Genomic DNA, 115,343 nt, shown 5'->3' with positions numbered 1-115,343 from the left:
ATTACTTAGCAGAAAAAGGCGCAAGAGTACCAGGAATTATCCGGAACAACCAAAATCAATTATTTACTAAACAAGGGCCATATTTATTCGTTCTATATGATTGGATTGAAGGTGGCGTTTTCGATTTAGCCGTTGATCCTGATCTGGAATTTGTCATGAAAGGACTGGCTGAATTCCACTTGTGGTCAGAGGGATACCATCCGCCGGAAGGCATTCCAGTGTTTAAAAAACTTGGACGCTGGCCGAATCACTACATCAAAAGGTGTCAGCAGATGGAATCATGGAAGCATATAGCCAGAACCATGCCCGATAACCCGTTTTCCCAATTGTATTTACAGGAGATCGATTATTTTATAGATCAAGGAAGACAAACACTTGACCGCCTGATGAATTCTAAATATGTCCCTTGGATTACAGAACAAGCAGCAAACCCTACCCTTTGCCACCAGGATTACGGCGCTGGAAATACCGTACTTGGGAATGACGGCAAGATCTGGGTCATCGACCTCGACACAGTCTCATACGACCTGCCGATCCGTGACCTCCGGAAGATGATCATTCCATTGCTTGATACAACAGGCGTGTGGGATGAAGCAAGATTCCAATTAATGATGAATGCTTATGAAAGCGTCAATCCGTTAACGTCTGAACAAAAAGAAGTGATGTATATTGACATGCTTTTCCCTTATGAAATGTACGATATCGCACGGGAAAAGTTCGTCAGAAAAACAGATATGTTTCCAGAAGAGCTGGCTCAGGCATTCGAATATGAAAGAATCAAAGAAGCACAATTAAATTCAATGATTAAATCGAATTAAAGATCGAGAAAACTCATACGTTGTGTATGAGTTTTTTTGATCCACTGCTGAATGACCTGAAGTTAATCAAGGGGTTTGCCAGTTCATTGGCGTGCTTTTAATTTAATTCACGGGCTTTCCAAATTAATTCGCGCGCATTGAGATTTAATTCGACTTAAATGTGAACAAAATCAGTTTGCTTATCCAAACTGATCTGGTATCTCCTCAACTGCACCTTAGGGGACTGTATTTATTCAAATGAAATACAAAAAAAGTGCCCATTCACGGACACTTCTTATAAACCTTTTAAATGAATGGCCTGTATTTCTTCCAGCGGAACTTTTTCACCGTTAATCGTCACACAGTTATCCTTGTATTCTGTTACTTTGCCTATGTGGGTTTTAATGTTCGTTGAGATGCTGCAGTTCAGGCTTGAGAGACGGTCAGGCAAATGAAGAAGCAGCTGAATTTTATCCGGGATCGACAAGTCATTGAAGGAATGAAGAGGCTTTGTCAATTTGCCTTCTTTTTGGACAGCTGCCTCAGGCTTCACTTCCTCGCTTAAAACAGCCTCCTCAGGTGCAGCTGCGGTTTCGGCCGGCAGCTCTCTTTTTACGACATATGTTTTTTGCATTGATGTTAACACAGGTTCAAATTCCGGCTGAACGATATACAGCAGCGGAGGATTCTTAACAGATTGGTGCTTTTTCACAGACGTCCCTCCTCATGTTCGTGTTCTACAAAGAAGTATATGCGGAGAGATTTGTTTTATGAGAGAGTATTAAAGAGATATTTTCATAAATTTGCTGACGTCTTTGAACCCCATTTGTTCGTATAGTTTCATTGCTTTCTGGTTATGAGCATACACATTCAGTCTTACATCACTGTACCCGTTTTTTTTGAATTCCTTTAATGCTTCCTCCATCAATAGCTTGGAGTAGCCCTTGCCTCTGTATGATACTTTTACATATAAATCATTAATCCAGCCAATTTCATCGCCTGTCAGGAAATCGAATGCTTTATCAATCATAATCCATCCAATCAATGTGCTCCCGTCCATCAGGCACACAAAATAAGCCTGATATTTAGCGGAGTGTTCATAGGCTTCAATCATTTTTTCCTTATTATCGTCTGAAACATGATTTGTTGCTTCCCTGCGGTTTTCTCCTGCTAATTCATATATTTCTTCTAATTCGTCTGATTCAGCCAGTTTAAATGTTACTCCCATCATTGGTCACTGTCCTTTTTTATCATCTGCATCCTTAGCTTCAAACGCTTTTTTCAAGTGCTGAAGATGATCTCCGTCTTCTTTTTTCATAATCTTCACAAATACCGGCTTAATGAGTTTCATTGTGAATTTTTTCGCATTGATTTCACATTCGAAACGGATTGTTGTCTGATTGCCTGATGATGAAAACGTGTAATGATAAATGGCTTCCATCCCGTTCATTTCACTTTTAACGGAATACTTTGCGCTCGGAACAAATTCTATAAACTCAATAATCGCTGATGCTTCTCTTCCTCTTATTTCACGGGTTTCCCTGTATTTCGTGCCTGCTTGGACAGGACCATCCGTCAGCTTTTCGACTTTCTTCACATTTTGCATAAACAAAGGGGCATTTTCAATGTCTGCCGCAAATTTGAATACTTGGTCAAGCGGTGCATCGACAGTAACTTGATCTTGAAATTCACTCATGAAAAAACCAATCCTCCTTATGATTAGGATTTCAATCCTTATCCATATTTTATCAGAAGAGGAGTGGTCACATGGACAAGCAGCAAACTTATTTTTTTCCGGAATAAAAAATAGACTTTGGAGGGTATTTGATTCTTTGGAATATGCTTTATTCTGAGGTTGGGGAATCATACAGGGTTTTATATCCACTTTTCACGCTCTTTCATGAAATTGGGGAGTCATACAAGGGCTTTGAGTACACTTTTCACGATCTTTCATGAAATTGAGGAATCATACAGGGGCTTTGAGTACACTTTTCACGCTCCTTCATGAAATTGAGGAATCATACAGGGGCTTTAAGTCCATTTTTCACGCGCCTTCATGAAATTGAGGAATCATACAGGGGCTTTGAGTCCATTTTTCACGCTCTTTCATGAAATTGAGGAATCATACAGGGGCTTTGAGTACACTTTTCATGCTCTTTCATGAAATTGGATCTATCTTTGAGTCCACTAAACACTCTCAATCATATGGATAGGGAATCATAGCTTAGCCAATATTCACCCCTAATAACAAAAAAACGGGCACAAATTGCTCTGCAATTCATTACCCGTTTTCTACTGTATTTTAATGTTCAGGCTTAGATTAACCTAAAATATGATAGCCAGAGTCAACGTGAAGATTTTCGCCAGTCATGCCTCTTGCAAGGTCGCTGAATAAGAATAAGGCTGTATCTCCAACTTCTTCTGGTGTTGTTGTGCGGCGCAGCGGCGCGCGTTCTTCGATATCTTTCAGGATGGAGTTGAAATCGCTGATTCCTTTTGCAGAAAGCGTACGGATTGGGCCGGCAGAAATGGAATTCACGCGGATGCCGTCTTTTCCTAAATCGCTTGCCAGGTATCTCACACTTGCATCCAGTGATGCCTTTGCAACTCCCATCACGTTGTAGTTAGGAAGGACTCTTTCTCCGCCGAGATATGTGAGTGTCACGATGCTTCCGCCCTCTGTCATTAAGCCTCTTGCAGCTTTTGCGACAGCTGTCAGAGAATAAGAACTGATATTGTGAGCAAGCAAAAATCCTTCGCGCGTTGTATTCATGTACTCTCCGCTCAGTTCTTCCTTATGCGCAAACGCGATGCAATGGGCGATTCCGTGAATAACGCCGACTTCTTTTTTAATCGCTTCAAAACATGTGTCAATTTCAGCATCATTCGTTACATCACATGGGAGAACAATCGAATCATTGCGGTCAAGTGTTTCAACTAGATCACGCACTGATTTTTCAAGGCGTTCACCTGCATATGTAAAGATAAGACGCGCTCCCGCCGTGTGAAGAGAACGGGCAATTCCCCAGGCAATGCTTCGTTTGTTTGCGACGCCCATTACGACTACATTGCGTCCAGCTAATGATAAATTCATTTGGAATCCTCCTAATTAATACATGTTATTAGTACCTGGTTATAATTATATCATGCTATTTCCTTATTTTCTAGACCACTGCTGGATTTCATGGACGAACCTGAATCATTTCAGCTAATTAAAAGAGCATTTTTAGTCCCGTTAAAATAATTCCGATGAAAAATCCGCACACTGCACCGTTCACTCGAATCCACTGTAAATCTTTCCCGACATTATTTTCAATCATATCAATTAATGTCTCATCATCAAGCTTGTTTAAATTCTCTTCGACCAGTTTGCCGATTTTTGAATGGTTTTTTTCTATAAATAGAGTGATTTGTTCTTGTATTTTACTCTCGATAGCATCTATTTTTTCTTTATCTGCACTGATTCTTCCGATTAATTGATCAGCAAAAGGCATAAGATGATCGTCCATAAATGTACCTTCTTCAATAAAAGCTATTGTTTTTAATTGCGTTTTCTTTAAGATTGTCAGCAGTTTTTCAGAATGGTCCCACTCAGAAATCACGCGGTCAATTTCCTCTAGCAAAGCAGAGTTTTCCTGAATGCTGAGCAATTCTTTTCGAACGCGATCAAGGATGGACTGCCGGTATTCACTTTCAGGATTCCTCAAACCGCCAATTACATTCAGAATAATATCCTGGAGAATCTTTCCGAGTTTTTCTTCGTTTACAATATTCCGGAAGGATTTTATGGCAAATTGCAAAAACCCATCGGCCTGTCCATTATCAATGGCCCTCATCGCAAATCGTCCAAACTCCTCACGCTGATCGCGTCTTGACGCCCACTCCTCAGATTTCATAAGGAAATAATCCAGGCTCTTTTCATCATATTTCCGTTCAAGCACCTGATGAATGAGAGCTTTAAGGAGGTTCAATACTTCATCAGATGTTAAATATCCTTTCAGCTGCTTCTGGATAAGGGGAGCAAGCTTTTCGAGATCCACACTTTCAATCATTTGGATCATAAGCGATTTCATTGTTTTTTTGAAAGAATCCGAATGAACCTCTTTCTCAAGGATAGGCAGCAGCTTTTCTGTGAGATTTATTTGAGATAATTTTGTCTGAATGCTGTCCTTTGACAGCCAGTCATTTTCGATTGTGTTAACAAGTCCCCTGATCATCCTGTTGCGATTCTTCGGCAATAATGCGGTGTGTGGGATAGGCAAGCCGAATGGGTGTCTGAATAACGCTGTAACAGCAAACCAGTCTGCTAACCCGCCGACAAGCCCGGCTTCAAATCCTCCCTGAAGAAATTCTCCAGCACCTGATCCCTGAAAAGGGATTGTTGCGGCAAACCCCGCTCCCATGACAGCAAGTGATATTCCAGCCAAATTCTTAGATTTATTAGACATGTTCTACCTTCAATCTTTATAAAATAATTGATAAGTCCATGCTAGTCTAAAATAAGAAAGAAATCCAATAAATCTATGTCATCATACAGAAAAAACTGGCCAGCATAGGCCAGTTTTGTTTCATGAATTCTTATAAACTTGTTATCCTAAATAGCGCTGATAAATTTTCCTTGCTTCCGCTAGATCTTTTGTTCCATGAATCAGTGCACGGCCGTCACGGAAGACCACGATTCTGTGATGCTCCGTCTGAAATGAGAGCAAATAAGGATTTGCCGTGATTTCTGCTGCAGCTCTGCCAAGTGTTTTTGCAAGCTCCTTAAAGTTCATTTCTTTAGAGACTGAAGGTCTTATTTGAACCGTATCTCTGCCGCATAGAACCGACATTTTCACACTATTATTGCGTGATAAAAATGGATAAACGGCAGATTCGCCGCAGGATGGACAAGCTGAATCTTTCAGTGCATGGACTTTTATTTGCGAAAATTGATTTCTCCAAACATCAAACGACAGCAATTCTTTTCTCACCTGATCGGCTGCGCCTGTTAACAATTTCAGCACTTCCCCTGTTTGATAAGAGGCAACCATTTGGACAGCAGGACTGATAATCCCCACTGTATCACACGTTTGTCCTTCCATTGGAATTTGCTTCAAAAGGCAGTTCAGACAAGGCGAAAGCCCGGGCAAGATCGCATAAGTCAGGCCATAGCTTCCGACACATGCCCCGTAGATCCAAGGAATGCCCTGCTTAAGAGCTGCATCATTGATCACAAGCCGCGTTTCAAAATTATCAGTTGCATCAACAATAACATCTGCATCCTGACTAAATTCAAAAATATTTTCAGCCGTCACATCTTCAATGACCGCCCTGACTTCTACTTCATGATTAATCTGGGATAGTCTTTGTTTTGCAGCAGCTGCTTTAGGAAGACGCAAAACCGCATCTTCTTCTGTATAGAGCTGCTGCCGCTGCAAGTTGCTCCATTCAACGTAGTCCCGGTCCACAATCGTCAGTTTGCCGACACCCGCACGTACAAGCATTTCTGCATTTGCCGTCCCAAGAGCCCCCGCACCGATAATGAGCACATGACCATTTCGAATGTTCTTCTGCCCTGCTTCTCCTATTGGAGAAAATAAGATTTGCCTAGAGTACCGTTCCATTTAGGATGTCATCATTCCTTCGATCGGGCTGCTTGCAGATGCATAGGTTTTTACCGGTATTCTGCCTGCTTCAAAGCTTAATCTTCCTGCTTCAATGGCAAGCTTCATAGCCGCTGCCATTTTGACCGGATTGCCTGCAGCAGAAACGGCGGTGTTTAACAAAACGCCATCCGCTCCAAGCTCCATCGCTTTTGCTGCATCAGCAGCTGATCCTATACCTGCATCCACAATAACCGGCAGATTCGTTTGTTCAATAATAAAAGATAGATTCAGAGGGTTGATAATTCCCTGACCTGAACCAATTGGTGACGCGCCTGGCATAATGGCATGAACACCTGTTTCTTCAAGTCTTCTTGCAAGCACGACATCATCAGACGTGTAAGGAAGCACTATAAACCCTTCCTTTACAAGCTCCTCACTTGCTTTTAAGGTTTCTACAGGATCGGGCAGCAGTGTCTTCGCACACCCGATGACTTCTACTTTTATCATATCACATAACCCTGATGCCTTAGCGAGCTTGGCAATTCTGACTGCTTCTTCCGCCGTTTTCGCACCAGCTGTGTTCGGCAGCAGCGTGTAGCGTGAAAGATCAAGCTGCTCCAGAAAATTAGGCTGAGACGGTTCAAAAAGATTCATTCTCCTAACCGCAAACGTTAAAATATCAGTTTCAGCCGCTTGTACTGCTTCTTTTTGAATGTCAAAAGACGGATACTTTCCCGTTCCAAGCAGCAATCTCGATTGAAACGTTTTTCCTGCGATTGTCAGCATCAATTATCCTCCTCCTACAAAATGAACAATTTCAAGAACATCCCCATCATTGATAACCGTTTTTGCGTATTCTTCTTTGGCTATGATTTCTGAATTATGTTCAACGATGACGATTTTATTACTTACCTCATAAAAAGCCAGCAAATCTTGAACCGTGCGCACAGAAGACTGCAGATCGATCATGCTCCCATTCACTTTTAAGGTCATAATCTCACCTCTAGTGCACGGTCCATTCTAAATGCATGAACGTATTCTTCATTTACATTTCTATTAAAAAATAAATCTCGGATCATTTCACCAGTTTTCGGAGCAAGCAGGATGCCATTCCTGAAATGACCTGTTGTCACAAAAAGGTTCGGTATGCCCTGATGCTTGAAAATAAATGGCTTCCCGTCTGCTGTTTTAGGTCTTAATCCAGCCCATGCGTGATGAAAACTGGCTTTTTCAATCGCCGGCATCATTTTAACCGCTTTATTCATGAGAGCAGCGATTCCTTGTACGGAAGGCTCTGTATTCCAGGTATCTTCTTTCATCGTTGCGCCAATAACAATTCTCCCGTCAAGCTTTGGCACAAGATAACAGCTTTCATGAAAAACAGTAGATGATAGGTTTCCCTCTTTCAATGTCACAGACAAACACTCGCCCTTAACGGGATAAACAGATATATTCCGGACGAAATCCTTTATGTATCTGCTGCTCCATGTACCATTTGCAAGAATAAGAGCTTCGCAAAAAAAGCGATCTTGAGGCGTTTCGATTTCATAATGGGAGTGTTCAATTCTGCTGATTTTATAGACTGGTGTGTTTTCAAAAATCTTTCCATTCATGAGCTGAATGGCTTTTGTAAAAGCTTTGCAAAGAGCAGCAGGATTAACCTGGCCATCCTTTTCAATTTTAAGAGCTCCATAGATGGCATCTGATATGCCTTCCTCATTCCTTAGAACTTTTTCTTTAGAATGCCATTCAACATCCTTTTCTGTTTCTGCTCTTTTTTTCAAAGCATCTGCTTCTTCTGCTGATATTGCCAGTTTGTACATTCCATTGTACTGCAGCTGTATATCGATTCCGCTCTCCAGCAGCAAATCATGAGCTAATCCCGGATAAAGCGCCTGGCTTTCTTTCGCAAACCTGAAAAAAGCATCATCCTTTTCCGTTTCAGTATGGGCGCCAAGCATTCCGGCCGCAGCACTTGATGCGCCGCTGCCTGTTTTCCCGCTTTCAAACACCGCAACGCGGATACCTGCTTTCGCTAAAAAATAGGCAGAGGCAAGCCCGATGACGCCTCCGCCGATAATACCGGCATCAAATAAAGGTTTCAATCGCCCATTCCCCCTTTTAATTGTTCTGCAATCTCAAGTGCAGCATGATACGGATGATCTGATGAAAAAACGCAGGACATCACGGCTGCTCCTTCAATTTTTAAATCTCTTATTTCAGGAATGGCAGCGGGAACGATTCCTCCAATTGCAATGACAGGAATGCTGACAGATTCCGCTATTTCCTTTAATGCGCCAATCCCTCTTGCTTTTAAACCTTCTTTGGATGATGTCTGAAATACATGGCCGAAAAGGAGCCGGTCTGCCCCATTTTCAGCACAATATATTGCTTCAGCAACAGAGTGGACAGAACAGCCTGCCACAAGGTGCGGGAACCTCTGTTTCACCACTTTCACATCAAAGCTATGTGATGGAAGCTGAACCTGATGCAAACCAGAAAGAACAGCTGCGTCCACACGGTCATTCATGACAAGCTTTGATTTCGGCACCCCATTTTGATGGAGAGCTTCAACCAGCTCTATAAGTTCCCCAGCCGATTTATTCTTTTCTCTAATATGAAAGGCATCGGCAGCTGTATGTATGTCTGTGATGATTTTTATGAGCTCTGCTATATTGCGACGGCCGTCTGTCACAAGATGCAATTTCACTTTTGCATCAGCACAGTTTCTGACTCATCCCACGCTTCCATTTTTTCAGCCATGTCCCAGAAACGATATTCATACATCGAACTGATGAGGAAATTTTCTTTCATCATTTGTCTCTCGTGATCGCTTGCACGCAGAGCAAGATCGTCAAATCGTGCAACCTGTTCAAGAACCAGCTCTTTAAACCAATCACCGTGATAAGTCGCGATCCATTTTTCATAGACATCATCACCAGGCTTGCAATCTTTCAGATTCTCCCCGACTTCATAATAGAGCCAGTAACAAGGAAGTAATGCGGCAATGATTTCTCCAAGATTTCCTGTCGCAACGGAACGGTACATATGGGAGGTGTAAGCATACGCAGTTGGAGATGGCTTAAATTCTTCCCTTTCCCTGTCTGTAATGCCAAGCAGGACAGAAAATTGCTGATGCAGAGAGAGCTCTGCCTCATACGTTCCCTGGGAATGAACGGACATCCGGTAAGTAGTATGCAAATCAGGCGCCATCGCCCCTGCAAAAGCCTGCACTTTTGCAAAATGCGTTAAGTAATATGAATCCTGCATCACATAATATTTAAATTTATCCTTTGAAAGGGTGCCATCGCCAATTCCTTTTACGAAAGGATGTTCAAAGCTTCCTTCCCACCATTTATTTGCATACTCTCGGCATTCTTTTGAAAATGACATGTTTTGTTCCTCCTCATTTTTTAGGTGCGAAAACAGCAAAAAACCACTTTTCGCATAGAAAAGTGGTGTATGAATAGACCTTTACACCACTTCCCTACGCTGGTTTTAGCCAGATCAGGTTCTGAGGGTCTTGAAGGCAAACTTCAATCTCAGCCCTTCTAACAGGGCTCCCCTAGCGGTCGTTCATATATGATTTTAGAAATATTTACATGTACATCATATCATGCTGAAAGAAACTTTCAAGTCAAAACTTTCAGCTTTTATGGAATTCAAGCTCTTGTCTGAGCTCATCCACATATTCAGCTGATCCAGTCAGAATCAGCAGATCTCCGCGTTTCAGCTCTGTATCGCCATGCGGCACAATCGATTCATTTTCCCTGAAAATACGGACAAAAATAACGTCGCCTGTAAAGGGAAAGCTGCGAAGCACCATGCCATCGTAGCTTCTGTTGTTCATTTTTATCTGATACAGCGCCGAATCGTTATGAGTCAGAATTTTCATGATGCCAGGAGCTTCAATAAGAGCTCTGAGCAGAGTTTTTGTAGATAACAGGACAGAGAAAACATCGATTCCCTTTGCTCTAAGCTGTTCATCCAATAATGGTGACGAAATGCTTGCTATTACCCGGTCAACTTCAAGCTCTTTCGCAAATAAGGAAATTTCCGCATTCGCATCTTCATCTCCCGTAGCGGCAATCAGGATATCTGCACTGAAAACATCTTTTGACTGAAGCGTTTCAATCGAATAATCTTCAAGGTCCTCAATCTGAAAAAGTGATTCAGCGATCTGCTGTTCATTTTTATCAATATGAGTATGATACACCGTTGTATCATACAGCTTCGGATTTAACTCGCGCGTTACTGGAAGTGTCATCTGATTGGCCCCAATGAAAGCTACCTTCAGCTTCTTTTTCTCAGACAGCTGTACAGGGAAAAGCTTCTTAAACCCGATTGGAGTAAATATACTCGTCAGGACCGCTGTTAAAATGAGCGCCCCGGACATTTGCGCATCAATCACATTCACCCTTTCTCCAATAGTAGCTGCCGCAATAACAAGGGACAGTGTTGACGTCAGCAAAAAGCCTGATGCCAGAGTTGTCTTTGTGTCATACCATCTCTTCAGTAAATAGATCGGCACAATTTTAGAGATCAGCAGAGCGGTAAACAGCAAGGGTATCAGCATTAGAATCTTAGAATCTTTAAACAGCGACCATATGTCAAGTTCGACACCAACCATGACAAAGAAAATTGGGATCAAAAAGCCGTATCCGAAGGAATCCATTTTATGAACCATTTCTTTGTTCGGTGAAAGCAGGGAGACAAGAACCCCCGCTAAGAAAGCTCCTAATATATTTTCAGCCCCGATTGTTTCTGATAGAGCAACAAGGACAACAATCAGGGTGAAAATCGCTCTTGTCCCAATTTGAATCGTGCCTTTTGACAGAGTTTCAATAAACGACCTGCTTTGAAAGGTTTTGCCGAGGAAATATAAAGCAATTCCAGCGCCAAATAACACTAATAGCAGCCACGTATTCGTATTTTCTCCGCCATAAATCGATGCAAAGACGGCAAGCAGAATCATCGTCACTAAGTCGGCGATGACGGCAACAAGCAAAATAATTTGTCCAATGTTGGATTTCATAATGCCCGCATCCTTCAGTGTAGGAACGACCACACCGAGCGATATCGTAGAAATGATCAGTGTCATCAAGAAGGCATTTTCGATAAAACCAAGGAAAACAAACAGATACGATAAGAACAGAGACAAAATAAAGATGCCTACAAAAACAAGGAAAGAAACGGCAAACGTATTTGGCGCTTCTTTTCCGCCCGGCAGCTTTTCTTTTTTCCGGCCGCCGATAAAAGCGGTGAAATCAATTTCAAGTCCGCTCAAAAACATAAGAAAAATAAATCCGAGCATGGATAGTGTTTCAAGCCACATATCCTCCTGAACCAGATTAAATCCGCTTTGACCGATAATAATCCCCATGATAATCTCGGCTACTACAACAGGCATGACTTTAATTTTAAAGCGATGCAGCAAGAGAGGGGTTATAAAAGCGGCTAATAGTACGATAACAAGTGATGAAAAGGAAGCTCCATGCACAGTATTTCCCTCCTAACCTGAAACTAGATTAAATATTGCATGAACAAAGTTGCCATGCCAAAATAAATAAGAATGGAAATAATATCATTAATCGTTGTAATAAAAGGGCCCGATGCCACCGCAGGGTCAACCTTCAGCCGGTGCATCACAAGCGGGACAAACGCCCCGGCGATTGTCGCAACAGTCAAGGTTGCAAGAATGGAGATGCCTACCAGAAGTCCTAAAAAGAAATCATGCTTCCAGAAATAAACGACTCCAATGACAAGAAAACCGCACACGGCGCCATTTATAATCCCTGTACCAGCTTCTCTGGCGATAATTTTTAAATTGCCGCCCTCTTCAAGATCACCCATTGCAATTCTTCTGACGGCAACTGCAAGTGCCTGAGTTCCAGTATTCCCTGCCATTCCCGCAATCAGCGGAATAAATACAGCTAGAATGGCTACTTTATCAAGCGTTTCTTCAAATTGGCCTATTAAATTTGCGGTTAACATTCCGAGGAATAATAGAATGACCAGCCAAGGCAATCTTTTTTTAGCCGCTGACAGCGGCCCCCTGTCTATAGAATCCACATCTGATACCGCTGCAAGCTTTGAATAGTCGTCAGATGCTTCTTCATCGATAACATCGACGATATCATCAACCGTTATGATTCCCAAAAGATGATTCTGAAAATCAACTACAGGCAGAGCAAGGAAATTATAGTCTCTCATTTTTCTTGCTACATCTTCTTGATCTTCGCCGACGGATACAGAAAATACCCGTTCACTCATAATTTCGCCAATCATGAGATCATCGTCGCTGACGATTAAATCCCGCAGTGAGATTACGCCTACAAGATGCTTATCTTCATCGATGACATAAAGATAGTAAATGGTCTCTGCGTCTGGTGCTTCATGCTTTAAAATATGCATGGCAGATTTAACCGTTTGATTGGCAATTATGGCGATGAATTCAGTCGTCATGATACTTCCTGCTGTGAATTCTTCGTAATGCAGGAGTTCACGGATTTCCTGTGCAGCTTCATCATCCATTATGGTCAGATAGCTTGCTACCTGATCTTTATTTAATTCATTAAGTACATCTACCGCATCATCCGCGTACATGTGCTCAAGCATTTGGGATGCAAAGCGCGGATCCATTTCGGATAGGTACATTTCGTAATTGTACTCTTCGTCTTCTATATTCTCAAAAAGAGCAGCCATTTCTTCTGGAGACAGGTAATGATAAAGCTTTGTCCGCTCCTCCTGCTCAAGCTTTACAAAAATTTTCGCCTGATCATATGGATGCTGCTCCAAAAACATGGAGCGAAACCCTTCAAAGTCTTCATTCTCCAAAGCTGTTACTAATTTCGCTGCTTCAATCTCCAGTTTTTCTCTTTCATCTGACATCAAGAGTCTCCTCCTTCCCCAACACGTTCCTATATTAAAGCCAAGACATCAAAATGTCATCAAATTGTGATACATTTTATGCACCTGCATAAAACATGCACGGCACTAGCGTTTGCGCTCTGTACAGTCGTTTTTTCCTTGTGATAAGGTAGCATGTTTTGCGATGTTTTACAAATGAATCCTTTGCAAATTCATCAATTTTCGCTAAGATTGATAAAGTGAAACTTCAATCAGAGGGTGTTTCTTCTCCGCTGTTTGTTTGTTCAAAATTAAAAAAAGATTTTATTCCATTATTAGTTTTTTTATAGAAAGGGATCCATTATGAACACAGATAAATCCCCACAGCAGCAGTTAGACTACACACTTATTTTTATCATGTTTTTAATGGCGCTGACCAGTGCCATTGCGATAAGCAGCGCCCAACCTACTCTACCCGAAAAATTGCAGAATATAAACTTTGCCTTTCTTCAGCTTAGATGGTACATCATCGGTATTATCGCAGTCATTGGAACAATGGTCATTGATTTTGACCGGTTCAAACAGCTCTCATGGTATTTATATGGATTTGGGATGGTTTTGCTATTGGGGCTTGAAGTCCTGCCGCCGCCGCTTGTAGAGCCGATTAAAGGCGCAAGAAGCTGGTACACTCTCCCTGGTATAGGCAATTTCCAGCCCTCAGAACTTATGAAAATATTTATGATTATTGTCCTGAGCAAAATTATCACAGATCATCGCGAAAAATACGCCACCAACACGGTCAGAGATGACTTGCTCCTGTTAGGTAAAGTATTTGCAGCAGCGGCACCTCCCATACTTCTGCTGATGAGACAGCCGGATACTGGGATGACAATGGTCTTTTGCGCCATTATCGGATCGTTAATTATTGTTTCGGGTGTTAAATGGAAACTCATTTTCAGTTTCATTTTATCCGGTGCCGGAATTGCCGCTATAGGCGTATTCATTTTTTTCACCTTTCCGGATTTCTTCAACAAGTACATTTTAGACACCAATTCTTACAAACTGGATCGTATTTATGGCTGGCTTAATCCATATGAATATTCAAGCGACATTGGATTTCAGCTGATCAAATCCCTTCTTGCCATCGGATCGGGTGAGCTTTACGGAAAAGGCTATCAGCAGCTTGAGGTTTATTTGCCTGAGGGACACACAGATTTCATTTTCGCGATTATTTCTGAACAATTCGGATTTATCGGCGGCAGCATTGTGATTTCTCTTTTCTTCCTTCTAATCTACCGGATGATTCACATTGCACTTGAGAGCAACGATCCATTCGGAAGCTTCCTCTGCACAGGAGTCATTGGCATGATAACGTTTCAGGTGTTCCAAAACGTCGGCATGACTGTCGGCCTCCTGCCAATTACAGGACTGCCGCTTCCTTTTATCAGCTATGGGGGAAGTTCACTTGCAACCTATATGATTGCCATTGGCATTGTGTTAAATGTCAGATCACGGACGAGAAAGTATATGTTTGATTAAGAAAAGCGGAACCCAGAGTATTTGTTCTGGCCGAGGTGCTAGGAGGTGCAGCTAGACATCATTGCACAAATCTCCACACTTTCCATCATCATAAAGAAACCCGTTATTATAACGGGTTTTTTCTATTATCCTGAATTCTTTTGTTTCATTATTGGAACGATGAAAGTATAGGATATTTTTGATTCTTTAAAGATATCTGCTATCATCTTAGAAAAAGAGACAAATGAGGACGGGTATAGATGAAAATTGATATTATCGGTGACATTCATGGCTGTTTTGATGAGTTTTACGAACTTACGGAAAAGCTCGGATATGCTTGGAAAAACGGGTATCCTGTGCACAGCAGCAGAAAACTTGCTTTTGTAGGAGATCTTGCTGACCGGGGACCACAATCTATAAAAGTAATTGAGACCGTTATTAAAATTACAGAAAATCAAGCAGGATACTACGTGCCAGGCAACCACTGCAACAAACTGTACCGCTACATGCTCGGAAACAAAGTCCAGGTTGCACATGGTTTAGAAACAACTGCCGCAGAACTTGAAGCGCTGGAAGAAGATGAGCGTAAACATATCTATCAAAGCTTCATGAAGCTCTATGAGCAATCACCTCTCTATCAGGTTCTGGATGAAGGCAGACTTGTCATTGCCCATGCAGGAATCCGGGCAGACTACATAGGAAAAACGCACAAAAAGGTAAAAGAATTTGTCCTTTACGGGGACATAACCGGCCAGACAAACCCTGACGGCACTCCTGTAAGGAGAGACTGGGCGAAGCTGTACAAAGGAAAACCGTTTATTGTCTACGGTCATACACCTGTGCGCGAAGCAAGATTTGTCGGCGATACAGTGAACATTGATACTGGAGCGGTATTTGGAGGCTATTTAACAGCACTCAGGTATCCTGAAAAAGAGGTTGTCTCAGTCAAATCATCCTTGCCTTATGACGAATCGAGGTTTCGGGAGATAGATGGAGGAGCATGATTTGTAGCGCGAGAGTCGATCTATTTGCGATATCATTGGATATGTTTGTGGAAAATCTAATTTGTTTGCAAAATCATCGATTTCTTTAAGGAAAATTCATTTGCGAAAACACCGGATTTTTTCGCAGAAAACTAATTTGTTGGCAGAGCTGCCGATTTCTCTATGAGTACCTAGAAACAGGGATTTTCACTGTTTTTGGGTGTCATTCGGACTCAAAGCCTCTGTATGATACCTCACTTTCATGAAAGAGCGTGATTTGTGGAATCAAAGATCCTTTATGATTCCTCATTTCCATGAAAGAGCGTATTTGTGGAATCAAAGATCCTTGATGATTCCTCCTTTCCATGAAAGAGCGTGATTTGTGGAATCAAAACCCCTGTATGATTCCTCCTTTCCATGAAAGAGCGTGATTTGTGGAATCAAAAGACCCTTTATGATTCCTCCTTTCCATGAAAGAGCGTAACTAGTGGAATCAAAGAACCTTTATGATTCCTCCTTTCCATGAAAGAGCGTAACTAGTGGAATCAAAGAACCTTTATGATTCCTCCTTTCCATGAAAGAGCGAAAATAGTGGACTCTTTAAGTACATTAAACCCGGATTTCACCCCTCTATAGATACCCTACCGCCTGATTTTCGTGTCATTAACGCACTTTTTCTGTTTCATGGAGTACTCCAAATCTTGGTCAGTCCTTATATAAAAACTAGTATATACCATCATTTCTTTGCGAAAAGCCACTATATTCATATCGAAAAAACTCATGCTGAAATCAGCATGAGTTTTTTCCGTTTATCACCGATTGGAAATCATCTGGCAAATCAATCTTGAAGTTCATTTCTTGTTCCAAAAAAGGGTGAAAGAATGATAGCTCGGCACTGTGCAGAGCCTGCCTTGGAATAAATCGATGACTGCCCCCATATAGGCTGTCGCCGCATAGCGGATGGCCGATGTGCGCCATATGAACTCTTATTTGATGAGTTCTTCCCGTTTCAAGCTTCAGGGAAATGAGAGTATTGCATTCTGAATACGCAATAACCTGGTAATGGGTTACAGCGTGCTGGCCATCATCTCTCACGGTCCGTTCAATAATGCTGTCCTCTTTCCTGCCGATCCGAGCAGAAATGGTGCTCTGTTTCTCCTTCACTTCCCCTTCAACCAATGCAAAATAGCTCCGTTTGATTCCCCCCTGCTTTTGCTGGGATGAAAACAAGGAATGGGCAAAGCGGTGCTTAGCAACAAGCATTAACCCTGAAGTATCCTTATCAAGCCGGTTGACTACATGAATAGTTGCAGCGATCTCTTTTTCCCTGTAATAAAAAAGCAGCCCATTTGCGAGCGTCCCTCCAGGATGCTCACGCGAGGGAATGGTAGGAAGGTAAGGCGGCTTATTGATGACAAGACACCATTCATCTTCGTACACAATCTCAAAATCAACTTTTTCAGGAAGCATGCCTGCACTTGGCTTTTCTACGGGAAAAATGACCTTGAGGACATCCCCTGCCCTAAGCTTTAAACGGACGGTTGCATGTTCATCATTGACTAAAATGCTTCCGCCTCCGAACTTAATATCAGTTAAAGCACGCTTTGAAATATTCTTTTCCTTAAGATAATCCCTTATGAGCATGCCATCTTCAGCAGCAGGGATTGTCCATGTTAATTGAAACGCGTTCACCACGATCTTCCTTTCAGAATCCTATTCCGAAATAAATGAGTCACGGACTCTCTTCCAGAATGGAAACGGCCTGAATCTCGCAAACCTGATTTTTTCATTGGCAACGCGGCATTGAATCGATTTTACATCTTTATGCAGAAGCGTCAAATGATCAATCGTGATTTGAAAATCAACATCATTTACAGGCTTTAATAAACAAGTATGATGGTCCGGCAAAATAAGAGGCGAGCCGACCGTTCTGAATACCCGGTTATTGATTGAGGCCATCTCAGCGACTTGAATAGCAGGAATGGATGGGTGCAAAATAGCGCCGCCAAGAGCCTTATTATATGCTGTACTGCCTGATGGTGTAGACATGCAGAGACCGTCGCCGCGGAAAGTTTCAAAAATCTGGCCCTTGATTTCAACATCCATGACAAGTGAGCCTTCAATCGCTTTGACAGTACATTCATTTAAAGCAAGGTAGCGGGCTTCCCGTCCGCCGTCATTATGTCTGATGATGACTTCAAGCAGCGGGTATTCAACAACCTGATAAGGTGTTTTCGCAATCGCAATAACAAGCTTCTCAATTTCATCCGGAACCCAGTCGGCGTAAAAACCAAGATGACCAGTATGTACACCAACAAATGCCGTTTTATCAAGCCTGCTGCGGTAACGGTGAAAAGCATATAAAAGCGTGCCGTCTCCTCCGACTGAAATCACAATATCAGGCTTGTCCTCATCGTATTCAAGATGAAAATCCATTAAATAGGCTTTCATTTTATGCATTAGTGTATTTGAAACGGTATCTCCTTTAGATGTGACCGCAAATTTCATAACAGCATGCCCCTTTATACATCATTTATCTTTCGTTTCTGTTTTCCTTGAAAAAATGACTTGTGCATCTCTTATTTCTCCGCGAATCTTTGACATCTCTTCATCTAAAAGAAAAGCTGCTTCCGCTGATCTTTTCAGCCTGATTTTAATGTCTTCGGGGAAATTCCCGCTGTATTTGTAGTTAAGAGAATGTTCAACTGTTGCCCAAAAATTCATCGCAAGCGTTCTGATTTGAATCTCCACCAGAATACATTTTTCACCTGATACCGTTTGAACAGGATATTTGGCAACTACATGATAGGAGCGGTATCCGCTTGCTTTTTTCTGTGAAATATAATCACGTTCCTCAATAATTTCAAAATCATTCCGCTGTCTGAGCATGTCGACGACAAGTTTTATATCATCTACAAACTGGCACATCATACGGATGCCCGCTATATCCTGCATTTCATTCTCAAGTGCATCTAGGGCAATATTTTTGCGCCTTGCTTTATCAAGAATACTTGCAATCGGCTTTACTCTTCCTGTTACAAATTCAATCGGAGAATGGCTGCCTTCTAGTTCATATTGCGATCTTGTCCCTCTGAGCTTTACTTTCAGCTCATCAACCGCCTGGTGATACGGTGCTAAAAAAACTTCCCATTTTCTGCCGATCATAGCCTTCCCCCTCGTCATAAGAAAAGCGCAAGCGCCCGTTTAGCTCCCACAAACAGATAGGAATCCTGCAAAAAAGTCCGTGTCCTGAATTTATTGCGGATTTGTTCTTGCTCTTGCCTGGGAATCGGGCAGCTCCGCTTGCCATCAATACTCAAACTTTTTTTATAAATAAACAACATTCTTTTATGTATTAGTCATTTAAGCCAAATGTCTCAACGACTTTCTTTTCCATTTCTTCTCCGTAGTTTGCATTATCTTTGATATTTTCAAGCAGATAGGATAATTCTTCATGGAGATCAGTCAGTTCAATCGTTAAACCATTTACATTAAGATCTACAGGAATTTCGCTGTCTAATGCCGTTTTCAGCTGCGGCCAAACCGCTGCAGGCAAGTTGGTGTAAATAAAGTCTTCATGATGATCCATTATGTAAATAAACGCTAATTGATCGGAGTCAACCAGCACTTGGCCCGTTGCAGTCAAACCGCTTAAATCATTCTTTTCAAAGGGCAGCGCTTTTAGTATCATTCTTTCTTGATCAAGTACTGCTTCATTCACTTCAATTCTTCGTTTCATAAAAATCTCCTTCCAAATCAATTCCACGTCTATTTTATCATATTCCCCTTATGCATGATAAACATTGAAAACCGGATTTTTTATTGCCATAATAATAGAAAAGCGGAATCGCCCCGTTTAGATCCGACAGACAGATAAGAATCCGACAGAAAAGGCGCTTTTTGCCTTTGCCGGCGGATCCGTTCTGGCCGAGGATCTGGGCGATGGAGCTAGACAATGTGTGAAGCTGAAATCCCCCATCAGCTCCGACAGACAGATAAGAATCCGGCAGAATATTGTACGATGGAGCTGAACATAGAATACGCAATCGTTTGTACTTTTTTATCTGATAACCGAAAGGAATTTCATAACATGACCCAGGAAATTGAAATTGAATATAAGAATCTGCTTACAAAAGAAGAGTTTTTCCGGCTGGCTGATTTTTTTCAAATCGCAGATCATGACTTCAAACACCAGGACAATCACTATTTTGATACGCCTGAATTTCATCTTAAAGAGCGCGGAGCTGCCCTTCGCATTCGCTTTAAAAACGGCCGGTACGTCCTTACATTAAAAGAACCTGCACCTGTCGGCCTGCTTGAAACTCACCAGGAAATCACGGCAGAACATGCGTCAGAGCTTATTTCACCAGCTTCTTCACTTCCAAAAGGAAAAGTTTTAGAACAGATTCACTCACTCGGAATTCATTCTGAAAACATTTCTTTCTTTGGAACTTTATCCACAAATCGAGCAGAGAAAACCTATAAAAATGGGTTAATTGTTCTTGATCACAGCCGATATATAAATAAAGAGGATTATGAAATTGAATATGAAGTCCTGGATGCAGAAGAAGGACTTCTTGCTTTCCGCGAACTGCTCGCTTCCCTGCAGATTCCTATGCGAAAAACACCAAACAAAATTAAACGTTTTTATGATCATAAACGTGAGATCGAAAATGAGAAGGAGCTTTAAGAGTGGAAATTAACCATATGAAAGCTATGATGCAGCTTCAGGCTTTACGCAGCCTGTCCCAAACGGATAAGAATGAAGATGCTGAGTCCTCTTCTGTCTCTATGTTCAAAGAGATTTTCCAGTCTTATGTTGATGGACAGACTGATGATGCCCTGCCCCCAATTAAGCAAGCAGCCGTTCCTTTGTCAATGCCGCCGGCAAACGTAAATGTCCGAATTACCTCTTCTGGAGTGCGAGACAGCAAAGAAATTGACAGCATCATTTCTGAAATGGCAGCTAAATACAGCGTGGATGAAAAACTGATAAGAGCTGTCATTTCCCAAGAGTCCAGCTTTAACCCTAATGCACGGAGTGCAGCGGGGGCTGCGGGACTTATGCAGCTGATGCCAAAAACGGCTCAGTCTCTTGGTGTCATGGATTCTTTTGATCCCGCTCAGAATATAGAAGGCGGAACAAAGTATTTAAAGCAGATGCTGACGAAATACAACGGCGAAATACCACTTGCACTTGCAGCCTATAACGCAGGGCCGGGAAATGTAGATAAGTACGGCGGTATTCCACCGTTTAAAGAAACCCAAAACTATGTAGAGAAAATTACTGCTTCTTATTTTGCTTAAAAAAAGAGCTGATTCAAAAGCCGTTGCCGCTTTGAATCAGCTCTTTTTTCATTTCATAGAACACATGTCAGGACATATACTAAGAAAAGTGCAAGCACCGTTTAGCGCAGGCATGACAGATAAGGATTCCGCCAGTAAAGGCGCTTTTTGCCAATACTTTCGGATCCGTTCTGGCCGAGAAGCCTGAGCGACTCCGCTTGCCATCAAAGCGCAAAATTTTATACTTTCTTATCTTATAAAAAAGCACCTATCGCCTAAATTCAGTTTGGCTTATATAATAAGAACATACTGATCGAGGATATCTTTTCAAAGCAGTTTGTTTGAGCAATGGCAGGTCAATTGTTACAATAAGCTTATCTTATCAATAAAGGAGATCACAGGCATGGCTGATCAATTTGCAACACCATATGAAGCGATTGGGGAAGATGCACTTTCGCAGCTGGTTGATGCCTTCTATCATAGAGTGCACAAGCATCCTCTGCTCTCTCCGATTTTTCCTGATGATTTGTCGGAAACAGCTAGAAAACAAAAACAATTTTTAACGCAATACTTAGGCGGACCGTCTTTATATACAGAAGAACATGGACATCCTATGCTTCGGGCAAGACATTTGCCTTTTCAAATTACGCAAGCAAGAGCCAAGGCTTGGCTATCCTGCATGGAAGAAGCGATGGATGATTTAGAGCTTGATGAACGATTTCGGGTATGGTTTTTTGAACGGCTGGAACTGACAGCCCAGCACATGGTGAACACCCCAGATGAAAAATCTGAGGGAGCTCCGCAATGATGATTCAGCACAGTGAGAATCAAAAATCCGCTCCATTTTTCTCTCACTGTCAAGGCAATTCAAAAAAACCGCTCGAAATCTATATGTTCATTGATCCTCTCTGCCCTGACTGCTGGGCACTTGAACCGATCATCAAAAAACTGCTGATTGAATATGGAAGATTTTTCACCTTAAAACCTATCATCAGCGGACGAATTAAAACGCTCAACCAGATGAAACGGAAAAATCCGGCTAATCTTGCACAGGCATGGGAAAAAACAGCCAGTTTAACAGGGATGTCCTGTGATGGAATCCTCAAGTCTGAAAGTTCAATTTCATCTCCATTTGCAGCTTCGCTTGCGATAAAATCGGCAGAGCTGCAAGGGCGAAAAGCAGGAATACGCTACTTGCGCAAGCTTCAGGAAGTCTTATTTCTTCAAACGAAGAATATTGCAGAAGAAAAAGTTCTTGTCGAAATAGCAAAAGAAGTCGGCCTTGATACAGAGGAGTTTGTAAAGGATCTTCATTCCGCCAGTGCTGCCAAAGCGCTGCAATGCGATTTGAAAATTTCTGCTGAAATGGACGTTCAGGAAAACCCTACACTCACTTTCTTTAATCAGAATGTCGACCAGGAAGGACTGAAAATCAGCGGATATTATCCATATGAAATGTATGTAGGCATCTTATCAGAAATGCTTGGCGACGTTCCAAAGCCATCGCAGGCTCCGCCGCTTGAAATCTTTTTAAGCTATTTTCAATTTGTTGCTACAGCAGAGATTGCATCCGTTTATAATTTAACGGCAGAAGATGCTGAAAAAGAAATGAAAAAGTATTTGCTTGCTCAAAAGGTTGAGCGCGTACCGGTGAAGCATGGTACGTTCTGGAGATACATTGGATAAAAGAAAGAGATCCAGTACAGGGAATTGTACCGGATCTCTTTCTTTTTAATTGAAAACGTTTACTTTCTTATTCTTAAAAAGACTCCGCACGGGTAATACGGAGTCTTCTGTATGTCTTAACGACAACAAAGGGGATGGGAGAAATTTTTCACGGTCAAACAAAGGGGTAAATGTTTGTTTGTGATTAATTTCACATCTATAATATATCAGATATTGTCGACTTATGACAACCCATAGGAATTCATTTCACAAATTTGTCACAAACATAAATACAGGATGTCTTTCATATTTTTTAGAAAGGACAAACAAGGAGGATCTTACATTGAAAAGCAGCCTTCCCCTGATTATCAGTACCGTTATGCTGATTATTAGTTTCTTTCTTAATATACTCGGATTAATGGAGATGTTTCCATTGCTGATATCTTCTCCGCTATTGTTTATAGCGATTTTCGTGACGCTTTATTTGGTGAATCACCGGAAAACATTTAAGGGGTTTTAGCCGGTACGCTGAAGCTAGTTTAATTAAAGGCTGTTTCGCATAGATACTTTCCGCGGTCCGTCTGGGGGCCTCCTCGGCTTTGCCTGTGGGGTCTCCCATTTCCCTCTAATTTCCCGCAGGAGTCAAGTACCTTCCGCTACAATCCACTATTGGTTTTAAACATTTATTCTAAAAGCAACAAAGTTTATAAAAAGAGCGTAATTAAATTAAATAAGAGCAACAGCATAGCAGTTGCCTGAACTTTTAATCAGCTCTTTCTAGCGGAATTCGATGATTTTTTAGCCGATTTTTCACTTTTTCTAGCCGAACCGTTTTTATGTTCTGACTGACAGCATTCATTTATAGCACTATAACTGCTTATTTATCTTCATTTCGCTTTTTTATTCTCGCAATCCTCCACGCTTTCCTCCTATGAAGAAACAAAAGAAGAATGCAGCCCTGCATGGCTGCATTCTTCTTATTTACTCTGACAAAAGCTGTTCCATCTCATTCAGCTTCTCTTCAAATACCTTCAATGCTTCTTCGATTGGCTGCGGTGATGTCATATCCACGCCGGCTTTTTTCAATACTTCAATCGGATAATCCGAGCTTCCTGATTTCAGGAACTCCAGATAGCGGTCGACCGCAGGCTTTCCTTCTTCAAGGATCTGCTTGCTGAGAGCAGTTGCCGCACTGAAACCAGTAGCATACTGGTACACGTAATAGTTGTAGTAGAAGTGAGGAATTCTTGCCCATTCCAGGCCAATTTCCTCGTCGACTGCCAAGTGTTCTCCGAAGTATTTTTTGTTCAGATCATAATATAGCTTCGTTAATAGATCCGGCGTCAGCGGTTCGCCTTCCTGCGCTTTTTTATGAATAGTATGTTCGTACTCAGCAAACATTGTTTGACGGAACACTGTGCCTCTGAATCCTTCTAGATAATGATTCAAGAGATACAGCTGTTTTTTCTTATCATCGATCGTTTTCAGCAGATAGTCATTCAGCAATGCTTCGTTGCATGTAGAAGCTACCTCTGCTACAAAGATTGAATAATGTCCATACTGATAAGGCTGAGATTTTCTTGTGTAATAGCTGTGCACGGAGTGGCCGAATTCGTGAGCCAGTGTAAAGAGATTATTCACATTATCCTGCCAGTTCATGAGGATATAAGGATTTGTGCCGTATGTTCCTGATGAATAGGCACCGCTTCTTTTTCCTTTGTTTTCATGAACATCGACCCAGCGGTTTTCAAAGCCTTCATTTAAAATTGCCAAGTAATCTTCGCCAAGCGGAGCAAGCCCTTTAAGCAAATAGTCTTTTGCTTCAGCATAAGGGATTTTCATTTTCACGTCTTTAACGAGCGGTGTGAAAAGATCGTACATATGGAGTTCCTCAAGGCCGAGCACTTTTTTGCGGAGCTCAATGTACTTATGAAGGAGGTGGAGATTATCGTTGACCGTTTTAACGAGATTCTCATACACTTCTTCAGGAATATTATTATTGCCGAGAGCGGCTTCGCGTGCTGATTGATAATTTCTTACGGCTGCATAGAAGTTATCTTTTTTAACTGCCCCGCTAAGCGTGCTTGCAAATGTGTTCTTGTATTTATCATACGTGCTGTATACAGCTTTAAATGCATCCTGTCTTACTCTGCGGTCTTCGCTTTCTAAAAAGCGGATATAGCGGCCGTGGGTTACTTCTACCTCTTCGCCGTCCTCATCTTTTATAGAAGGAAATTCAAGATCTGCATTATTCAGCATGCCGAATGTATTGCTTGATGATCCCAATACATCTGAAGCCTGCGCAAGCAGGGCTTCCTGCTCTGCAGATAATACGTGCGGGCGCTGGCGGTTAATTTCATCCAGCGTATGACCGTATACCTTAAGCTCTTCTTTTTCATTTAAGAAGCTTTTGATTTTTGCTTCATCCATGGATAAAATCTCAGGAATGATGTAGGATGAAACACTGCTTGCCTGTGTGTACAGATTTGAAGCACGGTCATTTAAACCCTGGTAGTGGGAATTACCTGTGTCCTGGTCGTATCTCATGTGGGCATATGTATAAAGCTTTCCTAACCTCTCCATCACAGCATCCTGATATGTAAGTGCTTCTAAAAATGCATCTGCTGATTCTCCGAGCTTGTCCTTGAATTCTCCAATTTTGGGCAAGGCAGCTTTCACTTCTTTAAACTCTGCTTCCCAGGCTTCATCATTTTTAAAAATATCTTCTAGTCTCCATGTATCTTCAACAGCGATATCACTTCGTTTAGGCAATGTTTTTACAGCTGTTTGTTCTGCCATAGTAATCTAAATCCCCCTTTAAACATGATTACCCCAATAATATTCTATATTTTCTTGCAAATCAATCTAAGAGTCTTGCTATTTTCCCTGCATATCAGACAAGTCCTGACGGCTGTCGACATCCTTCTCACCATTTTCGCGCATTGACTTTGTCATCAGCCATGCAATGGCACCTGTGCTGACAGCTGTCAAAGTATAATCAAACAGATTGCTTTTCCGTCTTTTTTTATAAAACATCTTCTTTCCTCCATTCGTAATCTCTCTTCCATAGGTTGCTTCGTCCTTCCGCTGTTCATACAAATCATTTAGATTGAGCAAATAGCTTTATAACCATTTCATCTCTCTTTAATAAGTCAGCAGATGCACTCTGCCATGTGATTTCTCTCTGTTTGACATATTTGTTTTTATGAACACGCTGAAGCATTCCCATGTGTGATAATGTTTCTAAATATTCAAGAATAGGTGCACCAATTGGAATCATTTTTAAATGAGAAAGTTCACGTACATTAATGGATGAGTCCGTCCTTATTTCCCGGGTCACTTCTTCAAGAGTAAAAATCGTATGTTTCTGAATTTGATCTATGAACAATAGAATCTTGGTTTGCCAAAAGTAGATGCGGGAATCAAACAGATAGCCCGTATCGATTGGAAGAAAAGCTTCAGGAGGAAGGTGGGATAGTGGAATATGCTTTTTTTCATAAAGTTCTTTCTGAAGCAATATCAGCTCAGGCGGAAGATGGAAAGCCGGTTTTAAGCGGTGTGATTTGATGAGGTGAATCCATTTTGAAAGATGAGGTTTAATGGAGTTTGTTTTTGGACATTGAAGATCAGAAATAGAAGTTTGATTTAGCGGCAAATACCTTGGAATGACGAAGAAGATTTGTTTTGAAAAAGGAATGAGATGTTCAAGTATGAGGAATGCCTGCATTTCAGAGCAGTAAGTATAGATAGATGGCGGATCAAGCGGAGTTTCGCCTGTTCTTGTAAACAGCCATTGAAAAGGAGAGATGCGAAAGGTGTGACTGCTTAATCTTGCAGTTTTTCTAGCGCCTAATATCCACATAGCCTCAATACCCGCTTGTTTATATCGGCTGGTCCGTTTTGAAAAAAGAGCAGCAGGAATGACTGAGCATTGATATTCAATAGCTGTGTATCTATTTCTATTTTTAAAGAGGACATCGGGACGCTGTGTGATATTTGGCAGGTACTGCTCAAGCTTGGCACTTAGTACACTTTGTCCCTGCAGCCATTTATACAGCTGGAGTTTTCCATTCAGGTGGTACTCGCTTTCAGGCTCCGTTTCTATGGTGCACGCTTTATTTTTTTGGTGTGCAAAATGAGGAACTTTAATGCTGCCAATCTTTAAATCAAGCGGATTATCACACACAGGACAGTAAAATGTTTCTTCCCTTCTTACTTGCATGAGAATCGTTGCATCCCATTGCTTGTCCCAAAGATTCATCATCGTTCCTTTGGTGTTTTTAGCAACTAACATAGCTTTGCATCAGCTCCTATTTTATGATTCTCTTCTTCATTATATAAAATTTTTCCTTAATAAGGAATAAAAAAGACACGCCGCGTTCTCTCATCGGCATGTCTTTTCTTATTAAAGCAGAGGTGAAAGAAGCCTGGACATTGATTCATAAAGCTTCTGCCTGAAAGGACGCTTGTTGAATTCATCCATGATGATTTCATGGGATACTTTAAGGTCACGTTCATACTCATCGACAAGCTTTTGCGTGCTTCTTGTCCGGTAAAGAAAGGCATTTACTTCAAAATTCAAATGGAAGCTTCTCATATCCATATTTGCTGTTCCAATAGATGCCAGTTCATAATCAACAATCACAATTTTGCTGTGCATAAAGCCTTCTTCATACTCGTAAATTTTCACACCCGCCTCAAGCAGTTCCAGGAAGTAAGACCTTGAAGCATAAAAGACGATCTTTTTATCCGGCCGCTTTGGAACGAGAAGCCTCACGTCCACGCCGCTTAATGAAGCTACCTTTAAGGCTGAAAGAATATCTTCATCGGGAACGAAATAAGGTGAGGCAATCCAGATGGAATCTTTGGCAGATGTAATCATCGAGAAGAACAGATTTTTAATGACTTCCCATTTGTTGTCAGGTCCTCCTGCGATGATCTGTACACCGCCTTCATGCTCTTCAAGCTGTACAGAGGGAGTCTTATATTCCTTCTTCACAATATTTTCACCGGTCATGTAATACCAATCCTGGAGAAAAATCATTTGCAGTGTGCGGACAGCTTCTCCCCACACCATTAAATGAGTGTCACGCCAAAATCCGAAATATTCATTCTTGCCCAAGTATTCATCACCAACATTCAAACCGCCGACAAACCCGACTGTTCCATCGATGACAATGATTTTTCTATGATTGCGGAAATTGACTTTGTTATTCAAAAAGGGCATTTTCACTGGTAAGAATGAAACAACATCAATGCCTGCCTGCTGCATTTCTTTAATGTACGACTTTGATAATTTCCAGCTTCCGACCGAATCAAATAAAAAGCGAACCTCTACGCCTTCTTTTGCTTTCTTAATCAAAGCATCTTTTAATTTGCTGCCGACTTCATCGTGTCTGACTATATAATATTCAAGGTGAATGTGATGCTTAGCCTTCTCTATTTCGCCGAAAATGTGACCAAAAGTCTCATTGCCATTCGTTAATGCTTTCGTTCTTGTAGCGAAAGAGATAGGGGTATGTCCAAGGCGGTGGGCAAGATTAAAAAGCATTTGCTGATGGTCGCCCATTAAATCAATTCTATCCTCATAAGTCGATTGATTGCCTTCAATTTCAAACATGATTTTTTCATCGACCAGCGCTTTTCGGTCAAATAACTTCTTCTTTCTCACATTGCGGCCAAATACAAGATAAAACAAAAAGCCGATCAGCGGAAAACTTCCAAGAACAACAAGCCATGTAATGGTTTGAGATGGTTTGCGGTTTTCAAGAAATATGACAAATCCAATAAAAATAATTGAAAAAGTAAAAAGAACAGTAGTAGCAGTGATCATCCATTCACTTGAGATACTGCCCGTGAAATTTTGAATGATGTAGATGGAAAAACCAATAATAATGGCAAATAAGAGCACTCGAACCGTATTTTTCATGTTTTACCCCTGACTTTTATAAAGGTTCTGTCGTAAAATTAATGCTTAAAAAAGCCGACTTCAACTGCATGAAATCGGCATTTTTTTCCTGTTTAGCTAAAATGTTTCTTAACAACGTCAAGAGCTTCATCCGCAATAATTTCCTTGCCGTATTCGGTGACGCGGTGAATCGTCATGCGCGATTCTTGTCCATACTCGAGTATAATACTAAGCATATTCTCAATGTCTTCATCTGAGTGCTGCTCATCAAACTCTACAAACAGATAGTAGTTTTTATCCAGTGAGTACAGTGAATTGATAAAGCCGCTCACAGGAACTTGGGCTAAAGCAATAATATGTTCAAAATCATTAAATTTTATCAGGAATTGCAGCTGCTGCTCTTCTTCCTCAGCGGAACCGTCCGATTTGTCGTCAAGATCATCATTAAAGTGCTGATCAAGAATAGACTCGATGTTCTCATCAACCGGCAGCTCCTTCATTTTATCCTCTGACAATGGAAGCTCAATCTTCTGACCGTCTTTTGAAAGCTGAGCTCTTGTGACAATGACTTCTAAACCCTTATCAAGAGCTTGAACCTGAATCCACAGCGGCCCTTCCACCATGAAGTCTTCCTCATCGTGGACTTCATCCATCATTTCCCAAAAAAGCTCTTCACTTCTTTCGCGGTTGTACCAGATTTCATCTCTGTCAAAACCGCGTTCTTCTATATCAAGATATGAAATATAAAACTTTACGGTATATTCATTAATACGTTCTATCTCCATCTTTACAACCTTCCCTTCTATATATGATGTTGAAGGGACAACTAAACCCCTAAATAAGTTGCACTTTTCTACACTTTACCCAAATCAGCAGCTATTTAATCGTCAGCGCAACGCATCATTAGCTTATAAAACTTGTCTTGAAAATGAGACTTGCCTTTCAAGATTCTTGTACTCCTATTTTATGATAAAACAGCTCCGAATGAAATAAAAAAACCTTGAATTTACAAAAACAGTTATTTACCTATATAGAATGGCTCATAAATCAAAGTTCTCTTCATATATATGGTACGAGCAGTCTATAACAGGGAAAGAGGTACTTAAATGGAACAGGAATTTCTCATGTCTTTGATTATGATTATCGGCATTGATTTGCTCCTTGGAGGAGACAACGCGATCGTTATTGCAATGGCAAGCCGAAATCTTCCTCCTAAACAGCGGAAAAAAGCAGTTATTTTAGGAACGGTCTTCGCAATCGGAGTTCGCATCATGCTTACTTCCGTAGCTGTCTACTTGTTCCAGATTCCTTTTGTACAGCTGATTGGCGGAATCCTGCTCCTCTACATCGCGTATCATTTAATTGTAGGAACGCAGGAGAAGGAAGGAGAAATTAAGAGTCATCATTCATTGAGAAAGGCCGTTCAGACTATTGTACTTGCTGATATGCTGATGGGAATGGATAATGTCATTGCAGTTGCGGGGGCGGCTAACGGCCAGACGGTTCTGGTCGTCATCGGACTTTTAATCTCAATTCCGATTATGATTTGGGGCAGCAATCTTATTCTGAAAATTTTGGACAAATATCCTGCCCTCATTTATATCGGAGGAGGAATGCTTGCTTATACTGCAGGAAAAATGATTATCCATGAACACAAGCTCGCACCAATCTTCCATACCCATCCAAGCATGGGTGTTATGCTCCCTTATTTGCTCATTTTATTTTTAATCCTGTCAGGCATGATTTATCAGCGCATCGAAAAAAACGAAAACCTTCCTTAATTGATAAGGAAGGTTTTCTATGGGTTATGATTCATTAACTGAAATTCACTAAACGCTGTGCTTCACGCAGCTGATATGTGCGGACTTTTCTTGGCAAGAAGCGTCTGATTTCATCTTCATTGTACCCGACCTGCAATCGCTTTTCATCAATGATGATAGGGCGTCTGAGTAGGCCTGGGTGCTCCTGAATGAGATCATATAGATCTTGAAGAGGCATTGTTTCAACGTTCACATTCAATTTTTGAAAGATCTTTGAACGAGTTGAAATAATTTCATCAGTTCCATCTTCAGTCATGCGCAAGATTTCTTTAATCTCATCAACTGACAATGGCTCAGAAAAAATGTTGCGTTCTGTATATGCTATTTCATGTTCTTCTAACCATGCTTTTGCTTTACGACAAGAAGTACAGCTTGGTGATGTATATAACGTTACCATAAACCTTTCACTCCTTTTTGTGTAAAATGAGCAGACTGCTTATATTAGTAATTAGAATTACTCTGTGTTTAAATTGAAATAACTACAATTAAGTAATATCTATAACGAATTATACTATAGAAAAGTAAGTAAGTATACACTTTTTAAATACAAATGTTTGACAAAACAGTTACAATTCCGTAAAAAATCGACGGATAATATTTACTTTTTAATCAAACTTGCTCTAAAATCCTGTTCTTTCAGGTTCATCCATCACTCAGGATGAGGCTATCTGATTCTCAATTAATCCAGGCTATCGAAAATATCTTTCTGCTTATCCTGATCCTGCATGGATAATACTTCCTGGACATCCTGATATTCTTTTCCGTAGATTTCTTTATCTTTGTAAGTATGAATCATTAAGTATGTTTTTTTCATGGCTTCATATATTAATTCTTCAGAAGCATCTTCAGGGGACCAATAAAGAATTTCCATTGCATTCACTTCGTTTGTAGCAAGCGACTTTCTTCTGTATCCAATTGATTTTGCATGCTGAAACCCTTCTCGCTGATAGAACTTTAAGCGCTTGCCCGTATCAAGAATATCTTCATCCACGGGTTCCACCTCTAGAATAATCGGTTTTCCAATCTCTTTTAAATTTGAAATCAGCTTATGGCCAAGACCTTGTCCTCTCGCTTTTTTCGATACAAACAAGTAGTCAATAAAGATGAAATCTTCTAATTCGGCATACATAAGAACATGATGTTCTCCTTCATCTTTATGATAAATATCACCCCGCTCTTTTAAAAGAGTTTCGATATGTTCTTTAGACTTCATTTCCTCAATAGGAAAATATTGATTTAACTTCTCATACCAGTTCATTGACCCGCTCCTTGCACGTTTTTAACGTTCATTTCTTTCTAAATTAGATATACCCTCTTTTCTTAGTGTTAAACATAAGCTACTATAAAATTATAAGTAAATAATGGGATGGTGAAGATTTTGTTTGAATATGCGTTCGATTTTCTGCTTGTTGCTGCTTTGGTTATTGGAATAACAGCTTTAATGGGAGTCATAACGAATGGAATCGGCGAAACCATCTTCAGCGGAAAAAAGAAAAATGAAAACGTTGAGCATACTTTAAAAACGCAGGCAGGATGGCGAAAAGTCGGCGGCAGGCGGAGATAGTATTTTAATGAAGGAAACCGGTCTTGATGACCGGTTTTTTTGTTTTGAATTTCATGTGAAACACTCTTAATCCACTGAAGGATCGTTAATTTTTGGGGATCATATAGTGCAGTTGATTCTGAAGAGGCTACGTTGTGTTCTGAGGGAAACATTGAAGGCGTTTGTGTCTCCAAAACAGGACTGTAAATGAGGTTTGAGGAATAATAGACGGTCTTTGAGGACACTTTTCTCGCTGGAGCACGATATTGTGGAATCATAGACACCCTTTGAGGACACTTTTCACGCTGAATCACGGTTTTGGGGAATCATAGATACCTTTGAGGACACTTTTCACGCTGAAGCACGGTTTTGGGGAATCATAGAAAAAACGGGTACTAAATTGCTGTGCAATTTAGTACCCGTTTCCTCTTATATCTTGCATCACTCTCTTATAGGCTTATAAATCAAGGCGTGTAATCTACGCCTTTTGTATAGTTATTTCCGGCATTCCAAAGAAGGTACTCTTCTATCCCCTGATCATTCAATGCCTTGATTTGGGCTTCTACATCTTCTTTTCCGTACTTTTTGTAGTTTCCGCTGCCAAGCCATGAGGCTGTGAAATCCTGAAGCCATGGCCGCGATACGGGTCTTGTTTTCAGCTCATCCAGCTTTTTATTTTCAAGCTTGGCATATTCAGTAATGAGTTCGTAAGGTTTTAAGTCAGGCTTCGCAATGCCGAAATAGGCCGTCCAGTGACTTGGATAAATCATGGATGAGATGACATCAACATGGTCTGAGATCTTGGTGAAGTTTTGGCCGATTCCTGGTGCTTCAGGCAATGTCGCTGTATATCCAAAGATATCAACCGACGTTTTAACGCCGTAAGGCTTCAATTTTTCTCTTGCGTATTCAACAAAATCCGTTACAGCTGTTACGCGTTTTTGAACATTATCTTGTTTTGAATCTGTATAATCCCCGTGGCTGTATTTTAGCGTGGCATCTTTATTTTCAAACCCTTCAGGGAAACGGACGTAATCAAATTGAATTTCCTGAAAACCGAGCTTTGCGGCTTCAATAGCAATCTGAACATTGTAATCCCATACTTCTTTTACAAATGGGTTTACAAAAGATTCTCCGCGCCCGTTTTTCCAGACACTGTTTCCGTCTTTATATGACCATTCCGGTTTTTTATTTGCAAGAACCGAATCCTTAAAAACAACAACTCTCGCAATCGGATAGATTTTCTTTTTCTCAAGCTCTTTCAGCATGGCCCGCGGATCTTTTATGTATTGTTGACTAATATCGTAATAAGGAGACGCGGGGTCCGGGCGATAAGTCAAATTCCCGTAATCATCTTTCACATCAATGACCATTGCGTTTAAATCCGTTGTATCCATAAGCTTTGTCAGCTGTTCAAACTTGCTTCCTCCGGCAGAATGGCCTGTTACATAGATTCCTCTGATTGCATCTGGATATTCAAACTTCAATCCTGAATCAAATACAAAACGGGGCATCGAATCCGGCAATTCTTTCTTTTGATATACAAGTTCTTTACTATCGTGTGCAGCAGCAACTAAGCCTGTGTCTGCCTGCACCTGATAGCCTGCTCCAGCTGCAGCAATAGACCCTGCTATCAGGAATGCAGGTACAATCTTTTGAAAAAAAGCCACGTTTAACACCCTCCATTTGCTGATCTCTCCTCATTATAAATGAAAATTCAGGATGTTCATACATGTATTGGGACTTATTTTGACAATTTTCTACAGCTTTCCGCTTTCATTCCTCATTCTTTTTACACAGAACAAAAGCGCAGGCCCCAAGGCCCGCTCCGTTCTGACCGAGGAGTTAGGCGCCGGAGCTTACCGGAGATATCCTAATTGCAATATCCACACTCAATAACTTTTATTATTTCCTAAACAGTAAAAAAAGTGATCTCAGTCCATGAGATCACTTTGCATTACTTCGCATATAAAGTTTTGTACTGCTTGTATTCAGCTTCTGAACACATAACGAAATGGCCTGGTTTTACTTCACGGAACTGCGGCTCATCTCCTTCTGTATACTGATGCTGGGCCGGGTCGTATTTCTTTCTGACACGAGTGCGCTCATAATCAGGATCTGGAAGAGGAATAGCAGAAAGCAACGCTTGTGTATAAGGATGAATCGGATTTTTGTATAGCTCTTCTGCATCTGCAAGTTCAACAAGCTTGCCGAAATACATAACACCGATGCGGTCGCTGATGTATTTTACCATTGAAAGGTCATGGGCAATAAATAGATACGTAAGGCCTTTTTCTTTTTGCAGTTTCTTCATTAAGTTTACTACCTGTGCCTGAATTGACACATCAAGTGCAGAGATTGGCTCATCTGCAATAATGAAGTCAGGATCTACTGCAAGTGCACGCGCGATTCCGATACGCTGACGCTGCCCGCCGCTGAATTCATGCGGAAAACGGTTAGCATGCTCCCGGTTCAGACCTACTGTTTCAAGAAGCTCGTACACTCTTTCCATCCGCTCTTTATCTGATTTTGCCAAACCATGAATATCAATTCCCTCGGCAATAACGTCAGATACTTTCATTCGCGGGTTTAAGGAAGCGTATGGATCCTGGAAAATCATCTGCATTTTGCGGTTAAAGATTTTCAGCTCGCTTTTTGATTTTTTACCGTGAACGTTTACGCCATTAAATTTCACTTCACCGTCTGTAGCATCGTATAAACGGATAATTGAACGGCCGGTTGTAGACTTTCCGCAGCCTGACTCACCAACAAGTCCAAGGGTTTCACCTTTATAGATATCAAATGAAATATTATCAACTGCTTTTACTTCATTTGCTTTACCTACATTAAAATGCTGTTTTAAATTTTTGACCTCAAGTAGTTTTTCTCTTTCCATCACTTACTTTCCCTCCTTCATTTCAGGGAACTTGCGCTGACGAAGCTTTACCGCTGCAGGCGGTTCAACTTTTGGTGCATCAGGATGAAGCAGCCATGTAGCAGCGTAATGTGTATCCGAAACTTTAAACATTGGCGGCTGCTGTTCTAAATCAATTTGCATGGCATATTCGTTACGCGGTGCAAAAGCATCGCCTTTTGGAGGATGCAATAAATTTGGAGGCGTTCCAGGTATTGCATACAGCTCCTGATCTTGCGAATCAAGGCTAGGCATTGAACTGATAAGGCCCCAAGTATACGGATGCTGCGGATTGTAGAAAATCTCATCTACCGTTCCAATCTCAATGATTTTTCCTACGTACATAACCGCTACACGATCAGCAACATTTGCTACTACTCCAAGATCATGTGTAATGAAAATGATCGAGGTGTCAATTTTCTTTTGCAGATCCTTCATCAGTTCCAGAATCTGAGCTTGAATCGTAACATCAAGAGCGGTAGTAGGCTCGTCCGCAATTAACACTTTCGGATTACAAGCAAGCGCGATGGCAATAACAACCCTCTGTCTCATACCGCCCGAGAACTGATGGGGATATTGTTTGAAGCGCAGCTCAGGTTTTGGAATTCCAACAAGACGCAAAAGGTCAATCGCTCTTTCCTTTGCCTGTGCTTTGCTCATATTCTGGTGCTTTACAATCGGCTCCATGATTTGCTTTCCAACAATCATTGTAGGATTCAATGAAGTCATTGGATCCTGAAAAATCATAGAGATATCTTTACCGCGGATTTTCTGCATTTGTTTATCAGACAGTTCCGCCAAGTTCTTTCCATTAAAGAGAATTTCACCTTGTTTGATTTCAGAGTTGCTCTCAGGCAATAATCTCATGATGGATTTTGTTGTAACAGATTTACCGGAGCCTGATTCTCCTACAATCGCCAGTGTTTCCCCTTTTTTCAAGTCAAAGTCCACACCGCGAATGGCTTGTACTTCTCCTGCAAACGTGTGGAACGAAATATGCAAATCTTTTACTTCTAATATTTTTTCCATCTTAGGTCACCTGCCTTTTTCTAGTCTCTCATCTTAGGATCCAGCGCATCGCGCAGTCCGTCTGCAATCATGTTAAATGCAATCATAATGACACTGATTACGATCGCCGGGTAAATCATTTGATAAGGGAATGCTCTCATTGATTTAAACCCTTCATCAATTAACGTTCCTAGAGAGGCAAGAGGATCCTGTAATCCAAGTCCGATGAAGCTTAAGAACGCCTCGAAGAAAATAGCATTCGGGATGGTAAACATTGTATTAATGATAATAACCCCAACTAAGTTAGGAATCATATGCTTAAAGATAATTTTCGCATGGCTTGCACCAAGTGTTCTCGATGCCAAAACAAATTCCTGATTCTTCATTTTAAGTACTTGAGCGCGAACAACCCTTGCCATTCCAACCCATCCAGTGATTGTTAACGCAACTGTAATTGAAATAATACCAGGCTTTAATATCAAAATCATTAAGATAACGACAACTAAGTTTGGTATACCCATCAGCACTTCAATGATACGCTGCATGACATTGTCAAGGCGTCCGCCGAAATATCCGGAAATTGCACCGTAAGCAACACCGATCACCATGTCGATGAATGCTGCTAAAAATGCGATGTATAGTGAGATTTGTGTCCCTTTCCAGATGCGGGTAAACTGATCACGGCCCAGGTTATCTGTTCCAAGCCAGTAGTATTCTTTAATTTGTTTTTGCTCATAAACCTTTACTTCTTCTCCATTATTAAGAGTTCTTGTTCCATCAAAAGGAAGCCATTCGATGTTTTCAAGTCCTTGAATACGCGGAGGCAAGTTTGCATGTGTTGCTTTTTGGCGGGCTGAATCGTATCCGCTGACAGCAGGACCGATAAAAGCTAAAAGTGCAAGCAGAACAATAACAACCATGCTGAACACGGCAGCTTTATTTTTCTTAACCCGAAGCCAAGCATCCTGCCAATAATTCAGACTCGGCTTATTGATTTCCTCACTTTTTGCAGAATCTAACTTAGCGGGTTCGAATAATTCTTTGCTGATTTCTTTTTGTGACATTATTTTTTACCTCCCGCTAAACGAATTCGTGGGTCAATGATGCCGTATAAAATATCGACAACAAGAATAATTAAAACAAATAGGAAAGCAAATAAAAGGGTAGTACCCATGATGACAGGGTAGTCGTTTACTGTAATCGATTTAACGAACTGCTCTCCAATTCCAGGTACGGAGAAAATTTTCTCAATAACAAGGGATCCGGTCATAAGTCCAACAGCAAGCGGTCCTAAAACCGTTACAACTGGAATTAAAGCATTACGCAGTGCATGTTTAAAGGCGATTTCAAAGTAGCTTGCGCCTTTGGCTTTTGCTAGTGTAATGTAATCTGAATTTAAAACATCAATCATTTCTGTTCTCATAAAACGTGCAGCAATCGCAATTGGGAACATAGCAAGAGCTATTGTAGGCAAAATGCTGTATTCTGGTCCGCGCCAGAAGGCAACCGGAAGCCATCCGAGCTTTACACCGATGTAATATTGCATTAATCCGGCAAAAACAAACGATGGAATGGATTTACCGATAACAGCAAAGAATGTTGCACCGTAATCCACCCATGTATTCTGACGCAGTGCTCCGAGAATACCAAGAAATATTCCTAATATCGTTCCTACAAACATTGCCTGAAATCCGAGGATGGCAGATGGGGCTATACGAGCAGCAAGCAGCTCAGTTACCGGAGTGTTGTTAAATTGGAAAGATACTCCCAAGTCACCTTTAGCAAGGTTTGTCATATAGGTAAAGTACTGAACAGGTACAGGCTCATCTAATCCATATTTTTCTTTCATGATCTCTACCTGTGCATCTGACAGCTTGTTGTTTTTAAATGGAGTACCGGGGATCACTTTCATAAGGAAAAATGTAAATGAAGCAATTAATATAAGTGTGATAAGCATGTAAATCATACGTTGGCCAAAATATTTAACCATGTGTGCACCTCCTAGAACTATATGAAAAATTCAGAATCATCTACATATTTCGACAATTCTTTAGCAGGTAAAAAGAGAGTATATAGCATATACTCTCTTTTTATTCTTTTTGATTATAATCATTCGACTTGAATTGGTAAATGGTTATTACTCAGCGTCAGTGATTTTAATCCACTTGTAGCTGTATTCAGGACCAACAAGGTGATATGTGAATCCTTCAACTTTTTTGTTGATTAATAGATTAGATGCACGTTGGTAAATTGGTGCGATACCAGCATCTTCTTCTAACACAACTTTCTCAGCTTCTTGAAGAGCTTCAAAACGTTTAGCTGGATCGTTAGCTAAAGTTGTTTGAGCGTCTTTTAATAACTTGTCATATTTTTCGTTAGAATATGCCATTCTGTTATTTCCGCCATCTGTAATCCATAGATCAGAGAAAGAAATCGGATCTAGGTAGTCAGGACCCCAGCCAGCTGCCTGGATATCATAATCCATTGTTTTGTCGCGGTCTAAACGAACGCTGAAAGGAACACTTTGTACATCGATTGTTAAGCCTTCAAGATTGTTTTGAAGCTGATCTTTCATGTAAGAATCGATTGTTTTTGACGTTTCAGTGTCTCCGCCAAGGTATACTAATTTCACTTCTTTTTGGCCGATTTCTTCTAAGCCTTTAGCCCAAAGCTTTTTAGCTTCTTCTACGTTGTAAGTTAATAGGTCTCCATTAGCTTCGCGGAAGTCTTCGCCAGTTTCTGGGTTTGTAACGAATTCTTTCGGTACAGCATAGTTAGCTGGAATAGATCCATTGTTTAAGATTTCGTTTGTTAAATCTTCTTTATTAAATGCCATCGCGATTGCTTTACGGATGTTTACGTTAGCAAGAGCTTCGTTCTTCTGGTTTAATTTAAGCCAGAAAATTGTAGGCTCTAACCATCTTAACAAACGGTCATCACCTTCATATTGAGCGATAACAGCCGGTGTTGAAAGTTTAGGAGTAACATCTGCTTCTCCAGCTTCAAATGCATTTGCTGCAGCCTGAGGATCTTTTGAAACGTTGAATGTAATTTTATCAAGGCTTACATTTTTTGCATCCCAGTATTCAGAATTTTTCTCTAAAGTCCACTCAGTATCAGCAGGTCCTTCCCATCCTTGGATCGTGAAAGGTCCGTTGAACACTAAATTTTCTGATTTTTTACCGAAGTTTGCAGCCTGTTCTTCAACAAACTTTTGGTTTTGAGGATAGAAAGTCGGGAAAGCCATCAATGATTTAAAGAAAGGAATTGGTTTTTCAAGAGTTACCACCAATGTTTTTTCATCTTTAGCTTTAACGCCTAATTCTTCAGGTTTAGCTTTACCATTATATAATGCTTCTGCATTTTTAATTTTACCCATCATCATGTATGGTCCATATGCAGATCCTGTTTCAGGGTTAAGAGCGCGCTGCCAAGCAAACACGAAGTCGTTTGCTGTAACCTGCTCACCGTTAGACCATTTAGCATCTTCTTTAATTTTAATTGTATATTCTGTGCCCTCTTCATTTGCTTCAGGCTCACCATCAGCCATTCCAGGAACTGGCTCTTGGTTTTCATCAATACGGTATAAACCCTCATTCGTATTGTTCAATTGAGATAAGCTGATTGTATCTTCAGCTAATACAGAGTCCATTGAAGGAATCTCAGATGATTCTAGAACTTTAAGCTCCTGTGCCACATTTGTTTCTTCTTTAGAGTCTTTCTCTTTGTCTCCTCCGTCAGAAGAACTTGAATTGCCTCCGCCGTAGCAAGCCGTTAAGAAAACGCTTAATACAAGCGAAAGAACTAAAAGCAATGAAAATTTTGACTTTTTCATTAATAACCCTCCCTTTTATTTTTAAAAAATTCTTACAAACACTATTATACAAGCTTTCGAATTTTTGTACATTCATTTTTTTAATAAAATTTACACAAATGCAATAAAATTAAGACTATTTTTAACGAAAAATAGTTCTTTATACCTATAAATTATGCTGTATTCTGTCCTGATATTTCAGTTAATTTACACAGGAAATACCAAATGCTTAGTCTTTGTAAAGAATTTAAATAGTGTGTAAAATATAAAATGTATACAATATACAACAATAGTTAATAAACTATTTTGCGGGCATAATGAAAAGATTCTGACTAGTTTTACTTTTCGTGCTATAATATCTTTCGTATATTTCGATACAAAATTACTATTTGAACGGTTTACATTTTAGTATAATTAGTTAAAAAAAGAGGGTATTTATGAAACGAAAATTATTTTTATCAACGTTTTCCGTGTCGTTTGTTCTAGTCTTTATGCTCTCCCTTCTATTCTATGGAGAGATCACGCTTCTTCACTATATCAATATTTCTTTTTACATATCTGGAATTCTGCTCTTCATTTCGCTGTTCCTGCTTGTAGCGGAAGGTGGATTTTTTGATGGAATTACACAAGGTTTTAGAAGAACCTTTCAATCAAAAGGCAGCAATTTAGAAAAGGAAGAAGTGGAGGAAATGAGGCTGTTTTCTGAGCTGCTGAGCATTGAATACATGCCATTTTTATTAGCAGGCCTGCTCCTTGCTGCCACTATGCTTGCTGGGTTAATGCTCTATTACCTGTAAAGCAGTTGATTATCTGCTCATAAGCTTTTATAATGAAAAAAAATACTTATTTATGAAGCGATGATAAAGAGTAGTACATAGTGACTTCATTTTTAGAGAGCCTGCTGCTGCTGGAATGCAGGCAATGAAAGCTATGGAATGGACTTTTGAGCAGCTGGCCGAACATTAGTAGGATCAGCCGTTTCGTCTTGCGTTAAAAGACGTTAAGTGATTTCTTTTAGAAATAATTAGGGTGGCACCGCGGTCCATTCGTCCCTGTTCAGCAGGACACGAATGGGCTTTTTTGTATGTAAATTAAAACAGGAGTGATAAAATGAAAACTATTTTTTCGGGCATACAGCCCACAGGATCCGTTACACTCGGAAATTATATCGGGGCAATGAAGCAATTTGTTGATCTTCAGCATGATTACGATTGCTACTTTTGCATCGTAGATCAGCACGCAATCACTGTCCCGCAGGATCGTCTTCAGCTGCGCAAAAGTATTCGCAGTCTTGCAGCCCTTTACCTTGCAATCGGCATCGATCCTGAAAAAGCAACATTATTTGTTCAGTCTGAAGTTCCCGCGCATGCTCAGGCAGGATGGATGCTTCAATGTGTCGCCTATATCGGAGAGCTTGAAAGAATGACGCAATTTAAGGATAAATCTACAGGAAAAGAAGCTGTTTCTGCAGGGTTATTAACTTATCCTCCACTAATGGCTGCCGACATTCTACTATATAAAACGGACATCGTTCCTGTCGGTGAAGACCAAAAACAGCATTTAGAGCTGACACGTGATCTGGCAGAGCGATTTAACAAAAAGTATAACGACATTTTTACAATCCCTGAGGTCAGCATTCCAAAAGTCGGCGCAAGAGTCATGTCACTTGCAGATCCTTTGAAAAAGATGAGCAAATCAGATCCAAATTTAAAATCGTTTATTACTTTATTAGACGAACCAAAGACGATCGAAAAGAAAATCAAGAGCGCAGTAACGGATTCAGAAGGAATCGTAAAATTCGATAAAGAAAACAAACCGGGTGTCTCTAATCTGCTCTCTATCTACTCCATCCTTTCTGGTGAGTCCATTGATGATTTAGAGAAAAAATATGAAGGCAAAGGATACGGTGATTTTAAAAGCGATACCGCGGCTTCCGTGATTGAAGTGCTGAAGCCAATTCAAGATAAGTACCATGCTTTATTAGAGTCAGAAGAATTGGATCATATTTTAGACCGCGGTGCAGAAAGAGCAAATGCTGCGGCAAACAAAATGATTAAAAAAATGGAAAACGCAATGGGACTTGGCAGAAAAAGAAGATAGATAATGAATTATATAAAAAGAGAGCATCGCATCCGATGCTCTTTTTATATTTGCTGTTCAAACTCCATTCCTTTTTGACTCATTAAATATTGAAGAGCTGTTCTGAAAGTCAAAAACGACTGAATTTCATTAAAGTTTGTCAGTCCGGAAGTGACAAGCAGCTGGGTTAAAGCAGGCCCAAAGCCCACATACAGAATCTGAATGCCCATCAGCCTGATTGCTGACGTCATATTATGAATATAAGATCCAAACAGATCGAGTTCCCATATTTCTTTTTCTGAGATCGCTGAAAAATCAACAATTACAGTAGAAATTTCATCTGAATGAGAAACTTCTAAAATTTTTGAGATAATTTGATCAAATCTTTCAGACGAAAGTCTTCCGGTAATCGGGACAAGAATGGTATCAGGAATAATGGACGGGATAATCGGAACAGAAATTTCTTTTATAATCTCAGCACTTGCTGCTAATTGCTTTTTAAGTTCAAGAATTTCCGCCTGTAATTCTTCAATTTGTTCTTTTTCGCTGCTCATATGAACCCTCGCTAATCGTTTATAATTGCATACCGCTCTATTTTACCATTCATTTTCACTTAATACCGTTTTTTTGCCATAAAAAAGAAACCATATTCTATGAATTGGTTTCTTTTATTTGAGCTTGTCCTAGTTCACTTTTGATTCATGTTCCATTTCCCACAGCTTCTCAAAGAATGGCTGTCCCTTTATCAGATGTTCACATAGCGTCATATGCTTAGGACTCCAGCCATTTAGCGTTTCATCGTAAAGCTTTCTCCATACATCTTCAAAGCTCAGGTCCTGAATCATTTCATACATCGTTGGATTCCATTCGGTGTACCAATACTTAACCTCAGCCGCATTTTTTGTTGACTGCAGCTGATCAAGGGCCATGAAAAGCAGCTGCTTTAATTGCCGTTCTTTTCTTGTCAAACCGCTCATATGTGATGGACTTGGCGACAGGATATGAAATTCCTTTTCCATGGATTCTGCTTCAAACAAATACTCTTCTGCTTCCACATCTTTAATCATTTCATAAACCAGCTGTTCCTGGCGCGGAATTAACCGGCTTTTGCGGACTGGAATGCTGTAGCCGATCGTATCGACTGCCAGTATCCCCTGTCCGTCTGTTATGACGAAACAGTAATCAAGCTGTATTCGCTCGTGATTTTTGCGAATGTATGCTTTTTGGAAGGCATCTTTTAACAGTCCCTGCGGCAGCTCCGACAAATCATTCTCAATATAATGGTATAAGACCGAGTTAACTTTAAATAGCGGAACCTGGTCCAGAAGCTCAACACTGTCATCTTTTCTCCATTCATGAAAATGACATACATTATACCCGTTTTCTTCTCCTTCAAACCAGTTCACCCATACATCATGAAGAAACAACATTTAATACCCCTCACTTCCGATGCTTTTGTCTTTCAGTATAGGCAGGGAGAAGAAAATATATTCCAATTCGTTCATTTTATGGATGTTTTCGTTCGACAATTTTTGAGCATGTTCTTTTGGAGAACATTTATACATATGTGAAGTTTTGGGTTTAATCAGTGAGAATTGTCATTCTATCAGCGGAAATTTGCGTTTTATCAGTGTAAAATGCCATTCTATCGGTAATATTGTTGAATTATCTCAATATGGATTGCAGTTCTATCAGTATAAATCCGCATTCTATCATTATAACTCTAACTCACCAGACCATAAAAAATAGTCAAGAATAAATTCTTGACTACGCTGTCTTATTCATTCACTTTTGGATCGAGTGCGTCGCGCAGCCCGTCTCCAACAAAGTTAAAGGCAAGAACGGTAAAGAGAATCAATAAGCCTGGGAACAGCGGGTACCATGGTGCAGTCAGCAGGATAGTAAAGTTCTGTGCATCCTGAAGCATGTTGCCCCAGCTTGCTACAGGAGGCTGAATGCCTAGACCCAAATAACTTAAAGTTGATTCAGCAAGGATGACTCCGCCTACAGATAATGTTGCAGAAACAATGATCGGTCCAATCGCATTCGGAAGGATATGCGAGAAAATAATCTTAAAGCTTTTCGTTCCGATTGTTTTAGAAGCTAACACAAACTCCCGCGTACGAAGAGACAAAAACTCTCCGCGCACAAGACGTGCTGTTGTTGTCCATCCGAGGACAGCAAAGATAATAATAAGCTTGTCTACACCTGGTTTAAAGATAGTTACAAGAGTGATCAGCAAGAAAATTTGCGGAATAGATAAGACGATATCAACAAAGCGCATTAATATTGCATCAATGATTCCTCCAAAGTAGCCTGCGATTGCTCCAATGATCGTTCCGATTGTAATTGATCCAAGAACAGATGCAAATCCAACCAGCAGAGAGACTTGAGCGCCATACAATAAACGTGTAAGCAGATCCCTTCCGAAACGGTCTGTTCCGAGAATATTCTCGCCGCCTGGAGGCACCAATTTTTTCATTAAATCCTGGCTCTCAGGAGAATATGGTGCAATGACAGGTGCGAAAATAGCAGCCGTAATGACCAGGAATAGAAAAATTGCTCCAATGACGGCCAGTTTATTTTTATAAAATTTCCTGAAAAATATTTTCGTTAACGTATCAGGGTTCGCTTTTAAATTCCCATGAACTGCCAGCTGATTAGAAGTTTCAGGTGTTAGGTTTGTTTGTGCCATTTTGCTCCCCCTTCCTAATACTCAATTCTCGGATCAAAAATTGCATAAAGAATGTCTGCAATTAAGTTTCCGATAACTACAAATACAGCAGAGATAACGGTTAAAGCCATAATGACAGGATAATCGCGCTGGAATGCTGAATCGATGAACAACAGTCCGATGCCAGGCCATGAGAAAATTTTCTCAACGACAACAGCTCCGCCAATGAATGAAGGAATCATTAATCCGAAAATCGTAATGATCGGGATTAATCCGTTGCGGACACCGTGTTTGATAATTACTTTTGATTCACGGAATCCTTTTGCACGCGCTGTTCTCATGTAATCCTGTTTAAGAACATCAAACATGCTCGACCTTGAATACCTGGTCAGCCCGGCCATATCGGCTGAGGCCAGCACAAATGCAGGCAGCATGAGATGGTGAATCCTGTCCCATATGCTGAATTCGGCATTCAAGGTGGAGGTCCCTCCTGTCGGGAACCAATTAAGCTGAACGGAAAATACCATAATTAAAATTAAACCGAGCCAGAAGTTAGGAGTGGCAAGCCCCAAAAAGGAAGTGACAGAAACAGTATAGTCAACTTTTGTGTACGGTCTTGCAGCTGAAATGATTCCAAACGGAATGGCGACCACCAATGCAAGGATTGTAGATACGACCATTAAAAGAAGTGTGTTTGGCAAACGATTCATAATCATTTCACTTACAGGTACACCTTTTCGAATTAATGATGTTCCAAAATCACCCTGAACCATGCTTCCGAGCCATTTTAAATATTGGATATGTACAGGATCATTTAATCCGTATTTCTCCATAAACTTCGCTTTATCAGCAGGACTTATTGATGGATCCATTAATAATGTTGTTGGATCTCCAGGAGCTAAGCGTATGATCGCAAAAGAGATAATGGTGATGCCTAATAATAAGGGAATAGCCATTAACGTACGGCGGATTATATAAGTAAGCACAGCTAGTTCTCCCCTTTCCTTCTCATTTTTCTATAAATAAAAACATGTCCAGAATTCTCAGCAGACTCGTTCAATTTTCAAATTCATAAAAATAAGGGAAGGGAATATTCCCTTCCCTCTGCAAGTTTCCCTGAAGTGTTGCAGCAATCAATGAATGATTACTGTTTTAACCACCATTTGTGGATGTTGTAGAATTCGCTCTTAGCGTTGAACTCATAGCCTTGTAAGTTCTCAGGCATTACGCGGTGAACGTTAGGGTAGTACAAGAATGTGTATGGCTGATCTTCAGTAATAATTTTGTAGATGTCAGCGTGTTTTGCAGCATACTCATCTTGATCAAGAATTTGTTTCGCTTCTTCCATTAACTTATCTGCTTCTTCGTTTTTATAATCAATCATGTTTAAGCCTTCAGCAATTTGGCTTGAGTGGAAAATGTCATATTGATCAGGGAATGTAGACAAGCTCCATCCTAAGATCATTGCATCAAAATCCCAGTTTGGTGCAGAAACTTGCTCGATGAAAGCAGAGAATTCAATGATCTCAGGCTTTACTTCGATGCCGATTTCTTTTAATTGCTGCTGAACAACTACAGCGATGTCTTCACGGATTTTATTGCCTTGGTTCGTTTTTAAAGAGAATGAGAATTTTTTGCCGTCTTTGTCTAAGATTTTGTCGCCGTCAGTATCTTCCCAGCCAGCTTCTTTTAATAGAGATTTAGCTTTTTCTGCGTCATAAGAGAACTTTGTTACATCGTCGCTGTAAGCGAAAGAAAGCGGGCTTTCAGGTACGTGTGCAACTTCTCCGTCGCCGTTCATTACAGAAGAAACCATTGATTCTCTGTCAAGTGCCATTGTTAAAGCTTGACGTACTTTCACGTCTTTAAATAGGTCGTTCTTTTGGTTCCAGCCGATGTAAGTGTAAGAAAGACCAAGGCCAGATTCCACTTTCACGCCGCTGAACGTGCTTTTTACAGTTTCGATGTCAGTTCCTGGAACTTCAGTAAAATCAACATCGCCAGCTTGAAGCTGTGCTAATAATGCATCCTGATCAGGAACGATTTTGTAAGTGATTGAATCTAAGTATGGCTCGCCCAAGAAATAATCAGGGTTTTTCTCAACTTTTACATACTCTCCATCTTTCCACTCAACAAATTTGAAAGGACCAGAACCGATTGGAGATTTTGTGTTGAATTCGTTCTCGCCAAGCTCACCAACTGGAACTTTGCCAAGGATGTGCTCAGGAAGGATTCCGTAGCTAAGAGCTACAGGGTAGAAAGAAGCATCTTTCTTAGAAAGCTTGAATTCTACTTCATAGTCGCCTTTTTTCGTTACAGACTCTAAAGATTCAAAAGAAGAACCGCGCTCACCAACATAGTCAGGGCTCTTAGGGATGCCGTATGTAAATACTACGTCATCAGCATTTAATTCTTCACCATCGTGGAATTTAACGCCTTCTTTAATTTTAACTGTGTACGTTAATCCGTCTTCAGACGTTTGGATATCTTCTGCCAAGTGTAAAGTCGGGTTGAACTCTGTGTCAGAACTTACAAGACCGTCAAAAATGAAACCTTCGATATCTGAGCTTGAAGCATCTGTTGAATACATTGGGTTGAATAATGTTGGTCCGCCAATCGTTCCAACAACTAAATCTCCGCCCATTTGCGGTTCGCCTGCATATTCAGCCGGTTTTTCATCTTTCCCGCCAGAACCTGAAGCAGGTGTTTTTTCGCCTGCGCCGCTGTTACAAGCAGCTAAGAACAAAGAGAAAACTAACAATAAGCTAAGTAATGTTAATAAACTTTTACGTTGTTTCACTTCGCATTTCCCCCTTAAAAATTTGAATTTTTAGTTTTCTTAACATGCATATTATTGTTGGTCCATCTCCTCCCTTCAAGGTCTTGAATATATGCTGATCCTGCCATCAGTATAGATGGCAGGCAACAAAATGATTTTTCTTTACTTCTTTAAATTGGGGCACAGCTTCGCGGCAAGCGCTTGTCGCAGCAGGGCATCTAGTATGGAAAACACAGCCCTGAGGCGGATTGGCCGGACTTGGCAGCTCTCCTTTTAATACAATGCGCTCTCTTCTTGCCTGGCCTGCTTTTCTTGGGACAGGCACAGCGGATAAAAGAGCTTGAGTATAAGGATGAAGCGGCTCTGCGTAGAGACTGTGCTTATCAGCAAGCTCCATCATTTTCCCAAGGTACATAACGCCCACGCGGTCGCTTATATGGCGGACTACACTTAAATCATGCGAGATGAACATATAAGTTAAGTTAAACTCGTCCTGAAGATCTTCAAGCAGGTTAATGATTTGAGCCTGAATCGAAACATCCAGCGCAGAAACCGCTTCATCAGCAATAACCATTTGCGGATTAAGTGCGATCGCTCTGGCTATTCCAATTCTCTGCCGCTGTCCTCCGGAAAACTCGTGCGGGTAGCGGTTAATGAAAGAGGCGTTTAATCCTACTTTTTCAAGGAGCTCTTCGACTCGTTCTGTCCGCTCTCTTCCTCTATATAAACCATGTGTATCCATTGGTTCTTTAATAATAGAACCGAGTGTTTTCCGGGGATTCAGCGATGCAAATGGATCCTGAAACACCATCTGAATATTTTTCCGGACGGTTTTGCGGAGTTCACTTTCGGGTAAATGTGAGATATCCTGCCCGTCAAAAATAATCTTGCCGCCGGTCGGTTCATATAAGCGGATAATGGTTCGCCCAGCTGTAGACTTTCCGCAGCCTGATTCTCCTACTATACCGATGGTTTCACCTTTTTTTACGGTTAAATTAATGCCGTCTACTGCTTTTACATGTCCGGCAGTCCGCTGCAGAAAACCTGATTTGATCGGAAAGTGCTTCTGGACATCTATCAGCTGAAGGATCGTTTCATCCTGTTTCAGCAGCGGTGATTTTACTTCTGCGTCTACTACTTTCATTGAACAGCGGCCTCCTCATCATCGTATAAAAAGCAGCGGACAGAGCGATGAGCTGATTTTTCCGTGAGCGCGGGAAGTGAACTGAAACATTTGTCAAATGCTTTCGGGCATCTCGGTGCAAACCTGCAGCCTGCCGGGAGATTATCGGGAGTCGGAACGTTCCCGGGAATTGAATTAAGCTTTTCTATGTCTCCATCAATCGAAGGAATAGACTCCATTAATCCTTGTGTATATGGATGAAGCGGCTCATTGAACAAGTCATCCACAGAAGCTTCTTCTACCACCTGACCGCAGTACATAACAACAACCCGCTCTGCAATTTCAGATACAACACCAAGATCATGAGTGATTAATAGAATGCTAGTGTCAAATTTTTGACTGACATCCTTCATCAAATCAAGAATTTGTGCCTGAATTGTTACATCCAGTGCTGTTGTAGGCTCATCTGCTATCAGCAGTTTCGGATTGCAGCTCATGGCGATGGCAATCATGACACGCTGGCGCATACCGCCTGATAATCTATGGGGATAGTCATTGATGATTTCATCAGCACGCGAGAAACCTACTAATCTAAGTAATTCAATTGCTTTTTTTACAGCTTGATTTTTTGGAAGCTTTTGATGATACATCAGCACTTCTGTAATCTGATCTCCGATTGTAAGCACCGGATTTAAAGATGTCATCGGCTCCTGAAAGATCATCGATATGTCGTTTCCGCGGACTTTACACAAATCTTTTTCAGGTAACTTCACCAAATCTTTGCCGTTTAATAAGATCTCTCCATCAACAATTTTGCCGCCCGGGCTAGGAACAAGCCCCATAATCGATAAAGAAGTGATACTTTTACCTGAACCAGATTCTCCTACTAGTGCAACCGTCTCGCCTTTATGTATCTTTAAGTCAACACCGTCCACAGCCGGAACAGCCTGCTTCTTTTTGTAGAAATAGGTTTTTAGATTTTTTACTTCCAACAGTACTGACAATACCCTTCACCGCCCTATGATGTAAAAGATAAACCGCTTGAAATACTTAATTTTGTAAATCATCTTAACTTTCTTTATAAATAGAATAGTCAGAAAATATATATTTGTATAGTATTACAAAAGTTTTACAAAATCAAGCTAATTTTTAAAATAATGTAACTTAATATTAAAAATACAATCATTACTAGGAAAAAATACCAATAAAAAAACCCTTATTTGGGTTTAATCGATGACTTTTTCACTATTTCTTCTGAAGAAACAGAGAATAACTCTTTAATATTAGCTTTTGTCATCTCCATGTAACATTGCACAATATGATAACCCGCTGCATAGCCAAGCATTTTGGGATAAAAGCCGGTTCCAAACATCAGTTGAGAGAACTTGCGCGAGTCTCTTTTTATACTCTGATTAGGCTCAATGATTGTCTGATAGAATTGAGTCAGCTGCTCTTTTGAATAATATTTCGTCCATGAACCCGTAAATTCCACGCCCATTCGCTCACGCACGGCATTCTCGGCGAGTCCTTCAAGAATTACAGCGTCAATCAGCGTGTAGTCTTTTTCTTTTTTTGGATCTTTTGCAAGTCTGCAAACATGATGATACTCATGTGTAAGAATGGTCTGAATCTCTTTTTTGCTGTTATCCGATAAAAACAAGAAAAGTTTATCGTGAAAGGCAAGACCTGATTTTCCGCCATATTCATTTCTCATTTTCCGGTTCCCTGCATCTGCAGGCAAAATAAAAATCGGCACGTCCGGTCCGCCCCATTCTTTTTTCAATGCAGCTTCATCCTTTTTTACAAATTCCCAAACGCTGTTCTTCTTTAAATCCTTATACAGGCTCTCACCAGTCTGTTCTCCTTTGAACATCCCGAATGAATGAAGATATTTGCTGATTTCCTCTGGATTGCTTTTATGAAAGTAAGGTTTCAGACGCTCGCAAATTTTTATATGATCTGCAGAGTGTTCAAGCCACTCATTTGTTTTAATGACAGTCATGGAATCTTCACTCCCTCCTGCCGTATCTTATGAAGGTGTGTTTGAGGAAGTGAAAGGATTCATCAACTAAGAAAAGCGCAAAATACTTAAAACTAAAAAAAGCCAGCTAAGCTGACTTTTCCGTTTTACTGCTCGTATTTTTTAAAGATAATTGTTGCGTTGTGTCCGCCAAATCCGAGCGAATTGCTGAGTGCCACATTCACTTCGGCTTTTCTCGCTTCATTCGGAACATAGTCCAGATCGCACTCAGGATCTTTTTCGCTGTAATTAATGGTTGGAGGGATGATGCCTTCTTTGATTGCAAGAATCGAAAGTATCGCTTCAACTCCGCCTGCAGCACCGAGCAAATGGCCAGTCATTGATTTCGTAGATGAAACAGCAAGTTTATAAGCATGCTCTCCAAATACTTCCTTGATGGCAAGCGTCTCAAACTTGTCGTTGTAGGAAGTGCTTGTTCCGTGTGCATTCACATAATCAACGTCCTCAGGTGACAGTCCGCCGTTTTCCATCGCCATTCTCATCGCACGGACACCGCCTTCGCCGCCTGGTGCGGGAGCTGTAATGTGATGGGCATCGCCTGTTGCGCCGTAGCCAACGATTTCTGCATAAATTTCTGCACCTCGGGCTAGCGCATGCTCAAGTTCTTCAAGGACTAAAATGCCTGCTCCTTCTCCCATAACAAATCCATCTCGATTTGCATCGAATGGTCTGCTTGCTGTAGCAGGATCCGGATTCGTAGACAGAGCTTTGCTTGCACAGAAGCCTGCAAATGCCATCCTTGTAATCGGCGCCTCTGTTCCTCCGGAAATCATGACATCTGCATCGCCCCGCTCAATGACTTTAAAAGCATCCCCAATGGAGTTTGTGCCGGTTGCACATGCTGTCACTGTACAGGAATTAAAGCCTTTCGCGCCCAAAGCGATGGAAACCTGGCCTGCTGCCATATCAGGAATCATCATAGGGACGAAAAATGGGCTTACACGTCTTGCGCCTTTTGTAAGAAGTGTTTCGAACTGATTTTCAAACGTTTCCATTCCACCGATTCCAGAACCGATCCACACACCTGTGCGGGGAGCGATTTCATCTGTAATTTCAAGGTTCGCATCGCGAACTGCCATAAAAGATGCAGCAACCGCATACTGAGTAAAGCGGTCCATTTTTCTTGCTTCCTTCTTATCCATGTATGTCTCAACATCAAAATCTTTTATTTCAGCAGCTACCTTAGCCGGATAATCATTTGAATCAATGCGTGTAAGCGGACCAACGCCGGACTTTCCAGTTACTGCGCTTTCCCATGTTGATGCAACATCATTTCCTATTGGAGTAATTGCTCCCATACCCGTAATGACAACTCGCCTCTTGCTCATATAAAAACACCATACCTTTCACTAGCTGTAATATTTATTATCTGCCCCATCTCATGGCAATGGCTCCCCAGGTTAAACCTCCGCCAAAACCAACCATTACAAGGACATCTCCGTCTTTTATCGTTCCTGCTTCCAGTTCTTCAACAAGCGAAATCGGAATCGATGCCGCAGAAGTATTGCCATACTTGTGAACCGTTTTTGACATTTTTTCCACCGGCAGCTCTAAACGTTCTCTGGCGGCTTCCATGATCCGGATGTTTGCCTGATGCGGAATCAAGTAATCCACATCTTCCTTTTTAAGTCCTGCCTTCTCAATCACATTTACGCTCGATTCACCCATTTGTCTGACTGCAAATTTAAAGACTTCGCGGCCATTCATTATAAGCTTTTCGTCCTGATATAGGTGCTTTCCGCCAGAACCGTCCGATCCAAGTTCAAACGCAAGGAATCCTTTTCCAGTTGTAACTGAACTGACAACTGCCGCACCAGCTCCATCTCCAAAAAGAACAGCTGTATTCCGGTCATCCCAGTCTGTAATTTTTGAAAGTTTTTCTACACCTACAACAAGAACATTTTTATAGGCGCCTGTTTCAATAAATTGCTGAGCTGTAATCAATCCGTACATGAAGCCCGCGCATGCAGCACTCAAATCCATGGCAGCCACTTTCTTTGCACCCAGTTTCTCCTGAAGCATACACGCTACTGATGGGAAAGGCTGATCAGGCGTGACAGTAGCCACCAAAATCATATCTATATCTTCAGCAGTCAGGCCTGCATTCTCAATCGCTTTTTGGGCGGCATAATAGGCCATATCAGAAGTATCTGTTTCATCGTCTGCAAGTCTTCGCTCTTCAATCCCAGTCCGTGTGCGTATCCACTCATCTGACGTATCCATTATTTTCTCCAAATCCGCATTTGTTACAACACGATCTGGATTATACCGTCCGATTCCAATTATCCCTGCACTCATATACGCAGCTCCTTTTATCCTATATTTAGAATCAATTATTATTACCTGGTACTAATTTTATCCTATCTTTTTTAAAATTTCAATCAAAAATCTGTGCAAATGCCCCGTACAAGTTATAAAAGAAAACATACAGTACTAATAAAGAAGGATAAGCGAGGTGTTTATGTTGAGCGAAAAAAGACAATATGAAGAGTCCGGAGATTTCTTCTCATCCTTCATGTTTGGAGATAAAAGAGAGCGTAGCATAGAGCAGAAGGAAGCAGAAAGAACCCCCGCTCCAGATGAGCAGGAACCTCAGTCAGAGACAGATTTTTTTCAGCTTTTCATGCAGATTGATAATATTATGGACTCTTTAAAAGAATTAAAGCCAGTAGTAAAAGAGTTTTCTCCAATTTTGGACTATTTCAAACAAAAGTTAAAATAGGCTGAAGTTCGATGAGATAGAATTTTTTGTTTATGAGAAGTGACCAAGATTTGGAGAATTCCATGGAAGAGAATAATGTACGTGTATGACTCCTTTAATCTGGAAAGTTACGGGAGTTGTCATAAATAAAGGCTCTTTTCGTAAATATTGTTGCTGCCAGACTAAATGTTAAAAACACTAAGTGGATTGTAGCGGATAAACTTGACTCCTGCGGGAAATAGAGCAAAATGGAAGACCCCACTTGCAAAGCCGAGGAGGCTTACATGCTCCCCGCGGAAAGCAAGTTCCTCTCGCTGCAAGGAACGGACAACTTTTATCATGTAAAACAGCCTAAATAAAAAATCCACAGTTTCATGTAAACTGTGGACTTTTCAGGTTTATTTACCTGCTTCATTTTTTCCTAATTCATAAGCATCATTCATTACTTTTGTGAGCAGCTCCATCATAGGCTGAAGATGATCAGCCGTAATTTCTATGCCTGCTTCATCAAGCTTTGCTTTTGCTTCTGGAAGATATTTCATGGCGATTTGCATAAATTCTAACGTTTTCGGTTCATGGCTCATATGTATTCCCCTTTTCATATTTGATTAGGCAGCTTATCTGTCTGCCTGTATGTTTCAATATGTTCCTGTATTTTGTTTTGAAAGGCTTTGTCCACACTCGGACTGTATTTGCCGAGTTCAATGACATCGTCCTGAAAATCAAAATACAGATTTCCGCTTTTCAGATCACCATCTGAATATTTTTCGGCAACAAGTTCATATAAACGGTCCACATGCTGAATGGTGCTTGTGAGGACAGTTGTTTCGCCAAGATCTGACTGGTCGGAAACATAACCAATTGCGTACAGACCATTTTCTTTTATGCGTTCAATGACAGGTACATTATACCCATCGCCTGCAGGATATACAACATCTATGCCTTCTGCAATCATTTCATCTGTATAATTAAGGGCGGTTTTTACATCATTCCAGCTTTGCACATACTGAATATCAACTTCGACATCAGGATTCTGATAGTTCGCACCTTCATAAAAGCCGTCAATTTCAGGCTGCCATTCATATGCTGCCACTATCCCGACTTTATTTGTCCTTGTCATTTCACCGGCAATCATTCCCCCGAAAAAACCCATGGCATTCGAATCAAAGTTAAGGCTCGTCATATTGTCCCCATCTGCCTCGCCATTAAAAAAAACAAAATGGATATCTTCATATTCTTCATTCAATTCTTCAAAGAACATTTCATATTCACTGCCGTGACCGAAAATCAGATTGACGCCTTTTCCCGAAAACTCTTTTACTGCTTCTCTGACTACTTCCTGATTATTCATGCCTTCTTTATAAAAAACATCAACACCGTACCGTGATTGTATTTTCAATAATCCTTTGTATCCCTTTGTGCCCCATACTTGATCACTGATTGTATCCGGGACAAGCAAACCCACTTTTTCAAGTTCATTCTGCCTGGGTTGTCCGCATCCTGTCAGAAAAAAAAGGCACATGGCGAAAAGAATACTTTTCTTCAGCATTCCAAGCAACTCCTTTTAGCTTGTGCATGTCATGATTCCTCCTATATTTTAGACTGTAACCAATTCATCGCACAAGGATATATTTCCCAATAACGATTAAAACTTGAATTTTATCTGAAATTATTGGTATATATACAGGTTTTGCTTGATCCATTCTGTTTGAATCTGTATGCCTCTTTCTAAAGAAACACTGGTTTCAACCGGACAGATGATATCCTTCGATAACTTATAAGAAAGATTACGATCTGACTTTTCCGAAAATAATTGAGAGATTTTGCTCCACTGTCCTTCTTTCATAGACGAGAGATGAACAATAGATTCTTTATAAGGATGTGCCTCTGCAATTTCCAATAGAGTGCTGACTGCATCATCAATAAAAAGAATATCTCTTTTTTCTTCTTTTGCTTCAACATCCGATTTTTTTCCCGTCAAGTCTGAAATAATCCATTGATGAATGAAGCTTGTTTGCGGCTGCCACGGTCCAAAAAGACCGGGGAATCTGACAATCTTATACAGCTCCGATCCGCCAAAGAGCTCGCGTATTTCTGACTCCTGCTGCAGATGGGCCTTGCCGTTTTCTGTTGAAGGATGGGGAACCGTATCCTTTTCAATCTTGTCTTGAGCTTCACTGAAAACTTCAGCAGATGATATGAGAATAAATGGAATTTTTTGTTTTATAGAAAGATCTGCACAATCCCTTAATAAAGTTGAATCGTGTCTATTCTGCTTATCAGTTGGATCTTGAATGCAATAAAAAATCACATCATTTTCTTTAGCGTCTGTGATTGAAGAAATTTTTTCAAACAAAGCGTTTCTGCCAATCAGCATCATTTTTTCATCGGCAATTTTTTGTTCCTGATCATCTTTATAGGTATTCATATATCCGTCAACCCCGATGCCATCCTCAAGCAGGCGGCTGCATAGAGCAAAACCGACAAATTGCCCAAAGCCTGCGATCAATGCTTTTTTCATCATCCTTCTCCTCCTTTTAGGAAGCGTTATAGTATGGTATGCAGCATTTGAGCACAAAAGAATCGTCCCGGGTACCATCAGGACGATTCCGCTTATAAATTTTTTTCATTTTCTTTGAAGAATTTCACTACAGAATGATTCAGCCTGTATTGGTTGTCTGCCAGATGAAAGGTTAAGTCGATAGGGGAGCCTTCTTTGCTTCTGAAGTCTTCATAGATTTTACTGTGATCCTGATAAGGATATGTGATGCTGTTCATTCTTTGCCATATATGAACAGGAATGCTGGTGCTGTCAAAACTTGTTTGAAAAAGGTGGTCTTTTACTTTCTTTGAATCCATTTCATATGCATGCGCAATTTCTTTTATCAGCCTTTTATAAAAAAACATGTTTTCTCTTTCTTTTTCAAGGTGGGCTTGAAGGTTCAGGCATGGATTAAACATTGCGACAGAACGGATTTTTTCATTAGAAAGCTTCATAAATTCTTTGGCTATCAGCGCCCCCATCCCTTCACAAAGAATATGAACCCGCTCATTCAGGATTTCTTTTTTCATGATTATATGATAAATCTTCTGTGCAAGACTCAGTGCTTTCGGACTTCCCCAGTTTGCACCGTAAAGGTTAGAAGTGAAAACGGTATAACCTGCGTCAAGCAAAATTGAAAGCAGCAGGTTTCTTCCGTAGTGCTGCTGCCAAAAGCTCGTTTCCCCATCGACGAAATGTGTTTTGTCACCAAAGATAAAGACACCGAATCCATTTGGTTTATAAGGATAATGGATGATGTTCCATTCTGATTCCAGCTGAAATAATCGCTTTGTAATTCCCATCATTTGCCCACCACCTTTCTTTCGTACTTAGAGCACTTTATATAAGATATGTTCGTTCATGTGAAAGCGAATGGATATTCGCCTAATTATTCAGCAATGAACGTTCATGAAATAGTCAACTTTCAGTGTAAATAAAGCTTTTATTCCACAATCTATGTATGATAATATGGACATAGAATTGTTTGAAGAATGAGGTGAACAGATTGCGCTATTTTTGGACATTTTTTTGGACGTTTTTATTAATGCAAATGATGGCTTACGTCGTTTCTTCAATGACAGGTGTTGCATATAACTTTGTTACTGCTTCTATTCTTGCTGTTGTTGCAACCGTTCTCATCCTGATCCTCGGGGAAGTTGTACCTGACCGATCTGCAGAGGGACATCATTAATACCTAATTTTCGACTCTGCACACAAAAAACCCTACTATAAATAGTAGGGTTTTTTTTCGGGTTTCACGATTATGGTTTTCTTTGATACGTCCAGTGGCGGTCATCATTAGACGTTTCAGGGAAATGATCTCCTGCCTGAAGCTTTATTTTTTGAGGATTTTTGACCATTGAGCCTGTTTCCCCAACTTCTACGTAGATGCCATTATTAGGTGCTTTTTGACCTGATTTAAAGCGATGCTGCTGCCCCAAAATAAGATCCCTCCTTAAAGTTCCTTCATTATGTAGTATGGCAAATCTTTTTGAAATACATGTAAAGCTGAATAGAAATTTATCCTTTACACGTTTTCTTCTCTATAGTTTAATGGTAATGACCTCAGAAGGATCGGAGGAAAAAGATGGACGAAGTTTATTTAATTTTAAAATATTTTCTGCTCGGTTTATTTCAGGGGTTTACAGAGCCAATCCCTGTTTCCTCAAGCGGACATCTTGTATTCGCCCAGCACTTTTTGGGTGTCAAGATTGAGGGATTAAGCTTTGAACTCCTTGTGAATGCGGCCTCTCTGATTGCCGTACTTTTGATTTACCGTGAGGATTTAATTCGCTTAGCTGTTAACGGAGCGAATTATGCAGTTAAAAAGGACCCCTCAGCCAAAAAAGACTTTATGTTTATTGTTTATTTACTCATTGCGACGATCCCCGCAGCTGTGCTTGGAATCTTATTTAAAGATGTTCTTTCAAGCAAAAATGTTCAGCTTGCCGCAGGGTCCCTGATCGTAACAGGTATTGCGCTGTACCTTATCCGCAATCTTCGCGGCAGCAAAAAAGATGGAGATTTAACGGTAAAGGATGCGCTAATTATTGGCTTTGCCCAAGCAGTTGCCTTAATTCCCGGCATCAGCCGTTCAGGAGCTACGATCGTTGCTGCAATGGCACTTGGAACAAAGCAGGAAACAGCTTTGAGATTTTCTTTCCTTTTATTTATTCCAGTCAGTGCAGGAGGAATGGTTCTCGGTATAAGCGATCTGATTTCTGATGAATATTTCAGCGAGCTTTTATTGCCTTATACAGCAGGGTTTATCGGTTCCTTGATCATGTCTTACTTCTCACTAAAATGGTTTATGGGCATTATGGAAAAAGGGAATTTGAAGTACTTTGCTTTTTATTGCTTCATTATCGGACCGCTTGTTTTATTTTTCGCTTAGAAAAAGCATGGATCTGTAACTGGATCCATGCTTTATTTCATATGCTTTTGAAATTTTCTCAGATGTGATTTTAACCAACCAGAAGTTCCTTCAGCAGGGCTTTTTGAACGTGGAGACGGTTTTCCGCCTGCTGAAAAACGGCTGATTGATTTCCGTCAATGACTTCTGCTGTTACTTCCTCGCCGCGATGTGCGGGCAGACAATGAAGAAAATGACTGTCTTTTTTTGCACCGCTCATTAGCTCTTCGTTGATTTGATAAGCGTTAAATGCAGTAAGGCGGATTTCGTTTTCTTTTTCCTGCCCCATACTCGTCCATACATCTGAATACACAATATCTGCCTGATGAACAGCTTCTTGCGGATTCGTTGTGGCAGAGATGACAGCTCCTGTCTGTTTGCAGATCTCATCGATTTTCCCCATTACAAACGGATCTGGCCCGTACCCTTCCGGATGAGCGATGACCGCATCCATACCAACCTTTGCACACGCAATTAATAAAGAGTGCGCAACATTATTTCCATCGCCGACGTATGCAACCTTGATGCCCTTAAACGTTTTTTTCAGCTGGAAGATTGTCATTAAATCTGCAAGTGCCTGGCATGGATGAAATGTGTCTGTCAACCCATTAATAACTGGAATGGAAGCATGAAGGGCCAGCTCCTCTACTTTTTCATGCTCAAATGTCCGGATCATAATAGCATCTACATACCCTGACAGGACTTTGGCTGTATCACCAATGCTTTCCCCGCGGCCTAATTGAAGATCCTGACTGCTTAAAAAGAGCGCGCTCCCCCCAAGCTGCTGCATTCCCGCTTCAAACGAAACACGTGTCCGAGTTGAGGATTTTTCAAAAATCATTGCCAATATTTTTCCGGACAAAACCGATTGAATGGGAAATTTCTTCATATGGATTCCTTCTTCAACAAGATGCAGGATTTCCTCAGTCGTATAATCAAGCAGGGTCAAACAATCTTTTCCTAATAATGCGGATGATTTAGTCTGTGCCAATTTTATCGAACTCATATCATGTTCACTCCCGTTCTTGTTAGTTCTCTAATTGAATAAACCTCATAGTCAGGTGCCGCTTTTAAATAAGCCATAAAAGACGCGGAATCTGAAAAAACTTTGATTCCTTTTTCAGCAGCAAGCAGCCGCTTTTCTTTCGATTCTCCATTTTTTAAACTGACAAACACACCGTTCTCTACCGTTTCAGCCCATTTCAGAAAGCATTCCGTTTCAGTTTTCAATCCAGCTGCTTCTGCTTTTTGAAGCAGGGCATAATCGATTTCATCCATAAAAACACTGACGCTGCTCTTATCGCGATCTTCATCAAATACCTTTCCGAGTGCTTCCTTTAATGTAGGTGCAAGGCACATGCCTTCCCCCGTTGATCTCATTTCAGGACTTAGCTTAAGGTCTACATTTTGAAGAGCGTGACTAGAAAAAACGGGATATTTCACAGCCGTATATGGTCTTTCTTCTTCTATATAATGATATGTGAGTTTTTCTCCATTCAGCATCCCTGCCGCAAGTTCAATCATAGGGACGTCCATCACTTTGCTGACAATCGGAGCCGTCCGGCTTGCCCGCGGATTGACTTCCAGAACGTACAGCGTTTCGTTTTGAATCAGAAACTGGATATTCATGATTCCTTTAAAATTAAGCTGCTTCACTATCTTCTGAGCCGCCTGGTGCATGTCTTGCTTCATCTTGTCACTTATATTCTTGGAAGGAATAATCGCCATGCTGTCTCCTGAATGCACACCAGCCGGTTCAATGTGCTCCATCACCGCTGGTATGAGGATGCTTTCGCCATCTGCAACGAGATCAATTTCTGCTTCCTGGCCTGTGACATAGCGATCGATTAAGATTGGAAAGACCTGAGTGCCGCCTTTTTGAACCTGCATCTCAAGCTGCTCTCTATTTTCAAGCACAATCATCCCTTTTCCCCCAATGACGTAAGACGGTCTGATTAAAACAGGATAGCCGATATTTTCCGCTTCCTTGATGGCGTCATCTGCGTTATGAGCGGTTGTTCCGGGAAGATGAGCGACTTCTATTTTATCTAACAGGTGATAAAATTTCTCCCGTTCCTCAAGGATATCAAGGGTTTCTGAATCTGTTCCGAGAAGGAGTGCTCCGTTTTCTTCAAGTGCGGCTGCAAGATTGATAGCGGTTTGGCCGCCAAATTGCACAATCGTTACATCTATCTGTTCAGCTTCAATTACATTCAGAACGTGTTCGGCTGTCAGCGGTTCAAAGTACAGACGGTCCCCTGTTTCAAAATCCGTGCTGACTGTTTCAGGATTATTGTTGATCATAATTGCTTCAAATCCTAGCTTTTGCAAGGCTTGAATTCCTTGCACAGCGCTGTAGTCGAACTCAACTCCCTGACCAATGCGGATTGGGCCTGATCCAAGTACCAGCGCTTTTTTTCTTGGATTTGCAGCTTTTTCAAGCTCGCATTCTCCGAAATAAGTTGAATAATAATAGTTGGTTCTCGCTTCAAATTCCGCAGCACATGTATCTACCAGCTTAAATTTAGCTGTGATGCCGAGTGATTTTCTAAGCGTTCTTACAGCAGATTCTTCTTCATTAAAACAATGTGCAATGTACAGATCAGAACATCCTTTTTCCTTTGCATAGGATAGGAAGTCTTTTGTGATTTCATGCAAGGTTATGGATTTAAGCTCTTTTTCCAATGTGACAAGTGAGAGAAAGCTGTTTAGAAAATAATAATCAATCCCTGTTTCCTCATGAATCACATTTAGGCTTTCTCCTCTTCTTAATAACTCAATAATGGCGAAAAATCGCTGATCTGTAGCTTTTTTTATGATGTTTAAGAGATGAAGATCTGACAGCTGTGATATCTCTTCAAAGTAAATTCCGATATTTCCGAGTTCAAGTGATGATACTGCTTTTTGGATGGCCGCTTCGAGATTTCTTTCAATCGCCATCACTTCACCGGTCGCCTTCATTTTAGTACCAAGCGTGCGGGCGGCGTCTTTGAATTTATCAAATGGCCATCTCGGAAACTTCACGACCACATAATCAAGAGCAGGCTCAAAGCTTGCAAAGGTTGACTGTGTCAAAGGATTTTTCAGCTCGCTTAATGTATAGCCAACTGCAAGCTTTGCAGCGATTTTAGCGATTGGGTAGCCCGTCGCTTTTGATGCAAGAGCTGAAGAACGGCTGACACGCGGATTGACCTCTATAACGTAATATTGCTTGCTTTCCGGATCCAGAGCAAACTGGATGTTGCAGCCGCCAACCACATTCAAAGCTGAAATGATGGTTAACGAAGCACTCCGGAGCATTTGATATTCATGATCAGTCAACGTTTGTGAAGGTGCTACTACGATTGAATCCCCTGTATGAATCCCCACAGGATCGATGTTTTCCATATTGCAAACAGTGATACACGTATTGGCTGCATCCCTCATAACCTCATATTCAACCTCTTTAAATCCGGCAATGCTTTTTTCAACAAGACATTGATGAATCGGGCTTGCACTTAATCCGCTTTTCATCAAGTCGATTAATGACTTTTCATCATCAGCAATCCCGCCTCCCTTACCGCCTAGTGTGTAAGCTGGGCGAACGATGATGGGGTAGCCGATTTCCTTTGCAAATGCCAGTGCTTGATCTGCACCAGTTACAATTTCGCTTGCAGGTACAGGCTGTTTCAGGTCATACATCAGCTTTCTGAACTTTTCTCTGTCTTCTCCCATTTGAATCGACTGAACGGATGTCCCCAGAACTTGCACATTATGTTTTTGCAGAACTCCGGCTTCATGAAGTTTCACAGCCAAATTGAGTCCGGTTTGACCGCCAAGAGTTGCAAGCAGGCCATCCGGTTTTTCTTTTTCAATAATTTTCGTGAGGCTTTTAATCGTTAGCGGTTCAAAGTAGACCTCATCTGCGTATTGATGATCCGTCATTATCGTTGCCGGATTGTTGTTCACAAGAATGACCTTGTATCCTTCTTCTTTCAAGGCAATGCAGCCCTGAGTCCCGGAATAATCAAATTCTGCAGCCTGGCCAATGATAATTGGACCAGATCCGATTACTAGGATGCTTTTAATATCATGACGTTTAGGCATAAACCATTTCTCTCCTTGTGTTTAGAACCATTTCCAGAAATTCATCGAAGATATATTCACTTTCTGCAGGTCCTGGATGGGCTTCTGGATGAAATTGTACGGACAGAATAGGAAGTGTCTGATGAAACATTCCCTCAACCGACTGATCATTCACATTAATAAATCTGACGCCAAACTCTTTATGATGAGCTGACGTCACCACATAGCTGTGATTTTGAGAAGTCATAAAGACCTTTCCTTTTTTCTGATCCACAACAGGATGATTCGCTCCTCTATGTCCAAACGGCAGCTTCATCGTATCTCCTCCATAAGCCAGGGCAATAAGCTGATGCCCAAGACAGATGCCGAGCGTTGGATAGCTGTCCGCAATCTTTTTTATAGCCGGCAAATAGGTTTCAAGTTCTTTTGGATCGCCAGGCCCGTTTGACAGAACAACTGCATCAGGCTGAAAATGTGCAAGCTGACCCAGTTCTGTATATGGAATAATCGTTACTTTGCAGTTTCTCTTCAGAAACGATTGCAAAATTGATTTTTTGAATCCGAAATCAAGCAAGGCAACGTGAATAGATCCTTCTCCAAGAGCAGTGATCCCCTTTTGGGTTTCAGGCAATTTTTTTGTTATACTTTTACTTTGTTCTATTTCATTACAATCAGCTGAAAGCTGTGCCTTCATCGTTCCATTTTTGCGGATCTGCTTGACGATGGACCTTGTATCAACATGACTGATATATGGAATGTTCCATTTGCCCAAGTATTCTTTGACACTATAAGCGGCCTCATAATGAGAGAAATGTTCACAGCATTCATAAAATACGGCACCTTTTACTTGCGGTCTCTCACTTTCAAAGTCAACTGCATTTATGCCGTAATTCCCGATCAAAGGATAAGTAAACACGATGATCTGATTCTGATACGATGGGTCTGTCAGCACCTCTTGATAGCCTGTCATGCCCGTGTAAAAGACGATTTCGCCTTCACTGTCTTCGCCGTTCAAATTTCCTTTGTAGCTGGTGCCATCCTCAAGAAGCAGGTAACCGCTCATTTTCATTCACCTCGTAATGAATTTTTATTTATGTTTAAGTATATTTATACATTTAGTTTTAAAAAAATTTATGTTACTTGCTGACTGTCACCGCTGCGTGTTTGATCGTTTTTTCTATGATCCCAACCGCTTCACTTATTTCATCCGCTGTTACTGTGAGCGGAGGAAGCAGGCGAATGACGTCAGAACCTGCAGGAAGTGTTAATAATCCATTGCTTCGCAATTCCGTAATAATGGGGGCTGCTTCATGATTTAATTGAATGCCGATCATGAAACCTTTTCCTCTAATCTCTGTTACAGCAGGCGCATCAAGCAATGCAGATTTAAGCATATCAGCCATTTCCTCTGATTTTTGAGCGGCTTCCTGTAAGAATTGGGGCTGAAAGATCTTTGTGAGCGTTGCTTTAGCTGCTGCCATCGCGAGCGGATTCCCTCCAAATGTCGTTCCATGTGAACCCGCCTGAAACGATGCAATCAGCTCTTTTTTTCCAATCATGGCTCCAACAGGAAATCCGCTGCCGAGTCCTTTGGCTGCAGTAATAATATCAGGCTCTATTTGAAAATGCTGATAAGCAAATGGCAGACCCGTCCGTCCAATGCCTGTTTGAACTTCATCAATAATCAGCAGTGAGCCGAGTCGTTCACAGGTTTCTTTTACCTTTTCTAAAAATGCAGCTTCTGCCGGTACAACTCCGCCCTCTCCCTGAATAACTTCAAGCATAATAGCAGCATAGCCATCTCCCTCTAATTGGGCAAGAGACTCTGTATCGTTGAAAGGCAAGTATTCGAACTGCGGCAATAACGGTCCAAAGCCATCATGGATTTTTGCCTGGCCAGTAGCAGACATCGTTGCAAATGTTCTTCCATGAAACGATTGCTGAAAAGTAACAATCTTCGTTTTGCCCGTGTGCTTTCTCGCAAGCTTTATCGCAGCTTCATTCGCTTCTGCCCCGCTGTTGCAAAAAAACACCGCATCACAGCAGCAGTTGGCTGTAAGAATCTCAGCTGTTTCCTCCTGCAATGGATGCTGAAAAAGATTCGAAACGTGCCAGACTTTATCAAGCTGATCTTGAACCGCCTGCTTCACATCCTTGTCTCCGTGGCCTAAATTACAAACCGCAATTCCTGAGATAAAATCAAGATAAGTTTTGCCGTTTTGATCGGTGGCGACCGAACCGTTCGCTTCCTTTATCTCCAAATCCCAGCGTGCATATGTAGGAAATACATGACTCATTTAAATGCAGCCTCCTTTTTCATGGTAATTTTTGTTCCCAAGATGGATTGTTCTGCAACAAACATTGACTGACCGCTGACAATCATCACTTCTTTTAAAGATTGAGACAATGACTTGATCGCAGCCTGCACTTTCGGAATCATCCCGCCGTTAATGATTCCTGCGCCAATCATCTCTTCAATTTCATCGGGCGTTGTATGATTGATCACTTGTTTTTCCTTTAAAATTCCTGGTACATCTGTGACAAACAGCAGTTTTTTGGCACCAAGTGCACTTGCTATAGCAGCAGCTGCTGTATCTGCGTTGACATTAAGAGTTTGATGATCCTCTGTTCTCGCAATCGGAGCAATGACAGGTATGTAATCACCATCAAGCAGTGTTTTAATCAGGTGAATTTGGACGTTTGAAATTTGTCCTACATATCCAAGTTCTTCCTCATTTAAAAAATCAGCTGTCAGTATTCCGCCATCAGAACCTGCAATTCCAGCAGAAGTGAGGTTATTTTGTTCCAGAGCTCTTACAATTTGTTTATTGATTTGGCCTGCGAGCACCATTTCAGCGATATCCAGGACCTGCTTTGTTGTCTTTCTCTGCCCGTTAATAAACTGCGTCTGAACGTTCATGCTTTGGAGAACGCTATTGATTGCAGGACCGCCTCCGTGGACAATGACGACTTTATATCCTTGTTTTTTCAGCTCGTGCAGGCTTCCGAAAAATGGTTCTGACAGTTCATCAACTATACTTCCTCCGCATTTCAACACGACAACTTTGCTCATGGTCCTCTCCTTACGTTCTGTAGCTTGCGTTAATTTTGACATAATCATATGTCAGATCGCAGCCCCAGGCTTTTCCCTCTCCGTTTCCGATCCGGAGGTCGATATGAATATTCACTGTGTTTTTTTCCAGGACTTCTTTTGCCTTATCTTCAGAGAAATTCTGAGGCTGCCCATTATGATACAGGCATTGATCACCTAAAAAGATGCCGATTTTATCAGGATTCACCTCTGCGCTGCTGTGTCCAATTGCACCGATAATTCTTCCCCAGTTGGCATCAGCACCATAAATGGCTGTTTTGACAAGGCTTGATCCGACCACTTTTTTTGCCGTAATTCTTGCTTCCTCATCAGTTGCTGCTCCTTCGACTGTCACTTCAATCAGCTTCGTAGCGCCTTCACCGTCGCGTGCTATGCTCTTTGCAAGATCTTCGCATACAAGTTTAAGGCCCTGCTTGAAGATATCCCAATCATCATGCTGGGAAGTCAGAGGTTCATTATTCGCTAATCCATTTGCCATCACTAAAACCATATCGTTCGTTGAGGTTTCGCCGTCAACTGTAATTTGATTAAATGAAACATCCGTCAATTCACTGAGCGCCTGCTGCAGAACACTGCTTTCGACAGCGGCATCTGTTGTAACAAATGCAAGCATTGTCGCCATGTTTGGATGGATCATCCCGGAGCCTTTAGCGCAGCCGCCGATTGTTACTTTTTTTCCGTCAATCATCATTTCATAGCATGTTTTCTTTGTCACTGTATCCGTCGTTAAAATCGCTTCTTGGAAGGACGGTGACCCGTCTTTTGAAGGAGAAATATCCCCCACACCATTCCGAATGCAGTCCATTTTTAAATATTCACCGATAACACCTGTCGAGGCTACTGCCACATGCTCTTCTTTCAAACCAAAAGAATTCGCACACAATGCTCTCATCTCATAGGCATCTTTTAATCCCTGCTCGCCTGTACACGCATTTGCAATCGCACTGTTCACTATTAGCGCCTGCAGTTTGTGATCCATTTCAATACTTTCTTGAGTTATTTTCAGCGGAGCTGCCTGAAAATGACTTTGAGTGTAAACGGCCGCACAGCTTGCCGGAACTTCGCTTATTAAAACGCCTAAATCTTTTTTTGCATATCGCAGTCCGGTATGTACGCCATCTGCTGTAAATCCAGCTGGTGATGTAACCGATCCTTCATCTATTTTGAGGAGCCCGATGGACTCTTTTACTTTCAGCATAATTCAGCCTCCTATGGATATAGCGGTGTGAGCTCAAGTCCCATTGTTTCTTCAAATCCATTCATCATATTAAAGTTTTGCACGGCCTGGCCTGCAGCACCCTTCATTAAGTTATCAATCACCGAAACGATCGTGACTCTTCCTGTCCGCTCATCATAAGAAAGGCCGATGTCACAAAAATTTGAACCGTATACCTCTTTCGTCGATGGAAATTCTCCAAGCGGCCTGACTCTGACAAAATAGGAATCTCTGTAAAAAGCCTGATAGCATGCAAGTAATTCCTCTGAACTCATTTCTCCTTTTGCATCCGCGTAGATGGTTGCCATGATTCCCCTTGTCATTGGAACCAAATGTGTTTGAAAGGTAATGGCCGAAATGTTTTCATTCATTAGGTGAAGCGCTTGTTCAATTTCAGGAATATGCTGATGACCATTCACTTTGTAGATTTTCAGATTTTCATTTACTTCTGAGTAATGAACACCGATGCCGGCTTTTCGCCCTGCACCCGAGACTCCTGTTTTTGCATCAATAATAATGGAAGATTCATTGATCAGATCATTAGAGACAGCCGGCGCAAGGCCTAGTATTGAAGCTGTCGGAAAGCAGCCTGGATTTGAAAGAATGGATGCATTCATAATGGATGGTTTATTCAGTTCAGAAAGACCATAAACCGCTGCATCAACAATCTTCTGGTCTGCAGCCTTTCGTTTATACCATTTTTCATATAAAGCAGAATCTTTTAATCTCAAATCTCCTGACAGATCAATGACCTTTACTTGTTCTAAGTTGATTTGCGGCAAAATCTCTGCCGCAGCTCCAGGCGGTGAGGCCATAAACAGGACATCAACATCTTTGTCGATTGAGGCGCTGTCTATGCTGACCAGTAATTCATCGCTTATGCCGGTTAAATGAGGATAAGATTCCCTGTATGCCTTTCCGGCTTCAGAAGATGTATATAAAATACATTTATCCACCTTTGGATGTTTTGTGAGAAGGCGGTATAACTCATTGCCCCCATAGCCCGTTGCACCTATAATACCTACATTCAATTGGATCACCCTTTAATTTATATCGTTCTTTTATTTGAATTAGTACCCATTATAATACTGCATAAAAATAAAATCAATTGTATATTTAGAAATTTTATAGATTAATTGATTGTGCCCGGATGATCTGTAAGCTGATAGAGTTACCGTGCCTGATCATGACGGGGCTTTATTGGGTGTCATTCAATCTAAGAGGACACTTTTTTTGGTTTTGTGCGGGATTAGGGAATCATTCGGACTCTTTGAGGACACTTTTTTGAAACTTGTGCGGGATTAAGGAATCATTCAGACTCTTTGAGGACACTTTTTTGGAATTTGTGCGGGATTAGGGAATCATTCAGACTCTTTGAGGACACTTTTTTGGAATTTGTGCGGGATTAAGGAATCATTCAGACTCTTTGAGGACACTTTTTTGGAATTTGTGCGGGATTAGGGAATCATTCAGACCCTTTGAGGACACTTTTTTGGGTTTTGAGCGGTTTAGTGTTGTTATTTCTGATTTGAACGGTTACTGGCCTTCATTCAATAGAGCACTTTATTTTTCAATTAGCGCATGGCAAGGGCTGGTTTTTACTGCATCTATCCTGTTAATATTCCATCAAAAAATCCCGGTTCCTTTAAGAACCGGGATCTCATTATTTCACTGTACGCCTAATGCAATTTTTGCTATTCGGCTCATTCGGTCTTTTGTCCATGGCGGATTCCAGACGATATTTACTTCTGTTTCTTTAATTTCGGGAATATCACGCAAGGCTGTTTTTACTTGATCGATGATTGTGCCTGCAAGCGGGCAGCCCATTGAAGTCAGTGTCATTGTCACAAGCGCAGTGCCGTTCTCGTCAAGCTCCACATCATAAACAAGTCCCAGATTAACAATGTCAACACCAAGCTCAGGGTCAACGACAAGCTCAAGCGCTCCATAAATATTTTCTTTAAGTGCTTCATCCATAATAATCACTCCTCATAGCAAAGTATATCGAAACAAAGCAGCAACCTGAAATTATTTGCTTTCAGTCAAAAAATCGGCAAACCAGTCGACGGTAGCAATCAGCCCTTCGCGTGAAACTTTATGATCTGCATTGGTATCCGCAATAAATTTCAGATATTCAGGCTTTTCCTCATAGGACGATTTGATTTCCTCAAAGAAGGTGTAGGTCGGATCAAAAGGTACAACCTGATCCTTTTTGCCGTGCCAAAATAATAATGGACGGGCTGCGAGCTTTTCTGTATGTATACTCAAATCATAAGCCTGCAGACTTAAGAAGTGCTTTTCAAGCTCTTCATCCGTGAGCGGAACTTTAATGCCCATCTTTTGTATATATTGTATTTGCTGACGGGAAAACTGTTCATAATAAGGACTTCCCATTAAGCTTGCAGCTGCTTTGATCCATTCGTATTGCGTTAAAGCTCCAAGTGTCACAATTCCGCCCATGGAAGTTCCAGCTACACCGATTTGACCTGGATCAATCAGCTCTTCTTTTTCAAAATAATCTTTAATCGTCTGCAATTCATTGATTTCATTTATTACAATGCTCCAAAATTGCATATTTAACTCAAGTCCTGCAAGATTTTCGTTTCTTTCTCCGTGATGCAGGGCGTCCGGCAGTACAACACGAATACCTTTTTCAGCAAGCAGGTAGGCATAGTGCAGGTTATGTTCCTTCGCGCTTGTAAATCCGTGGACAAAAATGACAAATGGTGTTTTTTCATTTTTGACAGAATCCTTTACAACATGAAGTAAAGGAATACCGGCTGCATTCATTTTTTCAACAGCGATCATGTTTTATGCCTCCCTCTTTTTCATTATCTTAAGTGTAACATGTAGACAATAATCTTGGAAAAAAGATACACTGATAGTGGGACTTGTTTTTTAATTCAAAGAATAAAGGAGCTTCTATGACAACAAAACCTTATTTAATTGCACTTGATTTAGATGGTACTTTATTAAAAGATGATAAAACGATTTCTGCCTATTCAAAAGAAATCATTAAAAAAGCAAAAGAAGCAGGACATGTTGTCTGCATTTCAACAGGACGCCCGTATCGTGCAAGTTCGATGTATTATGAGGAGCTTGAGCTGGATACGCCGATTGTCAACTTCAACGGAGCATTTGTCCATCATCCAAAAGATGATCAGTGGGGAGCGTATCACACGACTCTATCTGTTGATGTAGTAAAGCAAATCGTTGAAGTGTGCGAGAAACACAACGTTAATAACATCCTTGCGGAAGTAATGGATCATGTTTATTTCCATTATCACGATGAAAAGCTTCTTGATATTTTCACAATGAACTCATCAGACATCACGGTTGGAGATTTGCGGAAAAATCTTGGGGATGATGTAACAAGTATTCTTATTCATGCAGCTGAGGAAGAAGTGGACAATATCCGCAGCTACTTATCCGATGTTCATGCTGAGCTTGTTGATCACAGGCGATGGGCTGCACCTTGGCACGTAATCGAAATTATCAAGCACGGAATGAATAAAGCAGTGGGATTAAAGAAAATTGCTGATTCGTACAACATTCCCGCTGAAAGAATCATTGCATTCGGCGATGAAGACAATGACCTTGAAATGCTTAAATACGCAGGTCAGGGTGTTGCGATGGGCAATGCCATTCCTGAACTCAAGAAAGCCGCTAACAGAGAAACGAAAACAAATGAAGAGGATGGCATTGCCATTTACTTAAAGGACGCCTTATCACTATAAGGGCGTCTTTTTTAGTGAAGATTACCATCCATAGAACCATGAAAGTTGAGACAAAATAGTAAGGACGCATCAGCAGCGTCAGCAAACATTCATTTAGGGGGAATTTCGCATGAGCAGTAATAAATCTAAACGCTTTGTACAGCAAGGTAAAGATTCCGTTTCGAAACATGATGAACGTTTCCCTTATCACACAACAATGGCTGAGTCAGAAGAGCGCAAAGCTCAAATGGCAGACAAATCCTCTTTAGGAGGCTTTTAAGATGGGCAATCAACTATTTCAAGCAGCAAGAAAAGCAGTTGAAAAAGCAGGCGAGGTTTTAAGCGGCAAGATGAATGACGATCATAACAAACATGATCATAATCATCAGCAAAACCAATACAGCGGGCACGATGACAGTCAGCATCAGTATTCAAGCAAGCATCAGGGCCATAATGGCGCACAGCAAAGCCACCAAGGCGCAGATGCAGATGCAAAAGCAAAAGCAGAAGGTGCACTCATGTCCGCCTTTGCAAATGCTTCTCCTGAAGAACAAAAGCAGCTGAGCGAGCTTCAGGACGAACTGAAGAATATGTAGCGAAATCGAAATCCCCGAAAATTCATTTTCGGGGGTTTTGTTTTGATATGGTTCGACCGCTGGCCGCTAGGCTCTAGTTTGTTAATGTTAAAACATTTACTTCCATAAGAAAAGCGCAAGCGCCTTGGTCAAATCCGATAGGCAGATTAGAATCCATGGAAAAGTCCTCGTCCCGCCTTTTAATGTGAAAACAGGTTTAGGAATCTGGATGGTGAAAGATAATTGCTGCACTTCACTGAAGCGGGAAACGGGAGGTATTTTTATATTTTGGAGAGGTTATCCGAGGCATTCTTACCTTCCTATATCGTTATTCGATTTTGCAGGGTACGATTCGGGTGCTTCCTTACCCTCCCACATCGTTTTTCGGTTTAGCGTGGTACGATTCGCTCGCTTCCTTACCCTCCCATATCGTTTTTCGGTTTTGCGGGGTACGATTCGCTCGCTTCCTTACCCTCCCATATCGTTATTCGATTTTGCAGGGTACGATTCGCTCGCTTCCTTACCCTCCCATATCGTTATTCGATTTTGCAGGGTACGATTCTGCCGTTTCCTTACCCTCCAATACCTTTATTCGGTTTAGCGGGACGTTTCCGCTTGCCATTGAAGCATAACAAATATAAATTCTGATACAATAAAAAAACTGCGGTTTTACCCGCAGCTTTTCCCGCTATTCAGATACTGAAAATTTTTGTTTTTGCTCAAGCCGTTTAACGCCCTCTGCTTTTCCGGCAAACATTACATTCACTGTGTATTCACCTGCTTCAAGCTCTGTACCAGCGCTTTTCATATCCCACGTTTCCTGATAGGTTTGACTCTCGCCAGGGGGCAGGGTCAGATACTGCAGAGCCTGTGTAAACATTCTGCCCTTGGAATACTTGTACACTTCTGCGCCATTTGGATCTGTGATGATGATTTCATACTTCTGGCCGGATGAGAATTCGAAGTTTTTTTCTTCATCTGTGTGATTTTTCACCGTCATGTTAATTTGGACAATTCCATCATCCTCTTTTGCCTCTACAGATAACTGTACACCTTTTGTCTCCACGTCACCGGACACCTCTTCCGCTTCATCCTTTTTTTCAGCAGTTTGACCGCAGCCGACAAGAAATAATAAGCCCAGCATAATAAATACAAGCTTTTTCATATCCTGCACGTCTCCTATTCTTTGCGGAAGAAACCAAAGATTCCTGTTGTTTGAATGATATTTGTAAATGCCTTTGGATCAACTTCCTTAATGATTTTTTCTAAATCATAAAGCTCATAGCGCGTGATCACAATCATCAGCATGTCCTTTTGCTCATTTGTAAAAGCTCCTTTAGCAGGAACCATTGTAATACCTCTTACCATTTTAGCATGAATCGCCTTTTTTAAATCATCCGCTTTTTTTGTAATGATCATGGCTGTCAATTTTTCATGGCGGGTATGGATGGCATCAATAACCCTTGTTGATGCGTACAGAGTTACAAGAGTATAAAGCGCTTTTTCCCAGCCATAAAGCAATCCGGCTGTAAAAATGATAATTCCGTTTAAAATAAAGAAATAAGTGCCTACCGGTTTATCCTTCATTCTTGAAAGGATCATCGCTACAATATCAAGTCCGCCTGTTGATGCACCGTATTTAAGCGTAATACCTACTCCGATAGCAACAATGACGCCTCCAAAAACGGCATTGAGCAATATATCCTCTGATAATGGATATAAAGGGACAATCGATAAAAATAATGTGGTCGCTGCTACACTAAGAACACTGTACAGAGTGAACGACTTCCCGACTTTCTGCCATCCCAGAATCGCTACCGGAATGTTAAGCAAGAGCAGCAGGACCCCAGTTGATATGTATAAAGGTGAATATTCTTTAATTACACTAGATAAGAGCTGGGCGATTCCGGTAAAACCGCTCGCATATACATCAGCAGGAATCATGAATAAATTCAGGCCGACAGCATTCAGCAGCGCTCCAAAAATAACGACAACCGCTTTTTTTACTTCTTCAAAAACCATTTGCAGAAAATCCTCCCGGGCTATAAGATAATGATAGTATTTCTGATTTACCCCTATTTCTTGCAGATCAATACAAATATTGTCTATTTAGGGCAAACTAACTTTCTTTACTTCTTTTTGGCTAAGTGCTAATTTAGAACTATATATGAGGCTAAAATCCCCTATTACGGGTAAAACCAGATGAATTGAGGTGTCAAAATGACTGTACATATCGTCGCCGACAGCGCAAGCGATCTGCCGCTTGAATTTTATGAGGAACACGGCGTTAGGCTTCTCCCTTTAGGTGTGCATATAGAGGAAAACGACTATCGCGATTTAGTCACGATTTCCCCTAAAGAAGTATACGACGCGATGCGTGAAGGGAAAATAGCTAAAACGACTCAAATCTCTCCTCTTGATGTAAAAGAGACATTTACTGAACTTGCGAAAAAACAAGTACCTGCATTATATGTTGCTTTTTCATCCGAACTCTCCGGAACCTATCAGACAGCTGTCATGATCGGGAATGAAGTCAAAGAGGAATATCCTGACTTTGAGCTTTCCATCGTTGATTCCAAATGCGCTTCCCTTGGGCTTGGACTTGCAATTAAACATGCAGTTGAGCTTGCCAGTAAAGGAAACACTCTACATGAAATTGAAGCGTCTGTAAAGGATTTTTGTGAGCATACAGAACACATTTTCACTGTCGATAACCTTGAATATTTAGCAAGAGGGGGCAGAATCAGCAAAGCATCTGCATTCGTAGGCGGTCTTCTCAACATTAAACCTCTGCTTCATGTTGAAGACGGCAAGCTGATTCCTCTTGAAAAACTAAGAGGCAAGAAAAAAGTTTACCGCCGGGTAATTGAACTTATGAAAGAACGCGGCTCAGATCTTGAAAACCAGACAATCGCCATCAGTCACGGGGATGATATGGGCTCTGCGAGCGAAATAAAAGCAATGATTGAATCGGAATTTCACCCGAAAGAAGTATATATCAACACAGTCGGCTGTTCAGTTGGAGCGCATTCAGGACCTGGCACAATCGCCATTTTCTTTTTAAACAAACCGATCTCATAATATTATTCTTACAGGGCAACATAAACTTATCTTTAAATAAGGGAGTTTTTATGATGCCGCATACGAGCGATAACGACAAAAAAGCAAAAGACAATAATGCCAAAGAACACGAAAGAAACATGATGCGTGAGAAAAACCGCCAAAAAGGCGAAAGACAATATTCTAAAAAGACAGATCATTTATAAAAAACAGCAGCGAAATCGCTGCTGTTTTCGTTTTATTGAAGCTTAAACTTTGAAAGCGTCTGATTTAAATCATCTGTAAGCTGTCTTAGTTCAACCACTTTTTCTACCATTTTTTCAAAGGCCAGGAGCTGTTCAGTTGTCGAAGCAGATATTTGCTCGCTTCCAGCTGCTGTCTCTTCTACCACGGCACTGATGCTTTCTACATTTTGCAGCACTTGTTCTCCAAGATCCTTTGAATTCAACATTCCTGTTTTTAACTCATTTAATTCTGATGTAATTCCTTTTACTTTAAGATCGATATCTTCAAAAGCACTTGTTGTGTGATCCATTCCGTTTTGCTGCTTTTGAGCAATTGAAACCCCATTTACGACAGATTCTGAAATACTGGCTATTCCTGATTGAATTAAACTTACCATTTCAAATATTTGGGATGTTGCACCCGTTGATTCTTCTGCAAGCTTTCTCACTTCAGCTGCAACAACGGCAAAGCCTTTGCCTGCCTCACCGGCACGTGCAGCTTCAATGGCAGCATTTAATGCAAGCAAATTCGTCTGATTTGCAATATTTGAAACAACCTTAGCCATATCTTCTATTTTCGTCATATACCCAATAAATGTTTTTGTTGATTCTTCAATTTGCCTAGTTGTATTCATGTTTTCCGTAATGAGCAGCCGCTGCGCTTTAATGGCGTTCTGCCCTGATGCAATGGCGTTAACCGTTTCTTTTCCGTATTGAACGGATTGCTCAGACCGGTTTACATTTTCGCTGAAATCAAAATCCATTCTCTCAATCAAAGTTACCGCATCTTGAAGGTCAGAGGAAATCGATTGAGATCCTGCAGATAATTCATCTGTAGATACAGCTACCTGATTGCTGATTTCAGTTAATGTCCTGTTCTCTCCCTCAAGATCTTTTGCAAAACCTTCTACTTCTTTGCTTACGCTGTCGATTGAGAATAGAAGTCCTTTAAGCTGATGAGTCATTGCAGTGAAAGAATCATTCAGTGCTGCTATCTCATCTTTTCCTTTGTAAGTAATCATGTTCACTGCCAAATTGCCATTTGCAATTTCATTCGCCTGATGGGAAAGCCCCTTTAGCGGCTTTGTAATGGCATTGGTCATGCGAATGACAATATAAGAAGATAGGGAAATTAAAAGAATTGTACCGATTATTGCAGATAAAATAACGAATTCGATTTGTTTTTTCAAATTCTCCTGAAGCATCTCATATCGTTCATTCGCATAAATGTTCATTAAGTGCACATCATTTGAAACTCCATCAACTCGGACAGACTGCCGCTTCGCTTCTGCCTGATTTTTTTCATTAAGTGCCTGTCCTGTTTCTTCTTTTAAAGCTGTAAATTTATTTGAAGCCTTTTGCAGAGCTTGTTTCGTATTTTTATCCTTCACGATTTGATTTAATTCTTCTAAAAGCTTTTCATTTCTCTGCAGTGCTTGAAAGGTTTCTTCTTTTTGGGCATCTGTCAATGAAAAGGCGAAGTTGTTCAGGCTTTGCTTTGTTACAGTAAGCTCTCCCTGCAATTTTTCAATATTTAAAAGGACTGGAACTTCATTTTGATTAGATGATTGAATGGACAGCATATTTACAATAATAAAACCAATCATCAAGGTAGCCATAATTATGATGCTGAGTGAATTCAGCAAAAGCTTTTTCTTAAGTGACACAAGTAATCCCCCTAGTTGCCTTCTGCTAATTTTTTCTGCCATTCATCAAGGGTTTTCTGCTGATCTTCCGTAAGCGAAATAACACGGATTGGCGCCAGCTGAACGCCATTGTCTTTTAAACCTAATTCAATATGACCATCAGGAACTTCTTTTTTCCTTACATACTCTTTAAGCAGCTTGTAGATTCCTACGTCTACATTTTTGAGCATAGAAGTTATCACTGATTTTTCTGCGTAAAAATACTGATCGCTGTCAACCCCAATTGCGAAAACACCGTTATCTTGAGCTGCTTTTAGTGCACCTACTCCGGTAAAACCAGCGGCAGCATATAAAACATCAGCCTGATTGCCAATCATTTTTTCCGCTATTTCACTGCCAAGTTTATCGTCGCCGAAATCATTGGCATATTCCGTTATTATTTTTATATCCGGATTAATTGCCTTTGCGCCTTCTGAAAATCCATCGGCAAACTTATTGATAAGCGGAACATCAGCTCCGCCAATAAATCCGACTGTACTCGATTTTGATGTCATGGCAGCAGCAGCTCCTGCTAAGAAGCTGCCCTCATCCTCTTTAAACGTAATCGACGTGATGTTATCCAGCTCTGAAACGGCATCAATTAATATAAATTTCTGTTTAGGATATTTTTTCGCTGTTTTCTCAAGATCCTCCTGAACCATAAAACCAAGTCCGATAACTAAGTCATTGCCTTCTTTAACTAATTCAGTTAATCCCTTTTCATAGGTCCCGGTATCTTTAATTTCTCTGTAATCGAATAAAACTCCAAGCTCATCACGTGATTTCATTAGTCCTGCAAATGCTGAATCACTAAATGACTGATCGCCAAGTCCGACATCAGACAACATAATGCCCACCTTTATCTTTTCTTCTGCCTTACTAACAGATTCGGATTTTCCGCAGCCTGAAAGCAGCATCATGAGGCAAAACGAAAGCAGTATCGCTCTATGATTTCTTTTCATTAATGGTTTCTCTCCCTTTAAAAGTATCTCCTCATGTCATATCGACTGATTTTCGGAAATCTTTATTGTTGGAAGGGTTTTGCGTGTAAATTTTTTATGAGATAACTGAACCTCAGAATTATATCAGCCAATTTTTTTTGATTACTATCCGCCGCCACCTGAGTTTTCATCTACCAAACTTGTAATTGCTCAAAAAAAAAGGCTGGCGTATAGTTTGTTGTTATTCATTATAAATGTTGCCCGCTCCTTGCAGCGAGAGGAACTTGCTTTCCGCGGTCCGCCTGGGAGCCTCCTCGGCGTTGCCTGTGGGGTCTCCCAATTTGCTCTATTTCCCGCAGGAGTCAAGTTTATCCGCTGCAATCCACTAAGGGTTTTTAACATTTAGTCTAATAGCAACAATGTTTACTAAAAGAGCCAAAAAAAAAAACAGCAAGCGATCAACTCGCTTACTGTTCCTTTTTGAAATATGTCCAGCCATCTTCCTGATAAACTTTCCCGGCTTTCATCAATGATCCGATTGCACGCTTGAACGCGCCTTTGCTCATGTTAAAGCGTTCTTTAATATCTTCGGGATCGCTTTTATCGAAGAATGGCATCGCTCCGCCTCTTGATTCCATGTAATCATAAAGCTGCTGTGCGTCTGCATCCAATGCTTCATGCTTTCTTGGAAGAAGGGATACATTGATTGTTCCATCTTCTTTTACATCAATTACTCGTCCTGTTACAAGCTCGCCAAGACGCGGCTCTCTTTTACGCTGCGAAGAGTGAATGAATCCTTTGTAGCCTTCTTCGGTGATCATGTATGAGCCGGCAATTATCATTCTGTACACTCGGCCTGTCACGGTTTGATTGTTGGCTGCACCTTCCGCTGAGACTATATTCTCCTGCATGACATCTTCCGTTGCAAGCTTCGTGAAAAACCTGCCATTTTTCGTTACCTTCAATGAACAATAAAGCATGTCCCCTTCTTCAGGCCAGACCTCAATAAATGCGGGAAGAATATCGTTTGCCACCAGCGCATCCTTGGATAAGCCGATGTCAACAAATGCTCCCATATCTTCTCTTACACTTACAACCTCTACCCAGTCATAATGATCCTCAGTAATTTTCGGTCTTTTCATTGTTGCAGCAAGACGATCCTCATGATCGACAATTATATAAACCTCAACTTCTTCTTTGTCTTCGATCGGCTCCGTGATTTCGGTTTTGTGAAGCAGCACACGGTTTTCTCCGTCTGTTAAATAATAGCCATAATCTACTTTTTCATCTATTGAAAGTGTCATAAACGTTCCTGGATTCATCAGTGATTTTCGTTCCTTTCTTTTGCAGGTTGCATCTGCTGTTATTGTTAAGCTGTATCCGACATTTATATATGTATGTTGTCGGCTTTTCATCTCTAAATGGATTTGGGCTATAAAAATGAGGCGTATTATGAACTGATTCGGCGGGCAGACTGTGAACTTTGTCTTGTCCGGCTCCATCGCCTAGCTCCTCGGCCAGAACGGCTCCGCCAGTAAAGGCAAAGAGCTAAACAGGCGATTCCGCACTTCATGTGTTGTTATCCCCTGTACATTCTACTATAATCTAATGATAATACAAAGTTCTTGGAGGGATTTTTATGGCGAAGGATAGTTCTTTTGATATTGTGTCGAAGGTGGATATGCCTGAGGTGACGAATGCGATTACGATGACAATGAAGGAAATCGGCACGCGCTATGATTTTAAAGGGAGCAAAAGCAGCATTTCTCTTGAAAAAGAAGAGATTATTTTAGTCTCAGATGATGAGTTTAAAATGGATCAGTTAAAGGATGTTTTTATTACCAAACTGATTAAGCGCAATGTGGCGACCAGAAATATTGATTACGGCAAAATTGAAGGCGCATCAGGAGGTACGATTCGCCAGCGTGCTAAGCTGATTCAGGGTATTGATAAGGATAATGCCAAAAAGATAAATGCCATTATTAAAAATTCTGGCTTAAAAGTAAAAACACAGGTTCAGGATGATCAGGTCCGCGTAACCGGCAAAAATAAGGACGACCTCCAGCAGGTGATTGCAGCCGTTCGCGGTGCAGACTTGCCGATTGACGTCCAGTTTCTTAATTTCAGATAATGTGAACGAACACTCGGGCTCTTTTCAGCCGGGTGTTCGTTTTGCTGTTCGGCAGGTTTTCCCATTGAACTATCCTCAATAAATTCCCCGTCTATTCAGAAAACTTTTACTTTTGTATTGAATCTATCCGAAAAAACATGTAAATTAGATATAATATCTTTTTGCTAATTTCATATTTCACCATTCTTATCTAGAGAAGCTGAGGGACTGGCCCTTTGAAGCTTCAGCAACCTGGCATAATGAAACCATCTGTATTCAGCAGAGCTTTCATTCCAAGGTGCTAATTCCAGCGATGCATCCATCGAACGATAAGAAGAAGTCCTGAACGTTCAAAAGTCTTCTTCTTGGAAGGCTTTTTTTGTTTTTCTTTACTTGCATGGAGGAGGTTTGGAGTTTGACACTTTTAAACGATTTACAGAACAAGATCCTGATTGGCGACGGAGCAATGGGAACACTGCTTTATTCTCATGGAGTGGACCGATGTTTCGAAGAATTGAATTTATCAAAGCCTGACGAAATCTTGAATGTCCATAAGGCTTATATTGCAGCCGGTGCTGATGTCATTCAGACAAATACGTACGGAGCCAATTATATTAAGCTTTCAAGATACGGATTAGAAGATGAAGTAAGAGCGATCAACCGTACTGCTGTTCAAATTGCCAAAAAAGCAGCAGCCGGCAATGACACTTATGTTCTCGGCACAATTGGAGGCATCCGAGCTTTCAAAAAAAACGCCTATTCTCTTGAAGACATTAAAAGAAATTTCAGGGAACAGCTTTACCTTTTGCTCAGTGAAGAGGTCGACGGGCTTCTGCTTGAAACCTACTACGATCTCGAAGAAATAAAAACAGTATTAGAGATAGCAAGAAAAGAAACGAATATCCCGATTATTACAAACATCTCCCTGCACGAAATCGGGGTGCTGCAGGACGGAACACCCCTGCATGAAGGTCTTTCTCAGCTTGAAGCAATTGGTGCTGATGTTGTCGGGCTGAATTGCAGACTGGGACCTTATCATATGCTTTCATCACTTGAAGAAATTCCACTGCCTGATAAAGCGTACTTATCTGTTTATCCAAACAGCAGCTTGCCTACCCTTGAAGAAGGCAGACTTGTGTATGGCTCAGGAGAAAAATATTTTGCAGAAAGTGCTCTTGCCTTCAGAAACCAGGGAGCAAGGCTGATTGGAGGGTGCTGCGGCACAACGCCATTGCACATTAAAGCAATGGCGGCAGCGCTTAAAGGACTGCCTCCAGTTACAGAGAAGAAAGTGAAAATCAGAAAGCAAGAGATTTCTGTCACGTCAGCAGCGGAAAGAAAGTACCCTCCCCTGCAGGAAATAGTGAGCGAGAAACGTTCCCTGATTGTAGAACTCGATCCTCCTAAAAAACTTGGAATCGACAAATTTCTAAAAGGGGCAAAAGCACTGCAGACAGCTGGAATCGATGCCTTAACACTTGCAGATAACTCGCTTGCGTCACCGCGGATTAGCAATGTTGCTGTTGGATCCATCGTTCAGCAAACACTTGGGCTCAGGTCATTAATTCATATTACATGCCGCGACCGGAACTTAATTGGCCTTCAATCTCATTTGATGGGTCTTCATACACTTGGACTTACAGACGTCTTAGCAATCACGGGCGATCCATCAAAAATCGGGGATTTTCCGGGAGCCACATCCGTTTATGATCTTTCATCTTTTGATTTAATCAGCTTAATCAAGCAATTTAACGACGGTCTTTCTTATTCAGGTAAACCGCTTGGGGAAAAAACCAATTTCTCGGTAGCTGCCGCGTTTAATCCTAATGTCAAATATCTTGATAAAGCGGTAAAAAGGCTTGAGAAAAAAATTGCCTGCGGTGCAGATTATTTCATCTCGCAGCCCATTTACTCAGAAAAACAGCTGATTGATGTGTATGAGGAAACGAGGCATTTAACCGTTCCGATTTATATAGGCATTATGCCGCTCACAAGCAGCCGCAACGCAGAGTTTATTCATAACGAAATACCGGGCATTACTCTTTCTGACAGTATCCGGGAACGAATGGCTAAAGCGGGTGATAATCGCGAGAAAGCCTATCAGGAAGGATTGGCTATAGCTAAAAGATTGATTGATGCTGCCTTTGACTTATTTAATGGAATCTACTTAATTACACCATTTTTAAACTATGAATTAACCGTTGAACTGACAAACTACATTCATAAGAAACAAACTGAGGTCGATGAAAGGAAGATTACGCATGTCTGATATAAAAACACAGCTTGAGAAAAAAATCCTCGTTCTGGACGGAGCGATGGGCACCATGATTCAGGATGCAAATCTTTCAGCAGCTGATTTCGGCGGAGAAGAATACGAGGGCTGCAATGAATATTTAACGATTACTGCACCAGAAGTCATTGAATCCATTCATGATGCTTACTTGAGGGCAAAAGCAGATATTATTGAAACCAACACATTTGGCGCAACTAAAATAGTCCTTGATGAATATGATCTTGGTCACCTCGCTTTTGAATTAAATAAAAAAGCGGCGGAGATTGCAAAGAAGGCAGCTGAAAAGTTTTCAACTCCTGAATGGCCCCGTTATGTTGCAGGCTCAATGGGACCTACGACAAAAACACTGTCAGTCACAGGCGGAGCAACGTTTGATGAGCTTATTCAAAATTATGAGGAGCAGACACTTGGCCTGCTCGCAGGCGGCGCTGATTTGCTGCTGCTTGAAACGAGCCAGGATTTATTAAATGTGAAAGCAGGCTTTCTTGGTATTAAACGCGCTTTTGAACAAGCAGGCAAAGAAATTCCGCTGATGATTTCAGGAACGATTGAACCTATGGGAACGACGCTTGCAGGCCAGGATATTGAAGCCTTTTTCATCTCGCTTGAGCACATGAAACCTTTATCTGTAGGTCTTAACTGTGCAACAGGACCTGAATTTATGACCGACCATATCCGAACACTGTCAGGAATGGCTCACACGGCTGTCAGCTGCTATCCTAATGCGGGATTGCCTGATGAGGAAGGGAATTATCATGAATCACCCCGTTCTCTTGCTCAAAAAGTGAAAGGATTTGCAGAGCAGGGCTGGCTGAACATAGTCGGCGGCTGCTGCGGAACGACACCTGCACATATTACTGCCATTGCTGACGCTGTAGGTGAACTCTCCCCCCGCTCAGTTCCGGGACGCGATCCAGCCCATACTGTATCAGGCATCGATCCGCTGATTTATGATGATTCGATGAGACCGCTATTCGTAGGAGAACGGACTAATGTTATTGGCTCGAGAAAGTTTAAACGATTAATCGCGGAGGGGAAATTTGAAGAAGCAGCTGAAATTGCACGTGCGCAAGTGAAAAACGGAGCACACGTTATTGATATCTGTCTTGCTGATCCAGACCGTGAGGAATTAGAAGATATGGAAGCATTTATGCAGGAAATTACGAAAAAAGTAAAAGCACCGCTTGTCATCGATTCAACCGATGAGAAAGTGATTGAAAAAGCACTCTCCTATTCTCAAGGGAAAGTGATTATCAATTCAATCAACTTAGAAGACGGTGAAGAAAGATTTGACGCTGTCGTCCCTCTCATTCACAAATATGGTGCAGCTGTTGTCGTGGGAACGATTGATGAAAAAGGAATGGCGCTTACGGCTGAGCAAAAGCTTGATATCGCTGTTCGTTCATTCGAACTTCTGACAGAAAAACACGGACTAAATCCATCAGATATCATTTTTGATCCACTCGTTTTCCCTGTAGGAACGGGAGATGAGCAATACATCGGCTCAGCTGAAGAAACGATAAAGGGCATACGTTTAATAAAAGAGCGTTTGCCGCAATGCCTGACTATCCTTGGCGTAAGCAATGTATCATTCGGACTCCCTCCTGTTGGACGCGAAGTGCTGAATGCGGTCTATTTGTATCACTGTACTCAGGCAGGACTGGACTACGCAATCGTCAATACAGAGAAACTTGAACGATTTGCGTCCATCCCAAAAGAGGAAATTGAAATGGCAGAAACTCTGCTTTTCAACACAAATGACGAAACATTGGCTGTCTTCACAAACCATTATAGAGGGAAAAAGAAAACGGCAAAAAAACCGGGTCAGTCTCTTCCTCTGGAGGAACGTCTTGCTCAATATGTGGTCGAGGGCACGAAAGAAGGACTTCTTGCAGATCTTGAGATTGCATTAAAAGAGTACGCAGCACCGCTTGATATTATCAACGGCCCTCTAATGAAAGGCATGGCTGAGGTTGGAGAGCTGTTTAATACAAACCAGCTTATTGTTGCTGAAGTACTGCAAAGCGCAGAGGTCATGAAAGCATCCGTCTCCTTTTTAGAGCCTCACATGGAAAAAAAGGATGACAGCGGAAAAGGCAAAATTCTGCTGGCAACAGTCAAAGGTGACGTACATGATATCGGGAAAAATTTAGTCGATATCATCTTAAGCAACAATGGCTACAAGGTTGTGGATTTAGGCATAAAAGTAACGCCCCAGGATTTGATTCTTGCGGTCAAAAAAGAAAATCCTGATATTGTAGGACTATCAGGACTTCTCGTAAAGTCTGCGCAGCAAATGGTTTTGACTGCACAGGATTTAAAAGAAGCTGACATTTCTGTGCCAATCATGGTTGGCGGCGCTGCTTTATCCAGAAAATTTGCCGACGGAAAAATTGCACCTCAATACAGCGGTCCTGTCATTTATGCTAAGGACGCTATGGATGGACTTTCCCTTGCAAACAGGATCAGAGTGGATCCCGCTCAATTTAAGAAAAAAGAAGCCGTTCCAGAAAGATTTGCTGAAAAGAAAGCAACTCCGGCTGTAACTGAATTGCTGGAAAAAAGAGCAGAGCTCACACCATCTCCTTATTTTCAGCCAGAAGACTGCAAACGGCACATTATTAAAGATATTGAACTGTCACATCTGATTCCCTACATTAACATGCAAATGCTGATCGGCCATCATCTTGGCCTAAAAGGAAAAGTAAAGGAAATGCTTAAAAATAAAGATCCAAAAGCGGTTGCCTTAAAAGAAACAATAGACGAACTTCTTAAACAGGGCTACGAAGAAAAATGGTTTCAGCCTGCAGCTGTCTATCAATTTTTCCCGGCAGAATCTGATGGCAACAGTCTGCACATTCTTGATCCTGAAACAGAAAAAACACTGCAGACATTTGAATTCCCAAGGCAATCGAAGCTCCCGCACCGCTGTATATCCGATTATATCCGTCCAAAAGAAGATGGCAAACAAAGAGATTATGTCTCCTTCTTTGCCGTAACGGCCGGTAAAAAAGTGAGGGAAATTGCCAACCGCTTTAAAGAGCAGGGTGATTACCTGAAAAGCCATGTGGTACAGGCACTGGCACTTGAGCTTGCTGAAGGTTTAGCAGAACGGACTCACCAGCTGATCCGCGATCAATGGGGTTTTCCTGATCCTCCTGATTTCACTATGGACCAGCGCTTTTCTGCCAAATATCAAGGTCAGCGTTTTTCCTTTGGATACCCTGCCTGTCCGAATCTGGATGACCAGGCGAAATTATTTGACCTTATTGCTCCTGAAGATATAGGCGTGAATTTGACGGAAGGCTTTATGATGGAGCCGGAAGCTTCTGTAACGGCAATTGTTGTCGCTCATCCTGAAGCAAGATATTTCAATGTATTGAACTAAAACCTCGGTTTTAGTTCTTTTTTAGGCTCTTTTAGTAAATATTGTTGCAATTAGACTAAATGTTAAAAACCATAAGTGGATTTCAGCGGATAAACTTGACTCCTGCGGGAAATAGAGCAAATTGGGAGACCCCACAGGCAACGCCGAGGAGGCTCCTAATTTGCTCCCCGCGGAAAGCAAGTTCCTGGAGCGGAAAGGAACGGGCAATATTTATAATGAAAAACAACAATCTATGCGAAAACAGCCTTTTTTTATAGAAGATTTCACGTTTCATCTCATTCAATCAGGGAATATATTCTAAATAACAGCTACATATTCAACAACCTTTTCACCATACTAATCAAGATTAAACCTTGGAGGGATTTGAATGAGTCAAGATAGTCAAAACAAAAAAACGATGCCGGCACAGCATCAGGATGTTCAGCCGGGGCATGAGAACTTAATGAAACCGCAGCCTGAGTTTGATGCACTTCAATATAAGGGCAGTGAGAAGCTGCTTGATAAGGTGGCTATTATTACAGGAGGAGATTCAGGTATTGGACGGGCAGTTGCTGTCCATTATGCAAAGGAAGGCGCTGATGTCGTCATTTCTTATTTGGACGAGCATGAGGATGCTAATGAAACAAAACGGCTTGTTGAACAGGAAGGCCGCAAATGCATTCTGATGCCGGGAGATATTGGAGAAGAATCATTCTGCGGACAAATCGTATCTGAAACCGTGGGTCAGCTTGGAAAAATTGATATTCTTGTTAATAACGCAGCAGAACAGCATCCCAAGGCAGGCATTGAGGAGATCTCAAAAGAACAGCTTGAACGGACGTTTAAAACAAACATATTCTCTTTCTTTTACATGACAAAAGCTGCCCTTCCGCATATGAAACAAGGCAGCAGCATTATCAATACATCTTCTATTACAGCCTATGCAGGAAACGACCAGCTGATCGATTATTCATCAACGAAAGGCGCTATTACAGCCTTTACCCGATCTCTTTCCGCGTCTCTTGTTAAAAAAGGCATTCGGGTAAACGGAGTAGCTCCAGGTCCAATCTGGACTCCGCTGATTCCATCTACCTTCGATGCAGAGAAAGTTTCAGAATTTGGAGCAGACACGCCTATGGGACGTCCCGGTCAGCCAGACGAACTTGCACCAAGCTACGTTTTCCTTGCAAGCAATGATTCAACGTATATTACAGGCCAGATGATTCATGTAAATGGCGGAAAAATCATTAACGGATAAACCTATTTTCAAAACGTCCTGAATTTGCGGATTCATGGCGTTTTTTTTGTGTAAAATTTTATTTTTCGCTTCATATAAATGTGTGAATGACCGCTACTTTTTTGAAAGCGCATACATATAATGTATCAGAAAGGGGTGAAAATCATGGATCGATTAATTTTCTTGTTCTTGGCTGCTATTCTTGCCGGCTTTGCTTTACTTGAACTGTCATTACCTGCATTCTTAGCTTTCTTAGCGCCTTTTATCACTTTCGTTGGCACTTTAGCCATTTTAGTATTTTCTTTTGTACTAATCTTTAAAGCATTCAAAGCTTTATTTAAAAAATAGCAGGGAACCGGCAAGATTATTTGCCGGTTTTTTTAGTCTGTATTTCACTTTAAGCTGCCGCAGGCCATAAATAGGCTAACATAATTCTTCCTCCGGCATACCTTAACTTTGAGACATGAAAATGCTCATCAACAAGATTTAACAATAGGAGGAATTTTTAATGGGTAAAGACGGAGGAAATTGCGGCGGCGGCTATAATAGCGGTTTCGCATTAATTATCGTATTGTTTATTTTATTGATTATCATCGGTGCTTCTTTTGTAGGCGGCGCTGGATACGGCGGACACGGCTACTGCTAATGACAGATGAACGGCTTGCTTCATAGGCAAGCCGTTTCTAAATACATAAAAAACGCATGAATTCATTAGAATCCATGCGTTTAAACTTAAACTTGTGCACTTGTTAAAATGTCCGTAATAACAGGTACGATTTGTTTTTTGCGGGAAACTACGCCTTTTAAAACAGCTGTGTTGTCCACAAGTTTCACATCATATGCCTGTTCTACAGCACGTGTTTCGCGTCCAAGGGCCAATGCTACCGAATCATTGATTAAAATATCCGTTACGACAAAAATGAATAAATCTAATTCTTTTTCAGCGATAACAGCGGAAATCAAGGCTTCAATTTCCTCTTTATGAACTAGTACATCGTTTGGATCTACAGCGTTTACTTGCGCAATTTCAACTTTATAGTTGCCCATAGAAAATTCCTTAGCATCAAGTGAAATAAGCTCACCCACTGTTTTGTCGCTTAAGTCAGCACCTGCTTTAAGCATTTCAAGGCCGTAGACCTCGGAATCAACTCCTGCAATTTCAGCTAATTCGCGCGCAGCTGCTACATCCTGATCTGTGCATGTAGGTGATTTAAACAATAGTGAATCTGAAATAATCGCAGAGAGCATTAATCCTGCAATTTCTTTAGGAATGCTGACACCATTTTCTTTGTACAATTTGTTTAAAATGGTAGCTGTGCAGCCTACTGGCTCTGCACGATAATACAACGGATCGCTTGTTTCAAAATTGGCAATGCGATGGTGATCAATCACTTCAAGTACTCGAACATCGTCAATGTCACTCACACTTTGCTGACGCTCGTTATGGTCGACTAAAATAACCTGGCTAACTTCATTTGACACTGTTTCTACAAAGCGGGGAGTTTCGATCCCAAAAGTAGTTAAAGCGAACTGAGTTTCACCGTTTATTTCGCCTAAGCGCACAGGCTCAGCATTTAAACCAAGCTTTGTTTTAAGATCAGCATACGCAATGGCAGAGCATATTGTATCTGTATCGGGATTTTTATGACCAAAGATTAATACTTTTTCCATCTAAAAAAACTCCTTTGCTGTTAATACTCTAGAATTTTTGCCGCATCAAGGGGCGTATATTTTCTTATTTTAACAGAAAATTGTGCCGTTCACTGTCTAATTTTTAAAAGTTTATTAAAGATACACCTTATTATTAACCGTTTTGCTTACTTTTTCAAGTACGACCTTATGATTGCATGCAGTTTCTGCTTTTCATGAGGCGGAATGGATTCTGAAAGTCTGGCAGCAGCTAATGGCAGCTCCCACTCATAAAGCTCATCAGCAGTGAAGGAACGATATTTTTTATACTCTCGAATATACAGCTTGCACATCCATTTTCGGATGAACCCCATAATTGCATCATTAGTCTTCAATCCGCCAAACCTCAAAATTAGAATAGTCCGAGCAAGGTCAGCCATAGGATGCCCGCACACCGCATCAGCCCAATCAATCACTACAGGATTACCGTCAGAGATTAAAATATTATCAGGGTGAAAATCCCCGTGACAAAGCTGTTTTCCTGAGGAAAGACAAACTAAATGGTCTAATATCGCTGTCTTTTCTGCATCTGAAAGACTTGAAGCATGGATTTTCATTTCAATAGAACTCTTCTGGGTTTTTAGAGATTCTGCCGATTTTTCATGGATACTTGCATGAAGCCTTGCCATCATCTTTAAACGTCGAATGGCAGCTGAAGGATTTTTCATCATTTCAGATGTTAATGGATTGCCTGCTGCTTTTTCAAAGACAATCCCTTCTTTACCGTCAATGGTCACAATCCCATAAGCTTTTGGAACGCTTATTCCGCATTCAGTCAAGTACCTATTCACTTCAAATTCGTAATGAATATTTGCTGAATCATATCTATACATTTTAACAGCCTTATCTTTTCCGTAAGAATACGTAATGGCTGTCGAGCCTTCGCCGATTATATCCATCTCATTCAATATTATCGTTTCAGCAGCGGATTCTTCGGAAAATATCCCGCTTCTTTCAACGATTCTAAATCTTCGTCATCCTCTGCCATCTCAGTGAAAACAAATTCCGCGTCAAGCTCATAAAGAGCTTTCAGCTGCCCGGCAGATTCTTTGTACCTGCCCAAAGCTGAAAGATAACAAGCCCTGTTATACAAACTGATTAAATCCCCGGGCTCTATTGAGACAGCTTTCTCAACTGCTTCAAGTGCTGGTTTTAGTTTATTTTGATGTCGATAAATCAGTCCGAGCTGATTATAATTGTCATGATTATCCGGATTTAGAGTGATTGCATGTTGGATCGCTTCTTCTGCTTTGCTGTACTGTTCTATAGCTTCATAGACTCTGGCCAAGTGGAAGTATCCTTTTTCAACAGCAGGCTCAATTTTCACTGCACGCATGAGAGCTTGTTCTGATTCTTCAAATTCTTCAAGTTCAAGCAAGGCCATACCAAGAACAACGAGATAATCGGGATCCTCGTTTTCTTCAAGTAGTGTTTCAATAAGGCTGCATGCCCCTGACAAGTACTTAACAGCTTTTTTCTCTGGGACATTTCCGAATTCATTTATATAAAGAACAGCTAGCCTATAGGCAACGTCAGGCTCCCACTGATAGCGGAGCCACTGCTCCAGAATTTTAATCGCATCTTCCGCCAATCCTGCATCCAAATGAAATTCGACATACCACATAACAGCTGTAACATTCTCTCGGTCATGTTTCAATGCCTCTTCATACAGGCCAATCAGTGTTCCAAATTTCAGGCTCATCTTCGAAAAATTCGTGAACCGCTTCAGCCATCCTTTATGTTCTTCCATCTCTTCGTGCGCATCACGCATGGATTGCATTTGCCGTTCATATGCAGCAGCTGCGTTCATGAAGACAATGCTTTTTTCTTCATCAGAAAGCTTCATTTTTTTAATTTCATTTTCAAGTTTATGCATGGACTTTGTACCAAGCATCACTTCAATCCACGTTTCATATAGTTGCTTATTCTCTTGGTTTTCCATAATCAGTGTGAGGAGCTGGGATTTTGCTTGTTTCATTTTTCCCTGCTTCATCCAGAGCTTGACTTGATGATGAAGGATTTGAAATTGAGCTGGCGCAAGTTCAAATGCTTTGTTCAAATTTTCTTCTTCTTCTTTCAGATTTCCAAGCTTTCCATGAATATGGGCAAGGGCATCAAAGAGGAAGGCCTTCTCAACATTTGCACTCATTAGAAGTTCTTTAAATGCTTCAATTTCCGGCTGGAATTCAAGAACCTCGAGCAGATCTTCGACAGAAACACAATAAGGGTCCACTTTAAATGCAGACATCAGGTATTTCTTTTCTGATTTCCTGTCCTCTCTGGCATTTGCGACACCCGCAAGGTCAAGCATCGCCTGCTCATGTGCAGGATCAAGCTCAAGCACCCGTTTGTACTGTTTTTCTGCCTCGCCATAATCTTCGTGTTTAAAAGCAATCTCCCCAAGCCGGTAAAACGGAAGAATATCATCCTTCTTTAAGGCAATGGCCTGTTTTAAATACTGCTTGGCCTTTTCCAAAAGACCCTGGGACTCATATAAACAGCCGATATAGCTGATCAGAAGAAATTCGTCTATTTCTCCTGCTCTTATGCTTTCTAAAAATTCAAGTCCGCGGCGTGAGTATGGCGTTTCTGATACGAGATCAACATAAATCTCGATTGCTTCCCCAATATTAGCATCCGCATATAAAATTCCTTTTTCTACATAAGAAAGCGCGAGATCCATATGTGAGTCTTTTTCTTTCATTTCTGCACTTGCGGCGAACATCAGCTTTCCTGCGTTGATAAGAAATTCACTGTCTTCTTGAAATTGTTCAAAATAGCGGTGAATTGCCTTGAAAAATTGATCTGTTTTTCCTTCCTCTTTATAAAGAGCGGCAAGGGAAATACGTGCATACACATCTTTCGGATCGAACGCTTCAGCCTGCATATAAAATTGCCTTGCTTGTTCAAGTTCCCCAGCACGTTCAGATAAATCTCCCGCTTCATGGAGGAGCAGCTGTTTGTCTTCGGCAGCTGCAATCCCCTGTTCAAGAATCTGTTTCGCTTTAGAAACATCCTCGTAAACGATTTCGTAAAGTCTTGAAAGCTCTTTATATGCAAGCGGCACTTTCGGTTCGAGTGCTATTGCAGTCTGAAATCCTCTTCTTGCAAGCTTATATCTACCTAATTCTTTATCGCACCTTGCCCGCTGATACCATACATACCCGTCCTCCTTCTCAATTTTCAAGAATGAGTGGAAGAGATTTCTGGCTTTGTCATACTCGTTTATTTCCATTAAAATAATTCCATGGTTAATCAGTGAAAAAGCATCATCTTCATTGATATCCATCGCAATCTCTGAATATCTCAAAGCTTCCTGAGCGCGGTCTCGATTGAGTTCAGTCAGCGCGAGGTATCCCCATAGGATATGATCATCCGGTTCCGATTTCAAGGCTTCCGCAAATGCCTCAAATGCACCGTCATAATCATCCTTGTTATAACTTAATCTGCCTTTTGCATACAAATAAGTCGCCAAATACTGTTTAAAAGTAAGCTGCTCCAAGTACTCCATGGCGCGTTCATTGTTTTTCACGCTGAAATAAGCCATGGCAGCTGAAAGACTGCGGTATTCAGATTCCTTAGAATGCTCAAAAACATACATGGCAGCTGCATCCAGAATTTCTTCTGCCACTATTCCAGGAAGATATTTAATGACGTAGGCTGAGACAGCCATAAGGTGAAGATTTTCTTTCAGAAAGGCTTGTTCAGCATCACTCAGCTGCTTGTTCGAGACCTCGGTCATTGAAAAAAGCTTAACTGCTAATTCGTGTTCATTTATAGATAATACATGCAATTTCCCAGCATCTTTTTCAGGAAGAACTGCTAAAGATAAGACTCCATTGTTCCCATATTCCTGCTCAAAGTCCTCATACATGACTTCATGGGTGGTTCTGAGATTTGGATCCTGAACGTGGAAAACATTCAAATTATCATCATAGCCCGCAAGCAATTGAACATGGGAGGTTGTTGGATAGTCGATATTGATCATAACGGCCGCATCAAGATCAATCAGCGTTTTTAAAATGTCGGGATTTCCAAAAAAGTACCTGCTTGTAAACTCTTTTTCTTCGAAGTACTCAATCATTTTAGATAACTTTGAACCGGAAACCTGAAAGACAGATTCTGCAATTTCATCTTGTTTATACGTCTTGCCGAACATACTGAAAATCATTTCTGCACATGCAGGAACACAATAATTATATTTTTGCACGACCGGCTTAAAGTTCACCATTTTAGAAGCATGGTCTGCCCGGCCAGTAAAGTTTTTATAATGGGATTCTTTTTTAAATTCAGTGTGCTCTGCTAAAAATACTTCAAGCTTCCCAAATTCTTTCTGCTCATATAAGGAATCAGCCGTGTAATACTCGGCCATTCTCTTATATTCATGAAAAGGGTTAAGCGAATGTAAGTCTGAGATCGCTTTCTCCATATCCGTCCAGCGCTTCTGTTTATAGCACAGCCTAATCTTTTCAACAATCAGTTTTGGAAAATCAGGATAAAGGGTTAAACCTTCTTCTAAAATGATTCTGGCTTGTTCAGCATCCCCCTGAAGCGCATGATGCTGAACAAGCAGCACATAGGCGGTCAAACCGTCTTTTTCATCTTTCTTGCTGACCTCTAAGCATTTCAAAGCCTTGTCCCATTCTCCGCTTTGCAAATAGTAATAAGCCCAGCGCGTCTCCACCGGATCACTGGAAGCTTCTTCACATTTTTTCATGTATTTAAACGCAGCCTTTAATCGCCGCATCCCAATAAGTGCACTTGCCATTGTGAAATAAAGCTTTTCTCTCCATTCATCAGTGAGTTCCTGCTTTTCTATTTCTTTTAAAAGTTCTTCAGCCTCAATCAGCTTGTTCTCATCAATAAGCTGCTGGCAATACCAAATAGCCGTCAAAGGAGATTTTAACCTCCGGCAGCTGTCTCTAATAATGATTCCGCCAAGCTGCTCCATTAATGATGCATCTATAACCTGAAGCAAATATTTCAATTGGCTTTCATCTGTGTAAGATCGGATAAACCCTCGAAAACGTGAAAGCTTTTTCTCCTCCGCAACTTCCCTGTACTCTTCTAAAAAGTGCTTTATAGCTTCTGAATAGTCATGTTTTTTCAGCGTTTCTTCTATGTATGATAGATTCATATTTACCCCTCGCCGGATTATTCAAAATATTTATATCTTCTTTTTTAAATATACTTTGTTTTATGTGATTTGTAAGCCATTTTCTAACAGAAAACCTGCACGTTTTTATGCAGGTTTTCAAACTTTGATTATTGGAGAGGTGAAGACATTACTTTAATAAAATCAGCAAGGAAGTCCTGATATTGAAAATGAAGGGCAATGGTATGCCTGGCACCCGGGGGCACCTGGTTATTGCGGAAATCGGCATAGCTGAGTCCTCTTGCGTCATCTAAGACGGAAACCTCGACATTGTTGGTAACAGAATAGATTTTGTCTTTGTTTAGCATATAGTACAAAGTAAAAACATCGTGTATGGATGCTCCACTTCTTCCTGGCCTAAGCTTTGCATAAGCATCAGAATAATACTTCGTAATGGCAGGAATAAGCTCCTTATAGGGATTTGAGGAGATAGAGTATATATATCCTGCAATTTCACTCGTGATAATGGCATTGTTGGTCACATTCAGAGGGGTTATATATACTTTTTTCGCATACTTAAGCACAACGTTTACTGCTATTGGATCACCATGGAAGTTAGCTTCTGCGAGCGGAGTTACATTTCCCGGGACAAAAAATGCTCCTCCCATTAAATAAATTTCAGGAACCCCCTGCATGACTTCAAGATTAAAATTAAAAGCATTTGCAAGGGAGGTCATTCTGCCTGTATCAACAATAACAAGTTCATCTCCGTGTTCTTCAATCAATGTAAAAATATGACTGAATGGCTTAATATTAATCTCTATATTCTCTGGGGGCCTTATCGGTCCAAGCCCTTCCTGCCCATGAATTTCAGGATAATAGACCGAAACCTCGCCGCTTAATGGAAAGGTCGCCCCCTCTATAACAGGAATGTCCTCTCTTCCTGCAAGCTTGAGCAAATAGGCTGCATTTTCCGTTGCCTGCTGTTTAGACACATTCCCATAGCTTGTAACAATACCTAAAAGCTCAATATCGGGACTTAATAAAGCGTAAATTATAGCCAGGGAATCATCTATTCCGGGATCAGCAAACAGTAAAATTTTTTTCATTAATAATCCACCTATTTTCTAATGTCAGATGGTTATATATATGGAATTGGAAAAGATTGAATGCTACGTTTCTCTCTTTTTTGAATGGCTCTTTTCGTAAATATTGTTGCTATTAGACTAAATGTTAAGAAACTTGAGTGGATTGCAGCGGAAGGAACTTGACTCCTGCGGGAAATAGAGCAAATTGGGAGACCCCACAGGCAACGCCGAGGAGGCTCCCATGCTCCCCGCGGAAAGCAAGTTCCTCTCGCTGCAAGGAACAGACAACATTTATCATGAAAAACAACAATCTATGCGAAAACAGCCTTTTGAATAGATAAATAGTCACTTGCCTCTAAAATTTTTTCAGTACACAGGATTTTCAAAAATTGAGTGTAATATATTCAGTTAACTAAAAGTTGGAGTGTGAGGATCATGGAAGCTAAGGCAGAACGCAGATTAGTACCCCGGAGACGGAGAGGTCTATGGATTGGAGCTTTCGCCATTCTCTTTCTTCTAATCGGAGTATTCATTTATGTAAACCTTTTCGCCGAGAAAAGTCTTCCCAAATTAAATGGAGAAGTAATCGTCAGAGGAATGACCGATGCAGCCCAAGTTACGAGGGATAAAAACGGGGTACCTCATATTAGGGCGAAATCAGACAAAGATTTATACATCGCACAAGGATATGTACAGGCTCAGGATCGCCTCTTCCAGATGGATTTAAGCAGAAGACAGGCATCCGGAATGCTGAGTGATGTGGTCGGCGTGGCAACAGTTGATAAGGACAAATTTTTCAGAACGCTCGGTTTGAGAAGAGCAGCTGAAGCGTCTTATCCAGAGTATAATCAATCTTCAAAAGATGCAATGCAGTGGTTTGCAGATGGTGTAAATGCCTTTATGAAAGACGCAAAAGAACAAGGAACACTGCCTCTTGAATTCAGCCTGCTGAAATACGAGCCGGCAGAATGGACACCAATCGATTCCCTCACCATCGGCAAATACATGGCTTTCGATTTAGGAGGCCATTGGTCAGGGCAGGCGTTCCGTTACTGGGCGCTTGATACGTTTCCAAAAGAGAAAGCATATGACTTATTTCCTTCCTATCCAAAGGATGCCCCTGAAATTCTGTCTGCTTATGAAGAAGTGAAAATGAACATGGAGAAAAGCTTTGCAAGTGCCATCATTCCACCCGAATTTAATGGAAGCAACAACTGGGTTGTGAGCGGTGAAAAAAGCGAAAGCGGGAAACCTCTGCTTGCAGACGACCCCCACCTCTCCCTTGCCACCCCATCAATCTGGTATCAAATGCATCTGCAAAGTGACAGCATGAATGTCAGCGGTGTAATTTTTGCCGGGGTCCCTGGAATCATTCTTGGACACAATGATTATATTGCCTGGGGTGTAACGAATACGGGGCCAGATGTACAGGATTTATACATTGAAAAACGCAATCCTGATAATCCGCGGCAATTTTTATACAACGACAAATGGGAAGATGCAAAGGTGTTTAAAGAGCCTATCGCGGTGAAGGATGAAAGGGCCATCGATTATGAGGTGATCGAAACAAGGCACGGCCCTGTCATGTCCGAATTTGCATTTGATAAAAAGCAGGATACAGCTCTCGCAATGAAATGGACAGCTCTTATGCCTTCAACCGAATTCCAGGCAGTGCTTTCAATGAATAAAGCGAAAGACTGGAACGAATTCGAACAGGCTCTTGAAGATTTTCATGTCCCAACCCAAAATTTTGTTTTTGCCGGGGCGGATGGAACAATTGCTTATAAGGCAAACGGAAAAATTCCAATCCGGAAAAAAGGTGACGGCCTGATTCCTGTACCTGGCTGGACTGATGAATATGAATGGGAGGGATTCATTCCTTATGATGAGCTTCCCCGCGCTGTCAACCCTAAGGAAGGATTTGTTGCTACGGCAAACAATAAGGTGATTGATGGTTCGTACCCCTACCATATTAGTCATCATTGGGCGCAGCCTTATCGGTATATGAGAATTAAAGAGGTTTTAGAGACAGAGGATAAGCTCACTTTAAATGATATGAAAAAACTGCAGATGGATCAGCGAAATTTATATGCTGAGGAATTTTTGCCATCTATTCTTAAAAGAATCAGCGAGGGTGGTTTAAATGAGACTGAAAAAGCATCTGCCAAATTGCTTGCAAAATGGAACATGGAAGATGATAAAGATATGGGAGCTCCGCTTCTCTTTCACTTGCTGATGAAAGAAATTCCCGTCACTCTTTTTAACGACGCTGTTCCAAAAGAAATGGATGACTTATTTGAAGGAAAACAGGGAATCGTTGATGAACTGCTCAGACGCGCTTTTAACGGGGATGAGTCTGAATGGATCTCAGATAAGGGAGGCCTTGATAAAGTTTTGCTCTCTTCATTTGGGAATGTCGTTGCCTCTCTTCAAGAAGAATACGGCGATAACCCAGAGGATTGGAAATGGGGCGATTACCATCAGCTTTATTTCGGCCACCCTCTTTCTTCAGCCTCACCTGTTCTAAAATGGCTGTTTAATAACGAGAAACCTCAGCCTGTCGGCGGCAGTCAAATTACAGTCGCCGCCGCAAACTATAATCCTGAAGGAATCGTAAATCACGGTGCTTCCTGGCGCTTTGTCATCGATGCGGCTGAAATGACAAAAGGACACCATATTGTCGGACCTGGCCAATCCGGCCATGTGAAAAGCGATTGGTATCAAGATCAGATTGATGATTGGATGAACGGAACCTATCATCTGACTGATTTAAACGCGGAGCAGAAGGAAGAAAGCTTAACTTTATTGCCGGAGAAATGACCGGTTAGTGAACAGGTCTGTCCAAAAAGTCAGTTATCACTGACTTTCATGCTAGTCCTTTCTTTTGGTACCTTGTCCAATCAAGAGGGTTACCACTACGGAGACCGAATAACGGTATTGGAAGGTAAGGAAGCGGCCCAATTGAACCCCGCTAAACCGAATAACAGTATTGGAGGGTAAGGAAGTGCCGGAATCGTACCCTGCTAAACCGAATAACAGTATTGGAGGGTAAGGAAGTGCCGGAATCGTACCCCGTTAAACCGAATAACGGTATTTCAGGTTATGGAAGCGGCCGAATCGTACCCCGCTATACCGAATAACGGTATTTCAGGGTATGGAAGCGAATGATGCCACTTTTCATGTTTGCACCGTTAAAAGCGGCAGCACTACTGGAACTGACACCACTATTATTTTCACAGAAAAGCAGGCAGGAAAAACAGAAATTTTTCCTGCCTGCTTTGTTTTAGGGACTTATCGGACTGGCCCGTTTTTTAATGGAGTTGGTTAGCCATCAGTTCATTGATGCAGTCTCTATTACTTAAATAGTAATTAAAGGCTGTTTTCGCATTAATAGTTGCTTTACGTATAGTTATTTCAACGCAAAAAGTTTTCGGTCGTGCTCTTTTCCTCAAGATACGTGGCTATTTTAGGGCGGACTGTATTATTGACTAGCTAAAGCAACAATATTTACGAAAAGAGCCTAATTAAAACAATATAAAAAGCCGCCCTGATTCCTCCGGGCAGCCTCTTTTTGAATCATGCATGATGCAGCTTTTCTTCTTGTAAATATCCCTTGCATGACTGCCTTTTCATTAGCTTATGCGGGATAATGATCCGTTTAATTGGATCATTAGGATCTTCCACCAGCTGAATCACATGCTTGGCAGCTTCATAGCCTAATTGAAAAATATTAATATCCACAGTAGTAAGCGGCGGTCTTGAAACTTCTGACAGCATCACATTATTAAACGATACAACTGATACGTCATTAGGTACATTTATGCCCATATCATCAAGCATATTCAGAACTCCGAGCGCCATTAAATCATCGGCTACGACAAGCGCAGTCGGCGGCTCATTCAATTTAAACAATTCCTGAACAGCTGCCTGCCCGCCTTCTTTTAGAAATTGAGCATGCACAATGTAGTCATCGCGGTATTCAAGTCCTGCATTTCGAATCGCTTTCTCATAACCTAAAAGGCGTTCAACTGTTACCACAAGCTTAAGATTACCTCCAATAAAAGCAACTCGGTCGTGTCCAAGTTCAATCAAATGTTCTGTTACTTCTTTTGCTGCCCGGTAATTATCGTTGTCTACGTGAGTAATTAACTCAACATCCTTAAATGGTTTTCCAACGATTACAAACGGGAAGTTTTTCATAAGCAGGTATTTTGTCAGTTTATCATCTACTTGTGAATATAAGAGAATAATGCCGTCCACTCGTTTTCCTTCAACCATCTGAACGACGCCTTCCATAATTTCAGCATCGGTTTCACCAGTGGACATATGCAGGGCATAATGTTTTTGGTGAGCTCCTTTACTGATGCCGCGGATCACTTCCGGAAAGAAGGGGTTTAAAAAGGCTTTATCGGCAGAACCCGGAATCACGATCCCAATTGCCTGAGTCGATTGATTTGCAAGACTTCTGGCTATGAAATTCGGATGATACCCAAGCTCCGTCATGGCTTCTCTTACTCGCTCTTTTGTTTTTTCACTTATACGCGGGTTATTAGCAATCACTCTCGATACGGTTGATGGAGCTACATTTGCTAACTTTGCGACATCTTTTATTGTTGCCACAATCCCATCCCTCTCTTACTTTCAACATGTTTGGAGCAGTTTTTTCTCTCCAAATTGAAAAGTCTAATTTAACATACTCTTTTTAAAATAACCACTTTGTAAACGCATTCACTATGAAGCCTTTATAACCAAAGAGAAATCATCTCATTTCTCTTTGGTTCACTGGCATTAAGATGCCTGCTTCTTTCTTCTGTTCATGTATAAGAATCCTGCAAATACTGCCGGAACTGCCACGAACACACTGATTAACGGCAAGTTTGGGCCAGTTTTTTCCCCAACCTCAAAGATCTCAGCTGTTTCACGGTCGAGAATAAATTCATACTCTCCGTTCTTTTCTTCGGTCATATCACCTGTAAGCAGTCCGCGCAATTCTTTATTTTCTTCAAGCGTTTTAGCCGGTATAACGGCGTTTCTTGATTCATCGGAATTATTTAACGCAATAACGGTCATTTCACTCTTATATGTTCTTTTAAGAATGGTCATTCCTTTTTCATCATATAAAACGTCCATTTCTCCGCGTCTTAAAGAAGGAAATTCAGAGCGGATTTTCCCAAGCTTTGACACATACTTGATGAGATCATCTTTGGCACGGAAGTTCATCATCCGGCGATTGTCCGGATCATTGCCGCCGTCCATCGCAATTTCTGTGCCATAGTACACGATTGGCATGCCAGGTGCAGAATACATATATGCAAGAGCCATCTTCAGCCGGGTAACCGGATTTTGATTATTCGCAATGGCTTTCCGTGTAAAACGTTCATTATCATGATTATCTATAAAATTGCCTAAAATATAAGGATCTTTATAAAGAATTTGATTGCGTTTAAACACGTTGGCAAGCATCCCTGGCGATCCCCCTGCATTCGAAAACACTTTGGATGCATCATTATAAAAAGGATAATCAACGACAGAATCAAGGCCAGCTTCCGTATAACCCGATACGTAGCGAGGATCTTTATCCCAAACTTCGCCCATCAAAAAGAAATCTTTCTTCACTGATTTTACTTCTTTCGAAAATTCTTCCCAAAAGGCTTTAGGAACGTGGCGAACGGTGTCCAGTCTATAACCGTCGATGTCTGTTTCCGTGATCCACCATTTTGCAGCATCCATTAAATACGCTTTCGTTTCAGGATTTTCGGTATTTAAATCCGGCAAGCCAAACAGCCAGCCATTTTCTACTTCCTCTTGATTTTGCCAGTTGGCAATATCCTTCTTTTCATGAAACCAGTCTTTCTTTTCAGAATCATTCAGCCATGGATGTTTATAGCCCGTATGATTGACAACGAAATCAAGCATGACCTTCATATCCCGTTTGTGAGCTTCTTTTACAAGCGTTTTAAAGTCCTCAAGTGTTCCAAAGTTCTCATCCACGTTTTTAAAATCACGAATCCAATAACCGTGATAGCCGCCTTCTTCATTATCAAAGACCGGAGTCAGCCAAATAGATGTAAACCCCATTTCCTGAATGTAATCCAGTTTATCGATAATCCCTTGAAGATCTCCGCCGTGATATGCCTTCGGATCTTTGGGATTTGCTTCAAAATCGTTGCTTGTATCGCCATTATTGAAGCGGTCAATCATAATAAAATACATGCTTTCATCTTGCCACGATCGTTCTTCCTTCTCTTCTGCCCAAACAGGGTTCACTGAAAAACCTGAGAGAAGGAAAAAAGGGATGATCAGTACTTGCAGTATACGTTTAAACATCCCTCTGCCCCCCTTACTGCGTAATAGCTGTCCCGTCCCCATATAAGCGGATTCAAGACAGCTTTACGTATAAGACTATTAAACTATGTCTGTTAATTCAATATGAAATCGATTTCCGAATCTTATCCTTTATTCGCTCCAGCCGTTAATCCTTCAACAATATACTTTTGGAAAAGCAAGAATAGAATGGTGATTGGAACTGCTACTAGAACCGCTCCGGCTGCGAACGTTGTAAATTGAGTGCTCGTTCTGCCCGTTACGAATTCAAATAAACCAACTGCAAGTGTTTTGTTATCATTTGAACGAAGGATTAGACGGGCGAAAATGAAGTCCATCCAAGGTCCGATAAAGTTATTTACAGCAATAAATACTAAGATAGGCTTTGACAATGGCATCATGATTTTAAAGAAAATCGTAGTATGACTGGCACCGTCTATTTTTGCTGCTTCTTCTAAGCTTCTTGGAAGACCATCAAAGTATCCTTTAACAAGCCATGCCCCAAACGGAATCGATCCGCCTGCATACACTAAGATAAGACCCCAGTGATTGTCCAATAATCCGATTTGAAGAAGTAAAATGTAGATCGCAATCATTCCCATGAAGCTTGGGAACATTTGCAGAACAAGCATCGCCATTAAACCCTGTTTGCGGCCCGGAAAACGGAAGCGTGAAAACGCATATGCTGCTGTTACAACAAGGAATGTTGAAATAACCATGTTGAAGAATGCAATTTTAAACGTGTTTTTGTACCATGTTAAATATTTTGTTTCCTCAAATAAGTAACGGTAGTGATCAAGACTTAAAGCTTCTGGAATAAGCTTTGTTGCAAACAGTGAGTCGCCTGGATTTAATGATCCAATCAGGATGAAATAGACAGGATACAGTACAAGAATCGCTGTTATGATCAATATGGCGTATATAAAGCCAACGACGAGTTTATCAGTTAATTTTTTATTCATCATGACATCATATCCTCTTCCTTGAATGCTTTTGTTTTTCTGAAGTTCCAGATAGAAAGAGTTGCTACTACGATAAAGATTAAGATCGATACGACAGAAGCTGTAGCAAATTGACTTTGTTCAAGCGTCATTTTATAAATCCAGCTGATCAGGATATCCGTTGATCCGGCATAGCTGTAATTCACGTTAACAGGATTACCTTGAGTTAATAGGTAGATAATGTTGAAGTTATTGAAGTTCCCTGCAAAGCTCATGATAAGGAGCGGAGCGGTTGAGAACATAACGATCGGCATAGTAATCTTCCAGAACTTGCTCCAAGGCGTTGCTCCGTCAACATCTGCCGCTTCAAACATTTCTTTATCAATTGTCGTCATAACACCGCTCATAAGAACCATCCAGAACGGGAATCCAAACCACATATTTACTGTTACAAGCGTAACTTTTGCCCACATTGGATCTGACAGCCAAGGAATAGCTTCAAGGCCAAGTGCTTTAATATATTGATTCAGCGGCCCAAATTCTCCGTTGAAAATATTTCTGAAAATCAAAATGCTGACAAATTGCGGAATCGCCCATGGAAGAATGTAGATGCTGCGCCATAAACGCTTAAGTTTAATGCCTTTATGATTGATCAGAACGGCAAAGATCAATCCAAGGAAGAACGTAGTCGCTGTTGATAAAATCGCCCATAAGACCGTCCAGCCAAAAACTCCGTAGAACGTTGTGCTCCATGTTTTTAATTGGAAAAGGTTTAAGAACGTATCAAATCCTACCCAATCCACCAAAGCCTTTGGCGGCAGATGATTTGGACCTGAATAATTTGTAAATGCAATCATAACTCCAAATAGCAGAGGAAGAATCGTTAAAAACATTGTAAATAGAATAGATGGTGTTAAAAGGATGTAAGGGAACCCATTTTCCCATACATTTATCAGGGTTTGTTTTGCTGTATTAGGCTTAATGCCGCGCTCGCGCATTTTGCCTACTTTGTATGCATCACGAACGTTTAAGTAGTAAACCCAGATGAAAAGCAGGAAGGAGATTAAGAAAATGATCCCTTCGATCATTAAGAATATGGAGTGATCGCCTTGCACGACTGTAAATCCATTTCTTGTCTGCGGGGTGTCGCCCAGTGTTGTTAAGCCCCACATTGCATATCTGAACGGCAAAGACCAGAATACCAAAAGGTAAACTTCTAAAAGAATAAATAAAATCCCTTTAAGATATTGACGGTGGTAGATCTGTCCAAGCCCCATTAGTAAAAACGATAGTAATGCACCTATTCTAGCTGGTCCGCGCATTATGCCAGGCCTCCTCACGTTGATTGAAAGTTGTATCTCCCTAGAGAAAATTTTTCTTGCTTATTACCCCATTGTCCCTTTGCTGTCCCCATTTACGGGCAGTTAGCCTGCACCTCTGTCCCATGCATTCTATCCGCATAGAGGTAGAGGCTGCTGCCTGCCAATAAAGGATAAAAGTTGAGCCAATACCAAAGGTATCGGCTCAGACTGACTATTACTTCGTTTGTGAAGAGATAGCATCCTCAATTTGCTGAAGTGCTGCGTCAAGTGCCTTTTTAGGTTCAGTTCCGTCGTTCCACATTGTTGTATAAGCAGTTTCCATTGGTCCCCATACAGATTGCATTTCAGGGATGTTTGGCATTGGAAGTGCTGATTCAGCCTGTTCAAGGAATGCAGAAGCAACTTCGTCGTTTTGGATAGCATCGCTTTCAATCAATTCTGTTTGAGGAGGAAGCTGTCCAGTCATTTCAAAACGTTTTTCAAGCATTTCTGTGCTTGTAGCGAATTGTGCTAATAGAGTAGCAGCTTTAGGATACTTAGAGTAAGAGTTTACATAGTAAGCTTTGATTCCAGAGAAACTTTTTGGGGTTTCGCCGTTATCTAATTTAGGAAGCGGAGCAATACCGAAGTTGATGCCTGCTTCTTCATGGTTTTTGATATCCCATGGACCAGAGATTCGGTACATTAATTTGTTATCGTTAAAGAAAGAACTGATTAAGTCACCAGTAATATCTTCTTTTTTCAATGGAAGAAGTTCTTTGTTCATGCGCTGCATGAATTCACCTGAAGCAACAGCGCCTTCATTGTTAATGCCTAGATCAGATGCATCTGTGTTGTCATTTCCGAAGATATAACCGCCGTATCCAGCGAAGAATGCATGTGCAAAGTAGAAGTTTGCAGGCTCCATCATGAAGCCGTATTTGCCGTCTCCAGCAAATCCTTTAGATTGCTCAAAAATTTCGTCAAACGTTTCTGCAGGCTTGTCTACTAAATCTTTGTTGTAATAAAGTGCGTATGTTTCAATTGCCATAGGGAATCCGTAAAGAGTGGATTCACCGCCTTCTTCAGTGTAAGAAGTACCGCTGATTGCAGCTGGCAGGAATTTTTCTTTATATTCGTCAGCTAAAACGTTTTCATAAATAAGACCAGCTTTTACCATGTTTCCTACGTGGTCATGAGGTGCGTGGAATACGTCAGCTCCAAGTCCAGCAGGTCCGTCAACTTCAAGCTTTCCAGCAGCGTCAACGTGGTTTACTTCTTGTACTTCAACTGGGATATCGTATTTCTTTGTGAATTCTTCTGCTACATAAGATGCCCATTCAGCTTCTGAATCCGCATTATCCCAAAGTACTAATTTTGCGCCTTCTTCAGGTTCTAAATCTACTGCTTCTTCTGTCTTTTTATCGCCCTCTTTGTCGCCGCCTTCTGTTTTTGCCGGCTCTGAGCTGCTAGGCTTGCTGCATGCAACCATAACAAACATCAGTAATGCAATTAGAGATAAAGATAAAATCTTCCTCATAATTTCCCCACCTTTTATTTTGTTGTAATCTATTTCAATGTACTTAGTGCCCAGAGGCAATCCGCACAACTGAAACCAAAGACTCATAGTATAAAAGTGAAAACGCTTCCTATCATTCTCAAAAAAAAGGGTGAGTGATTTGTGAGAACAGTTGTGCAAACGTTTTCCCTATTAACTAATTTTTATTTTAAGTTTGCCAGAAATAAAAGTCAATATATTTTTATAATTATATGCAAACGTTTTCCTGATGTTTTATAATGAGTTCATATTCAATAATTTGGCGATTCAAGGTGATCAATAGAATAGGATGATAGTCACACCTTCTGTATCAGCTTTAGTCCTGCCGATTTCGCCGTTATACACAATTCAGCTAATGAAAGAGAGTGAACAACTTGTTAAAAGAAGCAATCTATCACCGCCCCAAAAATCAATTCGCCTATGCTTATGATGAAAAAACCATGCACCTCAGGCTTCGCACAAAAAAGAATGATGCTGACGCTGTCATTCTGATTTATGGCGATCCATATGAATGGAGCGAAAAAGGCTGGCACTTCAAACTTGAACCGATGCATAAAAGCGGTTCGGACGAGCTGTTTGATTACTGGTTTGCCGCTGTTGAACCAGAATACCGCCGGATGCGGTACGGATTTGAGCTGTCTTCCGGAGACGAAAAACTTATTTATACGGAAAAAGGGTTTATGAATGAAATCACAGTTGATGACACTGCCCCCTATTTTGCGTTTCCTTTTTTGAACAAGGCCGATGTTTTTAAAGCACCTGAATGGGTCAAGGATACAGTCTGGTATCAAATTTTCCCTGAAAGATTTGCAAACGGAGATTCTTCTATTAATCCAGAAGGCACTTTGGAGTGGGGCAGCACGGAGCCGACGAGCGGCAATTTCTTTGGCGGGGATTTTGAAGGCGTCATCAAAAATATCGATTATCTGAAAGAATTAGGTGTAAGCGGTCTTTATTTCACACCCGTTTTTAAAGCGTATTCCAATCACAAATATGACACAATCGATTACATGGAGCTTGATCCTCAATTTGGCGATAAAGAGACGTTTAAACGGCTTGTGCAAACGTGTCATGAAAACGGAATTAAAATCATGCTTGATGCGGTTTTCAATCACAGCGGCTATTACTTCCCTCAATTTCAGGATGTACTCGAACATGGAATGGATTCCAAGTATAAAGACTGGTTCCATATTCATCAGTTCCCGCTTAAAAATGAAGATGATACATTAAACTATGATGCATTCGCTTTCGTTGAGAGCATGCCTAAACTGAATACGGAGCATCCTGAAGTGAAGGAATACTTGCTTGAAGTAGGGCGTTACTGGGTTCGCGAGTTTGACATTGACGGATGGAGACTGGATGTTGCAAATGAAGTAGATCATCAATTCTGGCGTGAATTCAGACAGGCTGTCCGCGCAGAAAAAGAAGATGTTTATATCTTAGGTGAAATCTGGCATGATTCGATGCCATGGCTTTTGGGAGATCAGTTTGATGCCGTTATGAACTATCCGTTTACAACAGGGACAATGAATTTTATTGCTGGTGATAAAGTACGGGCTCAGGAGTTCGTGAATATTATGGAAAGCGTGCTCCACTCTTATCCGAAAAACGTAAATGAAGTGGCTTTCAATTTACTCGGAAGCCATGATACACCGCGCATCTTAAATACAGCGAATCACTCCAAGGCAAAACTGAAGCTGCTGTTTGCCTATCAGTTAAGCTTTATCGGCTCGCCCTGCATTTATTATGGAGATGAAATCGGCATGGACGGGGAACAGGATCCAGGCTGCCGCAAATGCATGATCTGGGATGAGGCCAAGCAGGATCGTGAGCTTTTCAATTATGTGAAAAAGCTGATTGGCCTCCGCAAGCAATATCCTGTATTCGGTAATGGAGGAGATATTACATTTGTCGAAGCTAACGATGAAACCAATCATGTTATTTTTACAAAACAGAACGAAGCACAAAAAATGATTGCAGTCCTTAATAATTCAGAAACCGAGTTAACGGCAGCACTTCCTTTTGATTTAGAAGATAAAAAATTAATTGACTTACTGACAGGCAAAGAATATGCCGCACACTCTAAGAATCTCACTGTAACAGTGAAGCCATTTGAGATGGCATTCTATTTAATTGGAAAATAAGTGAATAAAAAAACAGCCCCGGAACGATCTCCAGGGCTGTTTTTTCACTCTTCAGGGCGCGGACCCGCATCAATGCCCCTGCTCTCGACTGTCATAATCGGCCTGCAGGTGATGTCGCCGCTCACGCGGATTTGGCAAGATAACCGCAAATGGTCCTCAACACCTTTTTCAGCAAAAGCATTTTTCTCTGCATTTGTAACATCTTCAAAATCACCTTCGAGGATTTCGACCCGGCAGGATGTGCATTTTGCTTTTCCCCCGCAGCGGTGCAGAATATCAATTCCGTTATCCTCAAGTGCAAGTACCAGTTTTCTTCCCAATTCGGCCTCAAACGACCCTTTTCCCGGAACGTGTATTGTCGGCATTTCGATCTCCTCCATTCAATTGTAGTATCATCCTGACCTATTACCCGCAATTCTAATCCAAGCTTTATTTCTTTCTTGATACTATCTTTCGATACTCAAGCGGCGATACCCCCTCCAAACGTTTAAATACTTTTGTAAAGTAAGCAGCATCAAAAATTCCGACTTCTTTTGCAATCGATGAAATTTTGTGGTCAGCCGTTCGGAGCAGCCGCTTAGCCTGCTCCATCCGGTATTGATTTAAGTACTGAACAGGTGTCACTCCCATCGTTTTCTGCATGCACCGGGTAATGTAATCGGGGTGAAAGTGCAATTCTCTTGCAAAGTCCTCCATTTTAATTTCTTCTTTGTAATGCTTTCTTAAAAACCTGAGTGTCTCCTCCACTACTTTTTCGGCAGCGCTTGGAATTTGCAGCGACTCTTTTTGCAAATGAAGAATCAATTCTTCAAAGTAAATTTGCTGTCTTAACGGATAATCAGGAGTCTGGTGATACATGCTGACCAGATTATCAAAGATTTTTTCGACAAAATCCTTATGTATGCATTCCCCAAAAGCAGGAATTTTAAAATGGAATCTGGACGGCTCTACGAAATCTCCATCAACAGTCTGCACCTCGGACCAGTTTTCGTTTCCTTGATCATGAAGGGAAAAAGCTCCGGCCATTTTAAAATGAGTCCAGAAAACCCTTGTATCTTTTCCGCAGCTTTTATGGCCATAATGCTCAAAACCAGGGATTAAAATCAGATATTGTCCCTCTCTAATCGTAAATGAACGTTCATGCTCAGTCATATAAAGCTCTCCTGACTGAACATAGATAAGGTCAAACACAGTGAAAACACGTTTAAAATGTTTGGTTCCTTTATTAAAAATCGCATCCCCTCCTTTAATAAAAACAGGAAATGGAGGAATATCAAAACCGATGTATGTCATACTGTCCTCCTTTTTTCAGGTCGTATATTTACAAAAATGATCGTAATCATCTCTTTTTATTATATAAGATCCTCTGTAAACTAGTAATGATTTTATATGTGTTTTACAGAAGGGAATGTCCGGTTTGACTCAAAAATTAAAAGATCGAAAATTGACATTATTTGCTCTTACATGGCCGATTTTCATAGAATTATTTTTACATATGCTGATGGGAAATGCCGATACCCTTATGCTCAGCCAATACTCCGATGAATCTGTAGCTGCAGTAGGCGTTGCCAATCAGATATTGAATGTGCTCATTGTGATGTTCGGCTTCATTGCAACTGGAACTATTGTGCTGATCACACAAAATGTCGGGGCAGGCAACCGCAAGAGCGCGCTTGAGATTTCTCAAGTATCCATTGCAGCCAATCTGATCCTCGGGATTGTCATCGGCCTGATTGTCATTGTGTTCAGCGAAGCCATGCTCAATATGATGAACCTTCCAGCCTCACTCCTTCCGGAAGCGGATTTATACCTTCGTTTAGTAGGAGGCTTATGCTTTATCCAGGCTTTGATCATGACAATCGGAGCGATCTTAAAAAGCTACGGCTTCACAAAAGATACGATGTACATCACGATCGGGATGAATATACTGAATGTCATCGGCAACTACATTTTTATCTTTGGTCCATTCGGATTGCCGGTACTGGGCGTTGAAGGTGTTGCCATCTCTACTGTCACATCCAGATTCATCGGACTGATCGCCATTTCATATTTGCTTATAAAAAGGATTTCTTTTGAAACAAAATTGAAGGATGTATTTAAACTGCCTGCTGCACATCTTAAAAACCTGCTGAAAATCGGTGTTCCTTCAGCTGGCGAACATTTATCGTACAATGGATCTCAAATCGTCATCACAGTCTTCATTACAATGCTTGGCGCTGAAGCACTGACAACAAAAGTTTACGCTCAGAACCTGATGATGTTCATCTTCCTCTTCAGTTTAGCCATCAGCCAGGGAAATCAAATCCTTATCGGACAAATGGCAGGTGCGAGAGAATACAGCAAAGCCTATGAACGGTGCTTGAAATCTTTATACTGGGGAATTGGAATGTCAGCTGTTATCGCAATCATATTCAGCATTTTCACAGATAGCTTGTTTGGCATTTTCACAGACAATCAGGAAATTCTGCAAATCGGTGCATCCCTCATGCTGCTGACGATTATTCTTGAACCAGGCAGAGCTTTTAACCTGATTATTATCAGCGCTCTGAGAGCAGCAGGCGATGTTAAGTTTCCAGTCTATATGGGTATTTTATCCATGTGGGGCATCAGCGTCCCGCTCGCTTATCTATTAGGCATTCACTTTGAACTTGGTCTTGCCGGAATTTGGATGGCTTTTATCGCAGATGAGTGGCTAAGGGGAGTCTTGATGCTGATTCGCTGGAAGTCAAAAGTGTGGGTGAACAAAGGATTTATTTTACAATCAAATGCTGTTTCCTAAACCTGGCTTACACAGTCAGGTTTTTTATGTAAGATAAATTAACACAAAAAGAAAGCGCTTCATTTATTTGTAGTCTGTTAGTCCTAAATTTTTTATTTAAATTTTCAGAAAAATACTTGATTTCTGCATATTCATGCCATATGATAATAAACATAACAACAAGTGTTATATTACCTAACATCGTTTTCGGATTTTCTGTCTTTGGTCTTATTTATTCTTATTTGCCAACTAAAAAGAAGGAGCGTGTTTTTATGGATGCTGTCGTGTTAATGGACAATTTGTGGGTCATTATTGCAGGTATACTGGTATTGCTTATGCAAGGAGGCTTTATATTACTTGAAGCCGGTTCAACCCGAATGAAAAATGCCGGCCACATCGCCGGCAAGACAATCTTCACAATCGGAATTGCTTCTCTCGTCTTCTGGGCTGTCGGCTATGGGTTTATTTATGGAGATGGAAATAAATTTATCGGACTATCAAGTTTCTTTTATGGTGACGCATCACCTGCTGACGGCGGATTAACGACATCCGTTGATTTCTTTTTCCAGCTGGCATTTGCAGCCATTGCATTGACCATTGCCTTTGGAGGCTTTGCAGAACGTGCTAAATTGTCTGCCTACGTTATCTTTGCGGTTCTATTTTCAGCTCTTGTTTATCCTGTCGTCGCCCACTGGATCTGGGGCGCCGGCTGGCTGAAGGATTTAGGCAAGCAAGACTTTGCAGGCTCGACTGTTGTTCATTTAACTGGTGCTATGGCAGCACTTGCAGCAACAATTGTCTTAAAACCAAGGCTTGGAAAATACGGGAAAGACGGAACTATGAATCAATTGTCTGGCCACAACCAAGTGTACACAGCTTTAGGTGTTTTGATTCTATGGGTTGGATGGTTTGGTTTTAATGCTGGAAGCACATTCGGCGTGTCTGACGGATTCTTCGGCTATGTAGCATTAAACACTCAGCTTGCCGCTGCTGCTGGTGCAGTTGCTGCAATGATTGTGGTTCGCATCATGACAGGAAAAGCAGATATTCCAACAACCTTGAATGGTGCACTTGCTGGTCTTGTAGCCATTACAGCGTCTTGTGCGTTTGTTGCTCCGTGGGCAGCAGTTGTTATTGGATTAGTAGGAGGAATCATTGTCTACTTCAGCATGAAGCTATTTGATAAAGCCAAAATTGATGATCCGATTTTCGCCCTGTCTGTTCATGGTGCTGCTGGAGTCTGGGGAACTTTATCAACCGGATTCTTTGCAACTCCAGAGCTTGCAGAACGAAACGGCGGTTTAGCTGGATTATTCTACGGCGGAGGCTTCACTCAGCTTGGGGTTCAAGCGATTGGCATCCTGTCATGCGCTGCTTATGCCTTTGTCATCTCCTACGTCATCTTGAAAGTGATGAAGCAAGTAATGGGCACAATCCGCGTAACGGAAGAAGAAGAAATGATCGGACTGGATATGAGTGAGCACGGAAGCTACGGCTATCCAGAATCATTCTCAGCTGCAGAAGAGAGCAGTTCAAATAAAAAAACCACAGCCTAAAAGGTAAATCAGAATAGTCCGTTTTGACTGAAAGTAAGCAGGCAAAAGAGTCCGGTTGTGACTTTATTGCCTGTTTCTTATTGTTTAAATTAAAGGCACAGCGCATGTATTCTTGTGAATCATATCCCTGTCTCCTATAATCAAGGGAGAGAGAGGTGCGAAAAAAATGAAACTCGATCAATCAATTTATTATTTTTTTCTTTTTTGGTATGCATGCGGGGTTATTTTGCTTAGCTTTGATATTCTTCCGCCTGTCCTTGAATGGGCAAATGTCGTCTTTTTAATTGCAGCGGGGATCATCGGCGGCATTTATTTTATCCGCTCCTACGGCCGGACGAAAGGACTTTTCATATCGGCACTAATCGTGTTTTTTTCCATTTTTGCTGAACATCTTGGGGTAGAGTACGGAATTCTTTTCGGAGATTATTATTATACTCAGGATTTTGGTCCAAAGCTGATTGGCGTACCAATTGCGATTGGATTTGCATGGCTGATGGTTATTGCTTCGTCGCATGCGCTGGCAAAAGTCATTGCTTACAATCAAAATGTCATCCTATACGTGCTGACGGGCTCATTTCTTGCAGTCCTGATGGATTTAATCATTGATCCAGTAGCATATGAAGTGAAAGAATATTGGGTCTGGCAGGCTGAAAGCTTCTATTATAATATTCCATTTTCAAATTTTGCAGGCTGGTTTATCGTGGCATTCATTCTTCACTTTGCCATCTACTTTATCGTACATAAAGAAATTTCAACCTATAATCTTTGGCACAGCAGAATGATTCTTGTTTTCGGATTGATTCAGGCTATGTTTATCCTGCTTGCGCTGATCAATCAGCTTTGGCTTGCCGTCATTATGACAGCTTCGCTTACAGCCATTGCTTTGGCAGGCTATTATCTTTCACTGAAGAGGTTTACACATGATCGAAGCATCTAAAAAACCATACTTTGAAAAACTCTTTTTCATCTATAATCGCATGCTGTTTAAACGACATTTTAACGGGATCTATACGGACAGCTGTGCAAACATTCCCGAGCAGGCCGTCATTTGCATGAATCACAGCACATGGTGGGACGGATTGCTGCTTTTTCATTGCAATCAGGCTAAGCTTAAACACGACATTTATATTATGATGCATGAAAAGGGACTCATCCAGTTCCCATTCTTTAAAAAATTGGGTGCTTTTTCAGTAAACCGCGATAAACCAAAAGACATTGTTCTTTCTCTTCAGTATGCAAAAGCCAAGCTGGGTGAAAACAAGTCTGTTTGTCTGTTTCCGCAGGGCAATGAATTGCACCTTGAGAAAAGGCCGCTTGGATTCTTGCCTGGCGCCATTTCCCTGCTTGAGAAAAATAAAGAGGTCCCCATCTTGCCTGTGCTGTTTTACTACTCATTTGGCAATCAAAAAAAACAGGATATTTTCGTCCGAATATTACCTCCTCTGTTTTATGATCAGCTTGAAGGAAACACTCGCAAGGAAAAAAACGAACGTTTCGAATGTTTCTTTACAAAAGAACTGGATGCTTTAAAACAGCAGATCATAGATCAAGATACAAAGAACTTCGTTAATATTTTATAGTTTTCAGTGTCAGAAAGGACGTTACGTATGAAAAAAGCGGTCGTTATAGGAGCGGGCTTAGGCGGATTATCCGCTGCAATCACACTTGCAAGCCGCGGATTCAAGGTAGATGTATTTGAAAAAAACAGTCACGCCGGCGGAAAATTGATGCCGGTAGATCTTGGAGACTATCATTTCGATTTCGGCCCAAATACGATTACAATGCCGCAAGTGTTTGAGCGTGTTTTTTCGATTGCCGGCGAAAAGATGCAGGACTATATTGAAATGATAAAGCTTGATGTTCATACACGGAATGTGTTCGAAAACGGCGCCGTATTTGATTTTACAAGCCGGGCGGCAGCCATGAAAAAACAGCTTGAGTCCTCAGATCCATTTGCTTCAGAACACTATGATTCGTTTTTAGAAGAGATTACAAGACTCTACAAATTGTCAGAAACCCATTTTTTCCCTAAGATGTTCGAATCCTTTACAGACTATTTGTCTCCTTCTCTTGGAACTGCTCTTCTCAAGGTAAGACCGCTTGAATCCATGCACCATTTTTTCAGCCGCTATTTTAAGAATCCTGACATCATAAAAGCATTTGACCGTTATGCGACATACATTGGCTCCTCACCCTATATTTCACCTGCCACATTCGCTATGATTGCCTATTTGGAGCTATTACAGGGAGTATTTTATGTCAAAGGGGGCAATGTGAAAATTGCTGAAGCTTATTTGACAATAGCTGAGAAACTCGGGGTTCAGTTTCATTTTAACAGTGAAGTTATGAAAATAGATGTTGAGAACAAGCGCGCGAGCTGCGCAATGCTTTCAGACGGACAGCGAATTGCGGCAGATGAATTTGTTATGAATGCTGACTTGCTTGAAGCTTATCCAAATCTCGTCCGCGAACAGGATCGGCCAAATTTTAACACAGCTAAACGCGACCGTTACCAGCCGTCCATCTCAGCATTCGTCATTTTAGCAGGATTAACGATTCGCAATCCGCAATTACTGCACCATAATGTCTTTTTTTCAGAAGACTATGAAACAGAGTTCCGTGAATTGTTTTCAGATCATCAATACAGCGATACTCCTACCATCTATATCAGCAATTCTTCCTATAGTGACCGGACTGTTTCCCCGCATGGTGACAACTTGTTTATCCTTGTCAATGCTCCTGCGCTGACTAAAAAAGGCAGGCTTGTTATTAACGAAGAAGAGTACAAAGAACGGATTTACGATCTATTGGAAAAAAAAGGCGTGAAAATTCGCGGCCATCTTGCATGTGAGCGCATTATCACTCCGCTTGAGATATCAAAAACGTTTGGGGCCTACCGCGGGGCATTGTATGGCATATCTGCCAACAGGAAAATAGATGCTTTCCTCCGTCCAAGCAACTTTGCAAAGGATATTAAAAATCTCTCCTTCGTCGGCGGAAGCACGCATCCCGGAGGCGGATCGCCTATGGTGACGTTAAGCGGCATCAATGTAGGAGAGGCTTTAGCAAAAAGAGCATGAGCAGAAAAACCCACTTCGCATGAAGTGGGTTTTCATCTATTATTTTTTCTCCATCCATTCAGGCTTTCCAAAGCCTGCAAAATCTTTATCAATCGCTTTTTCAAACCCTTCAGATTCAACAACTTCCTTAATATCTTCAGCAATCTCTGAATCTGCATCTTTCGTATTCATCACGACACGGTTGCGGTGCACATCATTCATTTCCTCCAGCTGAACTGCGTCTGCAAGATTCATTTTCGCAGCTAAAGCAAAATTTCCCGGTACTGCAGACAAATCTGTATCCTCCACTGCTCTTGGCAATTGGGCAGCTTCTACAGGAACGAATGTTAGTTTTTTAGGATTTTTGGTCACATCTTTTTCAGATACCTGGATCGGATTCACAGCTTCATTCAGCTCGACTAATCCGCCATCTTTCAAAATCTTGAGAGCGCGCGCTGCGTTGGTTGGGTCATTCGGAATGGCGACAGTCGCCCCTTCCTTCACTTCACTGAGGGATTTGATTTTGTCAGAATAAATTCCCATAGGTGCAGTAGGCACAGTAATCACTTCAGATAAATCCAATTTGCTTTGTTTTGCGAAGGTTTCCATATAGATTTTATGCTGAAACAGATTGGCATCAAGCTCATCATTGCCGAGCGCCTGATTTGGCTGAATGTAATCATTGAATTGAACAACCTCAACTTCGTAGCCTTTTTGCTCAAGGCCCGGTTTGATCGCCAGTTCAACCATATCTGTGTAAGGACCTGCTGAAGCTCCAATTTTAATCCTTTTCTTTTCTCCATCTGCTCCTTCTGCACCGCAAGCAGATAAGACTCCCATAACAAGTACAATAAGTGCTAAAACTAATTTTTTCATTCTTTCTCCTCCTATTTATTCACACAAAAAAATTCCCCTTTCATTCAGAAAGAGGAATCGTATGTATGACGACTTATCTTCCAGAATGAACAATCATTCTGCAGGATTTAGCACCGTTCCATTTAAGGAGGTTGCCGGACTTCACAGGGCCTGTTCCCTCAGTCTCTCTTGATAAGCAAGCTATGAATTTTTTGAATAACTGTATATTATACTTACAGCTTCGTTCTGTCAATCATTATTTTAGAATAATCAAAAAAGTGAGATTAAAAACCGCCAAAAACCACCGTCCCGATGAAGACGGTGGTTCAGCTATCACGTCAGGTCACCTGTTTTTACTGCACTTTACCCTTTTTATGCTGCTGCTGATCGCGTATATAGCACCAGCCTCATAAATTCTGGCTGCCGCAGTGCCAATTCAGAATCAGATCTGCGACAGTATGGCATGTTTTTCTTCACTCGACACAAAGTTCCGCTCACCGAACACATCGTAGTCATTCAAACGGATTTTGTTGAGTATAGCTCTGTAAAAGTGTCCGGCAGCTTTTACCGGTGCACGGGCATGGATAGGATATTCATTCATTGTCAGCATCGCTGTATCATACTGTTTCTCCGCTTCAGCGGCAAGATGCTCCCATACTCTGATGAATTCTGGAGTAACGGTCTGCTTCTGCAGATCCCGCTCTGTCAGGTGATGCTTTTGCATAATATCTTTTGGGACATAAATCCGGTCTCGCCCAAGATCCTCACCGATGTCACGGAGGATATTCGTCAGCTGCATGCCAAGTCCAAGTGCAATCGCCCCTTCTCTAAGAACCGCTTTCTTTTTAGGCGCCAAAATAGGCAGAAGCATTAGACCGACAGTGCTTGCTACATGATAAGAATAGTCCAGCACTTCGTCCATAGAGTGATAGCGGATTTTCACAAGGTCCATTCCCTGTCCTTTTATCATATCCTGAAAGGCCTGAATATCCATTTCATAATGTTTGAATGTGTCATGAAGGGCAACCCACATAAAGTTTTCATGAGAAAAACTGCCTTTTAGAAAACCCTCGAATTCTTCCTGAAATTTCCTGAGCTCTTCTTTAGGCTTTTTTCCTTCATCAACGATATCATCTGCGATTCTGCAAAAAGCGTATACTGCCCAAACAGCTTTCCTCTTTTTAGAAGGAAGGAGGGAAAAAGCTTTATAGAAAGTTTTAGAATGATGCTGAATGACTTCTTCACATTGTTTATAGGCAAGGTTTAAATTAACCACTCAAACTCACTCCTTCACTCTCTTTGTTCTTATGATCTGACAGGATGGCTGAT

At 41.1% G+C, this 115,343-nt stretch carries 106 protein-coding genes, 3 riboswitches and 1 other annotated feature (2 of these 110 running past the window's edge); of the genes, 33 read left to right on the top strand and 73 right to left on the bottom strand.

All coding sequences use genetic code 11. The features are described from left to right. A protein-coding gene (gene cotI, locus GJU41_RS02220; protein ID WP_224771347.1) for a spore coat kinase CotI crosses the window boundary here: on the top strand, window positions 1-818 show its 3' portion. Its footprint begins 391 nt before the window's first position; the window shows 818 of its 1,209 coding nt (coding positions 392-1,209); its start codon lies off the left edge, out of view; its stop codon occupies window positions 816-818. A 274-nt stretch (window positions 819-1,092) separates the two neighbouring features. Here the strand turns inward: cotI and GJU41_RS02215 are convergent, their stop codons facing one another. The 13 genes from GJU41_RS02215 to mgtE all read right to left on the bottom strand — a co-directional run bounded on the left by GJU41_RS02215 (window position 1,093) and on the right by mgtE (window position 13,276). Beyond that, entirely contained in the window at window positions 1,093-1,509 is a 417-nt protein-coding gene (locus GJU41_RS02215) for a CotO family spore coat protein (RefSeq protein WP_070878301.1), read from the bottom strand. Window positions 1,510-1,578: 69 nt separating this feature from the next. Next, window positions 1,579-2,028, bottom strand: a complete 450-nt coding sequence (locus GJU41_RS02210) for a GNAT family N-acetyltransferase (protein WP_070878299.1) — start codon at window positions 2,026-2,028, stop codon at window positions 1,579-1,581. Window positions 2,029-2,031: 3 nt separating this feature from the next. Beyond that, a complete protein-coding gene (locus tag GJU41_RS02205) occupies window positions 2,032-2,493 on the bottom strand; it encodes an SRPBCC family protein (RefSeq protein WP_070878297.1) in 462 nt (153 codons plus the stop codon). A 624-nt stretch (window positions 2,494-3,117) separates the two neighbouring features. Continuing rightward, window positions 3,118-3,891, bottom strand: a complete 774-nt coding sequence (gene fabI / locus GJU41_RS02200; protein ID WP_070878296.1) for an enoyl-ACP reductase FabI — start codon at window positions 3,889-3,891, stop codon at window positions 3,118-3,120. A 118-nt stretch (window positions 3,892-4,009) separates the two neighbouring features. Then, window positions 4,010-5,245, bottom strand: a complete 1,236-nt coding sequence (locus GJU41_RS02195; protein ID WP_154317924.1) for a DUF445 domain-containing protein — start codon at window positions 5,243-5,245, stop codon at window positions 4,010-4,012. A gap of 141 nt (window positions 5,246-5,386) precedes the next feature. Next, window positions 5,387-6,403 carry a thiazole biosynthesis adenylyltransferase ThiF gene (locus GJU41_RS02190; protein WP_070878292.1) on the bottom strand — a complete coding sequence of 339 codons (1,017 nt, stop codon included), beginning with the start codon at window positions 6,401-6,403 and terminating at the stop codon, window positions 5,387-5,389. Beyond that, complete coding sequence (locus GJU41_RS02185) at window positions 6,404-7,171, bottom strand: thiazole synthase (protein ID WP_070878363.1); 768 nt, start codon at window positions 7,169-7,171, stop codon at window positions 6,404-6,406. A 3-nt stretch (window positions 7,172-7,174) separates the two neighbouring features. Then, a complete protein-coding gene (gene thiS, locus GJU41_RS02180) occupies window positions 7,175-7,378 on the bottom strand; it encodes a sulfur carrier protein ThiS (protein WP_070878290.1) in 204 nt (67 codons plus the stop codon). Next, window positions 7,375-8,490 carry a glycine oxidase ThiO gene (gene thiO / locus GJU41_RS02175; RefSeq protein WP_070878288.1) on the bottom strand — a complete coding sequence of 372 codons (1,116 nt, stop codon included), beginning with the start codon at window positions 8,488-8,490 and terminating at the stop codon, window positions 7,375-7,377. Before thiO ends, thiS begins: the two co-directional genes overlap by 4 nt. Beyond that, entirely contained in the window at window positions 8,487-9,095 is a 609-nt protein-coding gene (tenI, locus tag GJU41_RS02170) for a thiazole tautomerase TenI (RefSeq protein WP_070878287.1), read from the bottom strand. Before tenI ends, thiO begins: the two co-directional genes overlap by 4 nt. Beyond that, window positions 9,092-9,778 carry a thiaminase II gene (tenA, locus tag GJU41_RS02165; protein WP_070878285.1) on the bottom strand — a complete coding sequence of 229 codons (687 nt, stop codon included), beginning with the start codon at window positions 9,776-9,778 and terminating at the stop codon, window positions 9,092-9,094. The genes tenI and tenA overlap by 4 nt, the downstream gene beginning before the upstream one ends. A 74-nt stretch (window positions 9,779-9,852) precedes the next feature. Further along, window positions 9,853-9,962: riboswitch (TPP riboswitch) on the bottom strand. A 69-nt stretch (window positions 9,963-10,031) separates the two neighbouring features. After that, window positions 10,032-11,885: a monovalent cation:proton antiporter family protein gene (locus GJU41_RS02160; protein ID WP_070878283.1), complete on the bottom strand. Its 1,854-nt coding sequence runs from the start codon at window positions 11,883-11,885 to the stop codon at window positions 10,032-10,034. A gap of 23 nt (window positions 11,886-11,908) precedes the next feature. Then, entirely contained in the window at window positions 11,909-13,276 is a 1,368-nt protein-coding gene (mgtE, locus tag GJU41_RS02155) for a magnesium transporter (protein WP_070878281.1), read from the bottom strand. Window positions 13,277-13,597: 321 nt separating this feature from the next. On the opposite strand from mgtE, the gene GJU41_RS02150 reads away from it, so the two are divergent. Together GJU41_RS02150 and prpE are read left to right on the top strand one after the other, a co-directional pair. Next, on the top strand, window positions 13,598-14,773 hold the full coding sequence (locus GJU41_RS02150) for an FtsW/RodA/SpoVE family cell cycle protein (RefSeq protein ID WP_070878279.1): 1,176 nt from the start codon (window positions 13,598-13,600) through the stop codon (window positions 14,771-14,773). Window positions 14,774-15,012: 239 nt separating this feature from the next. Continuing rightward, window positions 15,013-15,756 (top strand): bis(5'-nucleosyl)-tetraphosphatase PrpE, encoded by a 744-nt coding sequence (gene prpE / locus GJU41_RS02145; RefSeq protein ID WP_070878277.1) that lies wholly within the window; start codon window positions 15,013-15,015, stop codon window positions 15,754-15,756. A gap of 768 nt (window positions 15,757-16,524) precedes the next feature. On the opposite strand, the gene GJU41_RS02140 is transcribed toward prpE, so the two are convergent. From GJU41_RS02140 to GJU41_RS02125, 4 genes are all read right to left on the bottom strand, one after another. Next, window positions 16,525-17,427, bottom strand: a complete 903-nt coding sequence (locus GJU41_RS02140; RefSeq protein ID WP_175443549.1) for an RluA family pseudouridine synthase — start codon at window positions 17,425-17,427, stop codon at window positions 16,525-16,527. Between the two features lie 21 nt (window positions 17,428-17,448). Beyond that, window positions 17,449-18,243 (bottom strand): NAD kinase, encoded by a 795-nt coding sequence (locus GJU41_RS02135; RefSeq protein ID WP_070879169.1) that lies wholly within the window; start codon window positions 18,241-18,243, stop codon window positions 17,449-17,451. Between the two features lie 21 nt (window positions 18,244-18,264). Next, the gene (yjbM, locus tag GJU41_RS02130) at window positions 18,265-18,900 is read right to left on the bottom strand and encodes a GTP diphosphokinase (RefSeq protein WP_070879170.1); all 636 of its coding nucleotides are present in this window, start codon (window positions 18,898-18,900) and stop codon (window positions 18,265-18,267) included. A gap of 190 nt (window positions 18,901-19,090) precedes the next feature. Next, window positions 19,091-19,474 (bottom strand): UPF0738 family protein, encoded by a 384-nt coding sequence (locus GJU41_RS02125; RefSeq protein ID WP_070879171.1) that lies wholly within the window; start codon window positions 19,472-19,474, stop codon window positions 19,091-19,093. A 351-nt stretch (window positions 19,475-19,825) separates the two neighbouring features. On the opposite strand from GJU41_RS02125, the gene GJU41_RS02120 reads away from it, so the two are divergent. From GJU41_RS02120 to GJU41_RS02100, 5 genes are all read left to right on the top strand, one after another. Further along, entirely contained in the window at window positions 19,826-20,425 is a 600-nt protein-coding gene (locus tag GJU41_RS02120; RefSeq protein WP_070879310.1) for a CYTH domain-containing protein, read from the top strand. A gap of 2 nt (window positions 20,426-20,427) precedes the next feature. Beyond that, window positions 20,428-21,042: a lytic transglycosylase domain-containing protein gene (locus GJU41_RS02115; protein WP_070879172.1), complete on the top strand. Its 615-nt coding sequence runs from the start codon at window positions 20,428-20,430 to the stop codon at window positions 21,040-21,042. Window positions 21,043-21,424: 382 nt separating this feature from the next. Next, window positions 21,425-21,829, top strand: coding sequence for a globin domain-containing protein (locus GJU41_RS02110; RefSeq protein ID WP_070879174.1), 405 nt, complete (start codon window positions 21,425-21,427; stop codon window positions 21,827-21,829). Next, the gene (locus GJU41_RS02105) at window positions 21,826-22,707 is read left to right on the top strand and encodes a ClpXP adapter SpxH family protein (protein WP_070879175.1); all 882 of its coding nucleotides are present in this window, start codon (window positions 21,826-21,828) and stop codon (window positions 22,705-22,707) included. Before GJU41_RS02110 ends, GJU41_RS02105 begins: the two co-directional genes overlap by 4 nt. 358 nt (window positions 22,708-23,065) lie before the next feature. Continuing rightward, on the top strand, window positions 23,066-23,206 hold the full coding sequence (locus tag GJU41_RS02100; RefSeq protein WP_224771169.1) for a hypothetical protein: 141 nt from the start codon (window positions 23,066-23,068) through the stop codon (window positions 23,204-23,206). 461 nt (window positions 23,207-23,667) lie between these two features. Here the strand turns inward: GJU41_RS02100 and pepF are convergent, their stop codons facing one another. The 5 genes from pepF to mecA form a co-directional block, all read right to left on the bottom strand. Further along, window positions 23,668-25,485 carry an oligoendopeptidase F gene (gene pepF / locus GJU41_RS02095; protein WP_154317922.1) on the bottom strand — a complete coding sequence of 606 codons (1,818 nt, stop codon included), beginning with the start codon at window positions 25,483-25,485 and terminating at the stop codon, window positions 23,668-23,670. Between the two features lie 78 nt (window positions 25,486-25,563). Continuing rightward, entirely contained in the window at window positions 25,564-25,722 is a 159-nt protein-coding gene (locus GJU41_RS02090; RefSeq protein ID WP_154317921.1) for a hypothetical protein, read from the bottom strand. Window positions 25,723-25,786: 64 nt separating this feature from the next. After that, the gene (locus GJU41_RS02085; protein ID WP_154317920.1) at window positions 25,787-26,980 is read right to left on the bottom strand and encodes a competence protein CoiA; all 1,194 of its coding nucleotides are present in this window, start codon (window positions 26,978-26,980) and stop codon (window positions 25,787-25,789) included. A gap of 111 nt (window positions 26,981-27,091) precedes the next feature. Next, the gene (gene cls, locus GJU41_RS02080; RefSeq protein WP_154317919.1) at window positions 27,092-28,615 is read right to left on the bottom strand and encodes a cardiolipin synthase; all 1,524 of its coding nucleotides are present in this window, start codon (window positions 28,613-28,615) and stop codon (window positions 27,092-27,094) included. Window positions 28,616-28,707: 92 nt separating this feature from the next. Continuing rightward, window positions 28,708-29,379 carry an adaptor protein MecA gene (gene mecA, locus GJU41_RS02075; protein ID WP_070879179.1) on the bottom strand — a complete coding sequence of 224 codons (672 nt, stop codon included), beginning with the start codon at window positions 29,377-29,379 and terminating at the stop codon, window positions 28,708-28,710. Window positions 29,380-29,700: 321 nt separating this feature from the next. Here mecA and GJU41_RS02070 point away from each other — a divergent pair, with 321 nt between their 5' ends. Continuing rightward, window positions 29,701-30,375 carry a TerC family protein gene (locus GJU41_RS02070; protein WP_070879180.1) on the top strand — a complete coding sequence of 225 codons (675 nt, stop codon included), beginning with the start codon at window positions 29,701-29,703 and terminating at the stop codon, window positions 30,373-30,375. A gap of 34 nt (window positions 30,376-30,409) precedes the next feature. On the opposite strand, the gene spxA is transcribed toward GJU41_RS02070, so the two are convergent. Together spxA and GJU41_RS02060 are read right to left on the bottom strand one after the other, a co-directional pair. Continuing rightward, entirely contained in the window at window positions 30,410-30,811 is a 402-nt protein-coding gene (gene spxA, locus GJU41_RS02065; protein WP_070879181.1) for a transcriptional regulator SpxA, read from the bottom strand. A gap of 282 nt (window positions 30,812-31,093) precedes the next feature. Next, window positions 31,094-31,672: a GNAT family N-acetyltransferase gene (locus tag GJU41_RS02060; protein ID WP_070879182.1), complete on the bottom strand. Its 579-nt coding sequence runs from the start codon at window positions 31,670-31,672 to the stop codon at window positions 31,094-31,096. Between the two features lie 120 nt (window positions 31,673-31,792). Between GJU41_RS02060 and GJU41_RS02055 the strand changes: the two genes are divergently transcribed. Beyond that, window positions 31,793-31,978, top strand: a complete 186-nt coding sequence (locus tag GJU41_RS02055; RefSeq protein WP_375142483.1) for a hypothetical protein — start codon at window positions 31,793-31,795, stop codon at window positions 31,976-31,978. 443 nt (window positions 31,979-32,421) lie between these two features. Here GJU41_RS02055 and GJU41_RS02050 read toward each other — a convergent pair whose 3' ends face one another. The 6 genes from GJU41_RS02050 to GJU41_RS02025 form a co-directional block, all read right to left on the bottom strand. Beyond that, on the bottom strand, window positions 32,422-33,627 hold the full coding sequence (locus GJU41_RS02050; RefSeq protein ID WP_396653156.1) for a putative glycoside hydrolase: 1,206 nt from the start codon (window positions 33,625-33,627) through the stop codon (window positions 32,422-32,424). 287 nt (window positions 33,628-33,914) lie between these two features. Further along, entirely contained in the window at window positions 33,915-34,853 is a 939-nt protein-coding gene (locus tag GJU41_RS02045) for an ABC transporter ATP-binding protein (RefSeq protein ID WP_070879312.1), read from the bottom strand. A gap of 3 nt (window positions 34,854-34,856) precedes the next feature. Continuing rightward, window positions 34,857-35,900: an ABC transporter ATP-binding protein gene (locus tag GJU41_RS02040; protein ID WP_154317918.1), complete on the bottom strand. Its 1,044-nt coding sequence runs from the start codon at window positions 35,898-35,900 to the stop codon at window positions 34,857-34,859. A gap of 20 nt (window positions 35,901-35,920) precedes the next feature. Continuing rightward, complete coding sequence (opp3C, locus tag GJU41_RS02035) at window positions 35,921-36,943, bottom strand: oligopeptide ABC transporter permease (RefSeq protein ID WP_070879185.1); 1,023 nt, start codon at window positions 36,941-36,943, stop codon at window positions 35,921-35,923. Beyond that, window positions 36,943-37,869: an oligopeptide ABC transporter permease gene (gene opp3b / locus GJU41_RS02030; protein WP_154317917.1), complete on the bottom strand. Its 927-nt coding sequence runs from the start codon at window positions 37,867-37,869 to the stop codon at window positions 36,943-36,945. The genes opp3C and opp3b overlap by 1 nt, the downstream gene beginning before the upstream one ends. A 147-nt stretch (window positions 37,870-38,016) precedes the next feature. Then, window positions 38,017-39,714, bottom strand: a complete 1,698-nt coding sequence (locus GJU41_RS02025) for a peptide ABC transporter substrate-binding protein (RefSeq protein WP_070879187.1) — start codon at window positions 39,712-39,714, stop codon at window positions 38,017-38,019. A 416-nt stretch (window positions 39,715-40,130) separates the two neighbouring features. Between GJU41_RS02025 and GJU41_RS02020 the strand changes: the two genes are divergently transcribed. Then, entirely contained in the window at window positions 40,131-40,490 is a 360-nt protein-coding gene (locus tag GJU41_RS02020) for a DUF3899 domain-containing protein (protein ID WP_070879188.1), read from the top strand. 51 nt (window positions 40,491-40,541) lie between these two features. After that, window positions 40,542-40,750 (top strand) — a binding site (T-box leader). Between the two features lie 53 nt (window positions 40,751-40,803). After that, the gene (gene trpS / locus GJU41_RS02015) at window positions 40,804-41,793 is read left to right on the top strand and encodes a tryptophan--tRNA ligase (RefSeq protein ID WP_070879189.1); all 990 of its coding nucleotides are present in this window, start codon (window positions 40,804-40,806) and stop codon (window positions 41,791-41,793) included. 44 nt (window positions 41,794-41,837) lie between these two features. Here the strand turns inward: trpS and GJU41_RS02010 are convergent, their stop codons facing one another. From GJU41_RS02010 to GJU41_RS01965, 10 genes are all read right to left on the bottom strand, one after another. After that, window positions 41,838-42,326 carry an STAS domain-containing protein gene (locus GJU41_RS02010; RefSeq protein ID WP_070879190.1) on the bottom strand — a complete coding sequence of 163 codons (489 nt, stop codon included), beginning with the start codon at window positions 42,324-42,326 and terminating at the stop codon, window positions 41,838-41,840. A 129-nt stretch (window positions 42,327-42,455) separates the two neighbouring features. Further along, window positions 42,456-43,202 carry a YjbA family protein gene (locus GJU41_RS02005; RefSeq protein WP_070879191.1) on the bottom strand — a complete coding sequence of 249 codons (747 nt, stop codon included), beginning with the start codon at window positions 43,200-43,202 and terminating at the stop codon, window positions 42,456-42,458. Window positions 43,203-43,549: 347 nt separating this feature from the next. Beyond that, on the bottom strand, window positions 43,550-44,467 hold the full coding sequence (gene opp4C / locus GJU41_RS02000) for an oligopeptide ABC transporter permease (protein ID WP_070879192.1): 918 nt from the start codon (window positions 44,465-44,467) through the stop codon (window positions 43,550-43,552). Window positions 44,468-44,481: 14 nt separating this feature from the next. Further along, window positions 44,482-45,432, bottom strand: a complete 951-nt coding sequence (locus GJU41_RS01995) for an ABC transporter permease (RefSeq protein WP_070879193.1) — start codon at window positions 45,430-45,432, stop codon at window positions 44,482-44,484. A gap of 158 nt (window positions 45,433-45,590) precedes the next feature. Beyond that, window positions 45,591-47,246, bottom strand: coding sequence for a peptide-binding protein (locus GJU41_RS01990; RefSeq protein WP_170292695.1), 1,656 nt, complete (start codon window positions 47,244-47,246; stop codon window positions 45,591-45,593). Window positions 47,247-47,352: 106 nt separating this feature from the next. Beyond that, a complete protein-coding gene (locus GJU41_RS01985; protein ID WP_070879195.1) occupies window positions 47,353-48,369 on the bottom strand; it encodes an ABC transporter ATP-binding protein in 1,017 nt (338 codons plus the stop codon). Further along, the gene (locus GJU41_RS01980; protein ID WP_070879196.1) at window positions 48,366-49,352 is read right to left on the bottom strand and encodes an ABC transporter ATP-binding protein; all 987 of its coding nucleotides are present in this window, start codon (window positions 49,350-49,352) and stop codon (window positions 48,366-48,368) included. Before GJU41_RS01980 ends, GJU41_RS01985 begins: the two co-directional genes overlap by 4 nt. 212 nt (window positions 49,353-49,564) lie before the next feature. Next, a complete protein-coding gene (locus tag GJU41_RS01975; protein WP_154317916.1) occupies window positions 49,565-50,350 on the bottom strand; it encodes a DUF2268 domain-containing putative Zn-dependent protease in 786 nt (261 codons plus the stop codon). Window positions 50,351-50,475: 125 nt separating this feature from the next. Further along, the gene (gene fabF, locus GJU41_RS01970; protein ID WP_154317915.1) at window positions 50,476-51,717 is read right to left on the bottom strand and encodes a beta-ketoacyl-ACP synthase II; all 1,242 of its coding nucleotides are present in this window, start codon (window positions 51,715-51,717) and stop codon (window positions 50,476-50,478) included. Window positions 51,718-51,754: 37 nt separating this feature from the next. Next, window positions 51,755-52,687, bottom strand: coding sequence for a beta-ketoacyl-ACP synthase III (locus tag GJU41_RS01965; RefSeq protein WP_070879199.1), 933 nt, complete (start codon window positions 52,685-52,687; stop codon window positions 51,755-51,757). A gap of 157 nt (window positions 52,688-52,844) precedes the next feature. On the opposite strand from GJU41_RS01965, the gene GJU41_RS01960 reads away from it, so the two are divergent. Next, entirely contained in the window at window positions 52,845-53,111 is a 267-nt protein-coding gene (locus GJU41_RS01960) for a hypothetical protein (protein WP_083328365.1), read from the top strand. Between the two features lie 377 nt (window positions 53,112-53,488). On the opposite strand, the gene GJU41_RS01955 is transcribed toward GJU41_RS01960, so the two are convergent. The 4 genes from GJU41_RS01955 to GJU41_RS01940 form a co-directional block, all read right to left on the bottom strand. Then, window positions 53,489-53,674 carry a ComZ family protein gene (locus tag GJU41_RS01955; protein ID WP_070879200.1) on the bottom strand — a complete coding sequence of 62 codons (186 nt, stop codon included), beginning with the start codon at window positions 53,672-53,674 and terminating at the stop codon, window positions 53,489-53,491. A 14-nt stretch (window positions 53,675-53,688) separates the two neighbouring features. Then, window positions 53,689-54,639, bottom strand: coding sequence for a BMP family ABC transporter substrate-binding protein (locus GJU41_RS01950; RefSeq protein ID WP_154317913.1), 951 nt, complete (start codon window positions 54,637-54,639; stop codon window positions 53,689-53,691). Window positions 54,640-54,759: 120 nt separating this feature from the next. Continuing rightward, the gene (locus tag GJU41_RS01945; protein WP_170292694.1) at window positions 54,760-55,614 is read right to left on the bottom strand and encodes an NAD-dependent epimerase/dehydratase family protein; all 855 of its coding nucleotides are present in this window, start codon (window positions 55,612-55,614) and stop codon (window positions 54,760-54,762) included. Between the two features lie 89 nt (window positions 55,615-55,703). Next, entirely contained in the window at window positions 55,704-56,435 is a 732-nt protein-coding gene (locus GJU41_RS01940; RefSeq protein ID WP_154318297.1) for a hypothetical protein, read from the bottom strand. A gap of 203 nt (window positions 56,436-56,638) precedes the next feature. On the opposite strand from GJU41_RS01940, the gene GJU41_RS01935 reads away from it, so the two are divergent. Beyond that, window positions 56,639-56,824, top strand: coding sequence for a YjzD family protein (locus GJU41_RS01935; RefSeq protein ID WP_070879203.1), 186 nt, complete (start codon window positions 56,639-56,641; stop codon window positions 56,822-56,824). 70 nt (window positions 56,825-56,894) lie between these two features. On the opposite strand, the gene GJU41_RS01930 is transcribed toward GJU41_RS01935, so the two are convergent. Further along, a complete protein-coding gene (locus GJU41_RS01930; RefSeq protein ID WP_070879204.1) occupies window positions 56,895-57,074 on the bottom strand; it encodes a YjzC family protein in 180 nt (59 codons plus the stop codon). 146 nt (window positions 57,075-57,220) lie between these two features. Between GJU41_RS01930 and GJU41_RS01925 the strand changes: the two genes are divergently transcribed. Continuing rightward, window positions 57,221-58,027: an undecaprenyl-diphosphate phosphatase gene (locus tag GJU41_RS01925; protein ID WP_154317911.1), complete on the top strand. Its 807-nt coding sequence runs from the start codon at window positions 57,221-57,223 to the stop codon at window positions 58,025-58,027. Between the two features lie 70 nt (window positions 58,028-58,097). On the opposite strand, the gene argF is transcribed toward GJU41_RS01925, so the two are convergent. From argF to GJU41_RS01880, 9 genes are all read right to left on the bottom strand, one after another. Next, window positions 58,098-59,051 carry an ornithine carbamoyltransferase gene (gene argF, locus GJU41_RS01920; RefSeq protein WP_070879206.1) on the bottom strand — a complete coding sequence of 318 codons (954 nt, stop codon included), beginning with the start codon at window positions 59,049-59,051 and terminating at the stop codon, window positions 58,098-58,100. Further along, entirely contained in the window at window positions 59,048-62,131 is a 3,084-nt protein-coding gene (carB, locus tag GJU41_RS01915) for a carbamoyl-phosphate synthase (glutamine-hydrolyzing) large subunit (RefSeq protein WP_154317910.1), read from the bottom strand. Before carB ends, argF begins: the two co-directional genes overlap by 4 nt. After that, window positions 62,124-63,173 carry a carbamoyl phosphate synthase small subunit gene (locus GJU41_RS01910; RefSeq protein ID WP_154317909.1) on the bottom strand — a complete coding sequence of 350 codons (1,050 nt, stop codon included), beginning with the start codon at window positions 63,171-63,173 and terminating at the stop codon, window positions 62,124-62,126. The genes carB and GJU41_RS01910 overlap by 8 nt, the downstream gene beginning before the upstream one ends. A gap of 73 nt (window positions 63,174-63,246) precedes the next feature. Beyond that, window positions 63,247-64,407, bottom strand: a complete 1,161-nt coding sequence (gene argD, locus GJU41_RS01905; protein WP_154317908.1) for an acetylornithine transaminase — start codon at window positions 64,405-64,407, stop codon at window positions 63,247-63,249. Then, entirely contained in the window at window positions 64,404-65,183 is a 780-nt protein-coding gene (gene argB, locus GJU41_RS01900; RefSeq protein ID WP_154317907.1) for an acetylglutamate kinase, read from the bottom strand. Before argB ends, argD begins: the two co-directional genes overlap by 4 nt. Before the next feature lie 10 nt (window positions 65,184-65,193). Beyond that, window positions 65,194-66,420 carry a bifunctional ornithine acetyltransferase/N-acetylglutamate synthase gene (gene argJ / locus GJU41_RS01895; RefSeq protein WP_154317906.1) on the bottom strand — a complete coding sequence of 409 codons (1,227 nt, stop codon included), beginning with the start codon at window positions 66,418-66,420 and terminating at the stop codon, window positions 65,194-65,196. A gap of 11 nt (window positions 66,421-66,431) precedes the next feature. Beyond that, window positions 66,432-67,469: an N-acetyl-gamma-glutamyl-phosphate reductase gene (gene argC, locus GJU41_RS01890; RefSeq protein WP_154317905.1), complete on the bottom strand. Its 1,038-nt coding sequence runs from the start codon at window positions 67,467-67,469 to the stop codon at window positions 66,432-66,434. A 637-nt stretch (window positions 67,470-68,106) separates the two neighbouring features. After that, complete coding sequence (locus tag GJU41_RS01885; protein WP_070879213.1) at window positions 68,107-68,415, bottom strand: metal-sulfur cluster assembly factor; 309 nt, start codon at window positions 68,413-68,415, stop codon at window positions 68,107-68,109. Window positions 68,416-68,466: 51 nt separating this feature from the next. Then, window positions 68,467-69,246 carry an alpha/beta fold hydrolase gene (locus GJU41_RS01880; RefSeq protein WP_070879214.1) on the bottom strand — a complete coding sequence of 260 codons (780 nt, stop codon included), beginning with the start codon at window positions 69,244-69,246 and terminating at the stop codon, window positions 68,467-68,469. Between the two features lie 116 nt (window positions 69,247-69,362). On the opposite strand from GJU41_RS01880, the gene GJU41_RS01875 reads away from it, so the two are divergent. The 3 genes from GJU41_RS01875 (at window position 69,363) to GJU41_RS01870 (ending at window position 70,750) form a co-directional block, all read left to right on the top strand. After that, window positions 69,363-70,175 (top strand): Cof-type HAD-IIB family hydrolase, encoded by an 813-nt coding sequence (locus GJU41_RS01875; RefSeq protein ID WP_154317904.1) that lies wholly within the window; start codon window positions 69,363-69,365, stop codon window positions 70,173-70,175. A 109-nt stretch (window positions 70,176-70,284) separates the two neighbouring features. Further along, window positions 70,285-70,434 carry a hypothetical protein gene (locus GJU41_RS24575; RefSeq protein ID WP_165970965.1) on the top strand — a complete coding sequence of 50 codons (150 nt, stop codon included), beginning with the start codon at window positions 70,285-70,287 and terminating at the stop codon, window positions 70,432-70,434. 1 nt (window position 70,435) lies between these two features. Next, complete coding sequence (locus GJU41_RS01870; RefSeq protein WP_070879215.1) at window positions 70,436-70,750, top strand: DUF3813 family protein; 315 nt, start codon at window positions 70,436-70,438, stop codon at window positions 70,748-70,750. 667 nt (window positions 70,751-71,417) lie between these two features. Here GJU41_RS01870 and GJU41_RS01865 read toward each other — a convergent pair. Both GJU41_RS01865 and GJU41_RS01860 read right to left on the bottom strand, forming a co-directional pair. Then, window positions 71,418-71,894 carry a BsuPI-related putative proteinase inhibitor gene (locus tag GJU41_RS01865; RefSeq protein WP_154317903.1) on the bottom strand — a complete coding sequence of 159 codons (477 nt, stop codon included), beginning with the start codon at window positions 71,892-71,894 and terminating at the stop codon, window positions 71,418-71,420. 14 nt (window positions 71,895-71,908) lie between these two features. Beyond that, window positions 71,909-72,751, bottom strand: coding sequence for a YitT family protein (locus GJU41_RS01860; RefSeq protein ID WP_154317902.1), 843 nt, complete (start codon window positions 72,749-72,751; stop codon window positions 71,909-71,911). Between the two features lie 198 nt (window positions 72,752-72,949). Here GJU41_RS01860 and GJU41_RS01855 point away from each other — a divergent pair, with 198 nt between their 5' ends. Both GJU41_RS01855 and GJU41_RS01850 read left to right on the top strand, forming a co-directional pair. Continuing rightward, window positions 72,950-73,810: a DegV family protein gene (locus GJU41_RS01855; RefSeq protein ID WP_070879218.1), complete on the top strand. Its 861-nt coding sequence runs from the start codon at window positions 72,950-72,952 to the stop codon at window positions 73,808-73,810. A gap of 53 nt (window positions 73,811-73,863) precedes the next feature. After that, on the top strand, window positions 73,864-73,995 hold the full coding sequence (locus GJU41_RS01850) for a DUF3941 domain-containing protein (protein ID WP_083328367.1): 132 nt from the start codon (window positions 73,864-73,866) through the stop codon (window positions 73,993-73,995). Window positions 73,996-74,027: 32 nt separating this feature from the next. Here GJU41_RS01850 and GJU41_RS01845 read toward each other — a convergent pair whose 3' ends face one another. The 3 genes from GJU41_RS01845 to GJU41_RS01835 all read right to left on the bottom strand — a co-directional run bounded on the left by GJU41_RS01845 (window position 74,028) and on the right by GJU41_RS01835 (window position 77,961). Further along, window positions 74,028-75,680, bottom strand: a complete 1,653-nt coding sequence (locus tag GJU41_RS01845) for a methyl-accepting chemotaxis protein (protein WP_170292693.1) — start codon at window positions 75,678-75,680, stop codon at window positions 74,028-74,030. Between the two features lie 11 nt (window positions 75,681-75,691). Beyond that, complete coding sequence (locus tag GJU41_RS01840; protein ID WP_154317900.1) at window positions 75,692-76,660, bottom strand: BMP family lipoprotein; 969 nt, start codon at window positions 76,658-76,660, stop codon at window positions 75,692-75,694. Window positions 76,661-77,106: 446 nt separating this feature from the next. After that, complete coding sequence (locus tag GJU41_RS01835; RefSeq protein ID WP_070879315.1) at window positions 77,107-77,961, bottom strand: CvfB family protein; 855 nt, start codon at window positions 77,959-77,961, stop codon at window positions 77,107-77,109. A gap of 317 nt (window positions 77,962-78,278) precedes the next feature. Here GJU41_RS01835 and GJU41_RS01830 point away from each other — a divergent pair, with 317 nt between their 5' ends. The 6 genes from GJU41_RS01830 (at window position 78,279) to GJU41_RS01805 (ending at window position 86,292) form a co-directional block, all read left to right on the top strand. Beyond that, window positions 78,279-78,770, top strand: a complete 492-nt coding sequence (locus GJU41_RS01830) for a YajQ family cyclic di-GMP-binding protein (RefSeq protein ID WP_070879220.1) — start codon at window positions 78,279-78,281, stop codon at window positions 78,768-78,770. A gap of 183 nt (window positions 78,771-78,953) precedes the next feature. Continuing rightward, window positions 78,954-79,085: riboswitch (SAM riboswitch) on the top strand. A gap of 79 nt (window positions 79,086-79,164) precedes the next feature. Continuing rightward, entirely contained in the window at window positions 79,165-81,018 is a 1,854-nt protein-coding gene (locus GJU41_RS01825; RefSeq protein WP_154317899.1) for a bifunctional homocysteine S-methyltransferase/methylenetetrahydrofolate reductase, read from the top strand. After that, a complete protein-coding gene (metH, locus tag GJU41_RS01820; protein ID WP_154317898.1) occupies window positions 81,011-84,430 on the top strand; it encodes a methionine synthase in 3,420 nt (1,139 codons plus the stop codon). Before GJU41_RS01825 ends, metH begins: the two co-directional genes overlap by 8 nt. Before the next feature lie 367 nt (window positions 84,431-84,797). Continuing rightward, window positions 84,798-85,667, top strand: coding sequence for an SDR family oxidoreductase (locus GJU41_RS01815; protein ID WP_154317897.1), 870 nt, complete (start codon window positions 84,798-84,800; stop codon window positions 85,665-85,667). 144 nt (window positions 85,668-85,811) lie between these two features. Beyond that, window positions 85,812-85,994, top strand: coding sequence for a hypothetical protein (locus GJU41_RS01810; RefSeq protein ID WP_070879224.1), 183 nt, complete (start codon window positions 85,812-85,814; stop codon window positions 85,992-85,994). Window positions 85,995-86,154: 160 nt separating this feature from the next. Then, window positions 86,155-86,292, top strand: a complete 138-nt coding sequence (locus GJU41_RS01805; RefSeq protein ID WP_083328368.1) for a YjcZ family sporulation protein — start codon at window positions 86,155-86,157, stop codon at window positions 86,290-86,292. An 86-nt stretch (window positions 86,293-86,378) separates the two neighbouring features. Here GJU41_RS01805 and GJU41_RS01800 read toward each other — a convergent pair whose 3' ends face one another. From GJU41_RS01800 to GJU41_RS01785, 4 genes are all read right to left on the bottom strand, one after another. After that, window positions 86,379-87,317: a manganese-dependent inorganic pyrophosphatase gene (locus GJU41_RS01800; RefSeq protein WP_070879225.1), complete on the bottom strand. Its 939-nt coding sequence runs from the start codon at window positions 87,315-87,317 to the stop codon at window positions 86,379-86,381. A gap of 146 nt (window positions 87,318-87,463) precedes the next feature. Next, on the bottom strand, window positions 87,464-88,234 hold the full coding sequence (locus tag GJU41_RS01795; RefSeq protein ID WP_224771377.1) for a phosphotransferase enzyme family protein: 771 nt from the start codon (window positions 88,232-88,234) through the stop codon (window positions 87,464-87,466). Window positions 88,235-88,245: 11 nt separating this feature from the next. Next, window positions 88,246-92,472 carry a tetratricopeptide repeat protein gene (locus GJU41_RS01790; protein WP_154317896.1) on the bottom strand — a complete coding sequence of 1,409 codons (4,227 nt, stop codon included), beginning with the start codon at window positions 92,470-92,472 and terminating at the stop codon, window positions 88,246-88,248. A 128-nt stretch (window positions 92,473-92,600) separates the two neighbouring features. Beyond that, on the bottom strand, window positions 92,601-93,539 hold the full coding sequence (locus tag GJU41_RS01785) for a nucleoside hydrolase (RefSeq protein ID WP_070879228.1): 939 nt from the start codon (window positions 93,537-93,539) through the stop codon (window positions 92,601-92,603). Between the two features lie 414 nt (window positions 93,540-93,953). Between GJU41_RS01785 and GJU41_RS01780 the strand changes: the two genes are divergently transcribed. Further along, window positions 93,954-96,338 carry a penicillin acylase family protein gene (locus GJU41_RS01780; RefSeq protein ID WP_154317895.1) on the top strand — a complete coding sequence of 795 codons (2,385 nt, stop codon included), beginning with the start codon at window positions 93,954-93,956 and terminating at the stop codon, window positions 96,336-96,338. Between the two features lie 756 nt (window positions 96,339-97,094). Here the strand turns inward: GJU41_RS01780 and GJU41_RS01775 are convergent. The 5 genes from GJU41_RS01775 to GJU41_RS01755 all read right to left on the bottom strand — a co-directional run bounded on the left by GJU41_RS01775 (window position 97,095) and on the right by GJU41_RS01755 (window position 103,624). Continuing rightward, complete coding sequence (locus GJU41_RS01775; RefSeq protein ID WP_070879229.1) at window positions 97,095-98,141, bottom strand: LacI family DNA-binding transcriptional regulator; 1,047 nt, start codon at window positions 98,139-98,141, stop codon at window positions 97,095-97,097. Between the two features lie 165 nt (window positions 98,142-98,306). Further along, the gene (locus GJU41_RS01770; protein ID WP_154317894.1) at window positions 98,307-99,845 is read right to left on the bottom strand and encodes an alpha-amylase family glycosyl hydrolase; all 1,539 of its coding nucleotides are present in this window, start codon (window positions 99,843-99,845) and stop codon (window positions 98,307-98,309) included. 122 nt (window positions 99,846-99,967) lie between these two features. Beyond that, window positions 99,968-100,804, bottom strand: coding sequence for a sugar ABC transporter permease (locus GJU41_RS01765; protein WP_070879317.1), 837 nt, complete (start codon window positions 100,802-100,804; stop codon window positions 99,968-99,970). Further along, a complete protein-coding gene (locus GJU41_RS01760; protein ID WP_070879231.1) occupies window positions 100,804-102,105 on the bottom strand; it encodes a carbohydrate ABC transporter permease in 1,302 nt (433 codons plus the stop codon). The genes GJU41_RS01765 and GJU41_RS01760 overlap by 1 nt, the downstream gene beginning before the upstream one ends. Window positions 102,106-102,319: 214 nt before the next feature. Beyond that, window positions 102,320-103,624, bottom strand: coding sequence for a sugar ABC transporter substrate-binding protein (locus GJU41_RS01755; protein WP_070879232.1), 1,305 nt, complete (start codon window positions 103,622-103,624; stop codon window positions 102,320-102,322). Window positions 103,625-104,016: 392 nt separating this feature from the next. On the opposite strand from GJU41_RS01755, the gene GJU41_RS01750 reads away from it, so the two are divergent. Further along, window positions 104,017-105,786 (top strand): glycoside hydrolase family 13 protein, encoded by a 1,770-nt coding sequence (locus GJU41_RS01750; RefSeq protein WP_070879233.1) that lies wholly within the window; start codon window positions 104,017-104,019, stop codon window positions 105,784-105,786. A 44-nt stretch (window positions 105,787-105,830) separates the two neighbouring features. On the opposite strand, the gene GJU41_RS01745 is transcribed toward GJU41_RS01750, so the two are convergent. Together GJU41_RS01745 and GJU41_RS01740 are read right to left on the bottom strand one after the other, a co-directional pair. After that, window positions 105,831-106,151 carry a 2Fe-2S iron-sulfur cluster-binding protein gene (locus GJU41_RS01745; RefSeq protein ID WP_070879234.1) on the bottom strand — a complete coding sequence of 107 codons (321 nt, stop codon included), beginning with the start codon at window positions 106,149-106,151 and terminating at the stop codon, window positions 105,831-105,833. Between the two features lie 64 nt (window positions 106,152-106,215). Continuing rightward, the gene (locus GJU41_RS01740; RefSeq protein ID WP_070879235.1) at window positions 106,216-107,079 is read right to left on the bottom strand and encodes a helix-turn-helix transcriptional regulator; all 864 of its coding nucleotides are present in this window, start codon (window positions 107,077-107,079) and stop codon (window positions 106,216-106,218) included. Window positions 107,080-107,203: 124 nt separating this feature from the next. Between GJU41_RS01740 and GJU41_RS01735 the strand changes: the two genes are divergently transcribed. The 5 genes from GJU41_RS01735 to GJU41_RS01715 all read left to right on the top strand — a co-directional run bounded on the left by GJU41_RS01735 (window position 107,204) and on the right by GJU41_RS01715 (window position 113,180). Further along, window positions 107,204-108,565: an MATE family efflux transporter gene (locus GJU41_RS01735; RefSeq protein WP_396653155.1), complete on the top strand. Its 1,362-nt coding sequence runs from the start codon at window positions 107,204-107,206 to the stop codon at window positions 108,563-108,565. A gap of 251 nt (window positions 108,566-108,816) precedes the next feature. Then, on the top strand, window positions 108,817-110,100 hold the full coding sequence (locus GJU41_RS01730) for an ammonium transporter (protein ID WP_070879237.1): 1,284 nt from the start codon (window positions 108,817-108,819) through the stop codon (window positions 110,098-110,100). 166 nt (window positions 110,101-110,266) lie between these two features. Beyond that, window positions 110,267-111,037 (top strand): carotenoid biosynthesis protein, encoded by a 771-nt coding sequence (locus GJU41_RS01725; protein ID WP_070879238.1) that lies wholly within the window; start codon window positions 110,267-110,269, stop codon window positions 111,035-111,037. Beyond that, a complete protein-coding gene (locus tag GJU41_RS01720) occupies window positions 111,021-111,680 on the top strand; it encodes a lysophospholipid acyltransferase family protein (RefSeq protein ID WP_070879239.1) in 660 nt (219 codons plus the stop codon). Before GJU41_RS01725 ends, GJU41_RS01720 begins: the two co-directional genes overlap by 17 nt. Before the next feature lie 27 nt (window positions 111,681-111,707). After that, entirely contained in the window at window positions 111,708-113,180 is a 1,473-nt protein-coding gene (locus GJU41_RS01715; protein ID WP_154317892.1) for a phytoene desaturase family protein, read from the top strand. Between the two features lie 39 nt (window positions 113,181-113,219). Here GJU41_RS01715 and GJU41_RS01710 read toward each other — a convergent pair whose 3' ends face one another. The 3 genes from GJU41_RS01710 to GJU41_RS01700 form a co-directional block, all read right to left on the bottom strand. Beyond that, window positions 113,220-114,035, bottom strand: a complete 816-nt coding sequence (locus GJU41_RS01710) for a MetQ/NlpA family ABC transporter substrate-binding protein (RefSeq protein WP_154317891.1) — start codon at window positions 114,033-114,035, stop codon at window positions 113,220-113,222. A 70-nt stretch (window positions 114,036-114,105) separates the two neighbouring features. Next, window positions 114,106-114,213, bottom strand: a riboswitch (SAM riboswitch). 243 nt (window positions 114,214-114,456) lie between these two features. After that, window positions 114,457-115,290 (bottom strand): phytoene/squalene synthase family protein, encoded by an 834-nt coding sequence (locus GJU41_RS01705; RefSeq protein WP_170292692.1) that lies wholly within the window; start codon window positions 115,288-115,290, stop codon window positions 114,457-114,459. Then, on the bottom strand, window positions 115,283-115,343 hold the 3' portion of the coding sequence (locus GJU41_RS01700) for a phytoene desaturase family protein (RefSeq protein ID WP_154317890.1). It continues 1,415 nt past the right edge of the window; only the last 61 of its 1,476 coding nucleotides appear in the window; its start codon lies beyond the right edge, outside the window; its stop codon occupies window positions 115,283-115,285. Before GJU41_RS01700 ends, GJU41_RS01705 begins: the two co-directional genes overlap by 8 nt.

This window comes from Metabacillus idriensis, from assembly GCF_009674765.1.
In the GTDB taxonomy this organism is placed as follows: Bacteria; Bacillota; Bacilli; order Bacillales; family Bacillaceae; genus Bacillus_P; species Bacillus_P idriensis.
This window is presented reverse-complemented; position numbering and strand designations above follow the sequence as displayed.

Bases quoted from the DNA above. Each gene is read 5' to 3' on its own strand.
- GJU41_RS01945 (WP_170292694.1), bottom strand. From the start codon at position 55,614: ATGATGAAAAAAGCATTGATCGCAGGCTTTGGGCAATTTGTCGGTTTT.
- GJU41_RS01760 (WP_070879231.1), bottom strand. From the start codon at position 102,105: ATGCGCGGACCAGCTAGAATAGGTGCATTACTATCGTTTTTACTAATG.
- GJU41_RS02040 (WP_154317918.1), bottom strand. From the start codon at position 35,900: ATGGAAAAAATATTAGAAGTAAAAGATTTGCATATTTCGTTCCACACG.
- GJU41_RS01730 (WP_070879237.1), top strand. From the start codon at position 108,817: ATGGATGCTGTCGTGTTAATGGACAATTTGTGGGTCATTATTGCAGGT.
- GJU41_RS01955 (WP_070879200.1), bottom strand. From the start codon at position 53,674: ATGAGCCATGAACCGAAAACGTTAGAATTTATGCAAATCGCCATGAAA.
- GJU41_RS02205 (WP_070878297.1), bottom strand. From the start codon at position 2,493: ATGAGTGAATTTCAAGATCAAGTTACTGTCGATGCACCGCTTGACCAA.
- GJU41_RS01975 (WP_154317916.1), bottom strand. From the start codon at position 50,350: ATGACTGTCATTAAAACAAATGAGTGGCTTGAACACTCTGCAGATCAT.
- GJU41_RS01870 (WP_070879215.1), top strand. From the start codon at position 70,436: ATGGGCAATCAACTATTTCAAGCAGCAAGAAAAGCAGTTGAAAAAGCA.
- GJU41_RS02150 (WP_070878279.1), top strand. From the start codon at position 13,598: ATGAACACAGATAAATCCCCACAGCAGCAGTTAGACTACACACTTATT.
- opp4C (WP_070879192.1), bottom strand. From the start codon at position 44,467: ATGGCACAAACAAACCTAACACCTGAAACTTCTAATCAGCTGGCAGTT.
- spxA (WP_070879181.1), bottom strand. From the start codon at position 30,811: ATGGTAACGTTATATACATCACCAAGCTGTACTTCTTGTCGTAAAGCA.
- GJU41_RS02090 (WP_154317921.1), bottom strand. From the start codon at position 25,722: ATGTTTTATAAAAAAAGACGGAAAAGCAATCTGTTTGATTATACTTTG.
- GJU41_RS02020 (WP_070879188.1), top strand. From the start codon at position 40,131: ATGAAACGAAAATTATTTTTATCAACGTTTTCCGTGTCGTTTGTTCTA.
- GJU41_RS01710 (WP_154317891.1), bottom strand. From the start codon at position 114,035: ATGAAAAAATTAGTTTTAGCACTTATTGTACTTGTTATGGGAGTCTTA.
- GJU41_RS01850 (WP_083328367.1), top strand. From the start codon at position 73,864: ATGCCGCATACGAGCGATAACGACAAAAAAGCAAAAGACAATAATGCC.
- tenA (WP_070878285.1), bottom strand. From the start codon at position 9,778: ATGTCATTTTCAAAAGAATGCCGAGAGTATGCAAATAAATGGTGGGAA.
- GJU41_RS01875 (WP_154317904.1), top strand. From the start codon at position 69,363: ATGACAACAAAACCTTATTTAATTGCACTTGATTTAGATGGTACTTTA.
- mgtE (WP_070878281.1), bottom strand. From the start codon at position 13,276: ATGTCAGATGAAAGAGAAAAACTGGAGATTGAAGCAGCGAAATTAGTA.
- GJU41_RS01950 (WP_154317913.1), bottom strand. From the start codon at position 54,639: ATGCTGAAGAAAAGTATTCTTTTCGCCATGTGCCTTTTTTTTCTGACA.
- argJ (WP_154317906.1), bottom strand. From the start codon at position 66,420: ATGCTGAAAGTAAAAGAGTCCATCGGGCTCCTCAAAATAGATGAAGGA.
- GJU41_RS02195 (WP_154317924.1), bottom strand. From the start codon at position 5,245: ATGTCTAATAAATCTAAGAATTTGGCTGGAATATCACTTGCTGTCATG.
- GJU41_RS01855 (WP_070879218.1), top strand. From the start codon at position 72,950: ATGACTGTACATATCGTCGCCGACAGCGCAAGCGATCTGCCGCTTGAA.
- GJU41_RS01985 (WP_070879195.1), bottom strand. From the start codon at position 48,369: ATGAAAGTAGTAGACGCAGAAGTAAAATCACCGCTGCTGAAACAGGAT.
- metH (WP_154317898.1), top strand. From the start codon at position 81,011: ATGTCTGATATAAAAACACAGCTTGAGAAAAAAATCCTCGTTCTGGAC.
- GJU41_RS01785 (WP_070879228.1), bottom strand. From the start codon at position 93,539: ATGAAAAAAATTTTACTGTTTGCTGATCCCGGAATAGATGATTCCCTG.
- GJU41_RS02185 (WP_070878363.1), bottom strand. From the start codon at position 7,171: ATGCTGACAATCGCAGGAAAAACGTTTCAATCGAGATTGCTGCTTGGA.
- GJU41_RS01765 (WP_070879317.1), bottom strand. From the start codon at position 100,804: ATGAATAAAAAATTAACTGATAAACTCGTCGTTGGCTTTATATACGCC.
- fabF (WP_154317915.1), bottom strand. From the start codon at position 51,717: ATGAGCAAGAGGCGAGTTGTCATTACGGGTATGGGAGCAATTACTCCA.
- GJU41_RS02105 (WP_070879175.1), top strand. From the start codon at position 21,826: ATGATGATTCAGCACAGTGAGAATCAAAAATCCGCTCCATTTTTCTCT.
- GJU41_RS01880 (WP_070879214.1), bottom strand. From the start codon at position 69,246: ATGATCGCTGTTGAAAAAATGAATGCAGCCGGTATTCCTTTACTTCAT.
- yjbM (WP_070879170.1), bottom strand. From the start codon at position 18,900: ATGATCGGCAGAAAATGGGAAGTTTTTTTAGCACCGTATCACCAGGCG.
- argD (WP_154317908.1), bottom strand. From the start codon at position 64,407: ATGAGTCATGTATTTCCTACATATGCACGCTGGGATTTGGAGATAAAG.
- GJU41_RS01795 (WP_224771377.1), bottom strand. From the start codon at position 88,234: ATGGATATAATCGGCGAAGGCTCGACAGCCATTACGTATTCTTACGGA.
- GJU41_RS02025 (WP_070879187.1), bottom strand. From the start codon at position 39,714: ATGAAAAAGTCAAAATTTTCATTGCTTTTAGTTCTTTCGCTTGTATTA.
- opp3b (WP_154317917.1), bottom strand. From the start codon at position 37,869: ATGGTTAAATATTTTGGCCAACGTATGATTTACATGCTTATCACACTT.
- opp3C (WP_070879185.1), bottom strand. From the start codon at position 36,943: ATGTCACAAAAAGAAATCAGCAAAGAATTATTCGAACCCGCTAAGTTA.
- GJU41_RS01725 (WP_070879238.1), top strand. From the start codon at position 110,267: ATGAAACTCGATCAATCAATTTATTATTTTTTTCTTTTTTGGTATGCA.
- GJU41_RS02110 (WP_070879174.1), top strand. From the start codon at position 21,425: ATGGCTGATCAATTTGCAACACCATATGAAGCGATTGGGGAAGATGCA.
- GJU41_RS01925 (WP_154317911.1), top strand. From the start codon at position 57,221: ATGGACGAAGTTTATTTAATTTTAAAATATTTTCTGCTCGGTTTATTT.
- GJU41_RS01810 (WP_070879224.1), top strand. From the start codon at position 85,812: ATGGATCGATTAATTTTCTTGTTCTTGGCTGCTATTCTTGCCGGCTTT.
- GJU41_RS01780 (WP_154317895.1), top strand. From the start codon at position 93,954: ATGGAAGCTAAGGCAGAACGCAGATTAGTACCCCGGAGACGGAGAGGT.
- GJU41_RS01885 (WP_070879213.1), bottom strand. From the start codon at position 68,415: ATGGATGAAGCACTTAAAGAAAATATTTATGGAGCGCTTGAGCTTGTC.
- argF (WP_070879206.1), bottom strand. From the start codon at position 59,051: ATGAGTTCGATAAAATTGGCACAGACTAAATCATCCGCATTATTAGGA.
- prpE (WP_070878277.1), top strand. From the start codon at position 15,013: ATGAAAATTGATATTATCGGTGACATTCATGGCTGTTTTGATGAGTTT.
- carB (WP_154317910.1), bottom strand. From the start codon at position 62,131: ATGCCTAAACGTCATGATATTAAAAGCATCCTAGTAATCGGATCTGGT.
- GJU41_RS01910 (WP_154317909.1), bottom strand. From the start codon at position 63,173: ATGAGCGGTTACCTGCTTCTTGAGGATGGCACCAGCTACAAAGGAAAT.
- GJU41_RS01865 (WP_154317903.1), bottom strand. From the start codon at position 71,894: ATGAAAAAGCTTGTATTTATTATGCTGGGCTTATTATTTCTTGTCGGC.
- GJU41_RS01860 (WP_154317902.1), bottom strand. From the start codon at position 72,751: ATGGTTTTTGAAGAAGTAAAAAAAGCGGTTGTCGTTATTTTTGGAGCG.
- thiS (WP_070878290.1), bottom strand. From the start codon at position 7,378: ATGACCTTAAAAGTGAATGGGAGCATGATCGATCTGCAGTCTTCTGTG.
- GJU41_RS01965 (WP_070879199.1), bottom strand. From the start codon at position 52,687: ATGAGTGCAGGGATAATTGGAATCGGACGGTATAATCCAGATCGTGTT.
- GJU41_RS02125 (WP_070879171.1), bottom strand. From the start codon at position 19,474: ATGAAACGAAGAATTGAAGTGAATGAAGCAGTACTTGATCAAGAAAGA.
- GJU41_RS01755 (WP_070879232.1), bottom strand. From the start codon at position 103,624: ATGAGGAAGATTTTATCTTTATCTCTAATTGCATTACTGATGTTTGTT.
- fabI (WP_070878296.1), bottom strand. From the start codon at position 3,891: ATGAATTTATCATTAGCTGGACGCAATGTAGTCGTAATGGGCGTCGCA.
- GJU41_RS01840 (WP_154317900.1), bottom strand. From the start codon at position 76,660: ATGAAAAGAAATCATAGAGCGATACTGCTTTCGTTTTGCCTCATGATG.
- GJU41_RS02120 (WP_070879310.1), top strand. From the start codon at position 19,826: ATGACCCAGGAAATTGAAATTGAATATAAGAATCTGCTTACAAAAGAA.
- GJU41_RS01715 (WP_154317892.1), top strand. From the start codon at position 111,708: ATGAAAAAAGCGGTCGTTATAGGAGCGGGCTTAGGCGGATTATCCGCT.
- GJU41_RS02005 (WP_070879191.1), bottom strand. From the start codon at position 43,202: ATGTTGTTTCTTCATGATGTATGGGTGAACTGGTTTGAAGGAGAAGAA.
- GJU41_RS02045 (WP_070879312.1), bottom strand. From the start codon at position 34,853: ATGGAAAGAGAAAAACTACTTGAGGTCAAAAATTTAAAACAGCATTTT.
- GJU41_RS01790 (WP_154317896.1), bottom strand. From the start codon at position 92,472: ATGAATCTATCATACATAGAAGAAACGCTGAAAAAACATGACTATTCA.
- GJU41_RS01740 (WP_070879235.1), bottom strand. From the start codon at position 107,079: ATGACATACATCGGTTTTGATATTCCTCCATTTCCTGTTTTTATTAAA.
- GJU41_RS01770 (WP_154317894.1), bottom strand. From the start codon at position 99,845: ATGTTTAAACGTATACTGCAAGTACTGATCATCCCTTTTTTCCTTCTC.
- GJU41_RS01940 (WP_154318297.1), bottom strand. From the start codon at position 56,435: ATGGGAATTACAAAGCGATTATTTCAGCTGGAATCAGAATGGAACATC.
- GJU41_RS01835 (WP_070879315.1), bottom strand. From the start codon at position 77,961: ATGAATCCAGGAACGTTTATGACACTTTCAATAGATGAAAAAGTAGAT.
- GJU41_RS02210 (WP_070878299.1), bottom strand. From the start codon at position 2,028: ATGATGGGAGTAACATTTAAACTGGCTGAATCAGACGAATTAGAAGAA.
- GJU41_RS01815 (WP_154317897.1), top strand. From the start codon at position 84,798: ATGAGTCAAGATAGTCAAAACAAAAAAACGATGCCGGCACAGCATCAG.
- GJU41_RS02085 (WP_154317920.1), bottom strand. From the start codon at position 26,980: ATGTTAGTTGCTAAAAACACCAAAGGAACGATGATGAATCTTTGGGAC.
- trpS (WP_070879189.1), top strand. From the start codon at position 40,804: ATGAAAACTATTTTTTCGGGCATACAGCCCACAGGATCCGTTACACTC.
- GJU41_RS02060 (WP_070879182.1), bottom strand. From the start codon at position 31,672: ATGAACTGGTATGAGAAGTTAAATCAATATTTTCCTATTGAGGAAATG.
- argB (WP_154317907.1), bottom strand. From the start codon at position 65,183: ATGAGCAAAGTTGTCGTGTTGAAATGCGGAGGAAGTATAGTTGATGAA.
- GJU41_RS02100 (WP_224771169.1), top strand. From the start codon at position 23,066: ATGCTGATTATTAGTTTCTTTCTTAATATACTCGGATTAATGGAGATG.
- mecA (WP_070879179.1), bottom strand. From the start codon at position 29,379: ATGGAGATAGAACGTATTAATGAATATACCGTAAAGTTTTATATTTCA.
- GJU41_RS01830 (WP_070879220.1), top strand. From the start codon at position 78,279: ATGGCGAAGGATAGTTCTTTTGATATTGTGTCGAAGGTGGATATGCCT.
- GJU41_RS02135 (WP_070879169.1), bottom strand. From the start codon at position 18,243: ATGAAATTTGCGGTCACATCTAAAGGAGATACCGTTTCAAATACACTA.
- GJU41_RS24575 (WP_165970965.1), top strand. From the start codon at position 70,285: ATGAGCAGTAATAAATCTAAACGCTTTGTACAGCAAGGTAAAGATTCC.
- GJU41_RS01745 (WP_070879234.1), bottom strand. From the start codon at position 106,151: ATGCCGACAATACACGTTCCGGGAAAAGGGTCGTTTGAGGCCGAATTG.
- GJU41_RS01800 (WP_070879225.1), bottom strand. From the start codon at position 87,317: ATGGAAAAAGTATTAATCTTTGGTCATAAAAATCCCGATACAGATACA.
- pepF (WP_154317922.1), bottom strand. From the start codon at position 25,485: ATGGCAGAACAAACAGCTGTAAAAACATTGCCTAAACGAAGTGATATC.
- GJU41_RS02010 (WP_070879190.1), bottom strand. From the start codon at position 42,326: ATGAGCAGCGAAAAAGAACAAATTGAAGAATTACAGGCGGAAATTCTT.
- GJU41_RS01805 (WP_083328368.1), top strand. From the start codon at position 86,155: ATGGGTAAAGACGGAGGAAATTGCGGCGGCGGCTATAATAGCGGTTTC.
- GJU41_RS01720 (WP_070879239.1), top strand. From the start codon at position 111,021: ATGATCGAAGCATCTAAAAAACCATACTTTGAAAAACTCTTTTTCATC.
- GJU41_RS02190 (WP_070878292.1), bottom strand. From the start codon at position 6,403: ATGGAACGGTACTCTAGGCAAATCTTATTTTCTCCAATAGGAGAAGCA.
- GJU41_RS02070 (WP_070879180.1), top strand. From the start codon at position 29,701: ATGGAACAGGAATTTCTCATGTCTTTGATTATGATTATCGGCATTGAT.
- cls (WP_154317919.1), bottom strand. From the start codon at position 28,615: ATGAAAAATACGGTTCGAGTGCTCTTATTTGCCATTATTATTGGTTTT.